This window comes from Methanosarcina sp. MTP4 (genome assembly GCF_000970045.1).
GTDB lineage: Archaea > Halobacteriota > Methanosarcinia > Methanosarcinales > Methanosarcinaceae > MTP4.
This window is the reverse complement of record NZ_CP009505.1, coordinates 3,574,468-3,689,810: the sequence shown is the minus strand read 5'-3', so window position 1 is coordinate 3,689,810 and position 115,343 is coordinate 3,574,468. Positions and strand designations below refer to the sequence as shown.

Here is a 115,343-nt window from a genome sequence, read left to right as displayed (position 1 = left end):
ACAAGAAAATAGAAAAAAGGTGAATAAGAAAGCAAATCAGAAGAAGAAGGCAAATCAGAAGAAGGCAAATCCGGAGGAATTAAAACTGCTTGTCTGGGTAATATACGACATCACGGAAAACAGACCTCGCCAGAAGGTCAGTGACTGCTGCAAGAGTTATGGGCTTTACAGGGTCCAGAAAAGTGTATTTCTGGGAGACCTGAACGCAAATGAAAGAGATTCACTGGCAGTTGAATGTGAAGAATTGGTTGATACCGACAGGGATTCAGTATATGTTTTCCCGATGGATGAACAGTCATTCAAGAAAGTCCAGCTAATCGGGCAGGCTTTTGACAAAGAACTCGTCAGTGACGAAGTTATTACAAAATTCTTTTGAGGAACTTATGCAGGCTGCAGGAGAAAACCAAAAAGAAGCTCTGGAAGGGACCTTAATCACGATTTCAGATGTGCTAGAATACCTGTTCTGCCCCAGATTCATCTTTTATATGTATTGCCTTGATATTCCACAACACGAAGAAAAACGCTTCAAGGTCCAGAAAGGCAGGGAAGTGCATGAAACCCGAAAACTCACTAACAGGGATCATACGAGAAAAAGGTTGAACTGCAAAAGAAAAGAGAGCGAAGTATTCATAGCCTCCAGTAAAAACCACATAAAAGGAATCGTTGATGAAGTCCTGTTTCTGGAAGACGGAACTGCAGCTCCCTTAGAGTACAAATTTGCCGAATACAAGGACAAGATATTCAAGACATATAAAAACCAGTTGATCCTGCAAGCCCTTTTAATCCAGGAAAACTATAACATAGAAGTAAACAGGGGATACATCTGCTTCACTCGAAGCAACAACCTGGTCAAAGAAATTGCCATTAAACCTTCCGATTTTGACAAATCCCTGAAAATAATACAGGAAATCTTAGACGTAATGAATAAAGGCGTGTATCCAAAAACAACAAGATCCTCAAGAAAATGCATAGATTGCTGTTATAGAAATATTTGTGTTTGATGCTATTTTTCATGCCACTTTTCTTCCCTATATAAAGGATTTGATAAATTACCATCAAGAATTTTGATGCCAAAAAAGAAGGTTTAATATACCTTATTTACCTAAAAAGAGGTAAAAACTTGCGGTGTCCGTGAGCAAAATCCACTAAAACAAGGATTGAAACAAATCACTCCAAGTAATAGGGAACCTGGCTCATGACAGTCCGTGAGCAAAATCCACTAAAACAAGGATTGAAACCGATTGTCCTGATTTTTTTGATCCTGACGACGAGGGTCCGTGAGCAAAATCCACTAAAACAAGGATTGAAACACACCTCATAAAGGATGATGATTATTTACAAATTCGGTCCGTGAGCAAAATCCACTAAAACAAGGATTGAAACAAAAATTAAAGGGCCGGGATTCACTCTTCTTTGAGTTGTCCGTGAGCAAAATCCACTAAAACAAGGATTGAAACTTTACGCTTCCGACTACCTGTGCCTGGCGGATAACAGTCCGTGAGCAAAATCCACTAAAACAAGGATTGAAACAAATATACTGAATCGGGTCCCCACGTTTCATGATCTGGTCCGTGAGCAAAATCCACTAAAACAAGGATTGAAACTTGCGCTGCCGGTTGTGATTGTGTAGGTGTTGCCGGGTCCGTGAGCAAAATCCACTAAAACAAGGATTGAAACTTCTTCTTCTTCTTGGAAATCGGTATCGCATTTTTCGTCCGTGAGCAAAATCCACTAAAACAAGGATTGAAACTATGATCCTGTAACTGAGCCCATTTTTGTGTCGTATGTCCGTGAGCAAAATCCACTAAAACAAGGATTGAAACTCATTGGTAGGACGATAGAACTACTCGAAAAATACACGTCCGTGAGCAAAATCCACTAAAACAAGGATTGAAACGATCAAACTGAAATATAGTCGGTCGATTTGTTCCTCGGGTCCGTGAGCAAAATCCACTAAAACAAGGATTGAAACGTGTCCCGGTGGCTTTTGTTCCTGATATGCTTTCGGTCCGTGAGCAAAATCCACTAAAACAAGGATTGAAACCGAGCTTGATGCTTTCGGCGGTCCGGCCGTCCGTGTCTGTCCGTGAGCAAAATCCACTAAAACAAGGATTGAAACATTAATAATGTCTGACGTAACTAAACCCAAAGAAAAGTCCGTGAGCAAAATCCACTAAAACAAGGATTGAAACAGGAGTGTGGGAAAGATGGTCAGCAAAGAAGAATTAGTCCGTGAGCAAAATCCACTAAAACAAGGATTGAAACACCACCCAACCACGGATAAAATTAAAGCAGATTCCAGTCCGTGAGCAAAATCCACTAAAACAAGGATTGAAACTGATGTAACATAACGTAAATACCGCCGCCACTAAACAAGTCCGTGAGCAAAATCCACTAAAACAAGGATTGAAACGTCTTGGTCAACTGTTCACCGAACGCAACAATGTTGTCCGTGAGCAAAATCCACTAAAACAAGGATTGAAACTTTCAAAAACGAAAAAAAACAAAAAAAAGCACCACGTCCGTGAGCAAAATCCACTAAAACAAGGATTGAAACCAAACCCGCTTTTTGCTGCTGGTATGAATGGGGGTTGTCCGTGAGCAAAATCCACTAAAACAAGGATTGAAACATAGCTGTTGTTTGTGGAACTGCTGTAATCTATCCAGGTCCGTGAGCAAAATCCACTAAAACAAGGATTGAAACATTATGTCCTTGGTAATTACGTGGACTCCATGGAGTCCGTGAGCAAAATCCACTAAAACAAGGATTGAAACAAGACGTGCTCGGGATAGTTGACCCCCGGGCAATTAGTCCGTGAGCAAAATCCACTAAAACAAGGATTGAAACAAAAAAGAAAAAAGTAAATTAATACTTTATAATTTGAGTCCGTGAGCAAAATCCACTAAAACAAGGATTGAAACAATATTCAATGGATGTTTTTGCAATCCCTCCGATTAGTCCGTGAGCAAAATCCACTAAAACAAGGATTGAAACCAGCAGTTCGGACATATTAGCCTATTACTACGCAACCGGTCCGTGAGCAAAATCCACTAAAACAAGGATTGAAACTTTCGGGGGTTTCCAGGATAAAGACCATGGCATGAGATACGTCCGTGAGCAAAATCCACTAAAACAAGGATTGAAACTCAGGGCGTTCCGGTCCAGTTTGACCCCCTGTTTTTGTCCGTGAGCAAAATCCACTAAAACAAGGATTGAAACCACGGGGGAAGAGGTTATTAGGATTGCAAAGGGGATGTGTCCGTGAGCAAAATCCACTAAAACAAGGATTGAAACATACTGTTTTTGTCAGCGTTGATAAAGGGGCTCTCGAGTCCGTGAGCAAAATCCACTAAAACAAGGATTGAAACATTTTCCTTATTGTTTCCGGACTCATAAGCCGCTCGTGTCCGTGAGCAAAATCCACTAAAACAAGGATTGAAACCCGTGTCCACTGAACTTAGAAACTTTGTTTTTTCTAGTCCGTGAGCAAAATCCACTAAAACAAGGATTGAAACTTTCTTGATAGAAAGCCCATTAGGAATCATTACAGCCGGTCCGTGAGCAAAATCCACTAAAACAAGGATTGAAACCCTGTCTCCGGAGTTCGTCTGAGCTTTCGACTTCTAGTCCGTGAGCAAAATCCACTAAAACAAGGATTGAAACATTGGTTTTATTATCACTTGGTAATGTTTAGGTTTTAGTCCGTGAGCAAAATCCACTAAAACAAGGATTGAAACCCACCCCCACCGATGTACCATGCACATTATCAGGAAGTCCGTGAGCAAAATCCACTAAAACAAGGATTGAAACTTATGACCGTGCAGGAATACGTATCCCCATCAGTGTCCGTGAGCAAAATCCACTAAAACAAGGATTGAAACTATGCCCATCTTTGATCAAAAAACCATCAAATTTTCGTGTCCGTGAGCAAAATCCACTAAAACAAGGATTGAAACATTAACATCAAAACCGACTGCTTTCAATCGGTTTTGTCCGTGAGCAAAATCCACTAAAACAAGGATTGAAACACCTCACCTCATGTAAAAGTCGGCACGGTACTAGCAAGTCCGTGAGCAAAATCCACTAAAACAAGGATTGAAACCACTTTGCCGGGTTCCATCTGTCGCCGCGTATTCTTGTCCGTGAGCAAAATCCACTAAAACAAGGATTGAAACTCCCCTATACTCAATAAAATATAAGGTGAGGAAAATGTCCGTGAGCAAAATCCACTAAAACAAGGATTGAAACTCTCCACGCCTTCCAGCGGTACTTCGTATTCTGTCCCGTCCGTGAGCAAAATCCACTAAAACAAGGATTGAAACTCCATTCGTTTTGTTCAGGTTCAATTGTAATTTGTTTGTCCGTGAGCAAAATCCACTAAAACAAGGATTGAAACTCTTAGTTGGGAAACTGACCCTAAATTGTATGTGAAGTCCGTGAGCAAAATCCACTAAAACAAGGATTGAAACATCTATTATCCCTAATTAAAAACTGTGCAGAAGCCCGTCCGTGAGCAAAATCCACTAAAACAAGGATTGAAACCATGAGATTGTTTTCAATTTCATTATTTTTCGATATGTCCGTGAGCAAAATCCACTAAAACAAGGATTGAAACTTTGTTATGTTTTCATTGGTATCTAAACTCATTGTTGTCCGTGAGCAAAATCCACTAAAACAAGGATTGAAACATATAGACTACCGGGTTTGTGATTCCGTCGGTGTCCTGTCCGTGAGCAAAATCCACTAAAACAAGGATTGAAACCTCTATTGTATGTACTTTTCAATATCTCTTTTTCAGTCCGTGAGCAAAATCCACTAAAACAAGGATTGAAACCTGTCACAAAGGCGTAGAACAGTTCAGTGACGGTCATTGTCCGTGAGCAAAATCCACTAAAACAAGGATTGAAACTATGAATGTCTCATAATGACGTATGGGTAATGTATCGTGTCCGTGAGCAAAATCCACTAAAACAAGGATTGAAACACCTGCCTCCATGCCATCCGTCCGATCTCCCAAACGGTCCGTGAGCAAAATCCACTAAAACAAGGATTGAAACCATGTCCTTTGCTGTTCATCACTGCAATGAGAGCAGGTGTCCGTGAGCAAAATCCACTAAAACAAGGATTGAAACATCCGACGCTCAACACCTGGCAGCCCTCTTGATCTGTCCGTGAGCAAAATCCACTAAAACAAGGATTGAAACCCGCAATGCCTGACCGTAGTATGGACTTGCAAACCGGGTCCGTGAGCAAAATCCACTAAAACAAGGATTGAAACTGAAATTAATCCGGATGGGTGGAACTATCTTGATTCGTCCGTGAGCAAAATCCACTAAAACAAGGATTGAAACTGGTGGACATGGACTTCTGAGAAGCCCTTCATAATCGTCCGTGAGCAAAATCCACTAAAACAAGGATTGAAACTTATGGGCTCGGGCAAATCCACAAAAGCCCCTTACGTCCGTGAGCAAAATCCACTAAAACAAGGATTGAAACCCTGTCTTCGGAGTTCGTCTGAGCCTTCGACTTCTATGTCCGTGAGCAAAATCCACTAAAACAAGGATTGAAACCTCGTGTACTTCGTCATGGTTTCAAGGATTGCGGCTTCAGTCCGTGAGCAAAATCCACTAAAACAAGGATTGAAACCTTGCTAATTTCAAAGAGTACACTGATTATGAATCGTCCGTGAGCAAAATCCACTAAAACAAGGATTGAAACCCATAGTTCTCAGGGAGTTGAGCCGTAGCTATCCTGGTCCGTGAGCAAAATCCACTAAAACAAGGATTGAAACCGGGATGATAGAGGCATAAAAATAATCGGAGTTAGAGTCCGTGAGCAAAATCCACTAAAACAAGGATTGAAACTTTTTTTGTGGTCTTGATATTTCAGTTTTCGACGTTGTCCGTGAGCAAAATCCACTAAAACAAGGATTGAAACGCCATGTTTGCGACTCCGTAGTTTTGTCTTGTTACGTCCGTGAGCAAAATCCACTAAAACAAGGATTGAAACTTTATCACGGCTACTTTTCCCCACGGGATGCCTGCAGTCCGTGAGCAAAATCCACTAAAACAAGGATTGAAACTCCTGTCGGTTTTTGTTATGCCCGTGAATGATTCGTCCGTGAGCAAAATCCACTAAAACAAGGATTGAAACGAAGAGAGACAGAACCGGTAGAGAGAAGATACAAGTCCGTGAGCAAAATCCACTAAAACAAGGATTGAAACTAGCCTGAGCGATCCCGGGGAAACTGCCGGGGACGTCTGGTCCGTGAGCAAAATCCACTAAAACAAGGATTGAAACATCAAGAGTTGAATCGGTATACGTTTCGACATCCTGTCCGTGAGCAAAATCCACTAAAACAAGGATTGAAACTTGCCGGGGTCCTGGCTATGTGCTCCGGAGTCCTGGGTCCGTGAGCAAAATCCACTAAAACAAGGATTGAAACCCACAGCATTACATTCGCTCAACCCCAAAACGGCTTGTCCGTGAGCAAAATCCACTAAAACAAGGATTGAAACTGTAAGCTACAGGCTGCCCTGGTCGCTGAACATAAGTCCGTGAGCAAAATCCACTAAAACAAGGATTGAAACAAATTAACAACTACGGAGGACGGACTAAAAATATGTATGTCCGTGAGCAAAATCCACTAAAACAAGGATTGAAACAAATGTCCTGCTGTCGTATACTAAAATCGAAGGATTATGTCCGTGAGCAAAATCCACTAAAACAAGGATTGAAACACGATCAAAGACAGAATCCTGATTAATTTGGTCGAATTGTCCGTGAGCAAAATCCACTAAAACAAGGATTGAAACACCCTGAAAAAACAGGTTAACGTTCTCGATCTGGAGTCCGTGAGCAAAATCCACTAAAACAAGGATTGAAACGCAGTTGTCCGCCTTTCAGCAGGCAAATTAGCAACTGTCCGTGAGCAAAATCCACTAAAACAAGGATTGAAACCAGGCAGTCAAAAAGCAACCCTCTCATTAATGGCACGTCCGTGAGCAAAATCCACTAAAACAAGGATTGAAACCCTATCTCCGGGTCCTGGTATTCACAGAAGCAAAGCGTCCGTGAGCAAAATCCACTAAAACAAGGATTGAAACTACTTATGCAATTATGGTGAAATGCAAAACATTAAGTCCGTGAGCAAAATCCACTAAAACAAGGATTGAAACTTCCACCCTGCACGATGTCCGGGCAGATCACGAAGTGTCCGTGAGCAAAATCCACTAAAACAAGGATTGAAACGAATCTTCGGATGTGAACTCTGAGAGTTCCCCAGTGTCCGTGAGCAAAATCCACTAAAACAAGGATTGAAACTTATCGTCATGCCGGTATTTGACCCGGCGTTAGATGTCCGTGAGCAAAATCCACTAAAACAAGGATTGAAACCTATTCATACAATGCATACAACAAATCCAGCGACGTCCGTGAGCAAAATCCACTAAAACAAGGATTGAAACACCGTTGAAGAGTTTGATAAATTTTTAAATGGTATGTGTCCGTGAGCAAAATCCACTAAAACAAGGATTGAAACACTCCTAATGTGGCATCTGCTGTGCCTGTGTAGGCAGTCCGTGAGCAAAATCCACTAAAACAAGGATTGAAACCCTAATAATATACGTGTTTTTTTCTCGTTTTTCGTGTCCGTGAGCAAAATCCACTAAAACAAGGATTGAAACTATCGAAGTCTGGGTCCAGTATGTTTGCCAGGTGGCTGTCCGTGAGCAAAATCCACTAAAACAAGGATTGAAACGTTTTGCGGCGGCGTTGGCTGCTGTCTGTGTTGGTGGTGTCCGTGAGCAAAATCCACTAAAACAAGGATTGAAACTGATTGTAATATAAAGCAGTTGGCTTTATTGAGCTTGTCCGTGAGCAAAATCCACTAAAACAAGGATTGAAACATAGTGGCTTTGGTTTTTCTGAGCGTGTGAACTGCCGTCCGTGAGCAAAATCCACTAAAACAAGGATTGAAACTTTTCGGAGGTTGGCGGGGTTGAATTTGTTGTGGAAGGTCCGTGAGCAAAATCCACTAAAACAAGGATTGAAACAAATACCGAGACATTGCAATTTCAATGTTTTGTATTGTCCGTGAGCAAAATCCACTAAAACAAGGATTGAAACAGCAATATCGTAGGGGAAAGGGATTCTAGGATGTATTGTCCGTGAGCAAAATCCACTAAAACAAGGATTGAAACACCGGCGCTCCCTGATGTCCGGAACCAGGTCCCAGGGGTCCGTGAGCAAAATCCACTAAAACAAGGATTGAAACAATCTGCTATATTGGGAGTTAGACCTATGAGCAGGGTCCGTGAGCAAAATCCACTAAAACAAGGATTGAAACCGATTCAATGTATTCTACTTACGGCCCGGCTTTCTTGTCCGTGAGCAAAATCCACTAAAACAAGGATTGAAACTACCTAAAACGGCAACCGAAATATAACGGGGGTAAATGTCCGTGAGCAAAATCCACTAAAACAAGGATTGAAACTTTGGTCTTGTTTGCTGTTTGTTATGAGTGGGAAGGTCCGTGAGCAAAATCCACTAAAACAAGGATTGAAACTCGATTGCGGTCTTTTTCGGGACAATGTGGGTATGTCCGTGAGCAAAATCCACTAAAACAAGGATTGAAACACTCTGTGTGCTCTTTGATCTGTTCAATTTTCCTTATTGTCCGTGAGCAAAATCCACTAAAACAAGGATTGAAACTGTAGTCACCGAAGCCGGTTATTGATTCCTGATATGTCCGTGAGCAAAATCCACTAAAACAAGGATTGAAACATATTATGTGACCATTTTAAAAGATATGGAAGTGGTCCGTGAGCAAAATCCACTAAAACAAGGATTGAAACAAAAGAGAATTGCAGCATTTGGAAACTTTTGTCCTGGTCCGTGAGCAAAATCCACTAAAACAAGGATTGAAACTATTAATTATTGTATTTTCTGCTGGATGTATTTCAGGTCCGTGAGCAAAATCCACTAAAACAAGGATTGAAACTCTGTTGCAAAGCTTCCGGGCGTCACACCTTTGGGGAGTCCGTGAGCAAAATCCACTAAAACAAGGATTGAAACTAGTTTTCGGCGCATCTGATGACCTGATGGAGTTCGTCCGTGAGCAAAATCCACTAAAACAAGGATTGAAACCTTTTTCCACTCCATGCTTAATATATCTGTTATCCCGGTCCGTGAGCAAAATCCACTAAAACAAGGATTGAAACATTCATCGTGGAAACGCTCGCAGATTTTGTTCAGAAGTCCGTGAGCAAAATCCACTAAAACAAGGATTGAAACCTCAACTCATCGAAAAAACCGAAATATTCAGCAACGGTCCGTGAGCAAAATCCACTAAAACAAGGATTGAAACTCATGGCGGGGCTCTCAGCAGGACAGAAGACAACAGTCCGTGAGCAAAATCCACTAAAACAAGGATTGAAACTTCGGCGCTGTCAACGGCGGTTAAGAATTCCCCATTTTCGGCGGTTTAAAATTCCCCAATTCACAATCCTTGAGAAAAGTTCGAGGATTGTGGATCATGCTGAAAATGGAGGATTGGTTAGTGATAAGAGATTATAATTCACGAGGCTTGAACATAAGTGAAATCGCCAGAAAAACAGGACATGATCGGAAAACTGTGAGGAAATATCTCAACAAGAAGACACCTCTTGAACCCCAAAAACGTCCGACAAGACCGAGCAAACTCGATTCCTTCAAACCTCACATACTCAAAAAGCTTAGTGAATCCCCCTATACCGCAGCTCGCCTCTTTCGCGAAATCAAGGAAATGGGCTATGAAGGTGGGGAGACCATCGTTAAGGATTTTATAAGACAGATCAGACCTAAACAGGGAGTAGATGCGGTACTCCGCTATGAGACAAAAGCTGGTGTCCAATCCCAGGTTGATTGGGGAGAATTAGGAACAGTTGAATTCGATGGAAAACTCAAGAAGCTTTTCTGTTTTAACATGATTCTTGGATACTCCAGAATGAGATATGTAGAATTTACACTGAGTATCGACACACCTACACTTATTCAGTGTCATTTGAATGCGTTTCAGTACTTTGGTGGATGGACACAGGAGATCCTGTATGACAACATGAAACAGGTTGTAATCAGGAGAGCATTGAAATCATCTGATTCAGAGTGGAACCCTCAGTTTGAGGATTTCTTCAAGTATTACAGATTTATTCCTCGCTTGTGCAGGCCATACAGACCTCAGACGAAAGGGAAAATTGAAAGCACTGTTGGATACGTCAAGAGGGATTTCTTCCTTGGAAGAGAGTTCAGTTCCCTTGAAAGCCTAAATGTTCAGGTTATGGGATGGTTAAAGAGAGTGAATTCAAGTGTCCATGGAACAACTCATGAAATCCCTCTTGAACGCTTCAAGGAGGAGAACTTGGCCTCTCTGGATCAGGTTCCCGCATACAGAGTTGTTAAGGAAGAGACCAGAAAGATTTCAAGAGACTGTTATATTTCTTATCTTGGAAATAAATATTCTGTTCCTTACAAGTTTGCAGGAAGAACTGCAGAGCTTCATATATCAGAGGGAAAGTTCGAGGTTTGTGTCGATAACGAGTGCATTTGTGAACATGAGATCCTACATGAATACGGTAGTGTGATCAGGAGAAAGGAACACTTTCAGGGACTCCTGAGTGAGATTCTAAAAGAGAATTCTGCTTGCAGAAATACTTCAAAGCCTCCAATGAAGTTTTCAGGCCCAGAAGTGGAGAAGAGATCTCTTGAGATCTATGAAGCTTTTAGTCAAGGAGGTTCAGTATGAACAATTTCACATACGAAAGGCTTCACAATAACCTTCAGTGTCTGAAACTGGATACCATTGAAGAGATCCTGGACAACTATCTGGAACTCGCTGCAAAAGACAGCAAGACAACAATGGAAGTTCTTGATCATCTGCTTGAACAGGAAAGGAAACACAGGGATGCTGCGGCAATTAACAGAAGGATGAAAAGTGCAGTATTCCCTGTAAAAAAGACTCTTGAGGAATTTGATTTCGAGTTTCAACCGTCCGTTGATAAAACTGTGATTAAAGACCTTTCTACTTTGAGATTTGTACACAACACTGAAAATATTGTTTTACTCGGTCCTCCTGGAGTTGGGAAATCCCATCTTGCAGTCGCTCTTGGAATGGAAGCCGTGAAAGCAGGTTTTTCTGTTTACTTTGTCAATGCAGGCAACCTTATAGAGAGATTAAAAAAAGCAAATCGGGAAGGTGTATTTGAAAAGAAGATGAGGGACTTTACGAAATACAAACTACTGATAATCGATGAAATGGGCTATCTTCCTTTTGATGAAGAAGGAGCACATTGTTTATTTCAGCTTATATCAAAACGTTATGAGAAAAGCTCAACTATCTTTACCTCAAACAAGTCTTATGGAGAATGGGGTGAAATATTCCAAGACCATGTAATAGCGGCGGCTGTACTTGATCGTATACTCCATCACTGCACAACAATCAACATCAAAGGAGAAAGCTACAGGCTTAAGGAGAGGAAAAGACAGGGCATAAAAACGGTAATTCCATACACCTAATTCTACAGAAGTTATTGAAAAATTAAGCAAACTTTATATCAAAAGGTGGGGAATTTTAAACCGTCCGAAGTGGGGAAAAGTAAACTGCCGTTGACAGCGCAAGCTGGAACCTGAAAAGCCATTCAGGAGGTCCGTGAGCAAAATCCACTAAAACAAGGATTGAAACTCAGGGCCTGCTTCAAGTGGACCAGTCACTTTGATAAAGTCCGTGAGCAAAATCCACTAAAACAAGGATTGAAACCACAACGCCAAAAGCTGATGTAGGCACGAATTACCGGGGTCCGTGAGCAAAATCCACTAAAACAAGGATTGAAACAAGATGATGGAAGCAGGCTCATAGATGATGAAGGGGTCCGTGAGCAAAATCCACTAAAACAAGGATTGAAACAAAAACTTGGTCGATTGATCGAGGTAATAGAAACAAGTCCGTGAGCAAAATCCACTAAAACAAGGATTGAAACGCTTCGTCGATCGTCAAATACTTGGTAGTTTTCCCTATGCCTCTGTTTTTCCCCTTATACTTTACTAGTAAATGTCTGCCTTCGCCTAATACAGCTGATATCTGAGCCTGTATTTGGCTAGGGTTTTTATATTCTTTGTCCGTGAGCAAAATCCACTAAAACAAGGATTGAAACCCTTCCACCTTTGTCCGGGTCGCCTGCTTCAAGTCCCGTCCGTGAGCAAAATCCACTAAAACAAGGATTGAAACCTCGTTTCCGTTATCGATGAAGTCGCTGGTCATGGTGTCCGTGAGCAAAATCCACTAAAACAAGGATTGAAACATCGTAATGCTCCAGCTATTTGTATTTCTCTCAGCCGTCCGTGAGCAAAATCCACTAAAACAAGGATTGAAACATGAGGACCATAGCCATACATGCTCCAAGGGCTATGTCCGTGAGCAAAATCCACTAAAACAAGGATTGAAACCTTATTCTCTCTCTCCCCTGTCGTATCACATGGCTTTGTCCGTGAGCAAAATCCACTAAAACAAGGATTGAAACTCAAATGAGCCCCGAATTGTCACAACACATATAGCGTCCGTGAGCAAAATCCACTAAAACAAGGATTGAAACTTGTACGTTCTCTTCTATTCGTGTCTTACATTTTTGTGTCCGTGAGCAAAATCCACTAAAACAAGGATTGAAACAGAAATTCAATTACATTGGTGTAAAGATTTCGCTGAGTCCGTGAGCAAAATCCACTAAAACAAGGATTGAAACAAAGTCTTCAAGTAGCTCTTTATCCCAGTTTCTAAAGTCCGTGAGCAAAATCCACTAAAACAAGGATTGAAACTTATATCACCGGTCCGGGGGTGAGAGTGATTCATTAGGTCCGTGAGCAAAATCCACTAAAACAAGGATTGAAACTCTGATATGTGTTTTGACGCGGGCGGGGTAAACTCGGGTCCGTGAGCAAAATCCACTAAAACAAGGATTGAAACCTGAACTGTTCCACTGGCTGGTGGCGCTGAGCTTGTGTCCGTGAGCAAAATCCACTAAAACAAGGATTGAAACTATGTTTTGGGCTATGGGCTGCCGTAACTGGACCTGGTCCGTGAGCAAAATCCACTAAAACAAGGATTGAAACAATGCTGTAGATATGGGAACGTTCCCGCCGTCTAGGTCCGTGAGCAAAATCCACTAAAACAAGGATTGAAACCGATACATCTTCCGGCACTTTCCAATATTGGAAAGGGTCCGTGAGCAAAATCCACTAAAACAAGGATTGAAACGTATACCTGATTCCAACCAAAACCGCCGCCGTGGCTGCGTCCGTGAGCAAAATCCACTAAAACAAGGATTGAAACTATTTGCATGATAGGTCATGAAATCAGGATGGTAAAAGTCCGTGAGCAAAATCCACTAAAACAAGGATTGAAACCTTTTGGCTGTAGTGTACATATAGTTTCCAATACGTCCGTGAGCAAAATCCACTAAAACAAGGATTGAAACAAAAGTCGAAACCCGCTTATGCGGTTTTCTCTAAATGTCCGTGAGCAAAATCCACTAAAACAAGGATTGAAACATGAGACCATGAAAAACGCCGGGGTATCTGTGGAGGGTCCGTGAGCAAAATCCACTAAAACAAGGATTGAAACTATAATCTTTCAGTTTTTGGAATATTTACACCTACAGTCCGTGAGCAAAATCCACTAAAACAAGGATTGAAACCAGATAAATTTGCAGTTTCAACCCTAATAAAGCAGTCCGTGAGCAAAATCCACTAAAACAAGGATTGAAACCTGAAAAAACATAATCGAAAATTCCATTCTCCGCGCCGTCCGTGGGCAAAATCCACTAAAACAAGGATTGAAACTTAAAGCACCCTCGCAATGCCTCCTGCCCGGTATCGTCCGTGAGCAAAATCCACTAAAACAAGGATTGAAACACGATCTAGTCAAACCGAGACTCCCGCAGATGATGACCGTCCGTGAGCAAAATCCACTAAAACAAGGATTGAAACAAAATATCGAGGTAGGGCGCGGACATGTGGCGAGCGTTGTCCATGAGCAAAATCCACTAAAACAAGGATTGGAACACATGCATCCTCATTCTAATTTTTCTGAAAAAGCCGTCCGCCTCGCTTCGCTCTTCGGCCGGTGAGAACTCCGGTACCCGAAAAGCAATCCAAAAAAACGCACTGATTTCTCCAGTCCGCCAGTTACACAACCGCCGCCAGCACATCCTCATGCCCGATCATCCTGCTGACGTGCCCTTTTCCTCTCGTATCTTCAAACTGAACTATGCACCAAGATCTGAAGAAAAAATACAGCCTGAGGTAGTGGATTCAAAACGTCAATGGATATACGAAAAAATTAACCATCCCCAGAAATATCAGGACCTCCCTCATCCACCAGGGAAAGAACTGGTCAGCGGTGAATCTGCGCTTTACCTGGGCCGTCACAATACCGCATCGAGTTGGTTAATACGGATTTATCCGAGATTCAGTTTGCCCATCGTTTCCTTATTCCTGCTACTCAAGGAGAAAAGTGAGAAGAGGCCTTGCGGGAATGGTATATCAGCAGAGCCAGAGAAAAAAATTGTCCCAAGGGTCAAGCATCACACTCGCGAACTAGGGGTCGATTTTGCCGAGGTCAAGATAGTCGACAACTGCTACCGTTGGGGATCCTGCACCGTGAATAATAACGTTAATTTCAACTGGCGGCTGATAAAGGCACCGATGTTCGTCATTGATTATGTTATCATTCACGAACTTGCCCATCTCATTGAGCCCAACCATACTCCTAGGTTTTGGAATATTATTCGTGCTCAATCTCCGACAATGGAAAAGGCAAAGGTCTGGCTGAAGGAGAATGGACAACTGCTGGAACAGATGATATGAAAGCTGCTGGAGAGATGGATATATAATCAGGCTCTACCCCAGACCACTATCTCACCGAACATTAATGTGACAACATGCAGTTCCGTTTCATTTCACTAGGGTGACACACAAGCCACACAAGCAACTTTTATGAGTACTTGCCCATGTCTCTTCCGGTATCCGTCAAAAATCGATTACAGAGCTTCCTCGGAAGCCATTTTTCCCGCACCCACCCAACAAATCCCCGATCACTCCATCCACCCGGCCAACCTTCTCTGAATCTCCTCCTTCTCTTCCTTCGTGAAAGCCAACCCCTGATAATGCCGCATAGAAGTAAGAGGATCATGCCCCTGCCTCTGGTAGACCTCATATTCAGGAATACCTGCCATAAGCATCAGGAACTCCGCAGGTCTAGGTTGCTTTCATGCCTTAAAAGGAGAGAGAGCCCCTCAAAGAGTCATCCTTCAAACTTCGATTTTTGTTTTAAATTCCCTTTCGAATTCATCCCAGGTCACGACCCCAACATCCCTGCCCCAGCAGTCAGGATGAATCCAGAAATTACATACTTGATTACGATCTGCTTCCCTGGTTTCCGGATCTTTAGGGAAATGCTTGCAATCTGCAAAACAGGGCGTTTCAAAGCCGGATTCGCCCAACCATTGATCCTGAGCATAGCAGTTTAAACCCCTGACCCTCTGCTTCAGCCCTCCCCAGGCCAGTATACCCCCCGTTCTTATATTAATGCCGCTTTCAACCTTGCTGGATAAATGCTTACTATTCACTTACTATAGTATGTAAATAAGTAGGACACTAAACTATTAATAGATTTTCATACTATAGTAAGCACAATGGGCGAAGGCGGAAAAGACAGGATCACGGTCACAGTGAGTCCTTACATAAAGGAAAAAATGCAAAAATACGTAGGGAAAGGAAAAAAGTTCTCTAGTGTTTCCGATGCTACAAACACGGCTCTAATCGAACTATTTTTCAGGATAGAGACTCTGGAGAAGGGCGATTCCAAAGAAAGCGAAGGTGAGGAATGAATATGGATTTGAACATGAAACCCCTGACGGCCCCGATCCTGAACCCGTTCCCGAAAGGAGATAACTTTTTGACTGCTCCTGCCAGTATTTCATTCAAAAAACGTGGCGAAACAACCGGGTACCAAAGCAGTGTAAACTGCAAAGGCTATGCGCATCTTGGTTTTGATAAGAAGGGAAGAATATATTTTTCCGTTATCGGGAGCACCTATAACGATGATTTCAGGGTAGTGGTTTCGAAATGGCATCTCCTGCAAATGCTGAAATTCCACCTGACACTGAGGCCCATCAGAAAAGTCAATGACTCAAAACTCTGGCTGAATGAGCGGCAGTTGAGCAGGTCTGAAATGGATAAGATCGATCTGGAATCCATATCGTTCAAAGAGCTCTCCGAAGCTCACGAGGAGGTCAAGGAGAAGCTGGAAATCTATATCACGAGAGCTTCCCCGGAAGGAAAAAAGAAAGCTGAAAGGCAGCTCCAGGAGCTGGTAGAACTCCAGTGTAAAATAGAGGTCCTGGCAGGAATAGAAAAAACCAGGGAGATTTTAGTACAGGATTCCAAAAGCGAAATAAAGAAAGGAAAAGGTCAACAGAAGGAACAAAAGTTGCCAGAGCTTCCGAAGTTGCCAGAGTACCCTGAGTTAATGGAAATCACAGGGAAATGGAAAAGAAGGGAAAAGAAAAAGCCTGTTTAAAAGCTATTAGCCCTTTATCAGATTTAGTTTTCCCAAAAGATTTCCTGAACCCTGAGAGCCGGAAGCATTCTCCTTGCCATGTTTTCTCTTTTCTGACCTGGGCACGGGATCAGGGTTTGATGCCGTTGCTCTTCTGCTGGTTTTCGATGAAGGAATAAGCTCATGTCTGCGGAGGACTTCTACGATTTTACTTTGTACTTGTGTGTTTGATTGGAAACTTTCCTGAAGCGCCCTTTGGTTAACATATAATTCATTTTGCTGTTCGGATATTATTTTCTGATCAGTTTCAAACGATTTCAGGGCCTCACAGACCTCCCCCACGACCACACGGAGGCTGTGGAGCTCGGACTTATCTCCCATTTTCGAATACTCAACAACCTTCCTGGATCTGCATTTAGAGCACACAGGCCGCTGTGCTCTACTTAAATAAACACGTCCGCAGGTCAAACAGTAGACCGGCCTGATTTCGATTTCATTTTCCGGATTTGGTTTTTGTCCTGGCATAAAATCACCGATGGAATCTTTCGAATAATATATTGACTGAGGTGGCAAATAACTTTTGGTAATAAATGATAATGTGTGCGAATGTCCTCGAATAAACGTGAACAATTGAGAACAAATTGATGTATTTGGGGATTTGCTGCGAACAACTGGTAACAACTGTAAACTAAAGCATGGAACAAAATAGCAATAAATGCGAACTAAGAAAATTACCTACGATGTTATATATATTTATATATGCTCTTCTTGAGCTATACTAGTCGGGGCGGCGGAACTGCAGCGAAAAATTTCTTGGCTCCTAGAAAGGAAAAGCGAATAGCTGGAAATTTTAGATTTTACTGTTTTTTCTTCTTTTTTATGGGAGTGGCGCTGTATCTTCCCATCGCTATCCTTAAAACACTCATTTGATCTCGTTTTGGAATAATAAATCAAAAATTTAAAATACACTGGCTCAGCACCTCAGTCCCGGCGGCTGAAGTACGCTTCGGGTCTTCGGACTTCACCGGAGTTTATTCCAACTTGCGGTGTAAAGTGATAAGTAGAAAGTGATTACAATTCTCTCAGAAGACGGAAGCCAATGTCGAAGCTGCAACAGTCGGGGAGAACCCTGCTGCAGTCTGCCGATCGGCAGCTATCGGCGTTGTCAAACCAGCTGCCCCCCCTCACTACCCAGGCAGATATATTTCCCCTAGCACTTCCATCAAATGGTGCACTATCATAATTACCATGCCCCCTTCCCTGACACCATTCCCACACATTTCCATGCATATCATAAAGATCCCAGGGATTGGGCTTCTTGTGGCCAACTGAATGAGTCTTCTTATTTGAATTATCCCGATACCATGCGTAATCCCCAAGTTTCGATTCGCTATCTCCAAAGTAATAACCTGTTTTTGTCCCGGCACGACAAGCATATTCCCATTCAACTTCAGATGGCAGACGATACTTGTTTGTGCTTTCCATTCCGTTGAGCTTTTCAATGAATTCCTGAACATCATACCATGATACTTTTTCAACGGGTAGATCATCACCTTTGAAATGTGAAGGATTACTGCCCATTACAGCTTTCCACTGTTTCTGGGTAACCGGGTATTTGCCAAGGTAGAAAGATATCCCAATCTTTACTTTATGAATTGGATTTCCGGTATCATATTCATTTGAACCCATCATAAACTCCCCGACAGGAATATGCACAAACTCAATACCATGGCAGGTCAGGGTCTTCGGAGCCTCTAACTTCCTGGCTTCTCTTTGTTTCCGGAGCTTTTCTGCTTCTTCCTCCTTCTGTTTCATTAACCTTTCAAGCTCCTGCCTTAACTTTTCCTTTTCTTCTTTCTGCTTTTCCTGATGCTCTCTTTCCTGACGCAAGCGATCTTCGTTTTCCTTATGTCTCTGAAGCTCTTCAATCTCTTTCCTCAAATGGTTCAGTTCTTCCTGCTGCTTGCGGAAAGTTTCAGACTCGCCAACATCGATTCTAATTCCCGTTTTCATCTCTGGAGGAGCTCTCCCCGCTCTTCCAGACGAGATGCTGGAATGCTGGATCACACTGTCCTCGACAATAATGTTCGTTGAACACCTTCCGTCCATATCACAGTGGTCCAGAAGGTTGCTCCGCTGGATAATGGAATCCTTTATAGTAAGATTGGTAACGTTGCCCCTGCCAGTTGCTCTGGTTTCAAGGCTATTTTTCAGGTTGCGCCCAACTTCAGCCAAAAAACCGGTAAGGGTTTCAGCCCTTTCAGTTGTGACAAAGAGTTCTAAGCTTTGCTTTTCGAATCTGAGAGAGATTTTTATTACAAGGTTTTCCTGATGAACTTTGGTTTTCCCGTAATACCAGATTTCACACTCTTTCCCGTCCTTCATGCGGAAGGTGCGAATATGCCTGACATCGTGCTTCTCGACAACTTCCCTTGCGATGTGCACGAGGCTGGAGATGTCGAAGCCATTCTGGATATTATATACCTTGCTGTCCCTGCTCGGAAGCACTTCGATGAATTCCTTGAGCCTGCCTACGTTAATGTCGGAATCGGTGTACAGGATCGGGCAGACAACACTGACTACCTTAGGCTCCATGAATGCCGAACCAAGCCTTCCGCCTGCATCCCTGTACGTAACCTGGCAATTGATCTCGGTGCCCCTTGAACACATAAGGGGGTCAAAATAGACAGCAACGGACTTGGATTCCCCACTGTGGATGTTTCCCAGAAAAATCTTGTCATTCTTCAGCTGAAAGTCCGGTTCATGTCGGTCGATTCGAAGCAGGGCTTCTTCAAAATAGAAGTCGAGGATGACGTCTGCTATTATTGAAGGCGATTCATTAGTAATAGACATCTTGAAGCGGATGAAGCCCTGATAAAATTCAGTTTCACGGGTAATTCGAAGTGGTGGATTCAATGATAATCGCCCTCATGGCATTGGAATTGAAGCTTGATTACAAACTGAAAGCCAGGATACTATTTGCTCAATCTTATGAAGTAATTTTCGTTTTGAGTTTGAGGGGAATGTCATCCTGTTAGCCGTGACGTGCCATGCCTACGCTGTCAGAGGCTCACCCTGCCCATCTTTTTGATGACTCTTGTATTTTACCCCGAAAGAATTTATCGGGCACTTAAAGGGGTTCTACATGCCTACAAACATCCTTGAGTGCGGGATCATCTACAAAATCGCAAAGATCTTAAGAAGAGGGTAAACCCATGACCTATGAGTTTTCATAATACGAAGACTCCTTTCCAACTACTCCTCAATTGACTCCTTTTCGACCCGTATCGTGGACAGAACAGTTTAGTTTACCACAGTTAGGGCAAGGAAATTTGGATCCTTTCTTAAAATCGATCCAGATATCAAGTTGTTTTATGTCTGGATCAAAATCGATATCTTTAATGTACCAAGGATCTTCAATATTCAAAGCTTTCTGGAAAAGCTCTTTGTAAATGGTGAATCAAACCCCTATAAGTATATGAAGGAAAAGGTTAATCTCTAAATTATATTCGTGTCAATATATATTAAATTTCAAATACAAAGTAGCGAAGCGTCATCATTTATTACCTTAGAGGATCTATATGTGAATGAGGGGATTGTACAAAAGATGAAGGCATAAATTTATCATCTCATACGCCAATAAAAGAGTAAGGCTTTTAACTGGGGGTGTGTCTCCCTCCGGCGGCTCTTGCTTTTTTTGGTTTGGAACCTACTTTTTGTTTCAATGAATATTGAAGTAATTTTTCTCCAATTTTGTTTTTGTTTTTGTTTTTGTTTTTGTTTTTGTTTTTGTTTTTGTTTTTGTTTTTGTTTTTGTTTTTGTTTTTGTTTTTTCTATAGTTTGCCTCAGCCAGATCCTTTTTCCGATAAATTCCTCTCTCTTCTGTAGTATATTTCTTCCATCAATAAACTACTTATTATAGGATTGGTCTAATACTTTGTTGGTTAATTGATGTTAACCTGCTGTACAAATATTCGTGGAAGAGGTTGAAGTAAGTGGATTCCTGGATGATCAATCTCCTTCTGTTTTCGGACAAACGAAGGGATTTTCTTCTATTGTTGAAAGATGGACCCAAAAATATTGATGTGATAGTGGACGAACTCAAAGTCCCTCGTAATTCTCTCCTACCCCAGATCAAGAAACTTAAAGAAAAAGGGTTGATTGTAAGGGATGGGGACGATTGCCGCCTGACCATTCTCGGGAATATCATTGTCCGTAAATTGCAGCCACTTGTAGATGCGGCTTTAGTCCTCGATATCGATGAATATTTCTGGGTAAGTCGGAAACTTGATACGCTTCCCAGCTGTTTTTTGGGGAGGGTTGGGGAGTTAAAAGGCTGCTGCCTGGTAGAACCTGAACCTGAACATGTATTTGACCTCATTCCCGAAATCGTATCCGCTTTCAGGGAACCTTCCCGGGCTATGATGCTCTTTTCTTATTTCCACCCCCTGCTTCCCTCCTTTTTCCTGAATGTCGCAAAAAAAGGTATTGAGTTCCCCCTCATACTTAACAGGGGGGTCTTTGAGAGGTTTTTGACGGATTTTCGAGACGAGGGTGAAGAAATCCTTAAGCATGAAAATGTCAATGTCTTTGTTCTGGAGGACAATGCTCTGGAAGTTCCCTCCGTGGTTGCGATCTCGGAGAGTACGTTGATTCTTGGGCTTCTCAACAAATGGGAAAGGGCCGACCGTCAGTATGTGGTAAGTTGCAAACCCTGCGCCGTGAAGTGGGGGGAGGAGTTGTTTTCCTTCTACAAAGAACGAGCCCGGAAAGTCACTTCCCTGGAAGAGCCGGGTCTTTGTGATCCAATTCCTCCTGAATCTGCTCAAAAATAATCTGGTTTTCTTTAGTTGATCTGGCGATCCTCAGTTTGATCCTGTGTTCCACAGTATTTCCAGTGGTTCGGATTATTTCGTTTCTCAGGTTTTTCAGTGGTTCGGATTATTCCGTATCTCAGTTTTTCCAGTGGTTCGGATTATTTCGTGTCTCAGGTTTTTCAGTGGTTCGGATTATTCCGTGTCTCAGGTTGTTAGTGTATCGGGTTGACCATTGCTTAAGTCACTCCCGTTTTCTCCGCTTCTTTCCATCCCAGGTCCTTCATTTTTTCGGAATCGTTTTCTTTTACTGTCACTATGTAGAAGAAGGTTTCATCGCAACTGTAAGCAAGTTCACAGGCTTCAATTCTGATAACATCGATGATTTCTATGTTGTATTCACTGCCATAGTAGGCGGTAATCAGTTCTTTTTCCGTGGGTGCCTCTATATACTGGATATTTCCTTCGGCGTACCACCGGTCCCAGGGGTTGAGTATTCCCGGGATCGGCTCAAACTGCAGTTCCACGAGTGGTTCTTCCCCTATCTCTCCCGCAGTTCCTTCCTGTATCTCTTCACCTGTTTCCTCGTCTTCTATTTTTTCTCCATCTTCTTCTTCTTCCGGGATTGCGTTCTGTTTTTCCGCACAGCCTCCCAGAGTTATCAAAAGAAAAGAAATCAAAAGCAATCTCAACGAATACGAAATGATTTTATTCATCGCACTCCTTCCCCCTTGTAAGTCTTTTAATCACATTTATTTCCCCTGACTTATAAAACATGCTGTGCGTTAAGAACCAGTTCTTGAAAAGAATTTTGGTATTTCCATGAAGCGAAACTCAAAAGAGTGGAAGGAAAAAAGGGCTGAATTCCTCAAAGAAAAAACCTGTGCCTGGTGTGGCTCTTCAGAAAATCTGTGCTTGCACAACCCGCAGGCAGTCTCCAGCTCGCCTGGCCGGATACGTTCAGAGATTTACGGCATCGCCTACGAGCAGTTCAGGGAAATCTACAGGCAGAAGTATCAGAAATTCGAGCTCATCCCTACTGGCAAGCACCGGCACAAAAGCCATCCCAACTGGCACAAAGCAGCAACAGTGCACAGAGCCGAACCTGATCATAGTGACCTTGAAGAGCAGTACAAAGAAGTCCTTATTAAAGACGTTCAGGAAGGCAATTTCAAAAAGCTCTACAATGAATGGCTTGAAGAAAACCGGATTAAAGAGTTGATCGAAGAGGAAATAGAAAAAGCCAGGGAAGAATGCGAGTCTCTGGAAAATGTGGTTGTCCTCTGCCGGCGCTGTCATTTCGCAAGCTTGAAGGGGATGGACCTCTGTCCGGTGTGCAGAAAAAAATACAAGTCCTTGCGGTACGAGACCTGTTTTGACTGCCTTCCTGTGGGGCGGAAGAAGGAGATTCTGGAAAGGCAGGTGGAACTGGAAACTGAAGGGTACGTTTCTGAAAGCGGAGATGATATTAAAAATGAAAAATCCTGATTAATGCCCAATCATTCGGTAACTGCCAACTATCTCACGCTAAAGCAAAAAAAGGCTTCCTGCCTGTTACGTGTGACTAATGTAGTTCTGCCGGGTCCATCTTTAACTAAAAAATATTTGTTTTTAAATTCCTCTTCTTTCTATCCCCTCTCTATTCCTTTTCCTATTTCTACTTCTATCATTTTTTTCTATTTTTACTTCTGTCTTTTTTTCCATTTCCACTTCTGTCTTTTTTTCCATTTCAACTTCTGTTATTTTTTTCTACATCTATTCCTTTTTCTATCTCCTCTTCTATAGTTTTTCTTTCTTTACTTCTTCCTTCGGTCATCTCCTTAACCGGGAGCATACCTCCCGGTATGGGTAATCTTTATTTTTCAAAAAGTTGGGTTTTTTTTCTTTAATGGGCTTCTTCAATACAGTGCCCAACCGCTTCCTCCGCAGGCCCTGCAGATATCGGTGCCCAGGTATCCCGCTCCACCGCAGAGAGGACAGTTTCTTGCCGGCTGTGCAACCAGAACCGTGCCACTTCCCCCGCAGGCTTCACAGATCCTGCTTCCCGTATGCCCTGCCCCTTTGCAAAGGGAGCATGTTTCAGGGGCGTAATCTGTATCAATATAGAGCATATTATCACCTGTGATGGTATACGGTCATAGCAATAGCCGACGACCATCATAATATACAATTATATTTATATATTCATTGGGATTTTATTCTATTAAAAGACCGCTTTTTATACATATTTTTAGCCTTATGGGATAAAAGGGCTTTCATTCTACTTAAAATGAAAAATATTATAATCTGATTGCCGGAATTTCGACTTTTTTCGGAATCGAATCCCTCTCTTCTGTAAGTTTTTAACATATTTATATTTTCTAATTTATTATTCTATTCTAAGTAACCACTTCCAGAGTGGGAGGTGCCTGATTCCTTCATTTTCTTTTTCAATATCTTTTGTAATCAGGACCAGTTCTTTAACTGCCGGGCCGAATGTCTTTGCAAATCCAAGCAGGGCTTTTGTCTCAGCTTGTTCGGGCCTGTCTTTGTAGGATACGTTTATTGCGCAAAGGGAACCGTTTTCTCTTCTGATGACAAACTTAACTTCTCCCCTGCTGCCTTCCCAGTAAGATGGTTCATACCCCTTGCGCTGAAGTTCCATGAAAACAAGGTTTTCGGCAAGCTTCCCTTCAGACTCCGAGCTTATGAAGCCCGCGGCATTCCTGAGTCCATTATCGATACAGTATATTTTTTTGTTTTTTCTCCCTCCGACTTTTCCGGAAGGGCTGAAGTGCTGAGCCTCTAAAAGGAGTTTCGCCTGTTCGGCATAGTAGATATATTCTTTCAGGGTGGAAAAATCCAGCTTAAGGGACCTGCCAAGTTTTCTGTATGAGTAAGGTGCAGTGAAATTGGCCAGGAAGTGGTGGACAAGTTCCTGCAGTACCCTGGCATTTCTTACTTCATTCTGGAGGACAATGTCCCTGTACATGATACTGTCAAAGTATGCCAGCAGGTGTTCGGTTTTGAGGTTTTCGTCCTTTTCAAGGGCAACCTGGGAAAAGCCCCCTTCATGCAGGTAAACTTTCAGCAGGTTCATTATCCTGTACTTGCTTTCTTCCAGAGCTTCCGGGTTTTTCAGGGACTCTTCAAGGGGAAACCCCCTGAAAAGAAGGTATTCGGAAAAGTCGAGGGGATATATGGGGACTTTCCGGTAGCTTCCTCTCCCCATGAGGGCTGAGAGTTTGCATTCAAATAACCGGGCCGAAGAGACTGAAAGGATGATCATGCACTCTTTTTTGCCTTGCAGCACCTGGATTTCCTCTTCCCATCCCTGCATGTTTTGGATTTCATCAAATATCAGGACGGTGCCTTTTTCGCTGCAAATGTCCCTTTTATACGTTTCCAGGACATTTCTCAGGGGATTTTCAAGAAAAGCAAACGTGGGGTTTTCAAAGTCGACAAAAAGAATTTTTTCCGGGGAGATTTTCTCCGCTTCCATCAGTTCCCGGACAGTCTGGTACAGCAGGGTCGTTTTTCCCGAATGTCTGATCCCGTCCAGGACAACGAGTTCGCCGTCTTCCAGAAACTCCATTATTTTTGTAACATACTTCTCTCTCTTGATACCCTTTTTAAATTCCCTGTTCGCCCACCAGGGGTTTGAATCGGTGAGAATTTCCACCAGTTCAGGCATGATTTTTTTATTATGTCATAATTGTACATAAATTTGCTGTAAGAGGGGTTGTATTAATTATTTGCAGGTTGCAAAAAGAGGGTTGGATAATTGCTGTGAATCGTTTTTCGCATTTTTCACTGCAGGTCCAGGTTTTATCCGATTAGCTGTAGTTTTGTTTGATAAAATCCATGAAATTTGATTGCTTTGTTAAATTCTAAATCCCGCAAAACTGGGCAATAAAAACAGATTAGTTATTCTCTCTGATAGTTTAGTCCTGTCAGTGCTCGCTGGTCAATACCCTTGCCATAAGTGACTTTTTCATGTCCACCGCGTCATTCGGGCAAAGTTCTCTGCAGCAGTAACAGAGGATGCATTTTTCTGGGTTGATCCGGTAGCTTCCGTCTGTCAGCTTCTCCACAGCCTGCGGAGAGCAGTTAAGGTAGCAGGCCCCACAGCGGATACATTTTTCCTGATTGATCCGGGGCCGGATGGTGAAGAGTTTTCCGAAATGGCGGGTAAGGAAAGGGGGGGCTGTGCTGATACCACCGCTCGAAGGTTTGAATTTCATTTTCACTTCTTTTAGCGGGGTTCCCACCACAAGGGGGCAGTGGTTCCCGAATCCTTTTTTGAGGGCTCCGGCGGTTGTGGGGATTTGAATGGGGTCAAAACCGATCATTTCTGCGGCTATGATGTCAAGGGCTACGCAGTCGGAGCTTGCCAGAACCACGCCTGAATTTACGGTTTTTCCATGGGAAGGACCTTTTCCTTCCATCCCCAGGATTCCGTCCATAACTGCAAACCGGGGTTTGATGATCGAGTAAATGTCTGCAACAGCTTCCCCGAAAAGGTCCCGTTTGCCAAGGAAGTGTGCTTCTTTTCGTGTGTTCAGGGGAAGCGCCCCAAAAAAGTTCTTGACTGCCCCTGTATAATAGGTAAGTTCGTGAGTCTTGAGTTTCGGGAGGGAGATGACAACATCGGCTTCAAGGACCGGTTTTGCCAGGTAGAGTTCCGAGAACTGCAGAGGATCCGGGACCTTCACCTTTGTAAAACCTGCGGTTTCAAAATTAACTATTTCGGCTCCGGATTTTAGGGCTGCTTCTTCGATCCCCGAGGCTTTCAGGGCTTTTGCAGTCGCTCCGGGCCTGGAGATTCCTGCTCCGTCTCCGACTACCGGAACTCCACCTGCCTCGTACACTAATTCGCACATTGCGGCTACTATTGTGGGGTGGGTAGTGACAGCCGCTTCCGGAGGGCTTGCTGTAAGGATGTTCGGTTTCAGGAGCACCTGGTCTCCGGGGGAAATTATATCGCCCAGCCCACCTACGAGGTCTACAGCTTCAACTATGGCTTTTTTTGCATTGGAATAATCAGGGCAGCGGACTATGGAGACTTTACTCATGTTTGCAAAAATTGGTATTATTTATTTTTATGTTGTCTTCTCTACTTCAAAAACTTATTCTCAAAAGCTTGCTTTTTAAAACTTGCCTTTAAAAACTTGCCTTTAAAAACTTGCCTTTAAAAACTTGCCTTTAAAAACTTACTTTTTCCGGTAATCCCCAAACCCATTTTATACGTCTTTATTCCCTTTTCATCCCTCTATTTTCTCAGCGCATGATTTCTCTTTTCGCTATCTTTCACTTCTCCATCACAATACTTTTGTAAGATCATATTTTATCTCTTATTCATTATATGATTACAATATCCTGAATACTGCAATCTTTGGGATTTCCCACCTGTCATGGGGATTTCTTCTTATTGAAAAGGTGAAGACAATTATGCTTGAAATCTATTGTGATTCTTCCTACAACGAAAATGAAGACTCCTATATCGGCTGCACGGTTCTCAGAGGTGGCAGGCAGATCCACCAGTCCACCACAAGGGTTCCCGCAAGCCCTGAAAATAACCTTGAATGCGAGCTTGATGCCCTGGATTTTGCCGTGTCTCTTGCCAGGATTTTTTGTGGAACTGATAAAGAAATCTTCATTTACAACGATTCTACGGAAGCAGTAAGGGCTTTTCAGGCTAAACGGGTTGAAATCGAAAAGGAATTCCCGGGTTCCGGAGTCAGCCTCAATTTTGAATATATTCCCCGGGAAAAGGTTCATCAGGCAACAGCAGATAGCCTCTCCAAAAAGTTTCCTGTATTTTTCCTGGATGTCCTATCCTTTGAAGTTGAATCTTTTTCGAGGCGGGAAGATATCCTTTCCGACATTGCTCGAAACGAGCGCAGCGTTTTCTACCTGGAGAAGGTGCCGGAAGAATCAACGAATAAGAAGACCTGCTACAGGCTGGTCATCCGTTCCTTTAAAAAGATTCTTTCCGATGACAGGCTTTATCCGATAAAAAAGGGTGGTCCGGGAACTCAGGTCCGGGCCGCCGAACAAATCCGTAAAGACCTCTCTGACCCTGAAATCCGCTCCGATCTTGAAGTAAAAGGGGTCAGGCTTGAAAATTCTTACTTCCTGCTTACGGACGAGACCTGGGGGCTCCGTGGGACGGACAACCAGGCACAGTCTATCCTGCCCACCACAGTCCCTCACAGGATCATATGCGACGAGGTGGACCGGTCTCCCGAAAACCTCTTCATGAGGGCTGAACGCTTCAGCTAATTTCAATAGCCAGATTTGTTTATTCTCAGTGGTTAACCCGGCGGGACTTAATTGCTGTACATACTAATAAACAGAAATCCCAGAAACCCTATAACTCTAAACCCTATAACTCTAAACCCTATAACTCTAAACTCATAACCCTAACCACCAAAAACCCCAAACCCGAGAAATCATGAAATCCATAGATTACAAATTGCAGCTTTTGCTTACGGTTTTTATCAGTTCCCTGCTCCTTGGAAACATCCTTGGGAGCAAGTTGATCAGTGTATTTGGCATTATAACCTCAGTTGGCTTTTTCGGATACCCCGTGACTTTCCTCATCACGGATATTGTGGAAGAGGTTAAAGGAAAGGAAGTCACCAGGGTTTTCGTGCATGCCGGATTCCTGGCCCTTTGCATCGCAGTGTTTTTTGTCTTTTTCAGTACTAATTTTCCACCTGCTGCCCAGTATACGAGCAATGAAGCTTTCAACAATGTTTTTTCAAGTTCCCTGCGGCTGATAGTGGCAAGTCTTATGGCTTTTCTCATAGGCCAGTACCACGATCTCTGGGCTTTCAACTTCTGGAAACAAAAGACAAACGGAAAGCATCTCTGGCTCAGGAACAACCTCTCAACGATCGTTTCCCAGTTGATCGATTCCCTGGTGTTCATGTTTGTCGCTTTCTACCACCAGACCCCGGAAATGGGCGCTGCCTTTGTTTTCTCCATGGCTATGCCTTACTGGGTCCTTAAAGTTGTCTTTGCTCTGCTCGATACTCCCTTTGTGTACCTTGGGGTCAGGTGGCTTTCATCTGATGTTGAGGACAGTCTCTCGGATTCAGGTGATTCCAGGGGAACGAGAGTTTCCAATGGTTAAGGCTGTAAAGGGGGAACTTAGAACCGGGTCAAAAAGAACCTGGTGAACTACCTCTCCCTGCCTCCTTAGGAATCGAGGAAGGGGACTTCCCACCTTCGGAGTTAAAAAATTTTCAGAATAAGCCGTTTAAGGCTCCCCAATATTTATAGGATTCCCGCCCTATGTTATATTGGGGGTGCTTACACAGTGGTAAAAGAGCCTGAGATTAAATTGGGGGGAGTAGAGGTGGCAGTTCATTCTGCGCAGAAAGAGGCGCCTGAAAAAGGCGCAAAAGGTCCGGAAATGGGTGGAGATAAACCGGAACCCCTGAAGCCAGGAGGGGAAGAGTTCTGCAAGTCCTGTCTTGATATGCCTGAAGAGCAGCGTAAATCCATTATTCTGGAAATTCAGCAGCTGACCGAAAAGATCCTGAGGGCCCATGGACTGGTCAAAAAGCTTGAAGACCTGCTTAAAGGGGAATGGTTTCTGAAACTCGGAAAACCCGGGTTTTCGAAAAAATTCGTAGCCGCAAAAAACGGGGAGGAGATTTTTGTGGGGCTTTACAGTTATTCTAACGGGACACCGATTCCTGATCCGAACCTTGTTTTACTTTCCCAGTACGGCTTCTGGTATCCCCAGCGGATTGAGGAGCAGTTTGATGAGACTGTCTGTTCCTTCTTTACGGGAGCTTACGGGGATTACGAGTACCTGAACGTTATCCCTGAAAACGTGGTAAAATTCCAGGCTTTCCAGAGGGATTTTTCAAAAGTTCTCGAGGAACACGGTTGGGATAGGCCGGATGTTGAAGTAATTGAAAAGATCATGCCCAAAGATTGACCATTCTCAGGACTGGACACTCTCAAGGAAGCTCATGTTCAGGAGATTATCATGCCAGAGGAATGGTCTTACTCAGTGCATGATTACAGGGCCTGGTCATTTAACTTGTGCTGGAAGCCCTGATCTTTATTTTTTTCCTTTTTTCTTTCCTCTTTTTGTATTTTGCCTGCAGGATCTTTTTCCATTCAGAATATTTTGACATCCGGGATTTTTTACCATTCTGAATGTTTTACCTTTAAGGTTATTTTTTCCTTTTTACCTACGGAACATAAATTGCCTATCCACAGAATATATAAATCTTGAGAACATACGCAAATTCAGATACATCAGTCGCTTTTACATATATCCCTCTTATAATGCTTTTCAGAAGGTTTTCTATGCTTTCAAAGAAATTAGATTGCATCTTATCAAAAAAATCCGAAGATATTCCTCCTTTCTATGTAATGGAAGTCCTGGAAAGTGCCCAGGCCCTGGAAGCTGAGGGGAGAAACATCATCCACCTGGAAATCGGAGAGCCTGACTTTCCCACCGCCCCCCATATTTGTGAAGCCGCTACCGCTGCCATGGCAAGGGGGAATACGAAGTACACCCACAGCCAGGGGCTCCTTTTTCTCAGGGAGGCAATTGTGGAGTCTTACCGGCAAAAGTTTGGAGTGGACCTGAGCCCTGAACAGGTGATCGTAACCTCCGGGACAAGCCCGGGCCTTCTGATGGTCTTCATGGCTCTGCTTGAAAGCCGGGACGAAGTGATCATGTCCAACCCTTACTACGCCTGCTACCCGAACTTCGTGAAATATCTGGGCGGCACGCCTGTCTATGTTTACACAAACGAGACAAAGGGCTTTGCCCTGGAACCCGAGACCGTGCGCCAGTACCTGAGCCCTAACACCAAAGCCATTCTGGTCAATAGTCCCGCAAACCCAACCGGGCACGTGATGTCCGCAGAAAGCCTTAGGGGGCTTGCCGAAATTGCGGAGGAGCTTAATATTCCGATTATTTCTGACGAGATTTACCAGGGCCTTGTTTACAGCGGAGAGGAGCACAGTATTCTGGAATACACGGACAAAGCCTTTGTCCTGAACGGCTTTTCAAAGCTCTATGCCATGACCGGGTGGCGGCTTGGCTACATCATCTGTCCCAAAGAGTGCGTCCGCGCCCTGCAAAAACTACACCAGAACTTCTTCATCTGTGCAAATGCTTTTGTTCAGGAAGCCGGAGTCGCTGCCCTGAAAGGCCCTCAGGACCACGTGGCCGAGATGGTTGAAACTTACAATGTACGCCGTCAGTATGTGCTCAAACGCCTCATCGAGATCGGCCTGGACGTCAGGAGTGAGCCCATGGGCGCTTTTTATGTCCTCGCTGATGCCCGCAAGTTCAGCAACGACTCTCTTGAACTTAGCCGCCGCATCCTCTACGAAGCCGGCGTTGCCGTAACCCCCGGAATTGACTTTGGGGACGGAGCCGAAGGCTACTTGCGCTTTTCCTATGCCAACAGCCTTGAAAATATAAAAGAAGGGATGGACCGACTGGCTGCGTTCTTCGAGAAAGAGCTTGAGGTCTGAAGGTAAAGGAAATTTTTTCTCGCTCTTTCCTTACCTCTTTCACTTTTTTCTTACTCTTTTTAATCTTTGTCTTTCTTTTTTACGGTATACTTGAATTCTGGCTCGGACATTTTTTCCAGTTCAACAAGTTTGACTGGTTCTGCTTCAGTTCCTGATTCCACTCCCTCTTCCACTTCTACTTCCATATCTACCTGGCCGGGGATTTCTTTCTCTCTGGATGTGTGTGTTTCCCACACTTTCTCTTTTTCTTTCTCTTTCTTTTCTCTTTTCCCAACTGCCTCGAGTTTCTTTTTGTATTTTTCCAGAGAACTGATTTCAGTCGGGACCTTGAATTCCGGAATTTCAGGTTTCTTTTTTATGAAAACGCCACCTACAAGCAGAATCAGGACCGCAGCCAGGTACACTAAAATGCTCAGGTGAAGCTTTTCCTTAAGCACGAAAGGCTCATCGTAGGAAACATTCACTTCTTTTGAAACCGTCCCGTATCCGGTTTTCTTGATTTTCAACGAGTGTGTTCCCTCGTCTGCATGGAAGACCACCGGTGTGATTCCTTTGTATTTCCCATCAAGGTAAACGCTTGCCTCGCCGGGTTTGGAAGAGATGCTGCAGACCCCTTCTTTAAAGCTGAGCTTTTTCGAGATCACAGACGTTTCTCCGGGTCGAACAAGAACACGCTCAAAGACGTCGTCATACCCCTCCTGCTCAAGCAACACTTCATAGAATCCGGGGGGTACATCGGTTAGCCGGGCAGGAGTTGTTCCCCTGGAGATCTCATTTATGTATATTTCTGAGCCATTTGGGGTAGTTGTGATTTCGATCTTTCCTGAATCAGCCTCTTCTTTAACTGCATTTTCGAGCTCTTCATCTGCGGAGCTGTTTTGCTGTGCCGTTGTATCACTGCCATTTTCATTCTGGCCGGGGCTGGCTGCAGATGTATCGGCAAGAGCATTTCCGACTGATACGGAAGTGAGGATCAGGAGAATGAAAATTAAACTGGCAAGGGGTTTTTTGAACCCTCTCAATTTCAGATAGGATTTATGGTTTATTGAGGATCCCTTCGTTTTGAGCAATCTATATCCGTAACTGGCTTTATTCGATTTGATTTGATATTTTCAGTTATATCTTCAGCTGATATCTTATTGCTTATTTTCTATTAAACATATTACATGTCTGCTACCCGGTAATTTTTTCTTATCTTATATATTTATATCTCCTTTCCCTTTTTTTCACCTACTTTTGCTCCCCTTGTTCAGATTTGAGAATCCGCAAATCACGTCCCTGACCCGGCAGCAACAGTTCCTTGCTTTTCGAAATCCTGAAGGCTGCTCTGGTTCCTGGAATCTTTTTCCGGGCAGAAAACTCCCAGGATCATCCAGGTCCCGTACCTGAAATGTGTCCCCATGATAAAGTAAAGGTCCCTCTCCTGCATTCGTTCGAAGAACTCTTCGCGTATCTTCTTTTCCACCACCCCCGTATTCTGCTCACTCCTTATCATCTTCCTTGAGGTTTCGTTTAATTCCCAGTCCAGCACGATAATTTTGTGCCCCCTGCAGGCTTCTTCCCCTTCGCACCTGAAAACATACCTGAGTTCAACCGGCATTTTCACTTTTTCCCGCTTTTCCAGGAAATCGCCCATAAGGTTAAAGTACTGCTGCCTATCGTGGACCTCTGTACTGTTTACCCTGATCTCAACATCCAGAAGTTCCGGCTTAACCACTCCCAGGCTCGCTCCTTCGATGTTCAGCCTCTCAACCGAGGTTGCCAGAGGCAGGACAAGCTCCCTGATCTCTCTGTTCTTCAGGGGTTGTTCCAGGTTTACATAATCAAGCACCTTCCTGCTCTCCCATCTCAGGTCATGCTCCGGCTTTGTAACCGTGACTTCCATCCGGTCATTTCTCCCGAAATCCACCAGCCCCTCGCCGTATCTGTATTTAAGAGGATACAGTCTCCTTAGTTCTCCGTCTTTGTTGATGCCGGTAACTCCTACAACATGCCCCTGTCTTTCGCTTTTTTCTGGAGTAGCTTTGACAAGGACGATTATTTCTTCTTTTTCTCGTTTCAAGGGGGTGGCCTCCGGGTTGTTTTTGAGCAGGTATTTATTTTTCAGCTGGTAGTTGTTTTTTGAGCAGGTAAAAGTAGATTGGATTTGGGGGATATTAACCGTTGAGGAAGCGAAGTGAAAGTATTGAGGAAAAGTAAAGTAACTGTTGTCTTCAAAAAAGGAAAAGAAGGTAAGGATGATGCTTGTTTTAAAGTATTGTTTTTGAGACTTCACCTCACTCTCTCAAAGATGCCCGCAAAGAGACTCCAGATACCTCCTTCTTTACTTTCGTCCGAACCATCGACTTTCATGAAGCTTTTTGATTGGGCGCTATTGTTGCCGGCTGCTTCCCACGTCTTGAAGACTTCTTCCGAGGCCTGGCCTCCTCCTCTGGCGGATATTGTGTCGTTGCCGGTGAATATGCCGTAGTAGCACCAGGTGGCTGTCCCGTTTGCGTTGGTCAGGCTCGTGCCGGAGGTTCCCAGGTGGGGACCGTCGCTTACGACGAAGGTGATCATTTCCCCGGCTCTCGGGGCTCCGCTTTCATCGACCAGTCTTGCTCTCACTATGTGGGAACTGCCAATGCTATTGGTGGCTGAGCGGGGTTCCAGGGTAAGCAGGGTAGAAGCTCCTTCGGCGGCTTCCCAGGTCTTGGTGACTTCGTTTGAGGTTTCCCCTCCGCCTGTAGCAACTATGGTGTCTGTGCCCGGAGTTATCCCGTAGGACCATGTGGCGGTTCCGTTAGCATCCGTTATTGCGGTGGCTGAAAGCCCGGCAAACGGTCCGTCGCTTACATTGAAAGTTATCGTCTCATTGGGTGCGGGAGTCCCGTTTTCATTGGTGAGGACGGCTTTCACTATATGTTCAGTGCCGAGTACGTTGGTTGCAGATTCGGGTTCCAGAACCAGTCTGGGCTCTGCTGCGCCCCCTTCTTCCCATACCTTTGTTACCTTGTTAGAGGTCTCTCCTCCGCCTGTAGCAACTATGGTATCAGATCCGGCTTCAGTTCCGGTGTAGTTCCAGGTGGTTATGCCGTTTTCGTCAGTCGTGCCCGTGCCTGTTGTCCCGTTATTGGGGCCGGCTGTTACGTTGAAGCTTATGTTTTCCCCGGCTATCGGAGTTTCGTTTTCGTCGACTAATGTGGCGGTCAGGGCGTGGGTCTCGCCGATATTGTTGGTTGCGGATTCAGGTTCCAGCGTAAGCCTCGGAGAGACGAAGCTCTCGGCCCTTATGATCACGTTGGAGTCCAGCGCAAAGTCTCCTGCATCAGCGATAGCCATTCTGATACTGTTTGTCTCATCAGGGTTAACTTCGGCTGTAGCGGTCAGGACCACCGTTAGACCGTCCATCTCGGTATTTATTTCCCCTCCCCCGTCACTCAGGTCGTTGTTGATGTAGTATTCCGGATTGCTCGCGTTCGTGCCGAAGGGATTCCCGTTATTGACATTGTTGATAGCAACCGCTGTGGTGGTACCCGGAATCAGAGCTATGTTCTCTCCGTTGACAAAGAATCCGAAAACATCGTTAAACTGCGTGTTAACATATTCGTTGTATTCATCGGAGGTAAATACGTATTCGAATTGTATGATCCCTGTCTCGGGCACAAAATCAAATTCAAGAACTGTGGCGTCAAAGGTCTGGAAGCCCGGGATAAGGGCATCAAGGTCAGGATCTCCCGGCAGGCCGTTTACAGCTGTTATGGAATCCTCTTCATTCGGGCCTGTTACAAATGAGATGTTTCCGGTGCTTAGAATGATCCCGTTTTCAAAGCCGATTATCCCTTCTCCTCCGGTGAAGGTCCCGGCTGCTACGTTTGCCCCTGTTAACGTAACGTTAGAAACAGCAACTCCTTCCCCAAGCAAATTATTCACGAGGTCTTCTGCTGTCAGTCCCGAATTCAGGTCCGCTGTCACGATCCCCTCGGAATCTTCCTGGAAGGTTATTTTGCTTTCCCCTTGCCTGGGAATATTTGTAATTTCTTCTCCATATACCATACTTGCAGCTAGCGCCGTCAGGATAATAAGTATTCCTGAGAACGCTAATATTCTTCTTTTCTCCATATGCTCCCCCCCTTTAACTGGGCATTTGATGCATTCACCACACTGCCCTGGCGGTAAACCCCCTGCATCTCGGATTTTTCAAAGTGTGGTTTTATTGTGGATTCTTAGGCCGGAAATTCTATCTTACCGGTGTTTTACTCTAAAAATTATATTTTCTTCAAAATATCTATTGTTTTTTATATATATCCCCCGGGATTAATTATCCTGATCAATGATACCTTTTCCACCTCCTATTTTCAGTCTAAAAGCAGTATTCGGATTGAGAATGCCTGGAAAACTCTTTTGTATGGGCAAAAGGATTGGCTGAACACAGGATTATCTGACCTCAAATCGGGCTAAATAATTCTGAATAAAACATGATGACTTAAAAACGGATCAGCTAAAAAAGGTTTAAGATAATGGATTTCCTGTTAATCGTTGGAAAATCGAAGCGTATTTTAGCATGAAACTCAGACGTATTTCAGCATTAAATGTAGACGTATTTAGCATGGAAAAAAAATATTTATATTTTAAACAACTAATTCTTTTAGAATGTATTAAAATAAAGGTAAAATAAAGGTGGGGCTGGTGAGATTCGAACTCACGATCGACGGGTCTCTCCGAACAACTGCCTCAACAGTTTTAGTTCTATGAGCATCAATCAGTGCTCCAACGGCTCCTCATCGTCCTTCCCCGTCGGGAAGAACTCGGTAGACCCGTTGTTCATCATTTTATCCGCTGGAGCCCGTCGCCATACCGGGCTAGGCCACAGCCCCTTATAAGGGTAAGCGTATGAACATCTACTTTCTATGTTATATAGTTGTCGGCAAGGTCTGGCTTTTTTTGTGGGGTATGGATGGTTTACTGTTCACTAAAATTCGATTTGTGAGTTTGAAGGAAGTTTTTCCGGGATCCGGACGTCAAAGGTTAATTCGGGGGCAGTAGACGGAAAATCGCAATTTTCTCATGTAATCAATTTTTTATTCATCTTTAAAATAATTTTTTTATGAACTTCGTGGTGACGTTTTTTATGGGACAATCTAGCTTTTTCTTTCTGAGAGTTTGTAATATGGTTTATATTTTTAATCTCGTATTTTATAATGATATTTAATTATATTTATATATTATAAAATTTGGTTTTCTATTAATAATCATTACAATTCCGGGGGCAAAAACATGAATGATGATCTGGAACTTGATGCAATAGATTGCAAATTTGGTAAAATGTTAGATGACAAATTGTCTGAAAGTTTGGGCAAAGACCGGAAGGTTTCACTCTCTAATGATCTGAACCTATCTTCCCCCGGACCATTCCAAAATAGTTGTGACTTTTCGGGGTTTGAATCATCCAAGAAAGGTTTCTGTGTTCAGGGAGGGGGATTTTCGAGTAGTTTTTCCTCGTTTGCAGGCGAAACTTCTGCAAATAATTTTGATGCCTCTGGACAGGGTGAATATTTCACGGGTCTGAACCGCTTTTTGGATGAATCCTTTCTGAAAGGTTTTGACACTTTCATGCGGAATACCTTTTCGAACAATTCCCGGTTTGCATTTGGTTTTCCCATTATCTTCATCGGTGCGGAAGCCTACCAGGCCTCCAGGTGGCTCGGGATTTCCCTGGTCATAGCCGGCATCTCTTTGCTGGGTATCGGGCAGTACTACCGGGAATATCCGGAAGGGCTGGATGGGTGACCTGCTGCTTGAAAAAGTGGTTAATGTAATTGTTGTTGCAATTTTTATAATCGTTATTATTGTTGCAACTCTTTATGCGTGATTTTTCCGCTGCTAGGGCCGGCTTCCTTGCCGGTTTCCGGTTTTAATGCCTTGATTTCAGCATTTATGGATTTCAGTATTTTCCAATTTTATCGGCAGTTAAATATTTTCAATTTTTCTATTAGAAAAAAAGTATGCACTGTTTCACTATATTCTACAAAGTAGCACATTCAGTACTTCCTCTCCCCGAATATGGCAGAACCCACACGCACCATCGTGGCTCCTTCCTCGATGGCAGTCATGTAGTCGCTGGACATGCCCATTGATAGTTCCCTGAGATCGATGTTGTCCCGGTTTTCCTGCTTCATTTCATCAAAAAGGGTCTTCATCTTCCTGAAATATGGACGAGTTTGTTCAGAAGGTAGAAAAGGAGGGATGCACATGAGGCCTTCCAAACGGACATTCCCGAGAGAGTGAATCTCATCTATTGCATTTTTTATTTCACCGGGTCCGAATCCGTATTTTTGTGACTCGTTGCCGATGTTAACCTGAAGGAAGACCTTCTGTACTTTGTCAATATCCCTGGCTCTCCTGTCAATATTCCTTATTAGCTTCAGGGAGTCAACTGACTGGATAAGATCAAAGAGATCTACGGCTTTTTTGACTTTATTTGTCTGCAGATGGCCTATAAGGTGTGTCTCACAGGGCAGTATATCCTCACACTTGTCCTCATATTCCTGGACCCGGTTCTCTCCGATGATAGCGGCTCCGGCCCTAATAGCCTCATTTATCCTTTCAGGTTCAATCGTCTTGGTGACACAAACTAGCTTTGTGTTTCCGATCTCCTCAAGAGTCAACTTCATATTTTCATAGACTGGCATTACGGTCCCTAAAACTGTTTTTATTCAAAAGTAGGTGTATTTAAATGATTCCAAAGATGACGAAAAAAATCAGATAAAAAAGTAAAAACGCCTGATAAAATAAAGCGTTTTTATTTTGTATATTCGATGTTTGATCGATACTGACCTTTAACCGATTATCAATCTTTAACCGGCTACCGTTTCTTATGATATTTATTCAGTAGTCACTTCGTCGAATTCCGCTTCATTGGCTTCAGCTTCTTCTTTTGTGGCGCGCACGATTCCATCCTTGTGATGCGCCGGAGAATAGATGGTATAGAGTTTCAGGTCCGAAGTTGCCGAAGTGTTGATAACATTGTGCTGAGCGCCTGCTGGCACCACAACCGCAACCCCGTCAGCAAGTTCATACTCGTTGCCGTCAATTATGCACTTCCCCTGCCCACTCTCAAAACGGAAAAACTGGTCATTTTCCTCATGCACTTCCATCCCGATTTCTTCCCCGGGTTTGAGGCTCATAAGTACCAGCTGGCTGTGCTTTGAAGTATAAAGCACCTTGCGAAAATTCCCATTTTCCAGAGTGGCATCTTCGATATCGATTGAAAATCCCCTCATGCCTTCGAATTAATAGTTAATTGTATTAAAATCATTTGAGATCAAAATTTACTATAAACTAAATGAGTAAAATAAATCGATAAACTGAGCAAATAAAAAAATAAGTAAAGACTGTTTATCCCAGGCACCAAATTTTACGTTTCCATTTTTACTTCCCAGAGTATCTTTTTACTTTTGATTCGGGAAAAGCCGGACTTCGTCCGGGACAGGAACGAACGAAGAAGGCTATTCCGGTAAGACCGGGAAATCATTTATTTTGTTCAATGTATCGGGATTTTGCTTCCTGGATTATATTGACTGCTGCTTCGAGACCATCCCAACCAATGACCTTCACGTGTTTATGCTCTAAATGCTTATAAGTTTCAAAAAAGTGAGTGATTTCTTTTAAGAGATGAGGAGGGACCTGGTCGATTGATTCTATATAATTCCATAAGGGGTCACCCTTTGGAACACAGAGTATCTTGTCATCTACTCCTTTATCATCTTCCATGGCAAATAATGCAATCGGATGTACATCTATTACACATCCCGGAAATGTAGGTTCCCACATTAAAACCAGGACATCTAAAGGGTCGCCGTCAAGTGCCAGAGTATCAGGAAAAAAACCATAATCACAGGGATACATCATTGAAGAAAAAAGCATTCTGTCGAATTTAATCACTTTCCTTTCCTTATCGTACTCATATTTGTTCCGACTTCCTTTCGGAATTTCGACAACCACGCTTTCGACTTGCCTTTCACTCATATAAACACTTCCCATATATTAACTAACTGCTTTGAAATGATTGCAACTATTATGTGTTCTGAAGGGCTATTAGCAGATATTACCAGATAATAATGGAAGAAATACAAATACATTTTATAAAAATGTGAGTGTGCCCACATAAGCAGACACCCCTATTCAATTACCGTTCTCATTCACGCCCTCGTTTCCATTAATTGTGAGCATGATTTCCTTGAAACTTGCCAGTGAAGCCTCCATATTCTCGATGATCTCGGTTGCAAGCACATCGGGGTCCGGAAGGTTGTCCAGGTCAGCGAGACTTTTGTCTTTGAGCCAGAAGATGTCCAGGTTCAGTATTTCACAAATTTTCATCCTTCTAAAGTGAAAATATTTTTCATACTACGTGGAAGTGTCTGTAGACAGGAATTCTGCTCATTTTGTCTCAAAACAGTATCATGACGTTGCTTGTTAAATATCTAAAATGAAAAGCTGAGAAAAACAGTAAAAAAAGAGGAAACAACATCTATACGCTTTAACTTTGATTAAAATAGTCAATAAAGGGTTCACAAGGTTTGGTCTGCAACAATGAAGTTTATTGCGGGATCAGATATTACTCCGTCCTGAATTTGCTTCATTTTAAGCTTACACGTCAATGAAGTAGATTATGGGATCAGCTTTCAGACTGTCCTGAATTTGCTTCATCTCGCAGTTTACGCCATAATGAAGTATATTACGGGATCAGATTTTACTCTGTCCTGAATTTGCTCCAACTTATAGCTACGCGTCAATGAAGTATTATTACGGAGTCAGTTTTCAGGCTGTCCAGAATTTGCCTCATTTTAAGCTTACGCGTCAATGAAATAGATTTCAAGATCGGTTTTCAAGCCGTCCTGAATTTGCTTCATCTCGCAGTTTACGCCATAAATGAAGTAGATTACGGGATCAGATTTTACTCTGTCCTGAATTTGCTCCAACTTATAGCTACGCGCCAATGAAGTATTATTATGGGATCAGCTTTTACCCTGTCCTGAATTTGCCTCATTTTACAGCTTACGCGTCAATGAAGTAGGTTACGAGATCAGGTTTTACTCTGTCCTCAATTTGCTTCATTTTACAGCTTAGTTCCTTGTGAACAATATATAATATGTAAGTTAAAGTATAAAATACTGGCGGTTATAAAATACTGGCGTTTATATTACCCATAATAATAGGACCAGTTCGTTTTTTGCTAAGTATACCTGTAAATCATCAGTCATATACTCTGTCGATCAGTGTGTACACCAAATGCTTTACTAATTATTACATTATTAAACAACGCCCTATAGTCCCCATATATGGCTAAAAAGCCACCATATGCACCTCATTTAGAATTAAATGAGATAAAGCATGTTCTTTAAGGAAATAAGGCCCATAAATTCGACTGAAATAAATTATTCAAGGGAAAAGGGCATGTCCTCAAAAATAGTAAGGTTCCCGGGAACCTCAAATCTTTCCTGTATTCTTCGGTAAGAAAATCGGATCGGAAACAACAATTCTCATATCATCGTCCGAAAATGAGCTTTTAAATTTCCCAGTAAGGTTGAAGATTATACTGTTCATACACTTTAACCAGATCATTATGATTTAAAGACCACACATCTTTATCCAGGCCTTCTGCCGTTTCGAATGCTCCCTTATCAACATTAAGGATATAAGCACCTCGATTTGCTTCAAGAACCCCCCAGGGAATGGCAAAGTATTTACACTTCATACCAAGAAAACAATCACAAGCAAATACTACGTATGCGATTCTTCCCCGTTCGGAGTCTATCATGACTTCTTTAATCGTTCCGAGTTCTTCATCTTTAACAGTAAGGATCTTAGATCCTTTTATTTCCGTTGCCGCCACAAAAGTCCTGTGCCTTGGAACTTGTATTTCTTCATCGATTCCCATACACCTCACTCCGAATATATTATTCACTTATAGTCTCTATTTATCTCTTCCAAAAGTACAGAGAAGCGTTCTATGCTCTCAGCCTGCCCATCATAAACCGCCCCATTAATAATAACAATTCATTAATAATATACATTCCTGACGTAATTGAGGTCGTGTCCACCAGTACTGAAAACGGTGAGAAAAAGAAAGTCTATGAATTTCCCCAGGATGCTGGTTTTCACCCCACTTTTCACCCCACTTTTCTTCCAACCTATTCTCCCAACTTATCTCCCAACCTATTCTCCTCTTTTAGGATCAATTTTCCACCGCAAGATACTTATTTTTTTGCTTTTCTCCCAACTTTTCTCCCAACTTTTCTCCCAACCTTTCTCCCAACCTTTCTCCCAACTTATCTCTCAACCGATTCTCCTCTTTTATGATAAATATTCCACCGCAAGCTGCTTATTTTTTTGCTTTTATCCGATTATTTTCTCCCAACTTTTCACCCCACTTTTCACCCCACTTTTCACCACAGTTTCACCACAGTTTTCTCCGAACTTTTCTCCGAACTCACGCCGCAAGCGCCTCATTCAATTCACCAATAACCGCATTCATCTCGTCCCCGAAAAGCTGGTACATTCTGCCGCACCCGCCAGGAGCATCGAAGGGGGTGTAAGCACAGTGTCCGTGTTCACGGTATCGATTATCTTTTCATGGGCTCTGCGGACGTTTTCGATGTACTCATTCAGCTCGCCGGAAAAAGTGGACCTTGCAGTATCAAAAAGGAACGACATATATTAATATCGTATTAATACCATATTAATATGATATTATGGTAAAAGCTATTATTAACATCGATGACCACACAAACAGAATTCTGAACATAGTTAAAGCAAAGTACGGGTTAAAAGATAAAAGTGCAGCCATTATTAAAATGGCTGAAGAGTATGAAGACGTGGTTTTGGAGCCAGAGTTAAGACCTGAGTACGTTGAAAAATTGAAAGAAATAGAAAAAACTGAAGCGATAGAAGTAGGCACAGTTGAAAACTTGAGAAAACGATATGGGCTTTGATTTTCATGTATAATTTAAAAATCAGAGCGGAGCTTGATTACAAATTTGAAAAGTTAGCAAAAAAGAATAAGAAACAACTTGAAATTATATTAAATAAAGCTGATGAGATAATCCAGGACCCACATAGATACAAAAATTTAAGAGCTCCGATGAACCATCTCAAAAGAGTGCACATTGACAAACATTTTGTTCTGGTTTTTTCTGTTGATGAGGAAGTAAAGACCGTAACACTCGAAGATTACGCTCATCACGATAATATTTACTAATTTCCGATTTTTGCTTACGCCGCCAGTGCCTCATTCAATTCACTGATAAGCAAATTCATCTCGTCCCCGAAAAGCTGGTACATTCTACCCCGCCCGCCAGGGGCATCAAAGGGAGTGTAATCAAGGTCATCTATTTCCAGGTGGAAACTGTTTGCAACATAATCTTTTATCATTCGGAGCCAGTTCATCTGGTCGTCATTGAATTTCAGGGTTCCTGCCTGTTTTTTGAATACCCAGTCCTGGAAGTTTCGGTTTACGGTCTGGTCGTAGGCTGTGAGAACAGGGTCAATCTCGGTTATTCTGCGGATCAGGGAAACCAGGGCTGTGAGTTCGTTTTTGGGGGAGTTGCCGTTTACCTTTTCCAGCTGCTCGTAAGCCTGCCAGACCCTGAAGGGGGCGAAATGAGGTTTTTCGAGTTTCAGCTTTTCCAGGACTTCTTTTAGCATCGTGAAGGTGATTTCCCTGCGCTGGTAGGGCTGGTTGTAGAAGATTCCCAGGGCTGTGAGTTCGTCTCTGTTGGCTTCCATATATGCCTTAAAGTCAATGATCAATTCGTCTGCCTTTGCAACGGCGTCTTTGTCCCATTCGGCTCTGAGAACGGTGTCGGTGTTCACGGTATCGATTATCTGCTCATGGACCCTGCGGACATTTTCGATATACTCGTTCAGCTCGCCGGAAAAAGTGGACCTTGCAAGATCAATCAGGTTTTCCTGTGCCTTTTTCTTTGAATCGGCTTCCTGAATTTCCGGTTGGCGTTGTTTAATTTCAACTGCTTTGGAATCAATGATATCAGGGTTATATGCACTGAGCAGGTCCTTAACGGTCTGGTTGATCGTTTTTCCGCCGGCTTTCTCGGCAAAAGTGGCTCTTTCGTCCTCGGTGATCTGCCTGTTCAGCCTTGCCAGGCGGTTCGCCAGGGAAACATAAAGGTCTTCGTCCCGGCCGCCAAAGGTTACTGCTGCCAGCAGGTCTTTCAGCGAAACATTCCTTTTGCGTTCCAGAGGCCTACTGTCGGTCTTCAGGGTTTTTGTAACCCCACGGCATCCACAATTACAAAATGCGTCTTTGCAGAAACAGCCGAGGTTGTCACCTTTTGCAGGTCATCGAAGCCCAGGGTCCGTGTACCCCGGCCTTTCATCTGCTCAAAATAATTCTGGCTCTTAACGTCCCTCATGAAGAGCAGGCACTCAAGGGGCTTAACGTCCGTGCCCGTGGCAATCATGTCCACCGTAACCGCTATTCTGGGATTGTAAGCATTGCGGAAATCTGACAGCACCGATTTTTGGTCTTCTTCCGCTTTGTAGGTCACTTTCTTGCAAAAGGCGTTGCCTTCGTTGAACTCTTCCCGCAGTATATTGATGATATCATCGGCATGGCTGTCGTTCTTGGCAAAGACCAGGGTTTTTGGAACTTCCGTTCTGCCGGGGAAGATCTCGGGGAGCTTTTCATTGAAGGTCCGTATGACGTGCCGGATCTGGCTGGGATTGACCACGTCTTTGTCCAGCTTCCTGGAAGTATAGGTAACAGCTTCGTCCAGTTGTTCCCAGCGTTTTTTGCGGGTAAGTTTCTCCCTTTTGTCCACAAACTCCCGCGCATTTATTTTTGCCCCGTTTTTGGTGATTTCGGTCTCTATGGTGTAGACATCATAGCCCACATTCACGCCGTATGCCACTGCTTCCTCATGGCTGTACTCGCTCACCACGTTCTCATTGAAAAACGCGAATGTGCGTTTATCGGGTGTGGCTGTCAGGCCTATCAAAAAAGCATCGAAATAGTCCAGGACCTGCTGCCACAGGTTGTATATGGAGCGGTGGCACTCATCTATGACCACAAAATCAAACTCTTCAAGGGGAACCTTCTCATTATACACAACAGGAAGCGGTTCCTTTGGCTGCCACCCTTTCTCAGCCGGGTTTTCTTCCTCGGTTTTTTCGTCCAGCTCCTCATCTTTCAGAATAGAGTAAAGCCGCTGGATTGTGGAAATGCAGACCTGGCTGTCTGAGGAGATATAACTGGAACGCAGGCGCTGCACATTGTACAGTTCGGTAAATTTGCGGTTATCATCATTGGGCACTTAAGCCATGAATTCCTGCTCTGCCTGTTCCCCCAGGTTTTTTGTATCGACAAGGAACAGGACCTTTCTGGCATCCGCAAATTTTAGTAAGCGGTAGATGAAGGTTATAGCAGTATAGGTTTTTCCGGAACCTGTTGCCATCTGGACCAGAGCCCTCGGGCGGTTATCCTTAAAGGATTTTTCAAGGTTTGAGATGGCGGTAATCTGGCAGTCCCGAAGCCCATAGGTGCGCAATCCGGGTATATCCAGAAACCTTTCCCTCAAAGGTTTCTTTTTGAGACAATCCTCAAAAGTCTCGGGACGGAGAAATGAAAAAACAGGTCTGGACCTTGGTTTTGGGTCACGGAAGTCTGTGAATCGGGTAAGTTCCCCGGTACTTTCGTACACAAAAGGAAGAGGGTCATTGTTCAGGTACTTTAGCTTGCTTGTAGCGTAGTCGGAGGATTGTTCCTCAACAACGGTTAACCGGTGGCCTTCCTCGTCCCTTTTTGCCTCAATAATTCCAACAGGCTTTTTATCAACAAAGAGTACATAGTCAGCCGGGCCCACATCAGTCAGGTATTCCTTAACTGCAATGCCCCTGGAAGCACTCCAATCGACCCTGGTCTTTTCCTGCACTATCCAGCCAGAATCATTTAGTTTTCTATCGATGTTATTTCTGGCTTTCTGCTCCGGATTCTGGTTATTACTCATATGTCTTTACCCATCAGATTCGTGTTCATCCTTCTTTTCCCGGACTGAGCTGTCGAGGCGGTCACCCTATAATTATAAACAAAGTGAGGATTCACAATTAATACAAATAGTTTTCCATATTAACTGCGCTTTGAACTTTATTACGCAAGGGCATATCTCGCAGTCTTTATAATGTGAAGCAATATCGACAGCCAGAACACCTTTTTAAACAAGAAACCCATGCAGGAATCTCAATAAAATAACAACTTTCCGCAATTTATTAGCTGCTGTGAGAATGAATTTTATTGAATTGTGAGACAATTTCGTCTAATTCGGGACTTGAATTCAAAGGGGAGGCTTTTTCCTCATTTGCCTCCTGAACCAATTTCAGGGAAAGAGCCAGGTCCTTTTCAGCTCTTTCTTTACAGGAGATTACCCGTTTCACCCCGGGCTTGAGCTCGAGAGAGCAAAGGTATGAAGAAACTGCTTTTTCATAATCCCCCGAATAATGGAAAATGACCCCCCGGTAATACCAGGTCTTGGGGTTATTCATGTTCAGGTGGATGGCTTTTTCAATTGCATCGACTGCAGCATCGTGGCTCCCTAATTTTGCAAGGATATACGCTTTTTTGGTAAGGGCTTTTACATTGCCCGGATTATATTCAAGGCTCTTTTCGATCCATTCCAGGGCATTATCGAGTTTACCTTCTTTCTGGAAGATATACCCCTTTGCAAAAAGGGAATCCGGGTTGTCAGGGACGTGCCTTAAAGCTTCCTCTACACATTCCATTGCTTCAGAGAGCCGGTTCTGTTTGGTAAGGACCGAACTCATTCTGGAAAGGGCCGTCCAGTCCGTGGGGACCAGGGCCAGACTCATATCATATGCCCCTATGGATTCCTCAAATTTTTCCAGCTGGTCCAGTACAAATGCCTTTTGTTTCCAGGCATCCTGATAGTCAGGCCGGAGCCTTATAACCTCATTGAAATCTTCCAGGGCACTTTCATACATCCCCTGGCGCTGGTACGCAAGCCCCCTCGCATAACTGGCATGGTAATGCAGGGGATTTTTTACAAGGACCTTTTTAAAACATTCAACGGATTCAGCATATGATCCCGTTTTCAGGTATGCAATACCCTGCCCGTAAAGAGAACTCGACATCCCGGACCTGGCATGATTAAAGGCATCCAGAGCTTCTTCACACATGCCCAATTTAAGCATCAGATCGGCTTTATGCCTCCATTCAGCCTCATTTTTAGGTTCAAAATTAATTTTGTTTTTGTCAAGATTTGTCATGTACTTTTCTTCGTATAACTTCTCCCACCTCTCTTTCAAATTTCCGGCTTCGAAGTTATCAGGATCATAATCAAGTACGGTTTTTAATTCGAGGATTGCATGAGGGTAATCCTTTTCCCGGGAAAATTGCCTGGCCAGAGAAATTATGTTATCCAGTAATTCAGGGGAAAAGACGATATAAGCCGTGTTGGGAGTAGCCACATCTTCCAGGGTACTGGCTCTGGATTTGAATAATACGGGAAACTGGTTGTCCTCGGTAGCACTGTCAATATACCCCGCGTTCCCCAAAACGTCCTCGTATTTGAAATGATATTCCCTTCCGTCCCCGTCTCTCAGGAAACCATACCTGCCCGGAGGAATCGTCCGGTAAATATGCCCGCACTTCAGGCCTGTAGAGTAATGTTCCGATAATGAAATTCCATCTTCATCCTTGCCCGGACACTCCGTACCTTCCTCGTTTGAACCCTCCGGGCTCCCCTTATTTGCAAACTCAAAGCTTCCTTTAATTGCAAACTCAGGGTTATCCGGAGTCATAAAGCCCGGAACCCGGAGACCTGCGGGAGAAACGTACATTTCAAGGGGAGGTTCAAGGTTCTCGGGATTTGCGCATCCATTCCCCATACCATCCCCTGCATTAAGCTCGGGCCCGAAAACCGAACCACACCCTCCCTCTTCGCAGTTCAAGAACAGTGCCATCCGATCAAAAGAATCATTGACCTTACATAAGCCGGGAACGTCCGTTAATTCATCAAAAAGATCTATATATAGTTTAACCTGCTCGCAGCCCGGGTCCCAGTTGTTGTTTTTAACTAAGCGAAGGAGGGGGATCAGTTTCTCCTGTAAAATATTTACGTCCTTAAATACATAAACAACCGACTGGAGCAGCAGCTTCAACAAATCGGCTGATTCTTCTTCAGGAGAGCAGAATTTGATTGAAACCTCATGCAGGACATTTTTGAAAACATAGTAGTCCCCGGTCTCTTTGACAATATCACAGAATTTATACCACATTTTTATGTCCGAGAGGGGGTTCTCAATGCAGAAATATATCCCAAGACTGACAAGGGCTTTCGGCTTGTTTTCTTCGTGAAGGTAGGCGAAAGCAGCGTTATAAAGAGACTCACTTTTTTTATCGAGCTTAAACGCTCTCTCAAACAATTGGCCCGCATCGGGATAGTTGCAGCACTTCAACTTAAAACAGGCAGCGTTATAGTAAAAGACCCCTGACCCCGGGTATTTGCTCCCCAGAAAAATCATTTCTTCAGATAAAAATTCCATATTTTCCGGGTTGTTATTTACCTCAGCGTTCTGATAATGGCTTAGAATGCTATCCCACATATTCCTATCGGAATCCTTCTCCTCCTTATGGAGAAAATCAGGTGGTGTGGGAACGTGCTTATTTGGTTCTATGTCAGAAAGAACTGCATTCCTCGGGGAAAACCCGGCCAGGAAAACTTCAACGTCATCTTCAAGCAGATCTTCAGGCAGATCCTCAGGCAGACTCTCATGTAGATTTTCATGTAAATCTTCATGTAGACCTTCAGACAGACATGAATCATTTTCCTCCTTCTCAGCGTAAATGGGAGCTACTTTCGGAGTGAGGGGATCAGTGGGCTTATTAGTATTTTTAAGGCCTAATTGCCATACCCCGATCATCTTGAAAGAAATGCCCGACAATACATTATTGTTTATGACGAGTACGCCCTCGTTGTTAATGTCAATGACATCCCCTTCTATAGTTTCACCATTAATTAGCGTAATGCGCAAATGCATATCTTCTCTTGCCTTCGAGGTCAGTACAGAGATGAAATTCATTCTTACCCCTCCCTTAAATTTTGACAATTAAATGTTGTCACCATGTGAACAAACCTGACAGATAACAAGATCAAAGAATATAAAGGGTATATGGAACTACATATATTAAAACAGTATCGAATTCCCGTATTCGAGAAAGCTCAGACAGGAAAGTGTTCGGCAGGCACTTTGAAAATTCACCGGAAAAACGCCGAAACCTGGCCAGTTATCCCTACCAGATGCTCTTTTTATAATATAGATGGAAATACCTTACTATGCCATCGGAAAGCGAAACCTCCAACCCGTTCCAGGCCCTCAAATGGAGCGACTTCCAGACCTGGGCAGGAGATAAAGCCACTGCGAAAGGAATGAAGTACCAGGATGAAGGGCGGGTAGAAGAGATAAAACGCACTCTTGAGGGAGGGCTTGTCGCCCGGGTTCAGGGGACGAAAGCATATTTCACGGAAGTTTCCCTGGAAAACGGGAAACTGAGTTCCACCTGCACCTGTCCGGTTGAACATGACTGCAAACACGGGGTTGCAGCTGTGCTTGAATACCTTGAACTCGTAGAGATGGGTGAGGAAATCCCCATTGTTGCCGAAGGGGACACGCTGCTTATAATGGCCAGACAGGAAACTGCCTTGAAAGGCTGGGAGCCCCTGGATACGTATCAGTTTTTCCGAAAAGATCTGCGGGAGTACCTGGACCAGATGGAAAAAGAGGAACTTATTGACCTTTTGATGAATTTATCAGATAGGGATTCCCTGCTTTCCAAACACCTGTGGGACATGCTGAAGCTTGCGTCGGGGGATACGGAGGAGACGATAGGGGGCATTTACTCCGAACTGGAAAAGCTCTGGGAGGAAGCCAGAAACTATGACTACAGGGATTACGAATCTCCACTCCCTGATTTTTCGGATATGCGGAATCGGCTGGAAAGCCTCCTTGAAGCCGGACATGCGGAGGAGGTTGCGGATATAGGGATGCAAATTTTGGAAGGGTATGAAGAAATAGCCCCTTATGATGAAGAGGGGGATTTCGGCATGGACATTGGCAACTGCATGAAAGTGGTAATCAAAGCCCTCCTGCAGTCCGAAAGCCCGGCCCACGAAAGAATGCTCAGGGTCCTGGACTTTGAATTAAAAGATGAATACGGGATTTTTGACGGAAAAAACTTCTGGAATTCGGATTTCTCTGCCTCGGAGTGGAGCCACTTTTCCAAAGTCCTTAAAGAAAAGCTGGATGCGATCGACAGCGGGGAAAATCTATCATATTCCGGCTGGGGCCGGGACCAGCTTGCTGAACGGAGGGCCTTTGCCCTGGAAAAAGCTGGAAATTATGAAGAAGCAATATCCCTTTGCGAAGAGGAAGCAGAAGCTGGAGAGGAATGGAGCAGCGTCCAGCTGGTTAAAGTGCTGCTTGCCGCAGGGCAAAAAGAAAAGGCAGAAGACCGGCTCTACCGGGAAATAAAAGAAACCAGAAAATCGGACCCTGGAACAGCCATTGAACTCTTCCGGATTCTCCTTGATATCAAGGAAAAAGAAGAGAACTGGCTATATTCAACAGCCCTGCGAGCCGAAGAGTTTTTCAGGTACCCTTCACTGCAATTTTACACAGATCTGCGGGATGTAGCAAAAAAAGCAGGGGTCTGGAAAGAAGTCAGGGAAGCTGTCTATGCCTACCTGGAAAGCGGAAACCTGCCCGCAGACAGGCCCGGACCCGGTGAAGAGCCCTCAAGCCTGCCTGGCATCCTTCCAAAGACAGGTCTGACGGACAGGGATTCGTTCTGGAAAATTGATGCACCTGCCCTTGAACTCCTGATCGACATAGCCGTCGAAGAAGAAAATCCTGATGAAGTGGCCAGGTGGTACAAAGAGCTGAAAATAAGGGAGAAGAGGGGACAAAACAGGCATGACAGGTATTTTACCCGACGAGCTAGAATTGCCCGCGCCGTACAGGATAAATATCCGGAAATTGCGATCGATATCTGGAAAAATATTGCAGAGGAACTTATAGACAGAAAAAAGACAGATGCATACGAATCGGCTTCCATCTATCTCCGGATGGTCAGGAATGCTATGGAAGCCAGGGGACAAAAAGCCGAATGGGAGTCTTATCTCAGAGAGATCAGGGAAAAGAATAGGCTCAAAAGAAGTCTGCTTGCAATTCTTGATATGCTGGAAAGAGATAGGATCATTGACAAATGAGTAGCTTATGGAAGAATTTCCCACCCGCAGAGATAAAGAAAAACACGCCGGAGCAAAATAGGGAGAGAAACTTTCAGAAGGAACAAAAGAACATTAGCTCCAGGAGAATGATCCCTCAGCATTCAGAAAGCTATAATTAAGCTCTCCACCCAAATATATAAATGGTGATAAATAAATTAGATATTATCAATCCTTAACGGAACAAAGGAGTTAAACCTCATGCCAGCAAAAGTCAACAAAGAAGAATGTACCGGCTGTAGAACATGTGTGGAAGAGTGCCCTGTAGAAGCAATTACTCTTGACGAGGAAGAGGGCGTTGCCGTCGTGGACGAAGAGGAATGCGTGGAATGTGGGGCCTGTGAAGAGACCTGCACTTCAGAAGCTATTAAGGTCGAATAAGTAAGCCGCCCAAAAATAAGAATGTAAAGACGCTGCTGCCCTGTATTGCTTTTTAGTACCCTTTAGTGCCCGTCATTGATTTTTATTTTTCTTTACCACTCATTATCACTCAGTGCCGCGCTTGAAAACAGCTTCCCACTCCTGCACCCTCTTTTTCGAATACCTCCGGTTTGCCCCGCTTGAGGAGGGGAGAACTTTTGTCTCATAACCCATTTTCCTGAGCAAGGACTCGTATTCTCCCGCTTTTTTGCCGTTGAAACAGACCAGCCTGAGCTCCGGAACCAGTTCCTTCAGTTTTGAAAAATCGTTTATTTCTTCCTCCCCGATCCCCGTATCAAGGCTTCCTTCCCGATGGCCGGCTTTGAATACGTCCCATAAACCAATCCCGTGCATTTTCAGGATATCAAGCCGCCTTTCATAGTCCATTTCCTGCAGGTTTACTCCAAGTGCTCCGCCGAGCAGCCTCCAGAAGTCATTGCCCGGGTTTCCGTAGTACTGCTGTTTTCTGATGGACTCATCACTCGGGAGGGAGCCAAGCACCAGAATATCGGTATTTTCATTCAGGACGGGGGAAAAGCCTCTTTTTTTCATAGCTTCTGAAAGGCTGTTTTAAGGCTATTTCAAGCTTTGGGAACAAAAACAGACAAAAAATAGGTATTGGAATGACTCGTATAAAGGGTATATGGATAGCAAAGAAGTATATATGGGTGACTGTGAAGGGTGCCGAGATAACCACAGAAAAGTGTCGGTCAACTAAAAGTGTCCGTTACTGCAATGCCTGATATAAGTGTTTTTCCGTCACTGCAATGCCTGATAGAATTGTTTTTCCGTCACTGCAATGCCTGAGACAGGTGTTCACTCAAGCATCAAGCGCATGATTATGTAAAACAGGAGGTCTCCGAACACAACTGCGGCAACAAAACCTGCAGTAATCGAAAGCATGAACGGAAGACCTGGGGTCACCCAAACCTCGTTTCCAATCAAACCTTTTTTTACGTATTCTTCAAGTTCGGGCTTCAGGTTTGCATCGAAGTTAAGCCCTGCCCTGGCAAAGCTCCTTTTCAATTCTCCGGCTTCATTCATCTCAAACTTCTCGAGCAGGCCGAGATGCTCTTTATATTTCAGGGAAGAAATCGCGGTCCTGTACCCTATGAACATGTAGAGGGGCTTTTTCAGCATCTCAGGCGAAAAGTGCAGAAGGTTGTAGCAGAACATCCCCAGGGGTACGATGATTGTGAGGAGCAGGGCGTTTCCGAGCACCGTGAATGTGAAAAGCCCGATAGGAGGAAGGCCGAGCAGGGGATAAAATTCCCCTCCCAGCCGGAAGACCGGGTAAGTGGGAAGGAGAATGGAAAGCACGATCAACCCTTTTGCATCCCCGCCTCCGAAAGCCCCGAACTGGAAAAGGATGTAGACGATAACAAATACGATTATCCCGGAAATGAGAAGGGCTTTGAGATGGGGAACCCCTCCCATAGCAAGTTCATAGAGGACAAAAACCGAGCCCGAGGCTAGCATGTATTTCCAGACCTTATTTGAGACCCGGCGGGCCTTCAGGTCGGAATAGCATGAGTAGAGCAAAAAGGGCATGCAGAAGAGGATTTTCAGTATTTCGATCATGTAAACCGGGATGAAGCTTTTTTGCCGTATAAAGGGAAATTTATCGTATAAAGGAAAATTTATGCCATGTAAAGTAAAATATCAGTGTAATGATATTGCCACTGTAAAGATATCAAAGAACGGTTATATAACCTGCGGTCTGGCTGGGCCGGAAGACCTGGAAAAAGAGAGAACTCGCAAGAAATCCGGCTTCGCTATAAAAGAGCAGTATAACCGGTCAGGGAAAGCTCGAAACCGACAAGCAGGCGATAAGCTTATACGTAAGAAGTTCTATTTTATGGTTGCTCAACCCTTAGGGGTTTCCTTATACACCATGGGCTCGTGGTCTAGTCGGTTATGACGTCGCCTTCACACGGCGGAGGTCCTGAGTTCGAATCTCAGCGGGCCCACTACTTTTATCTTCATTCTTTTCGGATTTAGAGATTTTACATACTTCTTTTTCTAATGCTTCGATTCTTGCTTCAAGATCGGATTAATGAATTGATTTAATTCTCTAAGAGACCGTCTTAAAATTCAAACAATTTCCACATTTAGATGACACGACCTAATCTTTTTAAAACAGGAATTAATTTTCCGGTTGACTGAGAAGGAAATATAACTCAGAGAAAATATTCTTGATACTAAAACAAGAAGTATAATTACAATTCAAACTATTGTTCCTCTGAATATAACCAGTATTCTTGAAAAATTATTTCTGTGGCATTAGGCTTTGATTTCTGGCTCTCTTTTGGAATCAGAATCTTTTTTAATTTTTCTAATCACCAGCCAGGCAATTAGGGCAATTATTCCAATTATAGGTGCTATAATAATCAATAGTAAGGCAGCAGTAGCCCCTGGAAAAATCATATCTGCACGAACTACTGAAGGTAAAATGGATACGCTTAGGCACAATGATATTATGATAATATTTGCTTTATTCATTTTTTACCTGCAACTTTCTTTTCTTTTTTAGACATTTGGTTTTTTGCTATATAAAAATAGTGCATAATACAGGACTATTGCTGAACTGATGATTACCGCGAATACTGGAGGACTTTGTGAAAGGAAACGGCCTGCGCCTGCGTATGTCGGGAGAACTCCGATTATTAAGGCCAGTGTCGTCAAGCCAAATGAGAAGCCTGGTCTTCCTGGAAGTGTATTTGAGATTGCTACCAGAGTAATCGGCATTGTAAAATTGAAGAGGAAAATTCCGAGTATTGCTGCCTCCGGTATTGCTGCTCCAAATGCGAGTAGTGGAGCAGATATTAAAAGAGATATGACTCCTACCTTTTGCCATCCGTATTTATCTCCTATAATTCCACCGAAAGCTTTTCCCAGGACTATACCTGAGGTTAGTGTTACTAATAGAAAGAGGTCTGATTTCCAGGGCAAAACGACCACTGAGCCGATTACTGATCTTGCTACGATTGTCATTAGAAGCAAGAGTATGATTGATTCAAAATAGTTTGTGTTTATTTTCTCGTCTGTTTTGTAATTTATTTCCGGATATTTCGTATAATACATGAGGGCACAGAGAATAGCGATTATTATTAGCAACGGCCAGGCTGTAAAGGATCCGCTTTTTCCGTAAAGCGTTCCTATTAAAAGTCCCAATGCTCCGGGAGCTACAAATATCCCTGGTGCTGAGGCCTTATTTTTTGTCAGGTTGAGACTTATTATCCCGCCGCCTACATGAAATAGGGCATTTCCGATGCCTGCAAGGATTATTGCGTATAGGGACGATAAAAAAGAGACAGGTATTGCCGAGGCTGTTATAATAGAACCGGAAATTGCTGAGAGTTTTGGACACCTATACTTATCTACCAGAAGGCCGACTAAAGTCTGGGAGCCAAAAGCAATAACATTATACATGATGACTAGCTGGATAAAGTATTCATTAGTTATTGATTTTGAAGATAATAATGAAAATGCCACTGCAGCACAACTTGCATCGATTGCTGCGTGAGATAATCCGTAAACTGCAAGATTTTTTGTAAAGTTAGAAGGCATAAGCTATTTTGATTGATTTTGATATATAAGTCTATGGCAGGCCGAATAGTATTATTCCTGTTAAAAAAGAAGCGAGGTTCATTATTATTGAAAGGAATAAACAGGATTGTTTTTCCTGATTTGGAAGAGCGTATTCCAGTATTTTCCACTCAATGTAAACAATCAAGACTTCAAGAATGATTACCAGTGAAATATCAGGCTTTATGATATTGAAAATATTGTTTGTCATTACAATGAAATTTGCAATTGGATTTGTTATTACGTTGACTAAAGAGACTACTAAGAATGTGTTTTTATTTCTGTAACCAAGAAGAAAAGAAACAGTCTCTTCTATTAATATTGTTAAAATCAATGCTGTTAAGAAGCTAATAATTACCATTTAATCACATATTTTAATTTCTAATCCCTGGCATTTGTATACTATTTTGTTTTCAAAAAATTTTATTAGAGCATTGAAGTAATATTTTTTAGAAAATCTTCACCATGAGACGCTAAAACCGTGGTTTATTCCAGTACAATGTCATAGATATTTAAAAGGGAGATAACTTCAGGGATAGAAAATATTGTCTTTTTTAGAAAATTGTTATTTGGATTTATATCGTAATTTTTTGCATTCCTGAACGATGTAAAGCTAAGGTTCGCATTTTCAAAGAGACTGTTCTTAAGATCGGAATTTTCAAAATTCGCATTTGTAAGATTAGTATTCACAAAATCACAGTCATATACCTGGCAATTGGTAAAATCCGTATTTTCTAAATTCATATCGGAAAATACTGACAGGGAAAGAAAAGAATCTTCAAATCCAAAAGCGAGTATAAAGTCATTACATTTTGAAAAATCCAATCCCAGGATTTTGCAGCTCTTGAATCTTATATTCTGAAATTTTGTGTTATCCAGATCGACGTTTGATAAGTTGCAGTTTTCAAAATCACAATCGATAAACCTTGAATTTTTGAAAGATACGTCTGAAAGATCAATATCTTTAAAGGTTTCCGCTTCAAACTCTTCGTTCTGGTATTCCATGATTTAGAGATGTTGTTGCTGTATTAATATGATTTCTTCTCACATGGAGGAAATGAAACCGTGATTCCAGGATTCTGGAAAGCAAAATTTCCGAAGTTATGACTACGTTTCGCTTTTTGTGTCCTTTTTCGGCATGCCTAGAGCCCTGGCAATCTGTTCCAACGGATAGCGTCTATCAATGGCCGATTTTATATTTCTTGCTTCAAAAGCTCAATAAGCCCAACAAGCTCTTTGAGTAAGATTAGACACTATGGAAATGTCCCAGGTCCCCATTGCCTTAGCTTTCATTCTATACCATATTCGCCAATTCCAAAAGTACCGGTACCCAGATAAGTCTTCGATTCAGCATACCTGAAGGCTTCCAGTTCTTCTCTTTCGAATCTGGCACGCTCCTCAAGAGCTTCTATGCCTGGCCATTCCTCGATCCCGATAAAATCCCACTCTTCACTGGACCAGCGGCAGTCAATCATCATAAGGAGTTTCATACCGAGCTCGTCCATTTGCTCGCGGTCCTTACGCATGAACTCTTGCTTTTCCTCTTCAGATAGGTTATAATATGCTTCCTTGATTTTGGCGAAATACACTCTGATGATAGGTTTTTTCTCAGCCATCTTATCACTTCCCCCACTTAATTTAAGCAGCATAACTGCCCATATAAAAAATAGCACATAATATACATATAAGTTTACGAGCCTATTTTCGACATCATAAGACACATTCACACGGTGGAGGGTCGTAGTTCGAATCTCAGCGGGCCCACTTTTCTTTTAGTCTTTAATTTTCTTTTAGCTTTTTTCTTTTAATGGTTACCGGGGATTTGATGTTAGAATGCTAAGCTTCTTTTCTTGGTTGCATTTTTTGGTTGCATTTTTTGGTTGCATTTTTTGGTTGCATTTTTTGGTTGCATTTTTTGGTTGCATTTTTTGGTTGCATTTTTTGGTTGCAGTCCCTGATTCACCTGTGATCGGCATTTAATTAATCGGGCTTGCTACTTACGGAACTTCTATATCTCAACCATGTATACTCATATCTGTCGAATCAAAACTTGTGAATGCTGGATAATATCTCAAAAAGGTCTCAAAGAAGGGTTTCAATGAATAAATATGCGAAAATACTGTTTACTTTGGGAATGCTCGTAGTGATCTCCATCGTGTTCTTTTACGGGGGGTTTGCTCTGCTCTTATTTTCTTCGGACATGGCCTCGTATAATTCGGACGATATCTACCTCGGGCCTGTGGATTTTGTTGAGGTGCTTGAAAATGCGGAAAATGAGGGATATGAGGTTCGGACCCGGTGGATGGATGACTCTAATGGGTTCGAGCCCGGGAATGTGGAAAAAGTTGCCGGGAGGTTTGACACTGATTTTCTTGTATCCAGGGTTGAAATCCATTCGGATAAAAGAACGTATCTTGAAGTAAACCGGTATCAGAACGTAACGAGCCTTGGTTTCATAAACCAGAGCCATGCCTCTTTTTCCAAACCCCTGGAACCTTCTGAATTCCCTGACGAGCGCTGGATGCTTGATATGATAGGGCTTATGTTAGGGCTTGATGAAGCTGCTTCGGAAGAATATCTGGAAGAACTGCGGAATGAAGCTAAGAACCAGACCGGTTTTTCGGTCTGGATCGAAGTAAACGAAACCCTTGACTTCCCGGCAGTCTATGCCTACCTGAACGAGAGCAGCACGGATTCCGTTTTCAATCCCGGCATGTGGAACGATGAGGAATTCTTAAGAAACGGGGAAAGGCTTGGATATGTCGCCTACCTTGTCCCCGAGGCTACCATCAGTACTAAAGAGGAGTTTAACGAATACAGCATTGACATAAGCAGTGAAGGCTTTGCCCGGCTGGACATCAAAATGCACCGCTTCAGTGCCGGAAAGGAGATCCCTGAAGAAGAGTACAGGGCTGTTTTCAGGGAAATGTTCGGAAACCTTGGGCTGCCGCCTGAGAAGGTGGATGAATTCGAATTCGAGTATTCCCCGAGTGTCTGGTGAACCTTTAAGACCTGGATGGAACTCGATGGAACTCGATGGAACTCTTTGCATGGAAGGATTCTAGGCCTGACCCCTTAAGCCTGAACCTCCAGTAGGGAATTCAAATCAGGTAATTGTAATAAATCCATGCAAGAGTTGCCAGAATCACAAGGGTAAACGAGATATATCCCAGCAAACGAATTATGAAATCGTATACGGTAATCTCGCCCGTACCTTTACGGTCGAAGTATTTTGCGACTTTTTTATTTAATTTCAATGCTGTTGGAGCCCCCGATTCTATTTTTTCCTCCTATATTGGGAGTTTTTGCACTTAAAGATGTTTATGATGCCTGAAGAAGAAAGGCCCTTAAAGGTTGATCCCAAATCTGTAATGTCTGCCGAAAAAGTTGTATTGAATGATCCGAGGCCAGCTCAACACAACGAAAATATCTCTACGTCAAAACTTCCTGTATAAATTTGGTATATTTTATATGCTATATAATATATGCATTGTTAGCACCACATTAAAATGAAGAAGTGCAAGATTCTTTAAAAGAAGAATTGAAACATCGACTTAAAAATGAAATACAGATTATTAAGGCAGAGGAAAATTCCAGCTGAAGTAGGAATTGCCGTATATACTTTTCTTAGTAATGGTGAAGAAGTTTTGTAAAGATAGAAAAACACGGGCATTATTGACATCTTTACTAACAGGAACAAACCCGGGTTTGCCACTATCTCATACAGGATGGGATTTCTTTCAACATATCCAAATTCAATGGCAATTAATGTAGTTATGAAGTCGCCTATAACAAAAAACGTAACTACTGGCAGAGAATATGTGATAAATTTCTTCATATTTCTCAAAAAATAAATATTTCTCACACTATATATCCATTTTTAAAAATATCAATATTGTTTTTTTATTTTTATAATGTTTTGGAGTTTTTGAGCTTCTTATCTGCCAGGTATTAAAATAGGTTAATAAGGGTCCGTAAGGGTCCGTAAAGGTCGGAAAGATAGATGGGGGATAAAGATGGAGGACCTTAGAAGGTCGTTTTCGGCTTATTTACTTCTTTTTAGGCTTAGTTCTCTTCCCCTCTCCACTAAGTTTAAAAAAGAGAAACTTTTTCGGGATAAAACATTCTATAAAATGAAGTTAATTTGAAGTTGAAGTAAAATAGTGGGTTGCATGTGTCCGATATGTTACTGCAATAAAAGAAATTAAAAACTTAAAATGATTTAGGGATAAAACAGTGTTTTTTCAAAATAGTTCTTTATAGGCTTTTAACTTAGGGATTTACGCCCAGGGCAGGATTTGAACCTGCGCTCTCCCAAAGAAGAAACGGTTTTCGAGACCGTCGCCCTACCGCTAGACTACCTGGGCAATTTGAAGCGAATTTAGTGAATATCCTTCCTCTCTTATATACTTTATTCTAAACCGGACTCAGACACTTAAAAATCAAAAAGTGATCTCTGACCTGCAGGCTTTTCTGCTTCTTCTCCCTTTTTTTCCTCATCCTTTTCTCCCTCATCCTCTTTTTCCGTTTCTCCGGGGTTAAGGTCGAAGAGGGATGCTTGCTTCGGGTCTTTGGATGTGTCCTTTTTTTCTTTTTTACCAGTCTTTCCTGATTCCCTGCCGCCCTTTTCGCTTCTTTTTTTAGGCTCCGGCTTTTCTGTTTTCAGGTGTTCTGGAAGCTCGAGCCAGCCGTACTGCCCGCCTCCGCCGGGGTGGATGATTACATCGCCGTTCCTGAAAGCCAGGATTGCGTTTTCCACCCGCCTGTCCACAATAGCAAGGGCTTCGGGTTCCGCGTAGATAAGGGCTTCAACTTCGTTTCCGAAGCGCTCTACCAGGGTATTCCAGGCTGTCTTTACCCCTTTGGTCTGGATGCTTGCGTGCCCCAGGGACATCTGGATTATTTCTGCAAGAGGGATCAGGTGGAGGTAAGGTGGGCGGTGGTTCGGGTGCCGGGGTTCGTCGAGGTCGGCAAGTTCGTTTACCCGGTCGAACACTCCCTTCTTTATCGTCCCTCTGCATTCGGGGCAGCGCCAGGAATGCGCTTCTGCTTCGGGAATGGTATACTGGGTGAAGCATTTGATGCAGGCAGACTTGTTGTATTTCCCTTCCTGGGGGAAAAGCCCTACGTTCAGGGTGGCTCCGTAGCCCTCTTCTCTGAGGATGGCTTTTTTCAGGCCGTTGAAGGTGATTTCCGGGACTTCGAACTGGGTAAATTCCCGGGCAAGTTTGTTGGTCCAGGGAGAGTGGGCGTCCGAGTTTGAGAGGAAAGTCAGCCTGTGCAGTTCGGAAATCCGGTCGGCATAGCTGCTGTCTGCACTCAGGCCGAGTTCAAGAAAAGAAATGTAATCGGTCATGTCCCCGTAGCAGCTTTCAAGGGTGTCGTGGTAAGCATAGAGAGCCGTCCAGGGGGTAAAGGCGTGGCAGGGGCCGATAAGGGCTCCCATTTCTTTTGCGATTTCGGCGATTTCCAGGCCTCCCAGTTTGACCGTTGGACGGCCGTCGACTGCCAGGTCTCCGAAGGGAGCCATTGCTTCCGCAAGCTCTTCAGCTTTTGAAATCGAAGGTAAAATAAGGAGGTGGTGGACTCGCCTGTTGTCCTCTATTTCGGTTGTTGGAACAAAATAAGTGTTTTCGATCCGGATTTCTTCGTCGGAAATAGCTGCTTTCTTTATCTCGTCCAGCCATTTCGGGTGAATGCAGTCTCCTGTGCCTATCAGTTCCATCCCTTTTTTTGCGGCTTCCCGGGCGATGGTCGGAAGTTCCATCTTTTCGGAACAAGCCATGGAGTATCTGGAATGGAGGTGGAGGTCTGCATTGACTTTCATTTCCGGACCTTTCCTGCAATTTTTTCAGGCTGATATGGCTTCATTAGCCTTATTTTTACTCAGCCTATGTAACGCAGGTCTTCTTCCGGTGGCTTCACTTCCGGGAATTTCTGCTGTTCTTCTTTTTCCTTGAGTTTTTCGACGATAATCTCCATCTCTTCTGCCTTTTTCTCAAGGTTTTCCATGTTTACCTCGATATTGAGGATTTTGCAGAGTAACTTCAAAAGGGACTGGGCACTTTTCGGGTCCATCAGGTACCCTGAAGTCATACCCATGAAGCAGGCAGCTTCAATATTCCGAAGCCGGCTGAAGGCAACCAGCAGGCCGGATGCTCCCACGATACCTCCGCTTGGTTCGGATTCTTTGAAATCCACACCGTAGCCCTTGAGTTCTTCAATCAGCTCCGGGGCGCTAGTGACTCCGAGGATTGTTTCATCATAGGTCAGTTTGCCTGTCGGGTAGCCTCCAAGCGTGTAGACCCTGCCTACTCCGAGTTCTTCCGCAAGGTCCAGGTAGAGGGTACAGAGCTCATAATGGCCCTGAGAAGTCGTGCTCTGGTGGTCTCCCACAAGGAACAGGACATCTGTTTCGTTTGCCCTCCCGAGGTAAATTGAGTTACTTACGGGGCGGACGGTCGAGTCATTGTTTACCAGCACCTGGGGTGGAAAATGAGGGGAGTAGACTTCCATGACCTTTTCGGCTTTCAGTTCGTCTATCAGGTGTTCGGCTACTAGTTTGCCTACAAGCCCTACCCCCGGAAGCCCGACTACCATTAGAGGATTTTCAAGCTCAAATTCTTCTTTCAGGCGGATAAGTATACTTTTCTGCATAATAATCCCTTATCCTCTCTTTGCCAGTCTGCGGAACCTACCATATGGGTCCCGTGGTGAAAAGCGGGCCGGAAATGCGGGTACACTTCCTTCCCCGCAGACCGGACATTTTTCTTTTAAAGTATATTTGCCGCAGTTTTTACATTTGCGGATTTTTTGTCCCAAAAGGCATCACGCCTTTGTGGATTCGATGTGCCGCTTGAAGGTCCCTGTTCCTCCGAGCCCGGAGATGGTATCGATGGCAGCCTGAGCGGACTTCCTGAGGATCGATTCCGCCTTCTTATAATCGGGGGCAATCACTTTGATCCTGTATCTCGGAGCCCCGGTATAGGTTACTTCGAGCCTGATGTCTTTTCCATCCACTTCACTGATGGAATCCGCAGCACGGAGAGCTTCTTTTATATGCTCTATGCCGTCCATCTCGTTGTTGGTCAGGTCAACATATCCTGCAATGTCAACGAAGGGCAGTTTGATGTTTTCCCCTGCGATTTTTACAATGCTTTGAAGGTCCCTTTTGTTGATCTTAAGGTCCTTGAAAGCTTTTTCGCCTTCAATTGCGGCTTCCTCGAAGGCGGTATACGCACTTCCAAACTCGCTAACAAGCTTTTCGTGCAGTTCCCGCTGGGTCTGTTCATCGGTTTTTGTCTCTTCAGCCACGAACTGGAGCCACTTGGCAGCTTTCTGCTCGTTCTTCCATTCCTGAATTTTGGCCCGCCGCTGGTGCTCGTTCACGTCTTTTAAGGAAAGGTCAATATGTCCACGGGTTGTGTCAACGTTCAGGACCTTGCAGACGATCTTCTGCCCTTCCCTCACGTAGTCCCTGACATACTTGACCCAGCCTGCTTTGATTTCGGAGATGTGGATGAAACCTTCCTTACCTTCGAATTCTTCAAGCTCGACGTAAGCCCCGAAATCAGTTACATGCTTTACCGTACTGACAACGAACTCTCCTATTTCGGGATAGTTATCGTTTCCCATTTGCACCACTTCTCCTGAGTTCTGCTTCTTTTCTTATACATATCCTGTGAAATGCTTTTTTGGATTTCGCTTTCGCGATTATTCCAGCACTTCCAGTATGTGGGTTGTAATTGTAGATTTTCCACCGGTCGGTTCGGCAAGGGTCCTTCCGCAGACCAGGCAAGTAATCTTGCGGCTTGCGCTGCCGAAGATGATCTGTTCGTTTTCGCAGTCGTTGCACTTTACGCGCAGGAACCTGCTCTTCGGTCTCTGAGTGTAGTCTGTCATTTTTATTACTCCTTGAACTCGAACTTCTTTGCCCTGAAGCAGGGCCTCTGGTGGGCTTTCTTGCATGTAGTGCAGCGGTATCTGAGCCAGACGCGCTTTGTGGGCTTGTCGCCACCGGGCACCTTGGAGAACTTTCCGCTGTTTCCAATACCTGTCTGTCTTTTCTTCTGTCTCGCAATGCGAGTCATGGATGAAGCTTTGCCCTTTTTGACCCTTTCCACGACGTGCTCGGTGTGGGTCTTACAGAACGGGCAGTAAGTCCTGAATTTCTTTGGAATCTTCATTCTCTACACCTTTTTCGATTATCGGTATATATTTTATATGCCCACGCCGGTCTTTCACGGTCAGGCGAATTAATTGCGGCTGTGTCCTGCAGCCGGAAGTTCGGTTTTAACTCACGTATTTGATTTAAATTTGATCTCAATTATGTGTTATATTTAAATTACGTATGTGGCTTTCGGATCCTGGGAAGATCTTTTGGGAAGCTTTAATTGATAAATTTGAATATTGTGATGGTACCTCTTTTTCCCGGAATTTTTCGGATTGGCGGTCCGGATATCCAGCGAGGACCGGTCATGCTAACAAGGTTAAGCTACACAAATATAGCTACACATATATAACTGATACTATCGGCTGATACTCCCAACTTACTATCAAGTTAAAAATGGCAACTAAAAGCTTACCTTCTTTCAGGCCTGATCCGGAACTTTTCGAGTGTTTCGGAGGAGCTTGGAGAGTCTGGAGAGTTTGAAGAGTTTCTGTGTTTTTTGGCCTTTGAAACCCCTGTACTTGATTCCCTACCCCTTAATGAATATTTCTGCCTGAAATAGGCTGGTTTCCAGCTGAATTCATCCCTTTTGTTCGGATGCCTGTCCTGCGGTCTGCTCTGAAATCATTTTTGCCGCTTTTCGCTTTATCAATCCGGTCGCGTTCAGTTGCGGCAGCATGACGACATCTTCGGCGCTGACAGTGTAATTCCGGCCGTCTGCACCTGTGAATGTAGGCAGGTCCTTCAATATCTGGACGACAACGTATCCTTCATTTATATTGTTTTTTGCCCTGGATGCTCCGGATGCTCCGGATGCTTTTGTTTTCTTTCCCGCTTGCCCCCGGCTTCCGGTTCCGGCTTCCCCTTCCTGCTTCACATCCCCGGGTTGTGGGCCTGGCATTTTCCCGATTTCTCCTCTTGGCTGCGGCCAGGAAGCATTTTGTCCTGTAGTTCCCGGATTAATTATGGGGTCAAGGAGTTCTTTTTTTGCGGCTTCGATTCCCTGGAGCACCAGTTCATAAAGCTTTTTTTCTGGCGGGAGCAGCTTTTCGATATCCTTTGAAATAGGCTTGTCTGCATGGGACTGATTCGTTGCCCTGGTAATAACCTTCCCGATACGCTTCATGAAGATAGTCTCGAGGTCCGAATATGCGCTATCAAGCTCGTCGTTGAGCATCTTTGACTCTGGAGATCGGGGATTGTTTATTTTCCTTATGTCCTCTTCCAGTTCCCGGACATACTTCTCCGCTTCCTTATAAAAATCAGCCGGAATAGCCTTCAGGGTCTGGCTTTTTTCCTTATACAGGGTTTGGCTGATCTCTTCTATGTCCATACTCCGCTACACCTCTACACATCAGATATACGGCTGCATACTCAGGAACTTCCTGTATGCCTTCTTCTACTCTTAAATCCTTGCCCTTCAACTGCACGGTAAAAGGTTTGGATACATTTACCTTTACCGGCTTCTCTCCGAACACAACGGCGTCTTCCAGGGGCTTAAAATCTTCAAGCTCGGAAAAAGCAAGATTCTTCACCTGCATCCCCGACCCGCCGTGCAAAGACCCCGGCACCCGGATCAGACGCTTGATGTCCGCGGTAACAGGTTCGTCCACGCTTGCCCCGAAATCAACACCATATTCTTTAATCGATTGCTCGACGAAAAATTTAAACATCCTACCGGAATTCCTCACATTGGAGTCTAGGCGGCCTGTATTTAAGATGTCTTTTAGGTATTTTTCGTCTGAAGCATTTTTGATTAACTTTTTGATCGATGTTTGTCCCAAGTTGCTTTCTTCTTCATCTTCTCTCAACATTTCTTGAAGATCTCTAAACATATCCGCTTCACTTTCTTTATTAACTTCGTTTTGCAAGTAATTAACTATATATTTTGCAATTCTTTTCCCCCACCCATATTTTGGTTCTTTAATGAACCATGCGCTTGCTCCCTTTTTCATTCCTTTATACACTTTTGACCCTGCTCCATACTCCCCGTATATTTTTTCTTCCTTCATAAGGTTATTATAATTGTCTTTCAAGTCTTTTCCACTTATGTAATTGATAATTTCCCTGCGTGCAGAACCGTCAAGTGTAATCACTTTTGGATGAGGTATATGGATGTGGTACCCTCTGCCTCCCGAAAACACTAACTCCATGTCATGTTCAGAGAATCCAAAATCATCCTGAAGGAAATCTATTAGTTTCAGGGTTTCTTTCTTCACGTTCTCCAGCATATCTGCATAATTCCGGGGAGCATTTGGCAGGTGGTCCGCATCAAGGTCAAAGATCAGCTCCGCCCCGAGCCAGTTTTTATCGTTCATCTTCTTCGCATTCGGGTACTCATAATAAGCCGTAGAATTATATACGTGGGCAGGAGCCATCCCGTACAGGTAGTCCAGAGCCTCACCCTGCAAGCCGAAGGACTTGTGCCTGCGCATTATCTTCTCCTCCATATCGTCAAAGAGGATGAAAGCCCATTCCCGGTTGGGGAGGTGGTCCGGGAGCGAGATATCGGCGGTTTTATAGTACTGCTGGAAGCGGGATTTTAAAAAGCGGATTGTTCGTTTGTCCATGGTTTCTGAGTTTGTTTGGTTTTTGGGGTTTGTCTGGTTTCTGTGGGATTCTTTATGATGGTATATCTCATATTTTATTTTTGTTTATCTGAGAGTTTCTGAAAATAGTTTGGGGGTTTTTGGTCTCAAATTATGTTTTTGAAAAAAGAGAGTATTATGGGAGTATTATATTACTGTTTTCTAAGAGGCCATGTGCCGGGCAGTTGTAGGAGAATTTCGATGTCATGGGTGCTTGGAATAGTGTCTTCTGTCTGTCTTGTCCCGCACCTGCGGTGCGGTTTTTCCCGTTGCCAGACTTTAACCAAAATGGAGTTTTTATTTTGAACCCCTGTTTCCACAATAATCATGATTTTCGCTTGCTGAGTTCACCGTCTTCAAAAAGTTGAACACCCCATCTAGATAATAAAAATTAGTTTGTCCGCTTGAGCGTAGCGAAACGGACCGCGCACTGCCGAGCCGCAACTCGGCTGGCGCAGCTAGGCTGGCACAGGAAACCTTATACGGGAATCCTCTATTATACTCCCCTCATGAAACAGGACATGTCAAGTGCCGACGTGGCTGCGTTAGTCTCCGAGCTTGCAGCCGGTCCTAAGTCCATCATCGATGCGAAGATCGGGAAGATCTATCAGCCCAGCGGTGAGGAGATCAGGATCAACCTTTATGTTTTCAATAAGGGGAAGGATAACCTTGTGATCGAGGTCGGGAAACGGATCCACCTGAGCAAGCACCTTCGGCCAAGCCCTCAGCTTCCCCAGGGATTCCCGATGCTGCTCAGGAAGCACCTCCTGGGGGGGAGGATTACTTCTGTTAAGCAGCATGACTTTGACAGGATCGTGAAGATTGGGTTTATCAGGGCGGAGGTCGAGACTACTCTGATCGTGGAGCTGTTTGCCCGGGGGAACATTGTGCTTGTTGACTCCGAAAACAGGATCATCCTGCCCATGAACCCCGTTACCTTGAAGGCAAGGAGACTCAGGAGCGGGGAGACCTATGAGCTTCCCGAGGCGCAGATGAGCCCGGTGGACGCGGAAGTCTCCGACCTTATGGGGGCATTTTCAAAGTCCACGGCAGATATCGTGCGGACCATTGCTACCCGTTTCAATCTCGGCGGGGTGCTGGCAGAGGAGGTCTGTTTCCGGGCCGGGGTCGATAAAGCGAAACTTGCAAAGGAGGTCACAGAAGAGGAAGCAGGCCTTATTCGAGATGCTATGCAGGACGTTTTTGCTCCGTTGCTCGTAGGGAGAGCTGAAGCCGAAGCTGAAACTGAAACTGGGGCTGAAGCTGTAGATGTAGCCGATACCGAAGCTGTAACTGAACCCGAAGCTGAAGCCGAAGTCGAAGCTGAACTTGAAGTCAAAGCTGAACTTGAATCCGAACTTGAAGCCGAAACCGAAGCTGTAACTGAACCCGAAGTTGAAGCCGAAGTCGAAACTGAAGTTGAAGCTAGAGCTGGACCTGTAGCAGGAGCTGAAGTCGGAGCCGAAGCCCCTGGACTGAAACCTCACCACGTCAAAAAGGAAATCAACGGCAAAGTGGAAGCCTTCGATGTCTTACCTTTTGATCTGACCCGTTATTCCGATTACGAAAAAGAATACTTCGATTCCTTTAATACGGCACTTGATGAGTTCTTCGGGAAAAAGGCGATGGAGCAGGTTGCAGAGATTAAGGAGGCGGAAAAGAAGGAAAAGACCCTCAATGTCTATGAACGCAGGCTGCTGCAGCAGGAAGGGGCGATTGCCAAGTTCGAGAAGGACGTCGTGAAAAATACCGCTCTCGCCGAAACCGTCTATGCCAATTACCAGACCATCGAAGAGCTCTTTTCGGTTCTTAACGGGGCAAGGGCTAAGGGTTATTCCTGGGATGAGATTCGTTCCATCCTGAAGCAGGCCAAAAAGACCTTGCCTTCAGCCCAGAAAATTGTGAACATCGACGCAAAGACCGGCACTGTCCAGATAGACCTTGACGGGATGATAGCGAATCTGGATATCCGGAAGACCGTTCCCCAAAATGCCCAGGAATATTATGAGAAGGTCAAGAAGCTCAGCAAGAAAAAGGATGGGGCTCTCCGGGCTATCGAGGATACGAAAAAGGCGATGGATAAACGGCCTGCAAAGGCTGCGAAAGCTGGCAGGAGAGTCCTGGCCCGCCGGAAAAAGCACTGGTACGATCGTTTCAGGTGGTTTGTGTCTTCGGACGGTTTCCTGGTGGTCGGCGGCAGGGATGCCGATACGAATGAGGATATCTTCAAGAAGTATATGGAAAAGCGGGACATCGTCTTCCACACCCAGACGCCCGGAGCTCCCCTAACTGTCATCAAGACCGGGGGCAAGGAAGTTCCGGAAACTACCTTACAGGAGACAGCGCAGTTTGCGGTTTCCTATTCCAGCCTCTGGAAAGCCGGGCATTTCAGCGGGGACTGCTACTGGATCAAGTCTGAGCAGGTTACCAAGACCCCGGAGTCCGGGGAGTACCTGAAGAAAGGGGCTTTTGTCATTCGTGGAGAGAGGAACTACTTCAAGGATGTGCCCCTGGGAATTGCAGTCGGGCTTGAGTTGAAGGGCGAAACCCGGGTTATAGGTGGACCTGTCTCGGCTGTCCGGAAGCACGGGGACTATATTCTGGAAGCTGTTCCTGGCAAGTTCAACCAGAACGATATCTCTAAAAAGATCTACAGGATCTATGCGGATGAGCTGAATGACCCCCGTTTTGTCAAGCAGATAGCGTCCCCTGACCTGGTCGCCATGATGGTGCCTGCCGGAGAATCGGACCTGAAGAGCCAGAAGCCCGAGAAAAAGGCTGAAAAAGCAGGGCTGGTAAATGATACTGGCACCGACGTTGAAGCTGAGGCTGAAGCTGAAGTAGAAACTGAAGTAGAAACTGAAGCTGAATTTGGAGTTGAAGCTGAAGTAGAAACTAAAGTAGGAGCTGAAGCTGAGAATGAAGGTGAGAGTGAGGTTGAAGCTGAAGCAGGAAATAATTCCAGAGAGGCTTAAGTATGAGAGTTACGAAGCGTTTCCTTAAAGGCAGGGAAGGGGAAATTGCTGTCACTGCCGAGACCCTTGATGACCTCTGGCACCTGAAGTACATCATTGAAAAAGGGGACATGGTCTTTGCCCTTACAAAAAGGAAGGCTGATGCTGCAAGTGACAAAATCCGCCCGGAAAAGGTTGAGAAGGTAAAAGTCCGTCTCGGGATAAGGGTGGAGGAACTGGAGTTTCACAAGTTTGCGAACAGGCTGCGGGTCCATGGGCCAATAGAGCACGGGATGGATGCGGGCTCTTACCACACCCTGAATCTCGAACTCGGGACGAACCTTTCCATTTTCAAGGAGCACTGGAAGAACGACCAGCTCCAGCGCATCAAGGATGCCGAAGAGGCAGGAAAACGTCCGAAGGTCGTGATCGTTGCCGTGGAAGAGGGAGATGCGGATATCGGCTTTGTGCGCCACTACGGAATCGAGGTCTACTCCCATATCAGTCAGTCGTCGGGGAAGCGGGAATCCGGGCTCAGGGATGAGTTTTTCAAGGAAATTGTGGAACAGCTCAGGCATGCGGTCCCTGAAGACGCTTCCATCGTGGTTGCAGGGCCAGGGTTTACCAAGGACGATTTCATGAAATACTTCCGGGAAGCCCAAAAGGACCTGGCTTCAAAAGCTCTGACCGAGGACACTTCCATGATCGGGATGTCCGGTTTCCAGGAAGTGCTGCGCAGGGGAGCCGTGGACAGGATCATGCAGGAGTCGCGGATCGCCCGGGAATCTACTCTCATGGAAGAGCTGATCAAGGAAATTGCCATGGGTGGGAAAGCTGCCTACGGATTTGCAGATGTCAGGAATGCGCTTGATTTCGGGGCAGTTGAGACCCTTTTGATAGCTGACGAAACCCTCAGGGAAGAAAGGGAAAAAGGAAACATCGACCGTTTGCTCCTGGAAGTCGAACAGGCACAGGGGAAGGTGGTTGTATTCAGTACGGCTTTTGAGCCCGGGGAGAAACTTAATAAACTGGGAGGTATCGCAGCTCTACTCCGCTTCAAGGTACAGGGTTGAACCGGAGCTGACTACTATTTAAAAATTTACTTTTTTTCAGCTTGTTATTTAAATATTTTTTCAGTTTATGCTTTTTTAAATAGTCATTTTAATCCTTTTTTTCTTTAATTAAGCGCTTTATACCGTCTTTTTTTTCAAGCCTTCTTTATTGACTATTTGTATTTTTTGGTTTGTACTAATGTGATAATCCTTATCTGTTATTCATCCCCCATATATTTCTGCAAATATATTTCTCACTATTATTAATCTGTTCGCCAGTGGTGAGATTGGCGTACAATGGTGAGAATTGCATAAAATGATGGAACTGTATATAAAAATATATAATAATCGTTTTTAAAAACAAAACCCCTGCCAATAATATTCCTCGCTGTTGTCAATTCGTTAGCTTGTGGTGAGACTAGCGTCCAATTGTGAGGATACAGTACAAAGTGTACAAAATTTGTTTTTAAAGACAAAAACCCCTAACAAAATTGAACAACGTGGAGTTGCGACATGAAATTCAAGTTTTCAAAAATGATAGCAGTAGCTGTAGCCGGGCTTATGTTACTAACTCTTTTAAGCCCGTCAGCTTTCGCGGTTGCTATAACCAGAACCATTTCTTACGATACCAGCGAAACCTCTTCAAGTGGACTTGTATGGGATGCGACCACTTTTGAAGGTTTCTACTATTCTGTGAACAAGAACGTCAATTACCTCAACGACGGCTGGGGTGAAAGACTCTACTTCCAGGACGAAGAAGGCAGTGACAACGGGCCTCTCGGGAATGATGAAGATCCTGACAACAATATCATCGATGACGGGGAACTTATCTACGAAATCACTCCCTATACCAGTACCTATAAGCTCGTTTCCGAACTCGGGCTTGATGCCGAGGATGTCCCTGCGGATGTAGGCGGCACCTGCTACTATGAAACCCCGTGGTTCGGAGCGCCTTACGTTGCCGTTGAAGGCGATGCCACCCAGCTTGCCAAACTCGTGTACAAGCAGGGAGGAAGCGACAAAAAGAATGTTAAGGCCGGAGAGAACTGGGACCTTGGCTGTGGGTACAGCCTCGAGGTAAAGCAGGTCGATGTTGAAGGTAACAAAGTCTGGTTCTCCCTGTGCAAGGACGGGGAAGAACTTGAGGACGGTATCATTGATGTTGACGGCACTGTCGAGAGCCAGACCTTCGTAGCCCGTGCAGATTTCGGTGATGATTCCGACCAGCTTTACTTCATGACCTACGTTGAGCAGGTCTTCCAGGGCAGCGTTGATTCCCTTGCTGTCTTCAGGTACACCTGGCTTATTGACACTGAAGACGTGTTTCTCATCTCCAGCGACGATGTCTACCAGGGATTCAATGTTGATGTTGCCGCTGAAGACGGGCTTGTGCTCTCCAACGACGATTCCATCACAATCGATGTTGAAGACGACCAGAAGACCTACTTCACCGACTCCTGGTACTTCCAGCCCTCTGATGAGAACAAAGGAAGCAGCGGAAACGGTTACATCCTCTATCCCGCAGTTGACAAAAGCCAGCCAGGGACCTATACCGTTAGGGGTATGCCTGCTGACACGGCCCTGGCATCTTCCCTGGACTGGAACCCGGCCACTTTCAGGGGTTTCTACTATTCCATAAACAAGAATGCCAATTACCTCAATGACGGCTGGGGTGAGAGGCTCTACTTCCAGGACGAAGAAGGCAGTGACAACGGACCTCTCGGGAACGATGAAGACCCTGACAACAATATCATCGATGATGGGGAACTTATCTACGCAATCACGCCTTACACCAGCACCTACAAGCTTGTTTCTGAACTCGGGCTTGATGCCGAGGATGTCCCTGCGGATGTAGGCGGCACCTGCTACTACGAAACCCCGTGGTTCAGCGTGCCCTACGTTGCCGTTGAAGGCGATGCCACCCAGCTTGCCAAGCTCGTGTACAAGCAGGGCGGAAGTGACAAAAAGAATGTTAGGGCCGGAGAGAGCTGGGACCTTGGCTCTGGGTACAGCATCAACGTAAACCAGGTCGATGTCGATGGTAACAAAGTCTGGTTCTCCCTGTGCAAGGACGGGGAAGAACTTGAGGACGGCATCATTGATGTTGACGGCACTGTCAAGAGCCAGACCTTCGTAGCTCGTGCTGATTTCGGTGATGATTCCGACCAGCTTTACTTCATGACCTACGTTGAGCAGGTCTTCCAGGGCAGTGTTGACTCCCTTGCTGTCTTCAGGTACACCTGGCTTATCGACACTGAAGATGTGTTTCTCATCTCCAGCGACGATGTCTACCAGGGCTTCAACGTTGATGTCGCCGCTGAAGACGGACTTGTTCTCTCCAATGACGATTCCATCACAATCGATGTTGAAGACGACCAGAAGACCTATTTCACCGACTCCTGGTATTTCCAGTCCTCTGACGAGGACAAAGGGACCGGAGGAAACGGTTACATCCTCTATCCTGCCTCCGACATAACACTCGAAGCTCCGGAAGATGAAGCCGAATCCGAAGAAGTAGCCGAATCCGACGAAACCGAGGTTATCGAACCTGCAGAAGACGAATCTGCCGAAGGTGAGTCCGGAGACGAGCAGGTTAAAGCCGAGTCCGAAGAAGAGGACGAATCCGAAGCTTCAGAACCTGCCAGTGAAGAGAAGTCTCCTGGTTTTGGCCTCCTCACAGCGATCTTCGGAATCTCTGCTGTTTGTTTCCTTGTGAGAAGGAAGTAACTTAAAGGAATGTAAGAAGAACTAATCCGTAAGAAGGATATATTCGGGAGAAGGATACTGAAATTTCCTTCTTCTTAATTTTTTAGCTGTTTCCCCCGTGATTTTATAGTTCGACCCGGCTTCTTTGAACTGGTTTCAATCAGGCCGGTATATTTTTTCATTCTTTTTATTTTGCTATTTCACTTTCTTTTCTTCACCCGGATTTTTTTCTTTCCCACGATTTTATCTTTATTTCTTCTCTTTTTCATTTTCTTTCTTCATTTTCCTTCTTTTCTTCTTCCCTCTTTTCCTCTTCTATATTTTTTATTCTGTTAACACACGTTTACGCCCGGTTTGCTTTTTTTAGATATTATTTTCTTGGTTTTTCGTTCAAATTAGTAAAACTTATAAATTATTGCAAATTATTTATTGCTACTTTAATTTAATTTGATGTTATCATGTGTTCATAATATCTATATTGTTATTATTCTGTGTATGGAATTCGATGAATGTGATGGTGTTGTTTCATGAATAGTCTGCCAAAAACCCTATATTTAATTCTGGCCGCTTTCACGGTTTTTTTACTCCTTGCCCCGGCAGGGATGGGGGCTTCCATACGGGGCCTCACTGTTGATACGAATGAAGCCTCAGCTGAGGAATTTTGCTGGGATGCAACTACCTTCGGTGCTTTTTGTTATCCCGTAAACAAGCATCAGAACTTTGTTAATGACAGCATCGCCTGGGGTGAACGTCTCCGGATTGAGGATATTGACATTACTCACGGAACCTTCGGTACTTCCGGCCCTTCAAACCATGTGCTTGACGAGGGGGAGCTGGTCTATTCCACCAAACAGTTCTGTTGCAAATACAAGCTTGTTTCCGAACTTGGCCTTAGCGGGGATAGCATTCCTGAAGACATGGGTTCCGCCTTCTACTGGAAACTCCCCTTCTTTGCAAAACCCTATATTGCCATTGAGAATGATGCCACCCAGCTTTCAAGTATTGTCTGCATGCAGGGTGGAAGTGACAAAAAAACCTTGAGAACCGGAGAGACCTGGGACCTTGGAAAAGGCTACACGCTTACAGTGCACCAGGTCGATGCCGAAGGGAACAAAGTCTGGTTCTCTCTCGAAAAGGACGGCGAGGAAATTGAGTCCGCTATTGTTGAGGCTGATGGCACTGTGGAAAGCCAGGCCTTTACCGCAACAGCCGACTTTGGGGATGGTAATGACCAGCTTTACTTCGTTACCTATGTTGATTCTGTCTTTATGGGCAGCGTTGATTCTCTTGCCGTTTTCAAATACACCTGGCTTGTGGACAAGGATAATGTGCTGGTGATCGAAAATGGAGATGAGTATCAGGGCCTTGAGGTAAAGGAGGCTTCCGAAACCGGACTAGTCCTCAAAAACCCGGATACTATCACTATCGATGTCGATTCCGACAAAAAGACCTACTTTACGGATTCTTGGTACTTCCAGACCTCGGATGATGGGAAAGGAACGGAAGGTATCGGCTATATTCTCTATCCGGCAATGGATCTCAGCAACCCGGGGACCTACAAAATTAGAGGGCTTACCCTTGACACCGGGATAAACGATGCGAGCAGTTTTGGCTGGGATGCAACTACCTTCGGGGCTTTCTGTTATCCCGTAAACAAGCATCAGAACTTTGTTAATGATAGCATCGCCTGGGGTGAACGCCTATGGATTGAGGATATTGACAGCACCCATGGTTCCCTGGGCACCTCCACTCCTTCAAACCACGTGCTTGACGAGGGAGAATTGGTCTATTCCACCAAACCGTTTTGTTGCAAATACAAGCTTGTTTCCGAACTTGGCCTTAGCGGGGATAGCATTCCTGAAGACATGGGTTCCGCCTTCTACTGGAAACTTCCCTTCTTTGCAAAACCCTATATTGCCATTGAGAATGATGCCACCCAGCTTTCGACTATTATCTGTATGCAGGGTGGAAGTGACAAAAAAACCTTGAGAACCGGGGAGACCTGGGACCTTGGAAAGGGCTACACTCTTGCCGTGCACCAGGTCGATACCGACGGGAACAAGGTTTGGTTCTCTCTCGAAAAGGACGGCGAGGTCCTCGAGTCCGCTATTGTTGAGGCTGATGGCACTGTGGAAAGCCAGGCCTTTACCGCAACAGCCGACTTTGGGGATGGTAATGACCAGCTTTACTTCGTTACCTATGTTGATTCTGTCTTTATGGGCAGCGTTGATTCTCTTGCCGTTTTCAAATACACCTGGCTTGTGGACAAGGATAATGTGCTGGTGATCGAAAATGGAGATGAGTATCAGGGCCTTGAGGTAAAGGAGGCTTCCGAAACCGGACTAGTCCTCAAAAACCCGGATACTATAACCATCGATGTAGATGCCGACAAAAAGACCTACTTTACGGATTCCTGGTATTTCCAGACCTCGGATGAGGGAAAAGGTACGAATGGTGGATACATCATCTATCCTGCAACGGATGTCACAATTGAGGCTGAACCAGCTCCCGAATCCGCAGAAAATGAGCTCGCAGAAGTAGAGATCTCTCCCGATGAAACGAATTCGACAGCAGATTCATCCGGATCAAAAGCCAGCCCTGCTCCTGAAGTCCGGGTATCCAATTCTGCTTCTTCCGAATCCGATGATGAAAGTTCGGAACAATCCCCGGGATTCGGGTTGCTGACCTGTATTCTGGGACTTTGTGCAGTTTTTGTAAGGAGGAAATAATTGTTTATTCATAATCTTTCCTTCTTTCTCCTTTTTTGATTCGTCATTTTTTGGTTTGAGTTCCGGTTCCTTTTTTATATAAATCTTCCCGCTTCCACAGGTAAAACCTATAAGGGTTGAACCCCATTTCTGATCTCTTCTTATTGAGAGTAAAATTGAAAAAACAAAATTGTTCTGAGAAATTATGAGCTGCGGTATTCGGAATGAAATTGTTGAGAATGATTTCTCTGAGGCAGGTAATAATAGCCGGCTCTCCAGGGCTGTTAGGGTAACGAAACTGGCGGTTTTTGTAAACGTTTCCCTTACTATTTTCAAGTTTGCGGCAGGAGTGCTTGGCGGCAGTGCTGCGATGGTTGCCGATGCGGTCCATTCCCTTTCGGATTTGCTGACTGACTTTGCGGTAATCCTGGGCTTCCAGGCAGCTGAAAAGCCCGAGGACAGCACTCACAATTACGGGCACGGTAAAATCGAGACCCTCGCTGCGGTGTTTGTGGGTCTGATGCTTTTTGCAGTCGGGTTTGAAATCTTCTTGTCCGGGCTGCAGAAGGTGCTCTCTGTTGCGGGGGGTGCCGAACTCTCCGCTCCGGGCTGGATTGCCTTTGCTGCAGCGGTAATCTCCATTTTCTCAAAGGAAGGTATGTATCGTTACACAATTAAATGTGCCCGGGACCTGGGGAGTAATGCGCTGGCCGCAAATGCCTGGCACCAGCGCTCGGATGCCTTTTCCTCAGTCGGGACTGCCCTTGGTACCGGAGGGGCTATACTGCTCGGGGGCAGCTGGGCAGTGCTCGATCCGCTTGCTGCTGTTGTCCTGAGTTTTTTCATTTTCAAGGTTGCAGGCGAGATCTTTTACAAAAACATAAATGAACTGCTGGAAGCTTCCCTGGACCCGGAGACCTGCTGCAAGATCGAAGGGCTCATAAGGTCTACTGATGGGGTTGTGGACTGTCATAAATTAAAAACCCGAAAAATAGGAAACGTCGTGGCTGCAGATGTCCATATTGAGGTAGACTGCAAGCTTAACATCGTTGAAGCTCATGATATTTCGACCCGGGTGGAAAAAAGGTTAAGGAAGGCCTGCGGCAATAACGGGTATTTTTCCATTCATGTGGAGCCTTTTCCGGATTCTGTACACGGCATGTTCCATCAGGGTACGGACCAGTAAAGGCTGGATATTTTTTCGTTTTTGAATTTGAGGTTTTCCCTATCTATTTTTATGCTTTTTCTGTTTTTTCTGTTTTTTCTGCTTTTATATCAGGAGCAGGGCAATAAATCCGCTCAGGAATATCCCGTCAAAGGTCCCCGCTCCCCCTATACTTGCAACAGGGGCGCCGAGGTTCTTTATTTTTCCCAGGTTCAGGAGGTCGGCTCCGATCAGGGTTCCCAGCACACCTCCCGTGTAGGCAGTTACAAAGCGGCACTGGTCGGCCAGGCATTCCGGCATCTGGAATACTGAAGTCAGGATAACTGCTGCAAAAGCGGCCGTAAGGGGGGGGAGCAGGGCAGGGGTTGCAATCCCTACTCCCCGGATTGGCTTTGCAACGGAATATGTTACAGCCGCTACGATTGCAATTCCTGTTCCTGCAAGGAGCAGGGAAGAGGGAAATTTTATGAGGAGATATGCGGAGATCAGGACCGGGATTACTGCCCCTCCGACATTTACGGCGAGCAGTGTTTCGCTCCTAACGAATTTGCGTACCGGAATCCTGTAGCTTACTCCAAAGCTCCGGACATAATTTTTCCTGACAACCGGAACGTCGGACTTGAGGGTTGCAACGGGCACGTTAACTCCGCTTCCCAGTAATGATAAAAGGAGGATCAGAAGGGCATCTTCCGCGGAAAAACCTATTTTCATGAACGTAGATATGAATACCCCGAGAAAGAGGGTGCCAAACCCGAACATTAAGATGATAATCAGAAGGATCAGGAACTTTAGGCTGAACGGGATATAAAACATTCTCCTCATGGATTTCCCTTCTTTTTGTTGATTGTGGGAATATATGGCATCAGTTATTATGAAGTGTACCAGTTATTATGATGCGGGTTGTTAATGGATTCCTGGGTTTTTCCAGAGGAATCAGAGGTATCTGGTCGCAGGCTGTACGGATTCGATGCAGATACTCTCTTTTCCGTCTTTGTAGATCCTGATTACTCCCCCTGACTCGGAAATGGTGATTGCGACTGCTACGGTATCTCTGCTTATGGCAGCTGCGGAAACGTGCCTTCCTCCCAGGCCTTTTTCAATGTCTATATTTTTTCCGTCGACGTCCAGGTAACGTCCTGCTGCGTGGATCAGGCCGCTTTCGTCCACCACGAAGATCCCGTCGAGCTGGGCAAATTCCTTTATTGATTCCCCGTTTTTCTTGTCCAGGACGTTTCGGTCACTTTCTTCCTGGCCTGCATAGGGGTTCAGGATCATCTGGTGGGAGCGTTTCAGCACTTCTTCGGAGTCACCTATTACAAAGGCAGTCCCTATTTTTTTTCCTTCCCTTCCCGTAACTGCGATGTCAAATGCAATTTTCAGGACAGCACTGATTACTTCGGGTTTGACCCTTTCCTCGCATTCCTTCATGGCTTTTATAAGGGGGTTTTCGTCCAGGTTGTGCACTATAATGGAACTGGAGTCCCGGGTCTCGATTATCCCTATAACAATTCCTTTTTTCAGTTCATCGAGCACGTATTCGATGGCAACGGCGTTTTGCAGGTGTTCGATGTTGCCGGCAGATTCCCTACTTAACTGGTCAATGAGCTCTCTTGCAGCGCCTTTCCCCTCTTTTCCGGTGGCGACCAGGTGGTCGATTATGCTTTTCGGGCGCATGGAGGTATAGTAGATCGGGATGTCGGTTTCAATCCCTTCAAAGCTCAGTTCGCCGGAAACCATTATTGCAGCGGCATCGAGTTCCCTGGCTATCCGGGTTGCCGCCTCTACGATTACGCGTGCTCTGTCCATTCGATCCTCTGCTTTTTTCGTTTTTCCACTCACACGATTTTTTTAGTTCCTAGCCCCATCTTGAGGTTGACATTATGCGGTGTCGAACCCTCTACTTAAATCTATCTCTTTCCATTATAACGTTATATCTACTACATTATAATTGTTATGTGGTGTCCACATTTTTTCCTTTCTGTCTTTTTCAATTATTTCCCTCTTTCTGTCTCTTTTCTTCCTGCCTGTCCCTTAAGCTTCACTGGGGGTGGAAGGTTTACAATGCGGCAGTAAGAGATTTTTCTCCGGGTTTTCCAGAGCTTTTGCATGGAAACTTTTTTCTTGTCTGTTTTTCTAATCTACATTGGTGAGATGCTTTGATCAGGACTTTCATAGCAGTTGAACTTGACCCGAATTTCAGGGAACAGATTCGGGAGATTCAGGCCAGATTTGCGGATTTTCCCCTGAAGTTAGTGGACCCCGAAATCGTTCATATCACTTTGAAGTTTCTGGGGGATGTGGAAGCATCAAAAATAACTTCCCTGGCTGATGCGCTTGATTCCATGATGTGTGAACCTTTCGAAGCCGGGATTGAAGGGGTCGGAGTTTTTCCCAAACCTTCGAACCCGAAGGTACTCTGGCTGGGGGGAGTCGGGAATTTTAAGGCTCTCCATGATGAGGTGGAGGCTTTGCTTGAGCCTTTTAAGTTTGAGAAGGATAACAGGGAATTTACCGCCCATGCAACCCTTGCCAGGGTGAAGTTTCTCAACAAGGACCAGAAAAAAGCCTTTTCGGCTATCCTTAAGGATTTGAAGGACCTGAAGTTAGGGAGCATGCGGGTGAACAGGATAATGCTCAAAAAGAGTACTCTTACTCCGGAGGGCCCTATCTACGAGATCATGCATACAGTTTACCTTGACTGAAATAAGAATCTGAAAACCGATCCTGGAATAATAATTCGAAAGTTGGTTCATGAAGTGTAAAACTAAAGTTGGTTCATGAAAATAAAATACAATCACATATAATACAATAATAACAAAATCCCGGAAAAGGCCCTGGAAAATTGGTTTACCAGGGGTAAAAATGAAAAAAAGGTAAATAGCCTCAGGCCTCGTATTCCTTGAAACCGCTGGAATACACGAGCCTGCGGTCTTCTGTTATTATCATACACTCAACGCCTTCCACAGTTTCGATCATTTTGAGTCCTTCTTTTTCCCCAAGCACAAACACAGCTGTTGCAAAGGCATCTGCATCAATCGCGTCTTTTGCGATCGCTGTGCTGCTTATAAGGCTTGTGGAAGGGTAACCGGTTCTAGGGTCCGAGATGTGGGACATCTTTGCGGATTCGTTAAAATAACGTTCATAATTCCCACTTGTTGCAACTGCCACATCCTCTGCTCTGATAGCCGTAACATATTCTTCGTTTTTATCGGGGTTCTGGAGTCCTACTATCCAGGCTGTGCCGTCGGGTTTCCTGCCTATGTACTTCCCGTCTCCTCCTGCGTTTACGAAGGCGTTTTCGATCCCGTCGGCTTCAAGGGATTCTATCGCCATGTCAACTGCATATCCTTTCGCAATTCCTCCTACAGCCATTTTCATTTCTGGCTGGAGGGTGACGTTTCCGTCTTCGATCCTGATCTCGGAATAGTTTACCAATTTAAGGGTTTCGTTAAGCTCATCGGGGGTCGGGGGTTCATAGGTTCCTCCGGGGCTGAACTTGCTTTTCCATAGGTCAAGTACCGGCTGTATGGTTATATCAAAGGCCCCGCCGCTTATTTCGGAATAATATACGGAACGTTCCAGCACATAGATAAAAGCCGGGTCAGCCCCCTGAAGTTCTGCCTCTTTATTCAGCAAGTTTAGCTGGCTATCTTCCTTCGAAGGGCTCATCAGGGAATCTACTTTTTCGATCTCTCCGAAAGCATTGTCTATGGCCTCATTGGCTTCATTTTCCTCTGAGGCATATACTGCAATTGTTACAGTGGTGTCCATGATGCTCCGGGTCTGTTGAAAAAGTTGAATTTCTTCTCCTTCTTCGGGGGCCGGATTTATGCAGCCTGATGCAAGGCTTACCGTTATGATTATCAATGCAAAAAATGCTGTGTACCTTGAATTCATGCTCTATCAGCTTCGATTATTTGTTTTTATAGTGTTTTTAATTTTCGATTTATTCAGGCTTAACCGGTACTCTTGAGACTCTATCCGGGGCTGGATCACGGATTTTATAAATAAGAGCGTAAAACCCCTAGGTCTTTAGCCTAGGGGATATAAGCGTAAACTTAACCCTGATTCCGTATATATATTTCTAAAGTTTCCCTGCTAACGTTCCCTATAGTGCAAGCAAAATACCCCTCACTCCCTAATGTATTTTCCTTTCTGTAGAATTGTTTCAGATATTGTTTTTGAGTTTTCCATAACATATGTTGTTAGCTGTTTTAACTTTCTTACTATTGAAAGTACGCCAATTTTAGGTTTGCTTTTTACAAGTAAATGGATATGGTCTTTGTCTGTTTCCATCTCTACAATTTCAAAATCTGAACTTTCAGAAATCAAATAGATTAAGTCTTTTAGTTCCTTATCTATTGGTTGCAGCAATTTTTTTCTATATTTGCATACAAAAATAATATGGTACATTAACAAAAATTTGCTATGATTCCCTTTTTCATATTTCACATTCCTGTATTTACCAGAATGTATATAAACCGTTAAAGCTTATGGTGCTATGATGTTAAAAGCCTATAAATTCAGGTTGTATCCTACAACTGAACAAAAAACGATGATAGCAAAACATATAGGTAGCTGTCGATTTGTTTTTAATTGGGCTTTAGAACTAAAAATTAAATCATACCAAGAAGAAGGAAAATCGTTTTCCAGATATGACATTAATAAGATGATTCCAGAACTGAAAAAAGAACATGAATGGTTAAAGGAATCAAATTCTCAGTCATTGCAAGCAATGACTAAAAATGTGGAAAATGCTTTTACTAAGTTCTTTAGAGAAAAAGCAGGTTTTCCAAACTTTAAATCAAAAAAGAATCAAGTTCAATCCTTCGAAATACCTCAACATTACATAGTTGATTTTGACAAAAATATAATAAAACTTCCTAAAATAGGGGAAATTAAAGCTGTCCTGCATAGGAATTTTGAAGGTAAATTAAAAACAGCAACTGTATCCAGAACTTCAACCGGAAAATATTTCATTAGTATATTGGTGGATGATGAAAAGGATTTGCCCGAAAAACAAACATTCACAGGAAATAATACAGTAGGTGTTGATGTTGGAATAAAGGATTTTGCTGTTTTGTCAAATGGAGAAAAAATAGATAATCCGAAATATCTTAAAAACTCTTTACAGCGTCTTAAGGTAGTTCAAAAACAATTAAGTAAGAAGGTTAAAGGCTCTAATAACCGGAAAAAAGCAATAAAAAGGCTTGCTAAAATCCATGAAAAGGTAACAAATCAAAGAACTGATTTTCAGCACAAAGTTTCATCAAGATTAATCAGCGAGAACCAAGCAATAGCGTTTGAAACTCTGAAAGTCGAGAACATGGTAAAAAATCACTGTCTTGCACAGGCTATAAGTGATGCTTCATGGTCAAGCTTCATTACAAAAATGGAGTATAAAGCCGAATGGTACGGAAAAACCATTCTGAGAATAGGCCAGTTTGAGCCATCAACAAAATTGTGTAATGTTTGCGGCTATCATAACAAGGACATTACCCTAAAAATAAGGGAATGGGTATGTCCCGAATGCAAAACAGAACATGATAGGGATATAAACGCAGCTATAAACATTAAAAAGTTTGCTTTGCAAGATCAAAATTTGATAGTAATCTAATCTTCCCTATGGAACGTGGGGTTAAGCTTGTGGATTCGTCTAGGATGCTAGGGGAAATGAAGCAAGAAGTCCGTTAAATCTTTAGATTTAGCGGGTAGTTCACTTTTCACTCCATTTTTGCTTCTGCTATTTGTAACTTTTTATTCTAGCTTCAGGCTTAATTTCTTTCTCTTTCTTTTCTACTCATTTTCTTCATCACTTTTGTTTGATTTTTTTCTACTTCTCTTCTTCATCTCTTCTTCATCTCTTTTTTATCTAAGTTTTTGGTATGATTTCACTTTTTTTTCGTTTATTTTGCTTTATTTTCATTAATTTTTCTTCACGGTTTTTTTCATTTTAGTCTCATTTATGATACTTTTTCCCGATTTTTGAATCATAGTTTTTCTCTTTGAATCCGGTTTTTTCTTTTTGGCATCAGATTTTTTTGTTCAGATCAGATTCCGGTATTTTTTTCCTTTACCTTTCTTTTTTAGGGCTTTTTTCGGGTTTTTCTCTACGTTTTTCTTTTCAGGTTTGTCGGTTTTTTCTTAGACGGTATATTTTAGGGTATATTTTTTTCATAATTTATATATATTTAATGTACGTCCCCTTTATGAGGGCATTTTTTCCTTTTTCGGGGATTTTTTCTAATCTCCTTTTTGCTTTACTGATGTTGAATCTATCCTTTTTTCATCCTTAATGTATAATCATGTTATTTTCTTTAGAAAGGTATATATATTAATATTGTGTAAATTTTAATTATATCGTGTATATTTTATATTATTTCATAATATACACGGCGTGTTATATATAAAGTATATATTTTTATTACTTTATACAAGTCTCTTCCATTCCCTCAAACTTATTTCGAAAGAAATAAGTATTACCTCGGGTAAACATTTCCAATTGAAGTCGAATTTAGCTTTGTTTTTCAGGAATAAAATGGACTATATCAGTAAAAAATGGAGACGCCGGTGATCGTAAAAAATCTTCAGGAAAGCCAAACGATACTGAATAGAACCTTTATGGCTGTCCATGACAGTTCCTTCTCCGAGTTTAGGTTTCCGTTTTATTGAATTCCTGTTAATTCCATGATTTATATCTATTTGAAGATTGGAGGGAACGGTGGTGTATGCCCCTTTAGCCGTATACGAATCCAGCTTTGGGCGTCCCCGATCTTATAAACTTTATCATAAACTGTATAATGTATTGAATTTATTCAAAATTTAAACTTTGTTTACTCGCCAAGCATGAATATAACAATGTGAACAAAAAAAGAAAGAATGTGGTCGTTATGAATAGGTTAAATCTGATGGTGTCGGGAGTCGCTGTGCTACTTCTTGTGGCCGCTGGCGCCTATTCTTCTCTTGGTTATTCCGGGAATGATGCTATTGCATCCCACTACATGACCAAAGGAGAATGGGAAGATTCGGTCTGCGGAGGCTGTCACTACGGCGTCTATGAAAACGTCAATAATTCTTATCATGTACAGGTAGACATGGACCGGTGGTCTCCCCTCACGAACTTTGATCTTGAAACGTCCGGAGAGGACGCCTGGGTTGCCGAGTTCGGAAAGTATCACCCGGGTGGGGGACCACTTGCCGAATACGGTGTTGATGTCAACTGTATGATGTGTCACGAAAAGTACGGGCTCTATGACTTCGAAAAACGGGCGGAAAAAATCGAAAGTGGGGATTATGCCAATGCAAATAAGGCTGCAATGGAAGTCTCAAGCCGCACTGCCCAGACTGACGCAATGCATCTTTTTGTGTACAGTGGCAATATTCTTACCCCCTATCCCCTGCTGATCGTGTTCCATGACGGTGTGAATGGAGCTCCTAAAGATACCTCCTGTGCCCAGTACTGCCACAGCAGAGAAGTGGAAGCACGGGCTGTTTCATGGGGTTCAGAAGAGTTTTACGAAGAACTCGACGTTCACGCAGAAGCAGGTGTCGAATGTGTTGAGTGCCACCACACGGAAGCGTACATCATAACCTCCGATCACCAGATCGGGCGTGGAAACGTCTCTGATACCCCTGATATCGGAGAGAGCTATGATGATACCATGAGGAGCTGCGACGCTGAAGGGTGTCATGCAGGTATCTCCCACGGGCCTTTCGCGGACTCGCACATGGAGTTCCTTGACTGTACGTCCTGCCATGTCCCCATGCTTCCTGGAGGAGACCTGCCGGGAGGAACGCCCCTTAAGGCCTTTAGCTGGCAGAACGGAGAACGGGAAGACGTTTACTGGGAAGAAGACTTCCAGCCCGTCCTTGCCTGGTACAACGGAATCTCCGGAGATGTCCTGCCTTCCGTGGACACCAGAAATGACAGTGACGTGAAGCTTACCCCCTTCAACAAGATCGCCGGAACCTGGTGGGACGCAGGCACCGATCCTGAAGTGCTCGCAAACCCGGATACAAGTATCTCCACTGGAGACCCGATCCCGGTGCAGTATGTGAAGGCCGCGGATGCCGACGGTGACGGTGAGGTCACAGTTGAAGAAATGCAGGCTTATGATGCCGACGGAGACGGTCAGCCGGATTATCCGAACGCCGTTTTGAGGACTGTCGAACTCTACTACCAGGTTTCCCACAACATTGTGAGCAGGGGAAGCGAAATGGGTGACCCGATGACCTGTAAGGACTGCCACGGAAGCGAAGCCGTGATTGACTGGGAGTCCATTGGTTATGTGGAGGACCCCGGAGGAGATTCTTCAGCAGTCAAGAGCATTGGCGTGACCTATGACAAGCCAAGACCCGAAGAAGTTGAAGGGGAACCTGCATTGTAAGGAGGTGGCAAACGTTGAGTGTAATCAAACTTGATAAACTGCCTGAAAAGGTAATTTTACCCCTGAAGCAGCATGATGGGATTGCATGTGCCCCTCTGGTCAAAAAAGGCGAAGAAGTTATAATTGGCCAGAAAATTGGGGATTGCGAGGGAAGCGACCTCGCTTACATTCATTCCTCCTACTGCGGGACTGTGGAATCTGTTGGTGAGATGCCCAGCCCCTTCGGGAAAAGGGTCTTAAGTGTAGTAATCAGTCCTTCTGAGTGTGCCGAATCCGTTGATTTCGTCCCTGAGAAGGATGCAACTCCTTCAAGGTTACTGGAAATTATCCAGGAAGCGGGCATTGTCGAATATTATCAAAAGCCCACGTACCTTGCCCTGAAACCCGGGAAGAGAATTGACACCTTGATAATGAATGCGACTTTCCCTCTGATCACCAACGCTTACCTGGATTCCCTTGACAAAGTTCTCGAAGGGTTCAGGCTTATGCTTGAAGCAGGCGGGATATCGAGGGGCGCAATCGTAATCCGGGCAGATGACAAGGAGTCCATCAAGGCTTTCAAGAACGCGAAGGTCGGGGGAAAGCCCCTGACTGTTGCCCCGATTATTGGAAAGAGGCACGCTGACTACTACTTCGAAGATTCGGATGCCGAAATCATAGTGCTGGCCGGAGGCAAGATCACCTATACTCCAACGATGATGAACCTGCTCTCTGGCAATGTAATGGGTCGCAAGATCCCTCTGGGTTACGAACCTGCGGATGTGCATGTGGCAGTCTGCGGGGTAAAGTCTGCTAAAGCAACATACGATGCTGTTTATGAAGGCAAGCCTTACCTTGAGAATGTGATCTCGGTCACTGGAGCGGTTAATCGTCCCGGAAGCGTACTCGTTAAGTTCGGGACCCCGATCAAGGATGTGATCGAGGTCTGCGGCGGTTACAAAGGCGAACCCGGAAAGGTCATTGTCAATGGGTCAAGGGTCGGAGTAGCTCTTTACACTGACGATTCCCCGGTTGCCAAGAATACCACGGGAATTGTTGTCCAGACAAAAGACGAGGTTCTCAGGGACGTGTCTTCTGCCTGCATTCACTGTGCCCGCTGTGTGGACGTCTGTCCCATGAACCTGCTCCCCGGAAGGATTGCAGTCATGGCGGATCAGGGGATGTACGAGAAATGCGGAGAATACTATGCATTGAGCTGCATTGAGTGTGGAGACTGTGCAGCAGTCTGTCCGGCAAAGAAGCACCTTGTCCAGCTCATCCGCTTCTCTAAGCTCCAGCTTCTGAAAATGTGTGCGGAAGCTGAACCCGCGGAGGTGACAGAATGACAACTTTTACAGTATCTCCTCCTCCCCACAGGAGATCGAAAATCTCTATCAAGACTCTCATGTGGGGCAGGGTCGCTGCCCTTGTTCCGATAAGTCTGGCAGCGATTTATTTCTTCGGATTCGCTGCAATCGGGAACATTGCTGCTTCCATTTTAGGTGCAGTGGGTATCGAATTAGTTATTCAAAAAGCGTTTAAATACGAGTTAACGATATTGGACGGAAACGCTGTTTACATTGGGCTTTTACTGGCTCTTATCTGCCCTCCGACACTGCCTGCCTGGATGATTTTCGTGGCGGCTATGTTTGCGGTAGGAATCTGTAAGCATGCGTTTGGAGGTATCGGGTCCTACGTTTTCCATCCGGCGCTTGCAGCCTGGGTTTTCCTGAGTCTTTCCTGGGCTCAGGACATGCTCCCGGGAACTACCCCAATTACCAGCAGCTTTTCGGACATGATTTTTGAAACCGGAGCTGGATTCCTGGGAGAAGTTTCCCCAATTCTGGTGCTCCTCACCGGAGTTGCACTCATAGCCACGAAATTCATTGAGTGGAGGATCCCGGTTGCTTATTTCCTGACAACGGTCATCCTGGCCGTGCTTCTTGGGGATCCGGTCTCCTATGTGATGACCGGAACTTTCCTCCTTGGAGTGCTTTTCATTGCTACCGACACCGTGACGTCTCCGGTTACCAAGAACGGAAGGATCATCTACGGAATCCTTTGCGGAGTCCTGACGGTGCTTTACGGATACTTCTCGGGCAACTATGTGTGGGGTACTCTGTATGCACTCCTTCTCGCAAATGCAGCAGCTCCGTACATTGAAGTCAATACCCTTCCAAAGCCCGTGGGAGGTGTGGCACATGAGTGATAACAAGGAAATAGTGCAAGTTATTGTAGTAATGGTCCTGATTTCTGCTGTTGCGGCTGCGGCTCTTGCAGCGACCTATACCCCAACCCAGGTTAAGTTGAAAGAGTTACAGGCAGAGCAGCAGAAAGAGGCACTGAAGGTTATCCTCCCGGAAGCAGCGGATTTTGAGCCTGTAACCGGGGACCAGGTAGACGATGCAGGTGATCCGGTAGTGCTCTACTACCGCGGGGTTGATTCCTCAGGAAACGTTGTTGGATATGCGGTTAAAAGAAATCAAGTCGGAGCTCAGGGTGTAATTCAACTGATTGGCGGAGTTTCGGCGGATTTCAATACAATAACAGGACTGCAGGTGATGAAGCATTCCGAAACTCCTGGTCTCGGAGCCCTGATCGTAACTCCTGAATTCCAGGGACAGTTCGTGGACAAACCGGTGGCTGACGTGAGCCTGAAAAGTAATGGTGGGCAGATTGATGCCATTACCGGAGCCACGATCTCTTCACAGGCTGTGGTGGACGCCCTGCATAGTGCGGTGGATTACGCAGCCGCACAGGAGGGTTGAAAATGAATCCGTTAAGTGAATTTTTACGTGGAATTACCAAGGACAACCCGACCTTCGGGCTCGTGCTTGGACTCTGTCCGACTTTAGCAGTTACGTCCTCTGTGGAAAACGGGATCGGAATGGCTATGGGGACTCTGTTTGTGCTGGTCGGCTCAAACGTGATGGTCTCTGCAATCCGGAACCATATCCCCGGAGCAGTCCGTCTTCCCATTGAAATCATTGTCATTGCAACCTTCGTTACGATCGTTGACATGGTTATGGAAGCGTTTACGCCGGCTTTGTATGAATCGCTCGGTGTGTTCATTCCCCTTATCGTGGTCAACTGTATTGTTATCGGAAGGGCTGAAGCCTATGCCCTGAAGAATGGGGTCTTTTACTCAACCATTGATGCCTTTGGTGAGGGTACGGGTTTCCTGCTCGTGCTGATACTTATTGGAGGTATCCGTGAATTCTTCGGGACCGGTATCATCGACCCGTTCGGGATCACAGTGATCGACGCGAGTGCATTCATGAACCCTGCAATGTTCATGATCCTGTCTCCAGGGGCCTTCCTTACAATCTCAGTGCTGATGACTATGGTGAACTATCGCAAGCAGCAGAAAGCTGCAAAGGGTGGTTAAAATGGTTGAAAAGGCCTTATTTACAATCTTGCTTGAAGGAGTGTTTGTCAAGAACTTCCTTCTCATCCAGTTCCTGGGTCTATGTTCCTTCGTGGGTGTGACCAAGGACGTAAAAAGCGCATCAGGGATGTCAGGAGCTGTGGTCTTCGTCATGGCGTTGGCAGCAACCGTGTCCTTTGTGCTGTTTAATTACGTGTTAGTGCCCCTTAAGCTGGAGTTCCTGCGGACCATCGCCTTTATCGTGGTTATTGCAGCGCTCGTACAGCTTGTGGAGTTCATCGTAAGAAAGCACGTGCCTGCACTCTACCGTTCGCTTGGTATCTACCTGCCCCTGATCACCACCAACTGTGCGGTGCTCGGTGCGGTGCTCCTTAACGTCATGAATGACTACAACTTCATCCAGAGCGTTACTTTCGGAGTTGCAGCAGGGCTCGGGTACACCGTTGCCATGCTCATGATGGCTGGAATCCGCGAGCGGAGTAACATCGTAAACGTGCCAAAGGCTGTGGGCAGAGGCGTTACATACGCTTTATTCGTCGCAACGATCATGTCCATGTCCTTTGTGAACTTCTTCGGGGTGATTCCGCTTGACTGATGTACTTGTAAACTCCATAGCAGTTCTGGCGGGCCTCGGGTTTGCGGTCGGCGCAATGCTGGTCGCTGCTTCCAGGATCTTTAAGATCGATTCGAACCCCCTTATCGATGAGGTTGCGGAACTCCTTCCCGGAGCAAACTGCGGTGGCTGCGGGTATGCAGGATGTGCTGCCTGCGCAGAGGCGATCGTCGAAAGTGGAGCTCCCATAAATAGCTGTCCGGTGGGCGGTTTTGATACTGCGAAGGAAATCGGCGCCCTCATGGGACAGGAAGTTACGGAGTCCGAACCCGAGTATCCCTTTGTCCGCTGTAACGGCGGAAAAAGCTGTGTTACCCTCTTCGATTATGAAGGTGTGGATGGCTGTAAGGCTGCACTGATGCTCTGTGACTCCAGAAAGGGTTGTTCCTACGGCTGTCTTGGGCTCGGGACCTGTGTCCGTGCCTGCCAGTTCGATGCCCTCTCCATGGGAGAAGACGGCTTTCCGCATGTGAACAAGAACCTCTGTACAAGCTGTGGGAACTGTATTGCAGCCTGCCCGAACGAAATCCTCACCTTTGCCAAGGACTCGGAGAAAGTGCATGTGCTCTGTCGCTCCCACGACAAGGGTAAGCAGGTCAAGGCAGTCTGTGAAAACGGCTGTATCGGCTGTAAGAAATGTGAAAAGGAATGCCCGGAAGGGGCTATCAAGGTCACGAACTTCCTGGCCGAAATCGACCAGGAGAAGTGTACCGGCTGTGGCGCCTGTGCCGCGGTCTGTCCTCAGGGAATAATCGAGGTCCGGTAATCTCCGGCCCGATTTTCCCTTTTGGCTTTGAAAACACTTTAACAAGAGGTGGAAAGTATGTCCTACAAGACTTCCATTGGCTTACCTGAAAACATCGTGGCGGCTCTCACTTATTTGGGTGGTTGGCTCTCCGGGATTTTGTTTTTGCTCCTTGAGCGCAATAACAAATTCGTCCGCTTCCATGCCATGCAGTCTATCCTGATCTTTATACCGTTTGCCTTATTTATCTTCCTGGTCGCGTGGATTCCGGTTATAGGCTGGGCCATTGCGGACGGTGTGGGAATGCCCGGATTACTGCTTATAGTGATCCCCGCATACATGGCGTTCAGGGGCTCAAAGTTCAAGATCCCCATCATCGGGAAGATCGCATACGACTTTGCCTACGGTGAATAAAGATAAACAGATTTAACCTGAGAATTCGAATTGTCCTTTTCAAGGGCAATTCCCTTTCTTTTCTCTTTTTGGATTTACTCTCTATTTGCAGTTTTTTTCTGGCTTAGTTTTCTTGAATTTTCCATCTTCCTCGGATTTTCTTATTTTCCTGTTCTATTGCTGTTCCATTGCTGTTCCATTGCTGTTCCATTGCTGTTCCATTGCTGTTCCATTGCTGTTCCATTGCTGTTCCATTGCTGTCTCCTAACTCACTTAACATTTTTCTCCTTGCCTTAAAAGGACAGAAAGCATTATTAGGTAATTATACTATACTTAATTGTTAATCTAATGTAGTCATATCTTGATTTTGAAATTCTCAAAAAAGGTGTATGGACATGTCAGGTTCCATTGTGGTGGACTCTTCGGAGCTCCGGGAATTAAAAGAAGAAGTCTCAAAGCTGAACGGTCAATTAAACCACTTCATACAGCGTTCAAATCAGGAACACACGGATTCGCTGCTTGAAGGGCTTAGGGACAGGTATTCGGAAGTATTCTTCCAGAAAGAGGTTGCTGATGCAAAAACCTCTTTGAGCAGGGAAATGGTCAGGGACTGCCCGATGAATTCTCGCTGTTCTCTTGCTTTCATTGAATTTCTGGTAAACTCGGCAGAGTGCATAAAAACGGGTTCAGTTGCTGATTCGGTGGTAAATTCTTTCAGGGATAACCTGGAAAAAATTAAGGAAAATCTTCCTTATGAGCACTGCAGCCAGTGTACTTCGGAAGTCACCCGGCTTTTCGAAAAACAGATCGACCTTATGCGTTCTCTGGGCATATATGTGGGTGACGGTGTGTACACGCTCCCTATTTCGGAGGTTTCTGCCGGTGTCATGGTCGAATCGGTCCTGGAGCCTATTACGAATAAGCACAGGTTCATGATTATGCAGGCCGTGGCTACGCAGGCCCAAAGCTTCTCTGAACTTTCGAAAACGACCGGGCTTCGCGGAGGAAACCTGCTTTTTCACCTGAGGAAGCTGCAGGATTCGGACATGATTTTGCAGCGGAACGAAAGAGGGGACTATGTCATAACTGACAAAGGATACCAGATCTTAAAAATGGTCGTGGAGTGTTATTCCCGGCTGATTTTGTAAATCGTGGAATCAGAATAACGTAAACTCCTGACTTCGTGTAAATACAGAATCCGTATATACCCTTAATCGAGCCGAAGTGACCGTAATTCACCTTTCAGGAACGTCCCTTTCCTGGCTGAAAGCCTGGCTTTCCTTTTCAATTTTCAATCTTTTTTTTGAAGAGGGCCACCAGATAGGCTGGTGGAAGCCTTCCTTAATTTTCGGAATAAAGCTTTTCGGGGATAAGGGAAACATTTCAACAGAGCCCTCTTTTTGGTAAATCATTCCAGAGTGCGCTGGATAACACCTTTTTTGGCAGTCCTGTAGGACTTTTCTGCAAGTTCCGCACTTCCCTTTATTTCTACAATTTCCATGTCGAAAGTGCGGGCAAAATCCAGGACATTTTTATTGAAATCAGGGTCATATGAAAGGCCGGTATCGAGTTTTACAAGCCGTGAGTATCTCGGATCCTTCAGGAAACTATCGTCGAGATTCCGGGATTTTCTCCTTTCTTCTGCCATTTCTTTCCAGGCCGAAGCCCACATGGGGGTGAAGTAAAGGGCGCCAGTCCCCCTGCAGGTGTACATGGTTTCGTCGTAGGCAGCGTTTCCCCCGAGAGCGGCGCTTATGCAATCTGCCACGACTTCCCCGTTTCCGTCTTTCAGGCAGTAAATGGGGCACTCAAAGCCCGAAAAGTCCTCTTCCAGACTCTCAAAGGCTTCCCCGCAGCTGCAGTAAAAAATGAGGATTCCATCCGAAAACGCTGCCATCTCCCTGATCTTTCCGTAGACTTCAGACTTGAGGAGATCAAGATCGTCATGAAGCCCCAACCTGAGCGGGTTTACAACTACCGTTACCCTGTGAGCCGCTTTGAGCTTCATCTTCTCATGAATTTCCCTGAAAAAAGGAAGCTTGAGCAGGGGTTTTGCAAGCGTCATGAAGCCAGAGCTGGATACGTGCCTGTTCCCAAGGAGAAGTGGAACCCTATCCAGGGGCGCTGTTCTATGAATACAGTTTTCGGACTTGAGTTTCCGGAGCAACCCGAAACTATCCCTGCCTTCTACCACAATCAACTGCTCCAGTTCCCTATCATTCGAAAGGACATGGGCAAGCTCATCCTCAAACATCCTGCAGGCGATAATACTCAGTATGGGCATGTAAGAACCTCTTTCCGGCTGTTTTTAACTTTCAGCTTTTTCTGCCGGGCTTTCCTTTTTTACTTTTTCACTCAACCAGAAGAATCCCCACGCACACAGTTTTTTCAGGGTTACAGAACTCAAGCTCGATACCTGCTTTTTCCATGGCTTTCTGCAGGTTGATCCCCACGGCTTCCGGGGAAAAACGCCTGAGTTCGGGCTTTACGCACTTTTCCAGGTTGCACTTCTCGCATTCGTTGCAGGGGCCGGGGCGGAGCAGGTGGGCGTAAATGAAGCCTTTCCTGAAAGCGTCCTGTTCCAGCTCAAACATCTTATGGAAAGACTCTTTCTGGAGTTTTCCCCAGGCTTCGAGGATATCCTCTGCACCTGACGTATCATGCTCTTCCACAAGGAGAAGGGCGCTTCCGTATTCCTGCAGGACCTTCCTGAATTCGTCAATGGAAAGGGTGTGGGGCGGACAGCTCAACCGCTCCCCGTAGTTCCGGCAGCCGTGGGCGCACTTGAGGGCAATCCGGTTCTCCACTGCAATATCACCTGATTCCAGAGGGCAGGCTTTAAGGCCCAGACTTGAGGCTTTTTCGATTAATACGTGTAAATTATCGGGCATTTAAATCCCTCTCATCTCTAATAGATTCCTTTCTAATTCAAGATGGTCATTTGCACAAAAATACATTCGCAACCTTCTGCAGAATTATTCCGTTGAATTATTCCTCTGAAACCGACTCGTAAAGTTTTCTCCTTTCCGGGGGCATGGATTCGAGATATTCTTTTGCTTCTTCGGGTGAAACTGCCCTGCGGGTCCCATCGGGCTCCTGTATGACCACGCCGCTTTCTTTGAGCATCCTGTAGCGTTCTTTCCTGACCTCTTTATCCGGGTGGCAAACGAGCTGGCAGTTGGAACAGCTGTATTCAAGCCTGTACCCCGGAATCTGTGAGACGAAAAATCCGCCTTTGATCTTCGGCCTTCCGAGGTACGCTTGCAGAGCAGGAAGCTGCACAGCGGGAAAATCTTCATCTTTTTCGGGGATCTCAAAGCGAGCCGGAGACCAGGTTGACCATTTTCCTGAGGGGTTCAGGCCTGACATTCCTCCGCACACATAGCAGCAGCGGGCGTAGCTCCTCCGTTTACCGTAACTGAACTCTCTTCCCCCAAGAGTAACCGTGACCTTTTCAACGGGGTCCACGAATCCGGTGGAGCAGACTGAAAGGCAGAGCTTGCACCCGTCACAGTAGTTTTCTTCTTCTGGCAGGGGATCCGTCGGGACAAGTTCCGCGTCAGTAACGACTGAGGCCAGGGCAATCGCAGACCCGTATTCCTTCGTAATAATGTGCCCTGAATACCCGAAGTATCCGATTCCTGAGCGGACTGCCAGGTACCTGTGGGAAATCGGGGGGTTCATGTCCATGGGCCCGTTTTCGCTGTCCGTCCTGTACACGAAATTTGCTCCCTGGGGTACAGCTTTGTATCCGAGCTGCTGCAAGAACCCTGCCATTTCAAGGGCGATCCCGTTGGCAAGGGTGGTGGTCCGCACTTTGTTGGTTTCAAGGGATTTATGATCCTCTTTTTTAAAGTAAGGGTCAATAAGGCTCTGGTCAAAAGCCAGAGCGAAACAGATGGCTGACTTTGCTTCAGGCAGTACATAGGTCAGGTCGGCAGAAGGGGGGCCGCACGCAAGTGTTTCAGTTGTTGAGATCCCCGCTTTGAAGGCTCCCAGGGTCAGAGCCATCTCTTTGAGAGTTTCGGTTAATTCGTCCATTTTCGATTCCTCAGGTAAATTTTAGAGACATATAAAGTTTACAATAGAATTTATGCAAGGTCATTCATATATATTTAATCGGCATTGGAGTGTACAACCTGGCCGCAGGTATAGCCTGATAACCTTGCTTAAGTTGGTCTTTGATTCAAGTATTATGCTCTTTAAGAACAGGAACGAAATTTGGGAAAAAAGATTAAATTTGAAGAGGATACGAAAAAAAGAAATAAAAAAGGGAAAAAGAAATTCAGGGTTTTTTTAAGCAATCACTACCCCGTATTTCACAAAAACCAGTGCAAAAGCCCTTCTCATTTCCTCTGCTACCTTTTTCGTTTCCTCCTCATCATTGAGGATTGCAGCGGTTTCCAGTTCGTGGATTTTCAACTCCACGGCTTCAAGGCTGGCTTCGTAGTTTTCGTCCGCAGTTTCGGGAGGCTCGGCGGAAGCTACGGCTTCCCAGCTGATTTCAAGTTCGGGAATGAGGGTTACCACAGCAGCGGTGTCGTTTTTATTTGCGTCCTCGATTGCAATTTCCATCAGCGTGTGGAAGCTGGTCAGGCGGTCGCCCATGAGGTTTATTCCGTTTCTCTGGTGGAGCTCGAAGAAGAGGTCCCGCATGGGTTCCAGGGCTTCGTGGGCTGCTTCGATATCGTTTTCCCGAAGGTGCTCTCTGGAACGTTCTGCTATTGCCAGGGCTTCATCGAGGGTATCGGGCCACTTTTCATCGTCAGCGTAGACGGCAGGCGGGTTTTCTGAATATTCTGCATTCACCGTTTCCAGGTCTTCTACGAGCCCATCAAGGGCTTCCTCTGAAGCATTATAGTCTTTCCTGCTGGTCGAGACCAGGGCTTTTACGTAATTGGAGTTTGCACTCTGCATCAGGGCTTCGAATTCGGCGTCCTCTCCCTCTGGCTCTACGCCTTCCCCTGTTTCAGGAGGCTGGTCTTCGGCATCCTTTTCGTCTTCTGTTGCGATTTCTGTTTCGGCTTCAGTTTCTGTTCCTGAATCCGAAACGCATCCCGCTGCGAAGCTTATAAGGGTCAGTACTATCAGGATGTAAACCGGTGTTTTCCACTTTATTGTAATCCCCCACTGTCAAGCTCTAGTTCCAGATTTAATCTCTAGTTCCAGATTTTACTTTCTTCTTTCGCATTTTACTTTGTACCTTGCTTGTATTTATCGGGGCTCATGCAATTATAGTTGTTCTTGATTACGTTTTTTTGAGTGATGGGGTTCTTAGGGGGGAAACCCGGCTTCCTGACAATTTCAAACATTCGAAAGGTTAAATATTACCTTCTCCAATTATGGTGCAAGCATTAATGGAGGACTTTACGATTAAAGAAGAGATCTGGATTGAAAAATACAGGCCCGTAAGGCTGGACCAGGTTGCCGGGCAGGATGAGACCATTGAGCGCCTGAAATCCTACGTGGCAACGAAAAACCTTCCCCATCTCCTCTTTTCCGGGCCGCCTGGTGTGGGAAAGACGGCTTCTGCGGTTTCCATTGCCAGGGAAATTTTCGGGGAAGATTTATGGCGTGAAAACTTTACCGAACTCAATGCCTCGGATGAAAGGGGGATTGACGTTGTCAGGAACAAGATCAAAAACTTTGCAAAAACCGCACCCATAGGCGGGTCCGGGTTCAAGATTATCTTTCTGGACGAAGCCGATGCCCTTACCTCGGACGCCCAGTCTGCCCTGCGGAGGACCATGGAACGCTTCAGCAACAACTGCCGTTTCATCCTTTCCTGCAATTACTCTTCCAAGATCATCGAACCCATCCAGTCCCGCTGCGCTGTCTACAGGTTCAGGAGGCTCTCGGACGGGGCTATCCGGAAACGCCTGGAGTTCATTGCGGAAGAACAGGGGCTGTCCATCACCGAAGACGGGTATGAAGCCCTTGTCTATGTGGCTCAGGGGGACATGAGAAAAGCTGTAAACTCCTTGCAGGCAGCTGCTTTCATTGACCGGGGCCAGCCTATTTCCAGGGAAACTATCTACAGGACCACGGCAACCGCAAACCCGGAGGAGATCAAAGGCCTGATCGAAACTGCCCTTCTCGGGAACTTCAAGGGTGCCAAGAAAGAGCTCGACAGGTTGCTCTATGAAGAAGGGCTTTCAGGGGAAGACATAGTTGGGCAGATCTACAGGGTTATCTCCGGTCTGGAAAACCGTGATATGCTGGACCTCGGGTTGTCGGAGAGGCGCATAATTGATCTTGTGGACATCCTGGGAGAAATCGATTTCAGGCTCACGGAAGGGGCCAGCGAAAAGATCCAGCTGGAAGCCCTGCTCGCACATTTTGCACTTTCCGGAGAATAAGCAGGGAATATCGGAAAATATGCTGGAATATCGGAAAATATGCTTGAAAAGCAGAAAACAAGCTTGAAGGCAGGAAGATAAGCTTGAAGGAAGTTTGGAGAAAAGTTATCCTTTAATCATTGCAGGTGAAAATGTCTATAGAAGCGGCGTTAATAGAAATGCTTAGGGCTGTGCCCGACTGGTGTGCAACCATGATCATAGCTTCGCTCCCAATCTCCGAACTGAGAGGGGCAATCCCTGTTGCAATGGGAGTCTATGGGATGGGCCCACTTTCAGCTTATTTTTTCTCGGTACTTGGTAACATGCTCCCTGTAGTTCCTCTCCTGCTCTTCCTCGAACCGGTTTCGGACTTCCTCAGGCGTTTCAGTATTTTTGATCTCTTCTTTTCCTGGCTCTTCGAAAGGACCCGCCGCAACCACAGTGAAAGGTTTGAAAAATACGGGACCTTTGCCCTGACTCTCTTCGTAGCCATTCCCCTTCCCGTCACCGGGGCCTGGACAGGCTGTGCGGCAGCTTTCGTCTTCGGGATCAAGTTCAGGCACGCTTTGCCGGCAATTGCTGCCGGGATCATGATTGCAGGGATAATCGTAACAACTCTTACGATGATGGGTATCGGACTTGCTGACCTGCTTTTTAGCGGGATTCCCGGGTAAAACTTTCCGGTCCCACCTTTTGTAAAGGTCTTATATTTTCTCCTTCTCCACTCCCCGAGTGCGGTTCCCCTCATTACTTTTTCTTCCCCCTATACGAATGTTCGAAATCTTCATATACCTTAACAATGTCAAATATATCATCAACAGATCAAATATAAATTTGATTTTATATTTAGTCTTTAATTCTTGCTTATAAAATTCTACGGTATATTCCTCCCGCTGTCTGGAAATTATTGGGAATTTAAAGGTGATTGTGATGGCAAAGGCAGATAAGAAAAACAAGAAAATAGTTCAGTCCGAAAAGTGCATTGGGTGCGGGATTTGTTATTCCGTCTGCCCCGTGAACGCAAAGCTGATTAAAAAAGATGATTTTGATCCCGACACCGCCGATCTCGCGCTCAGGATTATTGACGGAAAGGCTGTTATTGATGATGAGTTCTGCGTCCGCTGCGGGGCCTGTTCAAAAATCTGTCCTGTGGAATCCCTTACCGTCGTCGAAGTGGAATCCGCATCCGCATAAGCAGAAATCGGTAGAAAGGAAAATTATGGAAATGCTGTTTTTACAGCATTTCTTTTGCTAATTTTATATCTTCGGCTTTTACGGTTTTTCTGCCTGCATGTTCTGCAAGTTTTATAGCTTCTCTGGATATCTCAAGCCCGTATTCTTCCAGAATCTCCGTAAGGGCCATCCCTGCGCTTTCACTGACTCTCTGAGCTCCTGCAGTTCTTACTAAACGTTCTATTGGTGCAAATGGTATAACTTTAGCCATATTATCCTCCGATTATCTTCAATTAGTAATATGAATCCTTTTCAATCTCTGATTTTGTAATTAAATCCTTATATACTTTTGCTTATATCGGAGTATTTTTCAGAGCTTTTTCTCCTTTTTATGCCTTTTTACTCCTTTATTCACTTACTAAGGCTCTTCTATTTCTTTGATTCCCTCCCCCAATTTCCTGAAGGGCTTTTCTTTTCTTAGAACTTCTTATATGCATTTTTTCGGATCTGGGTAAGTTCTTTTCTTGATTTTTCGCAAGCAGACGCCAGTTTCGCTATCTCCATGAAAAACATCTCTGAAAAACATCTCTGAAAAACATCTCTGAATATTTTTTAAATAAATCCTTGAATATTCTGGAAAAATTCTTGAATTCTTTGAAAGACCCTTGAAATATATCTGCGTTCCTCTTTTCGAAATCTTGATATTACATTATCCGAATCTAAACAAACATGCTTTTACAGGAACTCCTTGACATCGGTGAAGAAATTTATTTTGTTGAAGAAAGCTATACCTCCCAGCGGAATATCGGGTCCACTCTCCATTACCTGGAAGGGGTCCAGGCTTTCCTGGAAAACCAGAAGGTCCGGCTTCTCAGGGTTCGGAACGGGGAGCAGACGCTGGGGCTCTTACTCTTCAACCCCGGGGAAGAGGATGTTCCTGTGGATTTCTGGTCGGTATTTACGGGAGCCCTTGCGGGAGCATCCCAAAAAGTGAAGTTTGAAGCCTTTGCCAGTTCCATTCTTTCTCTCAATCCTCCGGAAAGGGAAGTTGAAGTTTCTTCCGAACTCTGGAGGGATGCAGTAAATGAATATTACTCCCTTATGCTTGTGAACCGAAACCTCTGCTCGGAATGCAGCACAAGGCCCGAGTCTTACGGAAGCATTTTTTCCGAACAGCGGGTCAACAGGGTCTCGGAGATTTTTCATGACCTGGGGAATAAAGGTTTCTCACTTGAAGGCAGAGTGCTCGAGGTCTGCTGCGGGAACGGTATGTCTACACTTGCCCTCTACAGGCTAGGCCTGGACCCCATTGCAATGGAGCTTAACAAGTGTACGGTCTGCCAGGGGCTTGAGCATGGGGTCCTTAACCCTAAAAAAGCCCTTGTAATGGACGCAATGCAGCTTTCCAGGTACTTCGAACCCGGGAGTTTCGATGTCGTTGTGGGTTTCATGCTGGGCTTGGTCTATGAATTTAACAAGGATCTCTGGATAGGTATTGTCAATGAAGCTGCAAAAGTCGTAACAGAAGGTGGTCTTTTGCTTTTCACCGTAAAAAGCAGGCCTGAAATAGAGATCCTGGCAGAAGCCCTTCGCAGGGCGGGAGTCGAAGGGGAAATAGTGGACAACACGGACGCAGATGGCGTGTTTGATCAGTGGTATTTTGTGGGTAAGAAAGTCCTATGTAAGTGAACTAATTTCCCGGCCCGGTGCTATGGGTCATTAAGCTCCGGATCATGTTAACCATTAAGTTCCGGAAAATGTAAATCATCAAACAGGGCGGGGTGTACCCCCTTATAAATCCCCTTTATTTTTTGTAACTCTTCCTTATTTCTCTTCAAATCTTCCGGGCTTTCAGGCTGTTGCGTTAACAGGCTTATTTGTTAACAAATCAGCAGGTTTTTTTCATAATCGGCAGCAACCTCCTGATACTTTCGTTTATTTTTTAATGTCAACGCCAGCGAAAGGTATATTACTTGTTAACAATACTAATATACATTATTTCTGAACAACGCAAATATTTATCGAGTTTTGTGGGTGATGCCCATAAATGCCGATTTTCTTAATTACCCTTACAAATGAGCGATTATGCCGCAATTATTCCTGAATCGGCCTTAAGAACTGCGATTAATTTAAACTAGTTGCAATTGAACTCAATTATAACATTGTTAATCTGGAATCCACTGCAACAGGGACCCACTACAACAAGGGTCCGTTTGACTCACTATCAAATTAAACATAATCGAATTACTAAATAATCGAATTACTAAATAATCGAATTACTAAATAATCGAATTACTAAATAATCGAATTACGACATTAAAATTATGATAATATTGCAATTAAAACTTTAACTTCAAATAAAGGTGAATAAATTGCAAATTACTATCAATTCCGGAGATTCCTGTTTGCTCCGGAAAACCCCCACTGAAATGACATATGGTGTTGTTTCGGTTCAATCTTAAAGAGGTTCATCCATGAGTGTAAAAATTACTGAAACCGTCCTCCGGGATGCACACCAGTCCCTCCTGGCCACCAGGATGCGGACACGGGACATGCTCGAAGTGGTCGAACATCTGGACCAGGTAGGATATTTCTCCCTTGAGATGTGGGGAGGTGCCACCTTTGACAGCTGTATCCGATACTTGAATGAAGATCCATGGCACCGCCTTCGGGATATCAAGAAGAAAATGGACAATACCTATGGCCAGATGCTTCTTAGGGGGCAGAACCTTGTCGGGTACCGGCACTACTCGGATGACGTCGTTGAAAAATTCGTTACAAAAGCTTATGAAAACGGCATTGACATTTTCCGGGTCTTCGACGCGGTCAATGACATCCGGAATATGGAACTCTCGATCAAGGTCGCAAAGGGTCTTGGAGCCCACGTTCAGGGTACGGTTTGCTACACCATAAGTCCGGTGCATACTGTGGAGAAATATGTTGAACTCGCAAAACAGCTCGAAGAACTCGAGTGCGATTCTCTCTGCATCAAGGACATGGCCGGGCTGCTTGCCCCCAGTGAAGCTGCAAGTATTATCGGTGCCATGAAAAAGGAGGTCTCCATCCCCATATCCCTGCACTGTCACTGTACCTCGGGAATGGCTCCAATGAGCTATATGGCAGCCTGTGAGGCAGGAGTGGACATCCTTGACACCGCAATTTCTCCCCTTGCCTGGGGTACTTCCCAGCCCCCTACGGAAACTGTCGTGGCAGCCCTCAAGAACACTCCCTACGACACGGGGCTTGACCTGGGGGCTTTTGAGGAAGTTGTCCGGTATTTCAAGGAACTCAAGGAAAAGTACAGAGGGATTCTGGACCCGATTTCCGAGCAGGTCGACACCAATGTCCTTATCTACCAGATCCCGGGCGGGATGCTCTCGAACCTGGTCTCCCAGCTAAAGGAGCAAAATGCCCTTGACAAGTACGATGCGGTGCTTGATGAAATGCCCCGGGTCAGGGCAGAGCTTGGCTATCCGCCCCTGGTGACTCCTACCAGCCAGATCGTGGGCACCCAGGCCGTACTGAACGTGCTCATGGGCGAGCGTTATAAGGTCATCCCAAAAGAGGTCAAGGACTACGTGCGCGGACTTTACGGGCGTTCTCCTGCCCCCATCAGCCCGGAAATGGTCGGGAAGATTATCGGGGACGAAGAGCCCATCCACTGCCGTCCTGCTGACCTCCTGAAGCCCGAGTATGAGAAGCGGAAGAAGGAAGCCGAGGAATTGGGCATTGCCAGGTCCGAGGAGGACATCCTGACCTACATCCTCTATCCGGCTATTGCTCCTAAGTTCCTGCAGGGGGAGATGGAAGAAGAAGCCCTTGCGGTTGTGGCCCCGAAACCCGCTTCCCCGCAGGAATACACGATCCCCACCGAATTCAAAGTCACGGTGGACGACGAGGTCTTCGATGTCAAAGTTGAGCCCACTGGTGGGATTTCCGTATCCGAATCCGCACCCTCGAAGCCGACTTCCGAGTCCGTCAAAGGCGCTGTTACCAGTTCCATGCAGGGAATGGTGCTCTCCCTTAAGGTCAAGGTCGAGGACACGGTTGAGGAAGGAGACACCGTCGCGGTCATTGAAGCCATGAAGATGGAAAATGCGGTCCATGCCCCGCATTCGGGTACCGTGAAGGAAATTTTCGTTGCCGAAGGTGACACCCTGGCTCCAGGGGACCTGATTCTGGCAATCGAGTGAAATGAGTGAGCGGAGGGTATCATGTTTAAAAAAGTATTGGTTGCAAACCGCGGAGAAATCGCAATCAGGGTTATGCGGGCTTGCCGGGAAATGGGCATCTCCACGGTTGCAGTATGTTCGGAGGCGGATAAAAACGCCCTCTTTGCTAAGTATGCCGACGAGGCCTACCTGATAGGCCCGGCACCCACCAGCCAGAGTTACCTGAACATGGACGCCATCATAGAGGTCGCAAAAAAGACCGGGACCGATGCCATCCATCCCGGCTACGGTTTCCTCTCTGAAAACCCTGCTTTTGCAAAGCGCTGTGAGGACGAAGGGATCATCTTCATAGGGCCTCCGAGCCATGTAATTGCCGAAATGGGTAGCAAGATCCGGGCCAGGAACCTGATGATAAAAGCCGGGGTCCCCGTGGTTCCCGGCACGAAGGATGCCGTCGAAGACGTTGACGAAGCCCTGAAAGTGGCGGAAGATATCGGGTATCCGGTCCTGTTGAAGGCTTCTGCCGGAGGCGGCGGGATTGGGATGAAGGTCGTGCACTCCAGAAGCGAGTTTGCCGTCGCCCTCAACTCTACCCGTCAGATGGCGGGTTCGGCTTTTGGAGACTCTTCCGTGTTTATTGAAAAGTATGTGGAAGAGCCGCGGCACATTGAGATCCAGATCCTGGCTGATTCTTACGGAAACACTGTCTACCTCTCGGATAGGGAATGTTCCATCCAGAGAAGGCACCAGAAGCTCATCGAAGAAGCGCCTTCCCCGATCATGACTCCCGAACTCCGGAAAGAGATGGGAGACTCGGCAGTAAAGGTCGCAAAGGCGATAGGGTATGTAAACGCAGGGACTGTGGAGTTCCTCTATTCGAAGGGCAGCTACTATTTCCTTGAAGTCAACACCCGCCTGCAGGTCGAGCACGGGATCACGGAGATGGTAACAGGGATAGATATCGTGAAGGAACAGCTCAGGGTAGCCTGCGGAGAAAAACTCGAACTTGAGCAGGAAGATATCACCATTGACGGGCATGCGATCGAATGCAGGATCAACGCTGAAGACCCCCTCAACGACTTTGCCCCCTCTCCGGGGAAGATCCGGAGATACCGTTCGGCAGGCGGGCCCGGCGTCAGGGTTGACAGTGGGGTGCATATGGGTTACACAATCTCCCCGTTTTACGATTCAATGATCTCAAAGCTCTGCGTATGGGGCAGGACCCGGGATGAAGCGATTGCCAGGATGCAAAGAGCCCTCTACGAATACGTGGTCGTAGGGGTAACTACCAACATTCCTTTCCATAAAGCGGTCATGCGAAACCCGGCGTTCAGGAAAGGTGACCTTACAACCGGTTTTATCGAGGAGCAGAATATCCTGGAAGCCGTGGAAGAGGTTGTCATGTCCGAGTCCGAAAAAGGGATTACTCTGGCTTCTGCTCTGGAGGCAAAGGACAAGAAGGTTGCAGCGATTGCAGCTGCCGTAGAGAGCTATGTCAGCATGGCCAAGAAGACTCAGCGATAATCTGGCCTTTCTCCCTAAAAAACGTGGAAATTAATGTGAAAATGCCAGAAACTCTGGTCTGTTTGGTATGAAGTACATGTTTGAACTAAAGTATTATACTGTGGAAATCATACATTTGTATGGGGTGTACGGATGGGAGATAAACGCTCTAGGATAATTAAGGCGCTTAAGGACGCACAGAAAACCCCCGTCTCAGGGGAAGAACTGGGACTTGAACTTGGAATTTCCAGGACGATGGTCTGGAAGTACATTAAGTCCCTCCAGGCTGACGGCTATGAAATAGAATCGTCTCCCAAGAGGGGATACGTCCTGAAATCCGTGCCCCAGCTCCTCTACCCTGAGGAAATCAAGATGGGGCTTACAACAACCCTTCTGGGGAAAAAGATCCATTATTTCGATGAAGTAAGCTCCACAAACAGCCTCGCAAAAGAGATTGGAGCGTCCGAGGAAGAGGGGACGCTTGTGATTGCCGAGGTGCAGAAGGGCGGAAGAGGTCGTATGGGGAGGGAATGGATCTCCCCGCACGGCGGGATCTGGATGTCCGTGCTCCTCAAACCCGGGATCCCTCTCAGGCATGCCTCGCGGCTGACCCTTGTTGCGGGGCTTGCGGTTGCCAATGTGATGCGGGACCTTGGGCTCGATGCCCGTATTAAGTGGCCAAACGATGTACGCATCAACGGGAAGAAAGTTTGCGGAATCCTGACCGAGGCAAAAGCTGAAGTGGATCGCGTGGACTACGTGGTGCTGGGGATCGGCATCAATGCCAACATGGACTTAAAAGACATCCCCGAGCCCTTACGTGCCGGTTCCACGACCTTGAAGGCGGAACTGGGCAGGCATATCAGGAGGGTACAGTTCCTTCAGGACCTGCTTTTTGAACTGGAACAGCAGTACATCCTTTTCAAGACCCAGCCATTTTCCCAGATCCTCAACGACTGGCTTGCGCTTTCCGATACAATCGGAAGGGATGTCAAAGTCACGACTCCTTCGCGGATTATCGAAGGCAAAGCAGTAGGTGTCACCTCTGACGGAGCTCTTGTGATAAGGAAAGCCGACAATACGAAAGAAGAGGTCATTGCAGGCAGATGTATCTATGCACGGCCTAAGTAAGTCTCCATGGAGGTCTTCGGGAAGCGAAAAAAGGGGAATGCAGTTTTTCCCCATCTTCCTTTTTTTCCTTCTGGTCCTCCTCTTTTTCCTTATTTATGTCTGTTCTGGAGTCTCTTCGGCATCCGCTGCCGTGAATGAAGAGGATCGGCTTTCCATTATCCTGATTGATGGGGAGGACCTCTATGTAAGGTCCGGAGACTCCCACACCTTTTATCAGGGTTATGAGCTTTACGTGAAAGGTGCGGACCCCGATGCAAGCCGTGTCTGGCTTGAACTCAGTAGGGAAGGGATTTCCCTGGAAGATGCCATCGCCACCGAAGGCACCAGTCTTGTTTATTCCCGAAACTCTACGGTATTCCTGAATATAACTGTGGATACCATCTATGCAGGGACGGACGGAGCACTGGTCAGGTTTTTCCCCGTTTACCAGTACCTTGACCCTAAATATCCCAAGCCCCAAACCCCCACGTCCCCTCTCCCCGAAAGCTCCGAAAACAACTCTTCTTTGCCCGGTGGCCCTGAATATCAAGCAAAAGGTTTCAATGCATCCATTTTCTTCCTGAGTTTGGGAAGCTTGCTCTTCTTTATTGGCATTTTTGCAGGGCGAACTAAAGAACAAAAGTAGGAACTGTAATAATCGAATAAATCAATCGAATGAATCAATCGAATGAATCAATCGAATAAATCAATCGAATGAATCAATCGAATAAATCAATCGAATAAATTAATCGAATAAATTAATCGAATAAATTAATCGAATAAATTAATCGAATAAATTAATCGAATAAATCAATAAAAGAAAAATGACGAAACCCGCCTTAAGGACGGGCTCTTCCCCGGGTGGTTCCGGCTACCTCGCTTTTTTCACTCTTTTGAGTTGAACTTGACATCTCCTTTTTCAATCAGGAGTTTTAGGTCTTCAAGACTCATGCGGGCATTTTTCTGAAGTTTTTCCCGGGCTGTACTGTGTTTCTGGCTAACCTTGTTCTCGTCTTTTGCCAGCTGGACATCCTTCAACCTATCGAGATATAAGGAAAGTTCTTTTCTGGCGCTGGCAATGCCTGTCTTCAGGGGATCGATTTTTTCTTTGATTGCGTTTATGCTTGAGAACTTGTCCGTGAGCTGGGCATGGTACATGTTTGCTTCTTTCCGGATTTCGTCGGCTGCCTTGAAGTTTTCCAGCATTTCAAGGTGGCAAGCCTGGGATTCATCGGAAAGAGCCTGGATCTTTTCGTGAAGTTCATCGCCTTCCTGGTGGATTTCCTTGGATTCCGTGTAGCTTTCCTGAATCTGGGCGTGAAGCTCGTTTGCTTTCCTGGCAGACTCCAGGCGTTTTCCCAGGTCATTTAGTTTCTGGTAGATCTTTATCTCAACGGCAAGGGGGAGTTCTTTATCAAAAAATGTTTCCATTTCGGCCAGGTAGGCTTTGGAAAGGGATTCTACGCTTCCATGGGAAAGCCTGTTGTACTCGTCCCTTTTCTCCTTAAGTTCCGCAATTCCGGTAAAAAGACCCTGAGTTTTGGAGTTTACGCTGCTTCTTTTTTCCTTGTACTCGGATATCAGGTCGTTAATTCCATCCCGCTTTTTCCTGAGTTCCTGCGCTTTCCTGACCCGTTCCCTGACCTGCTGGTTCAAAGAGTCCCGTTTTTCTTTCAGTTCGTCGATATCGGTCCTGTGATTTTTCAGTTCCTTGAAAACCGAACTTAACTGCCTCTCACTCTTCTCTATCCTGTTCCTGAGCTCGTTTACCTTATTCTTCAGCTCCCGTTCGTTGAGGTCTGAAAGGTCGGCCGTTGCAATTTCTTCTGTTGAAACGTCGTTGTCCATGTACTACCACCCGCATGTTTCCGGAAGTTCTTAAACTGCCAGTGTTTCCCAGTATTTGAGCGCCTCTTCATGGCTTTTTATTTTGCTTTTGAGCAACTTGTGCTGGGGCTTGCCTTTTGACAATTCCTCGCTCTTGCTGCCGTGGGATTCTTCCAGCTGTTTTTCTGATTCCTCAATCTTTTTAAGTTCCTGGTTAGAGTTTTTTGCTTCTTCGATTTTAGCCCCAACCTGCTGAACAATGCTTTCTTCAAGGTCCGCTTTCCTGGATGCCTCCCGGAAGCTTCCTGTAAACGCTCCAGCAAACTCCTGTTCTTCTCCCGGCTCTATCTGGGCCTTAAGTTTCTTTATTTCTTCTAGGAGTTTATCGGTAGATATCTGGTCGATTTTCGGAAAAAGCTCCTTTTCAAGCAGTCCTTCTACCTGATGGTAGAACTGCTGCCTTTTTTCCTTAAGAACCTCCTTTCTCTCGAGCATCTGGCTCCTGAAGTTCTTCGAGTTCTTGACTTCGCCTTCGATCTCGTTCAGCCGGCTTTCCAGCTCTTCGAATTCCTTTCTGTATTCTTCCAGGAATCGCCTGTGTTTACCCACAACCCCGGCAACCAGTTCCCCTGATGGCAATGTCCTGATTCCGGTGTTTTCGCTGCTTTCGTTCACTGTATCACTATTTGCAGTTTAATTTTATAAATATATTCTAGGATAATCTTCTCTTCCTTTGAGATATGTGTATCAGGTAGCAAGATCGCATTTTTGCTGTCCTTGCCCTTTTCCTTAAGCATCATATACTCTCAGGCTTCATACCCTGAAAATCTGGGCATGGGGTACTCCATCGATCATGATCACGGATCCCTGATCGACAAGTTCGCACTTTATGGCACACTGGACCGTTTTTTCTCCAAAGAGGTTGGCAGTTGTTGCTCTCCATAGGGCTTCCTGGAGTTCGGGTTCTGAAACCTTTTTACCTTCGTAAAAATTCCGGTCTATTTCCACATTGGCCATGCCGTGTTTCAGTGTTTTTCCAAGCACTTCGCTGTCGCAAGCCGCTACCAAAAAGTTTTTTCCGTTTTCATAGATCTTTAAGTACATATTTTACCCTTTTAGTATTTACAGCTTAACCATTTTCACTTTATTTATAGGTAAATTTACATTCAGGATGCATAGCTCCCTCAAAATATTCCTTACAAATTCTAATTATTAATAAGTTTATTTAATAATTATCGGGAATTTCCAAAGATGCGCGGGATTTGCTAATTGGTGCCCGCTCATTTGTTGACTATTTTTATGTGGTCTTTATCCGGGGCAAAAAGGTCTCCTCTCTGCCTCATTTTACCTATGTGTTCTTCGGCATGGGGCCTGTCGATACCGCACTCTTTTTGCGCTTCGGCATAGACCTCTTCCAGGGGAGCTTTCCCATGCGTGTGTCTCTCACTTACTTTTTTGATAATGTCTTTCAGGAGCTTTATCTTGTCCCTCTGGTTCTTGCTTGTGCCTGTCGCAATGATATCCGCGTCAAGAGCTCCTGTTTCCGGGTCCACGCCTACGTTCTTCAGGCAGTTCATTACGATTCTGATAGTCCTTCTTGCATCTTCCAGGGTGACCCTATTGCTAAGTCTGACTCTTGCGCTGGCTTCCGAGAGGCGGACCAGGGCTTCGAGCTGCCTGGCGGTAACAGGTACGGGGGTATTCTTTCCCTCTCCGGTTTTCCTGAGATCCGTATAAAAGTTGATCAGGTACTGCCGGGTGTCGTCTTCCATTGCGGGATATACGTTTTTCCGGGCGTATGCAACGTATTTTCGCATGATTTCAGCATCAATGTCAGGTTCGATAACTTCCAGTTCGGCGTTTACTAATTCTTCGCTTATCTCACAGCCGGGAAGTTTTTGCCTTTGTTCGAAGAGTTCCCCTGCGTAATGGGACTGGAGGATGTGGGTAGCAATTTTGCTGTCCATGGCGTGGTTCGGAGTATCGAGCAGGACAAATATAAGGTCAAACCGGGAGAGTAGGGCCGGTGGCATGTTTATCTGCTCTGCCAGGCCTTCATATCGATCAAAACGTCCGTACTTAGGGTTTGCCGCTCCAAGGAGGGCGCAGCGGGACTTCAGAGTTGCGATGATCCCTGCCTTGGCTATGCTGATGGTTTGCTGTTCCATTGCCTCGTGCAGGGCACTTTTATCCTCTGTCCGCATCTTGTCCATCTCGTCAACGGCGGCAATTCCCATATCTGCCATTACGAGAGCCCCTCCTTCGATGGTCCATCTGCCATCGTTCAGGTCGTCTTTCACGGCAGCAGCTGTCAATCCGCTTGCAGAAGCACTTCTCCCTGATGCGAACACACCTCTGGGGGAAAGCTTGACAACATAACGGAGGAGCTGGCTTTTAGCGATACCCGGGTCTCCCACGAGCATCATGTGGATATCTCCCCTGGTCCTGGAACCGTCGGGCAGGTTTTTCACGACTCCTGAAAAGAGCTGGAGGGCCAGGGCTTCCTTTATGTCCTCATACCCGTAAATTGAAGGGGCAATCGAGCCTATGATCTTTCCGTATATCTCCGGGTCCCTGGAAAGTTCCAGGATTTGTTCTTCGTCTTCCTGGGTGATTTCCAGTTCATCATAGTCCTTGTCCAGCTTTTCGATAGAGTTTGCCTCAAGGACAAGGTCATAGAAGGTGGACTTCCCGTCCCTGAGGGTACGCTGCCTGGATATCAGGACTCCATTTATAAGGACCCGGTCTCCGGGGGTGACATCTCCCGTAAGGTCGTCTTCCGCGTCCACTTCAAGGCTCTGGGGCTGAGAGCCTCCTTTCAGGTTTTCGGGGGACTCCTGGACCTGGAGTTTCTGGGCATCAACAAAAGTGGATTCTTCAATCAAGACCTTGAAGGGGCCTTTCTTCCCGCAGGTCTCTTCTTCACAGCCCCCGTAAGGCTCTTCGAATTTGAAGCTGTTTTGCTCCACAAGGGTTATATGTCCACAGCGGAGACACTGGAATGCGGCTTTTGTGATTCTGGGCCTTACTTCCGTGGCTTTCCGTATCATCCCCTCGATTGCAACGAACCTGGCCAGGTGCTTGCTGCGCAGTTCCCGGATTGGGACTCTGTTAGGGACTTTTATAATCCTGACATGAGCCTGCTCGAAGTCTTTTTCGACGGGGAGGTCAATTTCTTTCAGTGCGGCTTCGGCTGCTTCTACAAGTTCTCCCGGGTGGTCAAGAAACTCCTTTGAGAGTTCCCTGTCGAACTTCTCTATGTCGGTGAAGTCCACGGTGAGGCTTCTTAAGTCCGGGTACTCGTTTGCAAGCTGGAGGATTTCGTTCCAGTAATAATCTTTAAAAAATTTCTTTAGCTTTTCGTTCCACTTGCTTTCTGTCTCTGTCATAATCTTCCCGGATCTGTTGACATCTTAAATATTATCTAGGATTTTTGAAAAAATCTTCATTTCCTTAACCAGGCCTCTCCGTTCAAAACAGTTTGCTCAAAAAGCGTTAAAAAAAATGTACATTGAAGCTCCAAATGTAAGAGAGGCTTATTCTGATATGAACTTTTCTATGTCTTCCTCTCCTTCGTTTTCCTGCAGAGAGTCCTGAACTTTTCCGGAGGGGTCGTCGATCTTCCTTTCGATTTTCCTTATCACTCCCCGCAGGGTCTGGACTTCCCTCGGGGTCAGCCCGGCTCTTCCGAAGATCCTCCTCAGCATAAGGAAAGTCTTGTCCTTTTTGTGGGGGGGATATCCTATTTCTTCTAAAAGTTCTCCTAAGTGCCCGTACAATAACCGCAGGTCAAACCCTTCCGCAAGGGGGTTTTCCCCGCTTTCAATTCCGGAAAGTTCGTAAAGCAGCACTGCCACGGCATGGGAGATATTCATTACGGGATATTCTTCCGATGTAGGGACCGTAACAAGCATGTCAAAGCTTTTGATTTCCTCGTTCCGGAAACCGTTATCTTCACGCCCGAAGAGGACTGCAACTGTCCCACTGTATCCTTTGAGCCTTTCCTTGATTTGGGGGGGTGTATAAAGAGGGAGCCGGATATGTTCTCCTGCCTTAAGGCTCGGGATTCCCGTGGTCCCTATGACAAGGTTTGCACCTTTTACGGCTTCTTCGACCGTCGAGGTAATCCTGGCTCCTTCCAGTACTTCCCTGGCATGAGAGGCCATGGCTCTTGCCTGTCCTTCCAGTTTACAGGGGTTTACAAGGGCAAGGTCCGAATATCCAAAGTTTTTCATGGCTCTTGCTACCGAGCCAACGTTTCCCTGGTACATGGGCTCCACAAGCACTACGCGTATCTCAAGTGACAAGGTTTCTCAAATCCTGACTGCGCTTTTTTTGTTTTAAAAATCAGTTCACGAGGGTGATTGCGTCTTCCATGCAGACCGTTGTGCACATCCTGCAGCCCAGGCAGTATGATGCATCCTTTACGACGCAGACCTTTTTCCCGTTCTTTTCTTCGATGGAATAAACCCTCGGGCCTTTCGGGCAGGCGGCTTTGCATGCCCCGCAGCCTGTACATTTCTCTTCATCAATATAAATCTTCATATGGCTATTTCTCTTCGGGAGATTTGTTCTTCCTGATAAATGGATAGATTTCTTTACCTGCTGTTTTTATTATATTCTCCTGGGGATATTTATTTATTCTTCATTATTATATTAATTTTGAGTTCTTAATCAGGTCTCAGCCTTAAATATGACCCGATGTAAGAACTGATAGAGTTTTATATTGTTACGTCTGGACATAGATTTACATATATGTCAGTAAATTGAATATTGTCTTAACTAATCAGGAAGTGGTATTTAATGAGTCTTGAAAAGATTTTACAGGACACCTTCAAAGGGGAGACTACCGAAGTCGGATGGTATCTTGCGATGTCTAAAGTTGCGGAACAGGAAGGGTTTGCGGATGTTGCGGTCTATCTCCGCCAGATCGCAATGGACGAAGCCTGGCACGCAACCGAGGTCGCCGAAATCCTGGGCCTGGTCAAAGGGTCTACCGTAGAAAACCTCGAAATGATGCTCGAGGGTGAAAGCAAAGCTGAGATAGAAAAGGCTGAAGCCGCGGAAATTGCCCGGAAGGAAGGCAACACAAGGGCTGCTCTCTTCTTTGAACGTGCCTCCCTGGACGAAGCCCGTCACAAGGCAGGCCTTAAGGGTTTCCTGAAGCGGTTGAAAGAGCAGCAGTGAACGAAAGAAGATGGATCTTTCGATCCATTTCTTTTCTTCCTTTTCTTTCTTTTTTTGTTTCCTTTTGAACTTCTATGCACTCATTTGTAAGGGCCGTGCCCGGGATACATACAATTAATTTATATCATCCGGATTATATCTGATTATACTGGGTTATCCGGTAAATTGGCCGGATATGCGTCGGTACATCGGGGGTACGTTGCCGGATAGTTAGAGGTTGCTTCTGGATTCTGGAATCTTTTTTCCGGGAAATGAAAGTCTCATACCTGGCTTTTGATTTACGGTATCGGATTGCTGATTTATCAATTAACTTTTTGACTGGTTCTAGATCGGTCAAGCTAAATTTTAACAGAAACGGATTTTGGGAGACGTGTAAAGCATGAAAGGGGATATTCCTGAGAAAGGCGCCATTGTGCAAAGAGACGGGGAAACTTATGCAATTGCTCCTCATATTCCGGGGGGAATCGTGTACCCGGAGACTCTTCGAAAGATTGCGGACATTGCAGAGAAATACGGGGCTGCAGCCCTGAAACTTACTTCTGCCCAGCGGGTTGCCATCGTCGGCTTAAAAGAGGAAGATCTGGATGCTGCCTGGGGAGAACTGGACATGAAGCCCGGGGCTGCCATAGGGCTCTGTGTGCGGAGCATCAAGATCTGTCCCGGAACAACATTCTGCAAGCGCGGGAAACAGGATGCTGTGGGGCTTGGCCTGAAACTCGATGAGATGTACCATGGCATGGAGCTGCCTTCAAAGTTCAAGATGGCAGTTGCCGGTTGTCCTAACTCCTGTTCCGAACCTGCCATCAAGGATGTTGGAATCATGGGCACGGCAAAAGGTTACACTCTTATGGTGGGGGGCAGTGCAGGCCCAAGCCCGCGAATAGGCGATGTAGTAGCAAAGGAGCTTTCTGAGGAAGAGGTTCTGGACTTTGTGGAAAAAATCATTAACTTCTACAAAGGTTATGGAAAGGCCAAAAGGCTTGGAAAGGTCATAGACGAACTGGGGCTTGATAAATTTAAGGAAGAGATAGGGCTTTAATCCAGGAAGAGTTTTAAATATATTCTCCCTTCTATATTATACTCTGTCTGGCAATTTACTTCTTTTTTTATTTTTCCAGCTCTTTGTGTTCTTCTTAATTTTCTCTATTAACATTAAATTCTCAATTTTTTCCATTCAATTCTCTATTCTCTATGTCCGCTCAGAAGATTTTCATCATTTCTAATATATTATATTTAAGCAAATTTCATTACTTCCCATTTATATTTATCATACCTTTATATACGGTGTATTATATTTATCTGGCTTTATTTTTGCTTTTTTCCTTCCACTTTTCTTCCTTTTTGTTAACTGGGACCTTACTTTTTAGGCTCCCGAATGCTTTTCGATCTATGAAAAGTTAAAGATAACGTTTAAATATAATAGATACAAAGACTAAACGAACCTTATGCAGACAGTCGCTACGGCAGTCTCTCGATCTTTAATGTTATTTATTTCCTGTAACAGCGATTATAATTCTAAAAACCAGTATCAGTTTTCAGTTTTTGACCCATACATAGGAGGAATAAATTATTAGTGAGATGGCATATTTTTCTGGACTTTCGGATGCTCTCAGGATCACGTTTGTCCAGATGATGATAGTCAGTTTTATCGCCATGGTGATTTTCGTATACGGCATGATCATTAACTTACAGAAATGGGGTGCCGGCGTCACAGGCTATGCTCTTGAACCCGAAGCCGGGAGCAAGGGAAGCGCAATCCGGTTCTTAAAGACCTGGTGGAAACAGGTAACGGAAGTATCTCCTCACGGGCATGGAAAGCCCATCCTTGAGATCCTTGTCCTTGATATCCTCTTTCAGAGACGAATTCTCAAAAGGAGCCCTGTCCGCTGGTTTATGCACTTTACGATTTTCGTTGGTTGGATGACCCTTTTCGCCCTGTCGGGCATGATGTTTGCAGTGGAAATGACAGAAAGGTTCATTGAGCTTCCTTTCACCGCCGAAATGTTCAGGGAATTCCTGCAGCTTCCGAACGACATTTTCGGGTACATCCTGCTCGTTGGTGTGCTCATCGCCATTGCCAGGAGACTCTTTATCAAGGAAGTCAGAGAAGCTTCCATCATGTATGACTGGGTCCTTATAGGAGTTGTCTTCATTGTCACCGTTTCCGGTTTCGTCGCTGACGGGATCAGGACTGGAGACATCGTCTGGAATATTGGCATGTCCGGGGAGACCGCAATGGCCTATGCACCCCCTGCAGCACTCTTCCACTCCGTGATTTCCCTGCTTTTCTGTATCGCTTTTATCCCCTATTCAAAATACATCCATATAATAGCCACTCCACTTGCGATTCTAGCAAACAAGGGAGGAGAATAAAATGGCAAAAAAACAACCCTCAATAGACACTAAAAACCTTACCGCAGTTCAGCTTATGGAGCTTGACTCCTGCACACGCTGCGGAGAATGTGTCAAATGGTGTCCCACTTACGCCGCTTCCGGCCAGAAACCGGGACTTGCCCCCAGAGACAAGATCCTGCGCTGGAGGGAGTTTATGAACAAGTCCTACGGGGTCAAGGCAAAGCTCTTTGGCCCGACGGAGATCCCCGACGCTGAACTCGAAGAGTTCAAAGATGACGTCCACGGTTGTACCACCTGTGGTATCTGTGGGACTGTCTGTGAGTCCGGAATCGCTACCGTAGAGCTCTGGGAAGCCATGCGGGCAAACCTTGTGAAGAAGGGAATCGGTCCTTACGGGAAACAGAGTATGTTCCCAAAACTGGTCAACCAGTACAACAACCCCTACCTGGCAGCTCCCGAAGACCGCCTCAAATGGATTCCTGACGATGTCAAGATCGCAGAGAAAGCTAACATTCTCTATTTCGGTGGCTGTACCGCCGAACTCAGGCAGACCAAACTGGCTGTTGCGACCGCCAGGGTGCTTAACAAGCTGGGCATTGAATTCACCATGCTCGGGGAAGAAGAATGGTGCTGCGGCTCAGCCATGATAAGGACTGGGCAGCCTCATATTGAAGACATTGCACGCAGGGTTGCCGAGCACAACGTGGAGGCCATCAAAGCTACGGGTGCAACAAAGGTCCTTTATGCCTGTGCAGGTTGTTTCCGTTCTTCCAAGATTGACTGGCCGAGGCAGCTCGGAGAAGAACTGCCCTTCGAAGTTATCCACATCACCGAGTTCCTCATGGACCTCATTAAGAAAGGCGAGATCAAATGGGAAAAATCCCTTGATAAGTCCATCACCTATCACGACCCCTGTCACCTGGGCCGCCACGTAGGCGTATACGACGCCCCAAGGTTTGTGCTTGAACACATTCCCGGTGTCAAGTTCGTTGAAATGGACAGGGTTAAGGAATTCCAGCGTTGCTGTGGAGCTGGCGGTGGTGTGAAAGCAGGTATCCCTGACCTGGCTCTGGGAGTTGCTGAAACTCGTGTCGAAGATGCACTTGCAACTCACGCAGATATCCTCTCAAGCGCCTGCCCGTTCTGTAAGAGAAACCTTCAGGACGGAACGAATTCCCTCAATGAAAAGAACACACCGGGCGCAGACAAGCTGGAAGTCGAGGACATTATTGTCCTTGTCGCAGAAGCTCTCGGGCTCGAAGTTATAGGGGATTAAACCTTTAATGGTTTAATTTCCTTTTTTCTTTCCTTATTTTCATGTTTGATTTCCCTGCCTGTCTTTGATTTTATGGGTAGGTATAAATACTGTAAAAATCTCATGATCAATATATGCAAATCCCTTACGAATTCCTGGGTAAAGTGTTCATATTCCTGACACTCCTGGCTTTATGCGGGACACTGTTTGCGCTTCTTATAGGGGCTTACTCTTTTAATAAACGCAGGATACTTTTTCCGAGTTTTACACTCTTCACGCTCTATCTTTTCTATTCTCCCTCCAGGTGGATATGCAGGGTCTTTCGAATCCGGGAAACCCTTGTTGATGATATCCTTATCGATGTCCGGAATGCGATGATGCTGGATGATTTCGTACATACGAAGGAGGGGAGGGTTGTCCTGCTGCCGCAGTGTATGCGCCACCCGAATTGTAAGGCAAGGTGTGACCCCGTTCACGGGTATGAATGCAAGCGCTGCGGGCTTTGCGATATTGCAAAGATTTACGAAGCCGGCGACAGGTATAATTTTAAGGTATTCGTAATCCCAGGGGGCAGTTTTGTCAAAAAGATCTTCAAGGAATACAGGCCTAAGGCCTGCATGGGCGTTGCATGCTACAATGAGCTTGCAGAAGATATGCAGGAAGTTTCTTTTGTTCCTGTGCAGGGGGTTCTTCTCCTTCGGGACGGTTGCTTCAACACCGAAGCTGACGTTGAAGAAATTATCAGAAAAATGGAGATGTGCGATGTATAATCTTATAGGAAAAGTCCTGTTCTTTACCATCATTTTTTCGGTTTTTATTTCGTCGACCGCTCTTATGGTAAGCCGGGTCAGCCTAAACAGGCATGTATGGCTGGCAGGCTTTTTTGCGAATGTGCTTGACTTTTTCTATCTTCCACTCAGGCATCTTTTTGTTAAGTTTTCGGATTCCAGGATACTGGACAAATGGATGGCTTCTCTGAAAAACATGGCTCATAAATCAGCTTTTGCAAAAACCAGTAAACGGATTATTCTTGCTCCCCACTGCATGCGGGCTCTTGACTGCCCCGCCCATTCCACGAGGGAAGGTATCCAGTGCAAGTCCTGTGGAAAATGCGTGTTTACCCGGCTGAAAAAAGATTCGGAAACAAACGGATACAAGCTTTTTATCCTGACCGGGTCTTCTTTTGTCAAACGTATCCTGCAAATGGAAAAAGCTGACGGAGTGCTCCTTATAGCCTGTGATTACGAGCTCAATAAGGTTATGCGCGCTCTCAAGGGTAAAAAAGTCGTGACCTATGGGGTCCCGATGGAAAATGATGGCTGCTACGGAACAGAAGTGGATTATCAAAAGGTCCTGGATGCTTTTGAAAC

At 45.1% G+C, this 115,343-nt stretch carries 98 protein-coding genes, 3 tRNA genes, 4 pseudogenes and 3 CRISPR repeat arrays (1 of these 108 running past the window's edge); of the genes and pseudogenes, 50 read left to right on the top strand and 55 right to left on the bottom strand.

Going from position 1 to position 115,343, the window contains the following annotated elements; all coding sequences use genetic code 11:
- Positions 1-19 precede the first annotated feature (19 nt).
- From cas2 to MSMTP_RS18700, 5 genes are all read left to right on the top strand, one after another.
- Complete coding sequence (cas2, locus tag MSMTP_RS15480) at positions 20-376, top strand: CRISPR-associated endonuclease Cas2 (RefSeq protein WP_231582820.1); 357 nt, start codon at positions 20-22, stop codon at positions 374-376.
- 7 nt (positions 377-383) lie between these two features.
- The gene (gene cas4 / locus MSMTP_RS15475; protein WP_048181271.1) at positions 384-1,001 is read left to right on the top strand and encodes a CRISPR-associated protein Cas4; all 618 of its coding nucleotides are present in this window, start codon (positions 384-386) and stop codon (positions 999-1,001) included.
- A gap of 126 nt (positions 1,002-1,127) precedes the next feature.
- Positions 1,128-9,440: direct repeats of the CRISPR family, unit length 37 nt; unit sequence GTCCGTGAGCAAAATCCACTAAAACAAGGATTGAAAC.
- A gap of 96 nt (positions 9,441-9,536) precedes the next feature.
- Positions 9,537-10,781, top strand: coding sequence for an IS21 family transposase (gene istA, locus MSMTP_RS15470; protein WP_048181269.1), 1,245 nt, complete (start codon positions 9,537-9,539; stop codon positions 10,779-10,781).
- Positions 10,778-11,551, top strand: a complete 774-nt coding sequence (gene istB, locus MSMTP_RS15465; RefSeq protein WP_048181267.1) for an IS21-like element helper ATPase IstB — start codon at positions 10,778-10,780, stop codon at positions 11,549-11,551. The genes istA and istB overlap by 4 nt, the downstream gene beginning before the upstream one ends.
- A gap of 129 nt (positions 11,552-11,680) precedes the next feature.
- Positions 11,681-12,012: a CRISPR direct-repeat array (repeat unit 37 nt; unit sequence GTCCGTGAGCAAAATCCACTAAAACAAGGATTGAAAC).
- Between the two features lie 137 nt (positions 12,013-12,149).
- Positions 12,150-14,089: a CRISPR direct-repeat array (repeat unit 37 nt; unit sequence GTCCGTGAGCAAAATCCACTAAAACAAGGATTGAAAC).
- A gap of 150 nt (positions 14,090-14,239) precedes the next feature.
- Positions 14,240-14,893: a M48 family metallopeptidase gene (locus tag MSMTP_RS18700; protein WP_082090772.1), complete on the top strand. Its 654-nt coding sequence runs from the start codon at positions 14,240-14,242 to the stop codon at positions 14,891-14,893.
- Positions 14,894-15,120: 227 nt separating this feature from the next.
- On the opposite strand, the gene MSMTP_RS19490 is transcribed toward MSMTP_RS18700, so the two are convergent.
- Positions 15,121-15,267, bottom strand: coding sequence for a hypothetical protein (locus MSMTP_RS19490; RefSeq protein ID WP_156153869.1), 147 nt, complete (start codon positions 15,265-15,267; stop codon positions 15,121-15,123).
- A gap of 116 nt (positions 15,268-15,383) precedes the next feature.
- Positions 15,384-15,545: a hypothetical protein gene (locus MSMTP_RS15455; protein WP_156153868.1), complete on the bottom strand. Its 162-nt coding sequence runs from the start codon at positions 15,543-15,545 to the stop codon at positions 15,384-15,386.
- Positions 15,546-15,720: 175 nt separating this feature from the next.
- On the opposite strand from MSMTP_RS15455, the gene MSMTP_RS15450 reads away from it, so the two are divergent.
- Both MSMTP_RS15450 and MSMTP_RS15445 read left to right on the top strand, forming a co-directional pair.
- On the top strand, positions 15,721-15,915 hold the full coding sequence (locus MSMTP_RS15450; protein WP_048181263.1) for a hypothetical protein: 195 nt from the start codon (positions 15,721-15,723) through the stop codon (positions 15,913-15,915).
- A 2-nt stretch (positions 15,916-15,917) separates the two neighbouring features.
- Positions 15,918-16,607 (top strand): hypothetical protein, encoded by a 690-nt coding sequence (locus MSMTP_RS15445; RefSeq protein ID WP_156153867.1) that lies wholly within the window; start codon positions 15,918-15,920, stop codon positions 16,605-16,607.
- A gap of 6 nt (positions 16,608-16,613) precedes the next feature.
- Here the strand turns inward: MSMTP_RS15445 and MSMTP_RS15440 are convergent, their stop codons facing one another.
- The 3 genes and pseudogenes from MSMTP_RS15440 to MSMTP_RS18695 form a co-directional block, all read right to left on the bottom strand.
- Positions 16,614-17,111 carry a hypothetical protein gene (locus MSMTP_RS15440; protein WP_156153866.1) on the bottom strand — a complete coding sequence of 166 codons (498 nt, stop codon included), beginning with the start codon at positions 17,109-17,111 and terminating at the stop codon, positions 16,614-16,616.
- Positions 17,112-17,657: 546 nt separating this feature from the next.
- Complete coding sequence (locus MSMTP_RS20085) at positions 17,658-19,502, bottom strand: SUMF1/EgtB/PvdO family nonheme iron enzyme (RefSeq protein WP_231582819.1); 1,845 nt, start codon at positions 19,500-19,502, stop codon at positions 17,658-17,660.
- 367 nt (positions 19,503-19,869) lie between these two features.
- Positions 19,870-20,040, bottom strand: a pseudogene (locus MSMTP_RS18695) (ISL3 family transposase); the annotation flags it as partial.
- 554 nt (positions 20,041-20,594) lie between these two features.
- Between MSMTP_RS18695 and MSMTP_RS15430 the strand changes: the two are divergent.
- Positions 20,595-21,422: a winged helix-turn-helix domain-containing protein gene (locus MSMTP_RS15430; protein ID WP_048183784.1), complete on the top strand. Its 828-nt coding sequence runs from the start codon at positions 20,595-20,597 to the stop codon at positions 21,420-21,422.
- A gap of 218 nt (positions 21,423-21,640) precedes the next feature.
- On the opposite strand, the gene MSMTP_RS15425 is transcribed toward MSMTP_RS15430, so the two are convergent.
- The gene (locus MSMTP_RS15425) at positions 21,641-22,117 is read right to left on the bottom strand and encodes a hypothetical protein (RefSeq protein ID WP_156153865.1); all 477 of its coding nucleotides are present in this window, start codon (positions 22,115-22,117) and stop codon (positions 21,641-21,643) included.
- A gap of 106 nt (positions 22,118-22,223) precedes the next feature.
- Between MSMTP_RS15425 and MSMTP_RS15420 the strand changes: the two genes are divergently transcribed.
- The gene (locus tag MSMTP_RS15420) at positions 22,224-22,889 is read left to right on the top strand and encodes a hypothetical protein (RefSeq protein WP_048181255.1); all 666 of its coding nucleotides are present in this window, start codon (positions 22,224-22,226) and stop codon (positions 22,887-22,889) included.
- Positions 22,890-23,299: 410 nt separating this feature from the next.
- On the opposite strand, the gene MSMTP_RS15415 is transcribed toward MSMTP_RS15420, so the two are convergent.
- The 3 genes from MSMTP_RS15415 to MSMTP_RS15405 form a co-directional block, all read right to left on the bottom strand.
- Positions 23,300-23,512 carry a transcriptional regulator gene (locus tag MSMTP_RS15415; RefSeq protein ID WP_048181253.1) on the bottom strand — a complete coding sequence of 71 codons (213 nt, stop codon included), beginning with the start codon at positions 23,510-23,512 and terminating at the stop codon, positions 23,300-23,302.
- Between the two features lie 257 nt (positions 23,513-23,769).
- Positions 23,770-25,074 carry an ATP-binding protein gene (locus tag MSMTP_RS15410; RefSeq protein WP_048181250.1) on the bottom strand — a complete coding sequence of 435 codons (1,305 nt, stop codon included), beginning with the start codon at positions 25,072-25,074 and terminating at the stop codon, positions 23,770-23,772.
- A gap of 259 nt (positions 25,075-25,333) precedes the next feature.
- The gene (locus tag MSMTP_RS15405; RefSeq protein ID WP_048181248.1) at positions 25,334-26,455 is read right to left on the bottom strand and encodes a DUF362 domain-containing protein; all 1,122 of its coding nucleotides are present in this window, start codon (positions 26,453-26,455) and stop codon (positions 25,334-25,336) included.
- Between the two features lie 376 nt (positions 26,456-26,831).
- Here MSMTP_RS15405 and MSMTP_RS15400 point away from each other — a divergent pair, with 376 nt between their 5' ends.
- From MSMTP_RS15400 to MSMTP_RS15385, 4 genes are all read left to right on the top strand, one after another.
- Positions 26,832-27,665: a hypothetical protein gene (locus MSMTP_RS15400; RefSeq protein ID WP_048181245.1), complete on the top strand. Its 834-nt coding sequence runs from the start codon at positions 26,832-26,834 to the stop codon at positions 27,663-27,665.
- Between the two features lie 172 nt (positions 27,666-27,837).
- Complete coding sequence (locus MSMTP_RS15395; RefSeq protein ID WP_048181242.1) at positions 27,838-28,521, top strand: queuosine precursor transporter; 684 nt, start codon at positions 27,838-27,840, stop codon at positions 28,519-28,521.
- 225 nt (positions 28,522-28,746) lie between these two features.
- Positions 28,747-29,337 carry a hypothetical protein gene (locus MSMTP_RS15390; RefSeq protein WP_231582818.1) on the top strand — a complete coding sequence of 197 codons (591 nt, stop codon included), beginning with the start codon at positions 28,747-28,749 and terminating at the stop codon, positions 29,335-29,337.
- Between the two features lie 377 nt (positions 29,338-29,714).
- Positions 29,715-30,899, top strand: a complete 1,185-nt coding sequence (locus MSMTP_RS15385) for a pyridoxal phosphate-dependent aminotransferase (protein ID WP_048181236.1) — start codon at positions 29,715-29,717, stop codon at positions 30,897-30,899.
- 59 nt (positions 30,900-30,958) lie between these two features.
- On the opposite strand, the gene MSMTP_RS15380 is transcribed toward MSMTP_RS15385, so the two are convergent.
- The 4 genes from MSMTP_RS15380 to MSMTP_RS19485 all read right to left on the bottom strand — a co-directional run bounded on the left by MSMTP_RS15380 (position 30,959) and on the right by MSMTP_RS19485 (position 35,755).
- A complete protein-coding gene (locus MSMTP_RS15380; protein WP_082090659.1) occupies positions 30,959-31,969 on the bottom strand; it encodes a PEGA domain-containing protein in 1,011 nt (336 codons plus the stop codon).
- 200 nt (positions 31,970-32,169) lie between these two features.
- The gene (locus MSMTP_RS15375; RefSeq protein WP_048183777.1) at positions 32,170-32,961 is read right to left on the bottom strand and encodes a hypothetical protein; all 792 of its coding nucleotides are present in this window, start codon (positions 32,959-32,961) and stop codon (positions 32,170-32,172) included.
- Between the two features lie 209 nt (positions 32,962-33,170).
- Positions 33,171-35,000, bottom strand: a complete 1,830-nt coding sequence (locus MSMTP_RS18160; RefSeq protein ID WP_082090658.1) for a choice-of-anchor L domain-containing protein — start codon at positions 34,998-35,000, stop codon at positions 33,171-33,173.
- A 559-nt stretch (positions 35,001-35,559) separates the two neighbouring features.
- Positions 35,560-35,755 (bottom strand) — tRNA-Trp (locus MSMTP_RS19485).
- A gap of 400 nt (positions 35,756-36,155) precedes the next feature.
- Here MSMTP_RS19485 and MSMTP_RS15365 point away from each other — a divergent pair.
- Positions 36,156-36,668, top strand: coding sequence for a hypothetical protein (locus MSMTP_RS15365; protein WP_048181229.1), 513 nt, complete (start codon positions 36,156-36,158; stop codon positions 36,666-36,668).
- Between the two features lie 251 nt (positions 36,669-36,919).
- Here MSMTP_RS15365 and MSMTP_RS15360 read toward each other — a convergent pair whose 3' ends face one another.
- The 6 genes and pseudogenes from MSMTP_RS15360 to MSMTP_RS20080 form a co-directional block, all read right to left on the bottom strand.
- Complete coding sequence (locus tag MSMTP_RS15360; protein WP_082090657.1) at positions 36,920-37,570, bottom strand: YggS family pyridoxal phosphate-dependent enzyme; 651 nt, start codon at positions 37,568-37,570, stop codon at positions 36,920-36,922.
- Positions 37,571-37,762: 192 nt separating this feature from the next.
- Complete coding sequence (locus tag MSMTP_RS15355) at positions 37,763-38,161, bottom strand: cupin domain-containing protein (RefSeq protein ID WP_048181227.1); 399 nt, start codon at positions 38,159-38,161, stop codon at positions 37,763-37,765.
- 247 nt (positions 38,162-38,408) lie between these two features.
- Complete coding sequence (locus tag MSMTP_RS15350) at positions 38,409-38,906, bottom strand: inorganic diphosphatase (RefSeq protein ID WP_048181224.1); 498 nt, start codon at positions 38,904-38,906, stop codon at positions 38,409-38,411.
- A gap of 156 nt (positions 38,907-39,062) precedes the next feature.
- A pseudogene (locus MSMTP_RS15345) lies at positions 39,063-39,236 on the bottom strand (SAM-dependent DNA methyltransferase); the annotation flags it as partial.
- A gap of 1,210 nt (positions 39,237-40,446) precedes the next feature.
- Entirely contained in the window at positions 40,447-40,818 is a 372-nt protein-coding gene (locus MSMTP_RS15340; protein WP_048181221.1) for a PRC-barrel domain-containing protein, read from the bottom strand.
- A 593-nt stretch (positions 40,819-41,411) separates the two neighbouring features.
- Positions 41,412-41,594: a hypothetical protein gene (locus tag MSMTP_RS20080; protein WP_048181218.1), complete on the bottom strand. Its 183-nt coding sequence runs from the start codon at positions 41,592-41,594 to the stop codon at positions 41,412-41,414.
- A gap of 38 nt (positions 41,595-41,632) precedes the next feature.
- Here MSMTP_RS20080 and MSMTP_RS15330 point away from each other — a divergent pair, with 38 nt between their 5' ends.
- On the top strand, positions 41,633-41,872 hold the full coding sequence (locus MSMTP_RS15330) for a DUF2683 family protein (protein ID WP_048181216.1): 240 nt from the start codon (positions 41,633-41,635) through the stop codon (positions 41,870-41,872).
- A 5-nt stretch (positions 41,873-41,877) separates the two neighbouring features.
- Positions 41,878-42,138 (top strand): type II toxin-antitoxin system RelE/ParE family toxin, encoded by a 261-nt coding sequence (locus tag MSMTP_RS15325; RefSeq protein ID WP_048183769.1) that lies wholly within the window; start codon positions 41,878-41,880, stop codon positions 42,136-42,138.
- A 14-nt stretch (positions 42,139-42,152) separates the two neighbouring features.
- On the opposite strand, the pseudogene MSMTP_RS20415 reads toward MSMTP_RS15325, so the two are convergent.
- A pseudogene (locus MSMTP_RS20415) lies at positions 42,153-44,905 on the bottom strand (DEAD/DEAH box helicase family protein).
- Positions 44,906-45,164: 259 nt separating this feature from the next.
- Positions 45,165-47,993: a tetratricopeptide repeat protein gene (locus tag MSMTP_RS15315; protein WP_048181213.1), complete on the bottom strand. Its 2,829-nt coding sequence runs from the start codon at positions 47,991-47,993 to the stop codon at positions 45,165-45,167.
- 254 nt (positions 47,994-48,247) lie between these two features.
- Here MSMTP_RS15315 and MSMTP_RS15310 point away from each other — a divergent pair, with 254 nt between their 5' ends.
- A complete protein-coding gene (locus MSMTP_RS15310) occupies positions 48,248-50,179 on the top strand; it encodes an SWIM zinc finger domain-containing protein (RefSeq protein ID WP_048181212.1) in 1,932 nt (643 codons plus the stop codon).
- Positions 50,180-50,398: 219 nt separating this feature from the next.
- The gene (locus MSMTP_RS15305) at positions 50,399-50,578 is read left to right on the top strand and encodes a 4Fe-4S binding protein (protein ID WP_048181209.1); all 180 of its coding nucleotides are present in this window, start codon (positions 50,399-50,401) and stop codon (positions 50,576-50,578) included.
- Between the two features lie 105 nt (positions 50,579-50,683).
- On the opposite strand, the gene MSMTP_RS15300 is transcribed toward MSMTP_RS15305, so the two are convergent.
- Both MSMTP_RS15300 and MSMTP_RS15295 read right to left on the bottom strand, forming a co-directional pair.
- On the bottom strand, positions 50,684-51,169 hold the full coding sequence (locus MSMTP_RS15300) for a DNA-deoxyinosine glycosylase (protein WP_048181206.1): 486 nt from the start codon (positions 51,167-51,169) through the stop codon (positions 50,684-50,686).
- A gap of 264 nt (positions 51,170-51,433) precedes the next feature.
- Positions 51,434-52,198: an A24 family peptidase C-terminal domain-containing protein gene (locus MSMTP_RS15295; protein ID WP_048181204.1), complete on the bottom strand. Its 765-nt coding sequence runs from the start codon at positions 52,196-52,198 to the stop codon at positions 51,434-51,436.
- A gap of 315 nt (positions 52,199-52,513) precedes the next feature.
- Here MSMTP_RS15295 and MSMTP_RS15290 point away from each other — a divergent pair.
- A tRNA-Val gene (locus MSMTP_RS15290) sits at positions 52,514-52,587 on the top strand.
- A gap of 313 nt (positions 52,588-52,900) precedes the next feature.
- Here MSMTP_RS15290 and MSMTP_RS15285 read toward each other — a convergent pair.
- The 5 genes from MSMTP_RS15285 to MSMTP_RS15260 all read right to left on the bottom strand — a co-directional run bounded on the left by MSMTP_RS15285 (position 52,901) and on the right by MSMTP_RS15260 (position 55,821).
- On the bottom strand, positions 52,901-53,119 hold the full coding sequence (locus tag MSMTP_RS15285; RefSeq protein WP_048181201.1) for a DUF3149 domain-containing protein: 219 nt from the start codon (positions 53,117-53,119) through the stop codon (positions 52,901-52,903).
- Positions 53,120-53,146: 27 nt separating this feature from the next.
- On the bottom strand, positions 53,147-54,187 hold the full coding sequence (locus MSMTP_RS19475) for a hypothetical protein (RefSeq protein WP_156153864.1): 1,041 nt from the start codon (positions 54,185-54,187) through the stop codon (positions 53,147-53,149).
- A 31-nt stretch (positions 54,188-54,218) separates the two neighbouring features.
- A complete protein-coding gene (locus MSMTP_RS15270; RefSeq protein WP_048181195.1) occupies positions 54,219-54,566 on the bottom strand; it encodes a hypothetical protein in 348 nt (115 codons plus the stop codon).
- 125 nt (positions 54,567-54,691) lie between these two features.
- The gene (locus tag MSMTP_RS15265; RefSeq protein WP_048181193.1) at positions 54,692-55,210 is read right to left on the bottom strand and encodes a pentapeptide repeat-containing protein; all 519 of its coding nucleotides are present in this window, start codon (positions 55,208-55,210) and stop codon (positions 54,692-54,694) included.
- A gap of 284 nt (positions 55,211-55,494) precedes the next feature.
- Positions 55,495-55,821, bottom strand: a complete 327-nt coding sequence (locus tag MSMTP_RS15260) for a hypothetical protein (protein ID WP_156153863.1) — start codon at positions 55,819-55,821, stop codon at positions 55,495-55,497.
- 482 nt (positions 55,822-56,303) lie between these two features.
- Here MSMTP_RS15260 and MSMTP_RS15255 point away from each other — a divergent pair, with 482 nt between their 5' ends.
- Positions 56,304-57,206 carry a hypothetical protein gene (locus MSMTP_RS15255; protein ID WP_048181188.1) on the top strand — a complete coding sequence of 301 codons (903 nt, stop codon included), beginning with the start codon at positions 56,304-56,306 and terminating at the stop codon, positions 57,204-57,206.
- 100 nt (positions 57,207-57,306) lie between these two features.
- Here the strand turns inward: MSMTP_RS15255 and MSMTP_RS19470 are convergent, their stop codons facing one another.
- The 11 genes from MSMTP_RS19470 to priS form a co-directional block, all read right to left on the bottom strand.
- Entirely contained in the window at positions 57,307-57,462 is a 156-nt protein-coding gene (locus MSMTP_RS19470; protein WP_156153862.1) for a hypothetical protein, read from the bottom strand.
- Positions 57,463-57,734: 272 nt separating this feature from the next.
- On the bottom strand, positions 57,735-58,043 hold the full coding sequence (locus MSMTP_RS20410) for a DUF5658 family protein (protein WP_048181186.1): 309 nt from the start codon (positions 58,041-58,043) through the stop codon (positions 57,735-57,737).
- Positions 58,044-58,488: 445 nt separating this feature from the next.
- Positions 58,489-58,572 (bottom strand) — tRNA-Ser (locus MSMTP_RS15245).
- Between the two features lie 68 nt (positions 58,573-58,640).
- On the bottom strand, positions 58,641-60,032 hold the full coding sequence (locus MSMTP_RS15240) for a TIGR00375 family protein (protein WP_048181183.1): 1,392 nt from the start codon (positions 60,030-60,032) through the stop codon (positions 58,641-58,643).
- A 59-nt stretch (positions 60,033-60,091) separates the two neighbouring features.
- Complete coding sequence (locus tag MSMTP_RS15235; RefSeq protein WP_048181180.1) at positions 60,092-60,862, bottom strand: proteasome assembly chaperone family protein; 771 nt, start codon at positions 60,860-60,862, stop codon at positions 60,092-60,094.
- Between the two features lie 9 nt (positions 60,863-60,871).
- Positions 60,872-61,027: an RNA-protein complex protein Nop10 gene (locus MSMTP_RS18685; protein WP_082090655.1), complete on the bottom strand. Its 156-nt coding sequence runs from the start codon at positions 61,025-61,027 to the stop codon at positions 60,872-60,874.
- A 6-nt stretch (positions 61,028-61,033) separates the two neighbouring features.
- A complete protein-coding gene (locus MSMTP_RS15230; protein ID WP_048181178.1) occupies positions 61,034-61,840 on the bottom strand; it encodes a translation initiation factor IF-2 subunit alpha in 807 nt (268 codons plus the stop codon).
- A gap of 78 nt (positions 61,841-61,918) precedes the next feature.
- A complete protein-coding gene (locus MSMTP_RS15225) occupies positions 61,919-62,107 on the bottom strand; it encodes a 30S ribosomal protein S27e (RefSeq protein ID WP_048181176.1) in 189 nt (62 codons plus the stop codon).
- 5 nt (positions 62,108-62,112) lie between these two features.
- Positions 62,113-62,391, bottom strand: coding sequence for a 50S ribosomal protein L44e (locus MSMTP_RS15220; protein ID WP_048181173.1), 279 nt, complete (start codon positions 62,389-62,391; stop codon positions 62,113-62,115).
- Between the two features lie 564 nt (positions 62,392-62,955).
- On the bottom strand, positions 62,956-63,708 hold the full coding sequence (locus MSMTP_RS15215) for a hypothetical protein (RefSeq protein WP_048181170.1): 753 nt from the start codon (positions 63,706-63,708) through the stop codon (positions 62,956-62,958).
- Positions 63,674-64,945, bottom strand: a complete 1,272-nt coding sequence (gene priS / locus MSMTP_RS15210) for a DNA primase catalytic subunit PriS (RefSeq protein WP_048181169.1) — start codon at positions 64,943-64,945, stop codon at positions 63,674-63,676. Before priS ends, MSMTP_RS15215 begins: the two co-directional genes overlap by 35 nt.
- A 527-nt stretch (positions 64,946-65,472) precedes the next feature.
- Between priS and rqcH the strand changes: the two genes are divergently transcribed.
- The 5 genes from rqcH to MSMTP_RS15185 all read left to right on the top strand — a co-directional run bounded on the left by rqcH (position 65,473) and on the right by MSMTP_RS15185 (position 75,569).
- Complete coding sequence (gene rqcH, locus MSMTP_RS15205; protein WP_048181166.1) at positions 65,473-67,938, top strand: ribosome rescue protein RqcH; 2,466 nt, start codon at positions 65,473-65,475, stop codon at positions 67,936-67,938.
- Between the two features lie 2 nt (positions 67,939-67,940).
- Positions 67,941-68,990 carry an mRNA surveillance protein pelota gene (locus MSMTP_RS15200; protein WP_048181164.1) on the top strand — a complete coding sequence of 350 codons (1,050 nt, stop codon included), beginning with the start codon at positions 67,941-67,943 and terminating at the stop codon, positions 68,988-68,990.
- A gap of 492 nt (positions 68,991-69,482) precedes the next feature.
- Positions 69,483-71,696 (top strand): S-layer protein domain-containing protein, encoded by a 2,214-nt coding sequence (locus MSMTP_RS15195; RefSeq protein ID WP_048181163.1) that lies wholly within the window; start codon positions 69,483-69,485, stop codon positions 71,694-71,696.
- 506 nt (positions 71,697-72,202) lie between these two features.
- Entirely contained in the window at positions 72,203-74,404 is a 2,202-nt protein-coding gene (locus MSMTP_RS15190) for an S-layer protein domain-containing protein (RefSeq protein WP_048181160.1), read from the top strand.
- A 184-nt stretch (positions 74,405-74,588) separates the two neighbouring features.
- Entirely contained in the window at positions 74,589-75,569 is a 981-nt protein-coding gene (locus tag MSMTP_RS15185; protein ID WP_082090654.1) for a cation diffusion facilitator family transporter, read from the top strand.
- A gap of 84 nt (positions 75,570-75,653) precedes the next feature.
- On the opposite strand, the gene MSMTP_RS15180 is transcribed toward MSMTP_RS15185, so the two are convergent.
- Both MSMTP_RS15180 and MSMTP_RS15175 read right to left on the bottom strand, forming a co-directional pair.
- Positions 75,654-76,370: a DUF1614 domain-containing protein gene (locus tag MSMTP_RS15180; protein ID WP_048181158.1), complete on the bottom strand. Its 717-nt coding sequence runs from the start codon at positions 76,368-76,370 to the stop codon at positions 75,654-75,656.
- A 111-nt stretch (positions 76,371-76,481) separates the two neighbouring features.
- Positions 76,482-77,354 carry a diadenylate cyclase gene (locus MSMTP_RS15175; RefSeq protein ID WP_048181155.1) on the bottom strand — a complete coding sequence of 291 codons (873 nt, stop codon included), beginning with the start codon at positions 77,352-77,354 and terminating at the stop codon, positions 76,482-76,484.
- A 350-nt stretch (positions 77,355-77,704) separates the two neighbouring features.
- Between MSMTP_RS15175 and thpR the strand changes: the two genes are divergently transcribed.
- On the top strand, positions 77,705-78,250 hold the full coding sequence (gene thpR / locus MSMTP_RS15170; RefSeq protein ID WP_048181153.1) for an RNA 2',3'-cyclic phosphodiesterase: 546 nt from the start codon (positions 77,705-77,707) through the stop codon (positions 78,248-78,250).
- A 181-nt stretch (positions 78,251-78,431) separates the two neighbouring features.
- Here the strand turns inward: thpR and MSMTP_RS15165 are convergent, their stop codons facing one another.
- Positions 78,432-79,445, bottom strand: coding sequence for an FAD:protein FMN transferase (locus MSMTP_RS15165; protein ID WP_048181150.1), 1,014 nt, complete (start codon positions 79,443-79,445; stop codon positions 78,432-78,434).
- A 161-nt stretch (positions 79,446-79,606) separates the two neighbouring features.
- A pseudogene (gene tnpA, locus MSMTP_RS15160) lies at positions 79,607-79,961 on the bottom strand (IS200/IS605 family transposase).
- Positions 79,962-80,052: 91 nt separating this feature from the next.
- On the opposite strand from tnpA, the gene tnpB reads away from it, so the two are divergent.
- The 9 genes from tnpB to MSMTP_RS15115 all read left to right on the top strand — a co-directional run bounded on the left by tnpB (position 80,053) and on the right by MSMTP_RS15115 (position 89,074).
- Positions 80,053-81,165 carry an IS200/IS605 family element RNA-guided endonuclease TnpB gene (gene tnpB, locus MSMTP_RS15155; protein ID WP_048181146.1) on the top strand — a complete coding sequence of 371 codons (1,113 nt, stop codon included), beginning with the start codon at positions 80,053-80,055 and terminating at the stop codon, positions 81,163-81,165.
- A 1,273-nt stretch (positions 81,166-82,438) separates the two neighbouring features.
- Complete coding sequence (mmcA, locus tag MSMTP_RS15150; protein ID WP_048183761.1) at positions 82,439-83,935, top strand: methanogenesis multiheme c-type cytochrome; 1,497 nt, start codon at positions 82,439-82,441, stop codon at positions 83,933-83,935.
- Between the two features lie 14 nt (positions 83,936-83,949).
- Positions 83,950-85,260 (top strand): Rnf electron transport complex subunit RnfC, encoded by a 1,311-nt coding sequence (gene rnfC, locus MSMTP_RS15145; protein ID WP_048181142.1) that lies wholly within the window; start codon positions 83,950-83,952, stop codon positions 85,258-85,260.
- Complete coding sequence (gene rnfD / locus MSMTP_RS15140) at positions 85,257-86,123, top strand: Rnf electron transport complex subunit RnfD (protein ID WP_048181140.1); 867 nt, start codon at positions 85,257-85,259, stop codon at positions 86,121-86,123. Before rnfC ends, rnfD begins: the two co-directional genes overlap by 4 nt.
- The gene (rnfG, locus tag MSMTP_RS15135; RefSeq protein WP_048181138.1) at positions 86,116-86,682 is read left to right on the top strand and encodes an Rnf electron transport complex subunit RnfG; all 567 of its coding nucleotides are present in this window, start codon (positions 86,116-86,118) and stop codon (positions 86,680-86,682) included. The genes rnfD and rnfG overlap by 8 nt, the downstream gene beginning before the upstream one ends.
- Before the next feature lie 2 nt (positions 86,683-86,684).
- The gene (gene rnfE, locus MSMTP_RS15130) at positions 86,685-87,302 is read left to right on the top strand and encodes an Rnf electron transport complex subunit RnfE (RefSeq protein WP_048181135.1); all 618 of its coding nucleotides are present in this window, start codon (positions 86,685-86,687) and stop codon (positions 87,300-87,302) included.
- Position 87,303: 1 nt separating this feature from the next.
- Positions 87,304-87,897 carry an Rnf electron transport complex subunit RnfA gene (gene rnfA / locus MSMTP_RS15125; RefSeq protein ID WP_048181132.1) on the top strand — a complete coding sequence of 198 codons (594 nt, stop codon included), beginning with the start codon at positions 87,304-87,306 and terminating at the stop codon, positions 87,895-87,897.
- Entirely contained in the window at positions 87,890-88,681 is a 792-nt protein-coding gene (locus MSMTP_RS15120; protein WP_048181127.1) for a Fe-S cluster domain-containing protein, read from the top strand. Before rnfA ends, MSMTP_RS15120 begins: the two co-directional genes overlap by 8 nt.
- Before the next feature lie 57 nt (positions 88,682-88,738).
- On the top strand, positions 88,739-89,074 hold the full coding sequence (locus tag MSMTP_RS15115) for a DUF4870 domain-containing protein (RefSeq protein ID WP_048181124.1): 336 nt from the start codon (positions 88,739-88,741) through the stop codon (positions 89,072-89,074).
- A gap of 103 nt (positions 89,075-89,177) precedes the next feature.
- On the opposite strand, the gene MSMTP_RS19465 is transcribed toward MSMTP_RS15115, so the two are convergent.
- Positions 89,178-89,333: a hypothetical protein gene (locus tag MSMTP_RS19465; protein ID WP_156153860.1), complete on the bottom strand. Its 156-nt coding sequence runs from the start codon at positions 89,331-89,333 to the stop codon at positions 89,178-89,180.
- A gap of 115 nt (positions 89,334-89,448) precedes the next feature.
- Between MSMTP_RS19465 and MSMTP_RS15110 the strand changes: the two genes are divergently transcribed.
- Positions 89,449-90,201: a helix-turn-helix domain-containing protein gene (locus tag MSMTP_RS15110; protein ID WP_048181121.1), complete on the top strand. Its 753-nt coding sequence runs from the start codon at positions 89,449-89,451 to the stop codon at positions 90,199-90,201.
- 260 nt (positions 90,202-90,461) lie between these two features.
- Here the strand turns inward: MSMTP_RS15110 and MSMTP_RS15105 are convergent, their stop codons facing one another.
- The 4 genes from MSMTP_RS15105 to MSMTP_RS15090 all read right to left on the bottom strand — a co-directional run bounded on the left by MSMTP_RS15105 (position 90,462) and on the right by MSMTP_RS15090 (position 93,970).
- Complete coding sequence (locus tag MSMTP_RS15105) at positions 90,462-91,337, bottom strand: DUF1638 domain-containing protein (protein ID WP_048181118.1); 876 nt, start codon at positions 91,335-91,337, stop codon at positions 90,462-90,464.
- A 67-nt stretch (positions 91,338-91,404) separates the two neighbouring features.
- Positions 91,405-91,944: a DUF2284 domain-containing protein gene (locus MSMTP_RS15100; protein ID WP_048181115.1), complete on the bottom strand. Its 540-nt coding sequence runs from the start codon at positions 91,942-91,944 to the stop codon at positions 91,405-91,407.
- Between the two features lie 97 nt (positions 91,945-92,041).
- Positions 92,042-93,094, bottom strand: coding sequence for an epoxyqueuosine reductase (locus MSMTP_RS15095; RefSeq protein ID WP_048181113.1), 1,053 nt, complete (start codon positions 93,092-93,094; stop codon positions 92,042-92,044).
- Positions 93,095-93,349: 255 nt separating this feature from the next.
- Positions 93,350-93,970, bottom strand: coding sequence for a hypothetical protein (locus MSMTP_RS15090; RefSeq protein ID WP_048181110.1), 621 nt, complete (start codon positions 93,968-93,970; stop codon positions 93,350-93,352).
- Between the two features lie 440 nt (positions 93,971-94,410).
- Here MSMTP_RS15090 and MSMTP_RS15085 point away from each other — a divergent pair, with 440 nt between their 5' ends.
- The 3 genes from MSMTP_RS15085 to MSMTP_RS15075 all read left to right on the top strand — a co-directional run bounded on the left by MSMTP_RS15085 (position 94,411) and on the right by MSMTP_RS15075 (position 96,585).
- Complete coding sequence (locus MSMTP_RS15085; RefSeq protein WP_048181106.1) at positions 94,411-95,412, top strand: replication factor C small subunit; 1,002 nt, start codon at positions 94,411-94,413, stop codon at positions 95,410-95,412.
- Positions 95,413-95,543: 131 nt separating this feature from the next.
- Entirely contained in the window at positions 95,544-96,065 is a 522-nt protein-coding gene (locus tag MSMTP_RS15080) for a small multi-drug export protein (protein WP_048181103.1), read from the top strand.
- Between the two features lie 256 nt (positions 96,066-96,321).
- The gene (locus tag MSMTP_RS15075; RefSeq protein WP_048181100.1) at positions 96,322-96,585 is read left to right on the top strand and encodes a 4Fe-4S binding protein; all 264 of its coding nucleotides are present in this window, start codon (positions 96,322-96,324) and stop codon (positions 96,583-96,585) included.
- Between the two features lie 40 nt (positions 96,586-96,625).
- Here the strand turns inward: MSMTP_RS15075 and MSMTP_RS15070 are convergent, their stop codons facing one another.
- Positions 96,626-96,835 (bottom strand): histone family protein, encoded by a 210-nt coding sequence (locus MSMTP_RS15070; protein WP_048181097.1) that lies wholly within the window; start codon positions 96,833-96,835, stop codon positions 96,626-96,628.
- 458 nt (positions 96,836-97,293) lie between these two features.
- On the opposite strand from MSMTP_RS15070, the gene MSMTP_RS15065 reads away from it, so the two are divergent.
- The 5 genes from MSMTP_RS15065 to MSMTP_RS15045 all read left to right on the top strand — a co-directional run bounded on the left by MSMTP_RS15065 (position 97,294) and on the right by MSMTP_RS15045 (position 103,995).
- Positions 97,294-98,253: a class I SAM-dependent methyltransferase gene (locus MSMTP_RS15065; protein ID WP_048181094.1), complete on the top strand. Its 960-nt coding sequence runs from the start codon at positions 97,294-97,296 to the stop codon at positions 98,251-98,253.
- Positions 98,254-99,038: 785 nt separating this feature from the next.
- Positions 99,039-100,757, top strand: a complete 1,719-nt coding sequence (gene oadA / locus MSMTP_RS15060) for a sodium-extruding oxaloacetate decarboxylase subunit alpha (protein WP_048181091.1) — start codon at positions 99,039-99,041, stop codon at positions 100,755-100,757.
- A 21-nt stretch (positions 100,758-100,778) separates the two neighbouring features.
- Complete coding sequence (locus MSMTP_RS15055) at positions 100,779-102,260, top strand: acetyl-CoA carboxylase biotin carboxylase subunit (RefSeq protein WP_048181088.1); 1,482 nt, start codon at positions 100,779-100,781, stop codon at positions 102,258-102,260.
- A 132-nt stretch (positions 102,261-102,392) separates the two neighbouring features.
- Positions 102,393-103,370: a biotin--[acetyl-CoA-carboxylase] ligase gene (locus tag MSMTP_RS15050; RefSeq protein WP_048181085.1), complete on the top strand. Its 978-nt coding sequence runs from the start codon at positions 102,393-102,395 to the stop codon at positions 103,368-103,370.
- Complete coding sequence (locus tag MSMTP_RS15045) at positions 103,354-103,995, top strand: S-layer protein domain-containing protein (RefSeq protein WP_231582814.1); 642 nt, start codon at positions 103,354-103,356, stop codon at positions 103,993-103,995. The genes MSMTP_RS15050 and MSMTP_RS15045 overlap by 17 nt, the downstream gene beginning before the upstream one ends.
- A gap of 239 nt (positions 103,996-104,234) precedes the next feature.
- Here the strand turns inward: MSMTP_RS15045 and MSMTP_RS15040 are convergent, their stop codons facing one another.
- The 6 genes from MSMTP_RS15040 to MSMTP_RS15015 form a co-directional block, all read right to left on the bottom strand.
- A complete protein-coding gene (locus MSMTP_RS15040; RefSeq protein ID WP_048181079.1) occupies positions 104,235-105,197 on the bottom strand; it encodes a coiled-coil protein in 963 nt (320 codons plus the stop codon).
- A 30-nt stretch (positions 105,198-105,227) separates the two neighbouring features.
- A complete protein-coding gene (locus MSMTP_RS15035) occupies positions 105,228-105,851 on the bottom strand; it encodes a hypothetical protein (RefSeq protein WP_048181076.1) in 624 nt (207 codons plus the stop codon).
- A 138-nt stretch (positions 105,852-105,989) separates the two neighbouring features.
- Positions 105,990-106,280, bottom strand: coding sequence for a DUF424 domain-containing protein (locus MSMTP_RS15030; RefSeq protein ID WP_048181073.1), 291 nt, complete (start codon positions 106,278-106,280; stop codon positions 105,990-105,992).
- Positions 106,281-106,456: 176 nt separating this feature from the next.
- Positions 106,457-108,565, bottom strand: a complete 2,109-nt coding sequence (locus MSMTP_RS15025; protein WP_048181070.1) for a minichromosome maintenance protein MCM — start codon at positions 108,563-108,565, stop codon at positions 106,457-106,459.
- 147 nt (positions 108,566-108,712) lie between these two features.
- Positions 108,713-109,483 carry an RNA methyltransferase gene (locus MSMTP_RS15020; RefSeq protein WP_048181067.1) on the bottom strand — a complete coding sequence of 257 codons (771 nt, stop codon included), beginning with the start codon at positions 109,481-109,483 and terminating at the stop codon, positions 108,713-108,715.
- Positions 109,484-109,523: 40 nt separating this feature from the next.
- Positions 109,524-109,721, bottom strand: a complete 198-nt coding sequence (locus MSMTP_RS15015) for a ferredoxin family protein (RefSeq protein WP_048181064.1) — start codon at positions 109,719-109,721, stop codon at positions 109,524-109,526.
- 258 nt (positions 109,722-109,979) lie between these two features.
- Between MSMTP_RS15015 and MSMTP_RS15010 the strand changes: the two genes are divergently transcribed.
- The 6 genes from MSMTP_RS15010 to MSMTP_RS14985 form a co-directional block, all read left to right on the top strand.
- Positions 109,980-110,363, top strand: a complete 384-nt coding sequence (locus tag MSMTP_RS15010) for a ferritin family protein (RefSeq protein WP_048181061.1) — start codon at positions 109,980-109,982, stop codon at positions 110,361-110,363.
- Positions 110,364-110,742: 379 nt separating this feature from the next.
- Complete coding sequence (locus tag MSMTP_RS15005) at positions 110,743-111,402, top strand: NAD(P)/FAD-dependent oxidoreductase (protein ID WP_048181058.1); 660 nt, start codon at positions 110,743-110,745, stop codon at positions 111,400-111,402.
- A gap of 539 nt (positions 111,403-111,941) precedes the next feature.
- A complete protein-coding gene (locus tag MSMTP_RS15000; protein ID WP_048181055.1) occupies positions 111,942-112,736 on the top strand; it encodes a respiratory nitrate reductase subunit gamma in 795 nt (264 codons plus the stop codon).
- Between the two features lies 1 nt (position 112,737).
- Positions 112,738-113,994, top strand: a complete 1,257-nt coding sequence (locus MSMTP_RS14995) for a (Fe-S)-binding protein (protein WP_048181052.1) — start codon at positions 112,738-112,740, stop codon at positions 113,992-113,994.
- Positions 113,995-114,107: 113 nt separating this feature from the next.
- On the top strand, positions 114,108-114,743 hold the full coding sequence (locus tag MSMTP_RS14990; RefSeq protein WP_048181048.1) for a DUF116 domain-containing protein: 636 nt from the start codon (positions 114,108-114,110) through the stop codon (positions 114,741-114,743).
- Positions 114,736-115,343, top strand: partial view of a DUF116 domain-containing protein gene (locus tag MSMTP_RS14985; protein ID WP_048181046.1) — the 5' portion only. 13 nt of this gene lie beyond the right edge of the window; only the first 608 of its 621 coding nucleotides appear in the window; the start codon lies at positions 114,736-114,738; its stop codon lies off the right edge, out of view. The genes MSMTP_RS14990 and MSMTP_RS14985 overlap by 8 nt, the downstream gene beginning before the upstream one ends.

Excerpts from the sequence above, each read along its gene's own strand:
- MSMTP_RS15095 (WP_048181113.1), bottom strand. The coding sequence starts at position 93,094 with ATGGACGAATTAACCGAAACTCTCAAAGAGATGGCTCTGACCCTGGGA.
- MSMTP_RS15190 (WP_048181160.1), top strand. The coding sequence starts at position 72,203 with ATGAATAGTCTGCCAAAAACCCTATATTTAATTCTGGCCGCTTTCACG.
- MSMTP_RS15240 (WP_048181183.1), bottom strand. The coding sequence starts at position 60,032 with ATGAAAGTCAATGCAGACCTCCACCTCCATTCCAGATACTCCATGGCT.
- MSMTP_RS15255 (WP_048181188.1), top strand. The coding sequence starts at position 56,304 with ATGAATAAATATGCGAAAATACTGTTTACTTTGGGAATGCTCGTAGTG.
- MSMTP_RS15295 (WP_048181204.1), bottom strand. The coding sequence starts at position 52,198 with ATGATCGAAATACTGAAAATCCTCTTCTGCATGCCCTTTTTGCTCTAC.
- MSMTP_RS15330 (WP_048181216.1), top strand. The coding sequence starts at position 41,633 with ATGGTAAAAGCTATTATTAACATCGATGACCACACAAACAGAATTCTG.
- MSMTP_RS15025 (WP_048181070.1), bottom strand. The coding sequence starts at position 108,565 with ATGACAGAGACAGAAAGCAAGTGGAACGAAAAGCTAAAGAAATTTTTT.
- MSMTP_RS15455 (WP_156153868.1), bottom strand. The coding sequence starts at position 15,545 with ATGCTCAGGATCAATGGTTGGGCGAATCCGGCTTTGAAACGCCCTGTT.
- MSMTP_RS15325 (WP_048183769.1), top strand. The coding sequence starts at position 41,878 with ATGTATAATTTAAAAATCAGAGCGGAGCTTGATTACAAATTTGAAAAG.
- MSMTP_RS15350 (WP_048181224.1), bottom strand. The coding sequence starts at position 38,906 with ATGAGTGAAAGGCAAGTCGAAAGCGTGGTTGTCGAAATTCCGAAAGGA.
- MSMTP_RS15355 (WP_048181227.1), bottom strand. The coding sequence starts at position 38,161 with ATGAGGGGATTTTCAATCGATATCGAAGATGCCACTCTGGAAAATGGG.
- MSMTP_RS15010 (WP_048181061.1), top strand. The coding sequence starts at position 109,980 with ATGAGTCTTGAAAAGATTTTACAGGACACCTTCAAAGGGGAGACTACC.
- rqcH (WP_048181166.1), top strand. The coding sequence starts at position 65,473 with ATGAAACAGGACATGTCAAGTGCCGACGTGGCTGCGTTAGTCTCCGAG.
- MSMTP_RS15230 (WP_048181178.1), bottom strand. The coding sequence starts at position 61,840 with ATGGGAAACGATAACTATCCCGAAATAGGAGAGTTCGTTGTCAGTACG.
- MSMTP_RS15005 (WP_048181058.1), top strand. The coding sequence starts at position 110,743 with ATGAAAGGGGATATTCCTGAGAAAGGCGCCATTGTGCAAAGAGACGGG.
- MSMTP_RS18160 (WP_082090658.1), bottom strand. The coding sequence starts at position 35,000 with ATGGAGAAAAGAAGAATATTAGCGTTCTCAGGAATACTTATTATCCTG.
- MSMTP_RS18700 (WP_082090772.1), top strand. The coding sequence starts at position 14,240 with ATGCCCGATCATCCTGCTGACGTGCCCTTTTCCTCTCGTATCTTCAAA.
- oadA (WP_048181091.1), top strand. The coding sequence starts at position 99,039 with ATGAGTGTAAAAATTACTGAAACCGTCCTCCGGGATGCACACCAGTCC.
- priS (WP_048181169.1), bottom strand. The coding sequence starts at position 64,945 with ATGGACAAACGAACAATCCGCTTTTTAAAATCCCGCTTCCAGCAGTAC.
- istA (WP_048181269.1), top strand. The coding sequence starts at position 9,537 with ATGCTGAAAATGGAGGATTGGTTAGTGATAAGAGATTATAATTCACGA.
- rnfG (WP_048181138.1), top strand. The coding sequence starts at position 86,116 with ATGAGTGATAACAAGGAAATAGTGCAAGTTATTGTAGTAATGGTCCTG.
- MSMTP_RS15115 (WP_048181124.1), top strand. The coding sequence starts at position 88,739 with ATGTCCTACAAGACTTCCATTGGCTTACCTGAAAACATCGTGGCGGCT.
- MSMTP_RS15420 (WP_048181255.1), top strand. The coding sequence starts at position 22,224 with ATGAAGCGAAACTCAAAAGAGTGGAAGGAAAAAAGGGCTGAATTCCTC.
- MSMTP_RS15385 (WP_048181236.1), top strand. The coding sequence starts at position 29,715 with ATGCTTTCAAAGAAATTAGATTGCATCTTATCAAAAAAATCCGAAGAT.
- MSMTP_RS15425 (WP_156153865.1), bottom strand. The coding sequence starts at position 22,117 with ATGAATAAAATCATTTCGTATTCGTTGAGATTGCTTTTGATTTCTTTT.
- MSMTP_RS15100 (WP_048181115.1), bottom strand. The coding sequence starts at position 91,944 with ATGCCCGATAATTTACACGTATTAATCGAAAAAGCCTCAAGTCTGGGC.
- MSMTP_RS15265 (WP_048181193.1), bottom strand. The coding sequence starts at position 55,210 with ATGGAATACCAGAACGAAGAGTTTGAAGCGGAAACCTTTAAAGATATT.
- MSMTP_RS15180 (WP_048181158.1), bottom strand. The coding sequence starts at position 76,370 with ATGAGGAGAATGTTTTATATCCCGTTCAGCCTAAAGTTCCTGATCCTT.
- MSMTP_RS15000 (WP_048181055.1), top strand. The coding sequence starts at position 111,942 with ATGGCATATTTTTCTGGACTTTCGGATGCTCTCAGGATCACGTTTGTC.
- MSMTP_RS14995 (WP_048181052.1), top strand. The coding sequence starts at position 112,738 with ATGGCAAAAAAACAACCCTCAATAGACACTAAAAACCTTACCGCAGTT.
- istB (WP_048181267.1), top strand. The coding sequence starts at position 10,778 with ATGAACAATTTCACATACGAAAGGCTTCACAATAACCTTCAGTGTCTG.
- cas4 (WP_048181271.1), top strand. The coding sequence starts at position 384 with ATGCAGGCTGCAGGAGAAAACCAAAAAGAAGCTCTGGAAGGGACCTTA.
- MSMTP_RS15405 (WP_048181248.1), bottom strand. The coding sequence starts at position 26,455 with ATGAGTAAAGTCTCCATAGTCCGCTGCCCTGATTATTCCAATGCAAAA.
- MSMTP_RS15270 (WP_048181195.1), bottom strand. The coding sequence starts at position 54,566 with ATGGTAATTATTAGCTTCTTAACAGCATTGATTTTAACAATATTAATA.
- MSMTP_RS15340 (WP_048181221.1), bottom strand. The coding sequence starts at position 40,818 with ATGGGAATCGATGAAGAAATACAAGTTCCAAGGCACAGGACTTTTGTG.
- MSMTP_RS15110 (WP_048181121.1), top strand. The coding sequence starts at position 89,449 with ATGTCAGGTTCCATTGTGGTGGACTCTTCGGAGCTCCGGGAATTAAAA.
- MSMTP_RS20080 (WP_048181218.1), bottom strand. The coding sequence starts at position 41,594 with ATGTCGTTCCTTTTTGATACTGCAAGGTCCACTTTTTCCGGCGAGCTG.
- MSMTP_RS15450 (WP_048181263.1), top strand. The coding sequence starts at position 15,721 with ATGGGCGAAGGCGGAAAAGACAGGATCACGGTCACAGTGAGTCCTTAC.
- MSMTP_RS15090 (WP_048181110.1), bottom strand. The coding sequence starts at position 93,970 with ATGCAGAGTGCAAACTCCAATTACGTAAAAGCCCTGGTCTCGACCAGC.
- MSMTP_RS14990 (WP_048181048.1), top strand. The coding sequence starts at position 114,108 with ATGCAAATCCCTTACGAATTCCTGGGTAAAGTGTTCATATTCCTGACA.
- mmcA (WP_048183761.1), top strand. The coding sequence starts at position 82,439 with ATGAATAGGTTAAATCTGATGGTGTCGGGAGTCGCTGTGCTACTTCTT.
- MSMTP_RS15395 (WP_048181242.1), top strand. The coding sequence starts at position 27,838 with ATGAAATCCATAGATTACAAATTGCAGCTTTTGCTTACGGTTTTTATC.
- MSMTP_RS15050 (WP_048181085.1), top strand. The coding sequence starts at position 102,393 with ATGGGAGATAAACGCTCTAGGATAATTAAGGCGCTTAAGGACGCACAG.
- MSMTP_RS15200 (WP_048181164.1), top strand. The coding sequence starts at position 67,941 with ATGAGAGTTACGAAGCGTTTCCTTAAAGGCAGGGAAGGGGAAATTGCT.
- MSMTP_RS15105 (WP_048181118.1), bottom strand. The coding sequence starts at position 91,337 with ATGCCCATACTGAGTATTATCGCCTGCAGGATGTTTGAGGATGAGCTT.
- MSMTP_RS15215 (WP_048181170.1), bottom strand. The coding sequence starts at position 63,708 with ATGGACATAGAAGAGATCAGCCAAACCCTGTATAAGGAAAAAAGCCAG.
- MSMTP_RS15220 (WP_048181173.1), bottom strand. The coding sequence starts at position 62,391 with ATGAAGATTCCAAAGAAATTCAGGACTTACTGCCCGTTCTGTAAGACC.
- MSMTP_RS15360 (WP_082090657.1), bottom strand. The coding sequence starts at position 37,570 with ATGCCAGTCTATGAAAATATGAAGTTGACTCTTGAGGAGATCGGAAAC.
- MSMTP_RS15310 (WP_048181212.1), top strand. The coding sequence starts at position 48,248 with ATGCCATCGGAAAGCGAAACCTCCAACCCGTTCCAGGCCCTCAAATGG.
- MSMTP_RS15045 (WP_231582814.1), top strand. The coding sequence starts at position 103,354 with ATGCACGGCCTAAGTAAGTCTCCATGGAGGTCTTCGGGAAGCGAAAAA.
- MSMTP_RS19490 (WP_156153869.1), bottom strand. The coding sequence starts at position 15,267 with ATGCTTATGGCAGGTATTCCTGAATATGAGGTCTACCAGAGGCAGGGG.
- MSMTP_RS15300 (WP_048181206.1), bottom strand. The coding sequence starts at position 51,169 with ATGAAAAAAAGAGGCTTTTCCCCCGTCCTGAATGAAAATACCGATATT.
- MSMTP_RS15015 (WP_048181064.1), bottom strand. The coding sequence starts at position 109,721 with ATGAAGATTTATATTGATGAAGAGAAATGTACAGGCTGCGGGGCATGC.
- MSMTP_RS15065 (WP_048181094.1), top strand. The coding sequence starts at position 97,294 with ATGCTTTTACAGGAACTCCTTGACATCGGTGAAGAAATTTATTTTGTT.
- MSMTP_RS15430 (WP_048183784.1), top strand. The coding sequence starts at position 20,595 with ATGATCAATCTCCTTCTGTTTTCGGACAAACGAAGGGATTTTCTTCTA.
- MSMTP_RS15040 (WP_048181079.1), bottom strand. The coding sequence starts at position 105,197 with ATGGACAACGACGTTTCAACAGAAGAAATTGCAACGGCCGACCTTTCA.
- MSMTP_RS15415 (WP_048181253.1), bottom strand. The coding sequence starts at position 23,512 with ATGCTCTATATTGATACAGATTACGCCCCTGAAACATGCTCCCTTTGC.
- MSMTP_RS15235 (WP_048181180.1), bottom strand. The coding sequence starts at position 60,862 with ATGCAGAAAAGTATACTTATCCGCCTGAAAGAAGAATTTGAGCTTGAA.
- rnfD (WP_048181140.1), top strand. The coding sequence starts at position 85,257 with ATGACAACTTTTACAGTATCTCCTCCTCCCCACAGGAGATCGAAAATC.
- MSMTP_RS15185 (WP_082090654.1), top strand. The coding sequence starts at position 74,589 with ATGAGCTGCGGTATTCGGAATGAAATTGTTGAGAATGATTTCTCTGAG.
- MSMTP_RS15195 (WP_048181163.1), top strand. The coding sequence starts at position 69,483 with ATGAAATTCAAGTTTTCAAAAATGATAGCAGTAGCTGTAGCCGGGCTT.
- MSMTP_RS15365 (WP_048181229.1), top strand. The coding sequence starts at position 36,156 with ATGAATGATGATCTGGAACTTGATGCAATAGATTGCAAATTTGGTAAA.
- MSMTP_RS19465 (WP_156153860.1), bottom strand. The coding sequence starts at position 89,333 with ATGTTAAGTGAGTTAGGAGACAGCAATGGAACAGCAATGGAACAGCAA.
- MSMTP_RS19475 (WP_156153864.1), bottom strand. The coding sequence starts at position 54,187 with ATGCCTTCTAACTTTACAAAAAATCTTGCAGTTTACGGATTATCTCAC.
- MSMTP_RS15075 (WP_048181100.1), top strand. The coding sequence starts at position 96,322 with ATGGCAAAGGCAGATAAGAAAAACAAGAAAATAGTTCAGTCCGAAAAG.
- MSMTP_RS15225 (WP_048181176.1), bottom strand. The coding sequence starts at position 62,107 with ATGACAGACTACACTCAGAGACCGAAGAGCAGGTTCCTGCGCGTAAAG.
- MSMTP_RS15070 (WP_048181097.1), bottom strand. The coding sequence starts at position 96,835 with ATGGCTAAAGTTATACCATTTGCACCAATAGAACGTTTAGTAAGAACT.
- MSMTP_RS15165 (WP_048181150.1), bottom strand. The coding sequence starts at position 79,445 with ATGAATTCAAGGTACACAGCATTTTTTGCATTGATAATCATAACGGTA.
- MSMTP_RS15315 (WP_048181213.1), bottom strand. The coding sequence starts at position 47,993 with ATGAATTTCATCTCTGTACTGACCTCGAAGGCAAGAGAAGATATGCAT.
- MSMTP_RS15410 (WP_048181250.1), bottom strand. The coding sequence starts at position 25,074 with ATGCCTGAACTGGTGGAAATTCTCACCGATTCAAACCCCTGGTGGGCG.
- MSMTP_RS15305 (WP_048181209.1), top strand. The coding sequence starts at position 50,399 with ATGCCAGCAAAAGTCAACAAAGAAGAATGTACCGGCTGTAGAACATGT.
- MSMTP_RS15260 (WP_156153863.1), bottom strand. The coding sequence starts at position 55,821 with ATGGCTGAGAAAAAACCTATCATCAGAGTGTATTTCGCCAAAATCAAG.
- MSMTP_RS15080 (WP_048181103.1), top strand. The coding sequence starts at position 95,544 with ATGTCTATAGAAGCGGCGTTAATAGAAATGCTTAGGGCTGTGCCCGAC.
- MSMTP_RS15085 (WP_048181106.1), top strand. The coding sequence starts at position 94,411 with ATGGAGGACTTTACGATTAAAGAAGAGATCTGGATTGAAAAATACAGG.
- tnpB (WP_048181146.1), top strand. The coding sequence starts at position 80,053 with ATGTTAAAAGCCTATAAATTCAGGTTGTATCCTACAACTGAACAAAAA.
- rnfE (WP_048181135.1), top strand. The coding sequence starts at position 86,685 with ATGAATCCGTTAAGTGAATTTTTACGTGGAATTACCAAGGACAACCCG.
- MSMTP_RS15440 (WP_156153866.1), bottom strand. The coding sequence starts at position 17,111 with ATGCCAGGACAAAAACCAAATCCGGAAAATGAAATCGAAATCAGGCCG.
- MSMTP_RS15030 (WP_048181073.1), bottom strand. The coding sequence starts at position 106,280 with ATGTACTTAAAGATCTATGAAAACGGAAAAAACTTTTTGGTAGCGGCT.
- MSMTP_RS15400 (WP_048181245.1), top strand. The coding sequence starts at position 26,832 with ATGCTTGAAATCTATTGTGATTCTTCCTACAACGAAAATGAAGACTCC.
- MSMTP_RS15055 (WP_048181088.1), top strand. The coding sequence starts at position 100,779 with ATGTTTAAAAAAGTATTGGTTGCAAACCGCGGAGAAATCGCAATCAGG.
- MSMTP_RS15175 (WP_048181155.1), bottom strand. The coding sequence starts at position 77,354 with ATGGACAGAGCACGCGTAATCGTAGAGGCGGCAACCCGGATAGCCAGG.
- MSMTP_RS20410 (WP_048181186.1), bottom strand. The coding sequence starts at position 58,043 with ATGAAGAAATTTATCACATATTCTCTGCCAGTAGTTACGTTTTTTGTT.
- rnfA (WP_048181132.1), top strand. The coding sequence starts at position 87,304 with ATGGTTGAAAAGGCCTTATTTACAATCTTGCTTGAAGGAGTGTTTGTC.
- MSMTP_RS15445 (WP_156153867.1), top strand. The coding sequence starts at position 15,918 with ATGGATTTGAACATGAAACCCCTGACGGCCCCGATCCTGAACCCGTTC.
- MSMTP_RS15285 (WP_048181201.1), bottom strand. The coding sequence starts at position 53,119 with ATGAATAAAGCAAATATTATCATAATATCATTGTGCCTAAGCGTATCC.